Annotated in this window: 109 protein-coding genes, 1 tRNA gene and 1 riboswitch (1 of these 111 cut by a window edge); of the genes, 40 read left to right on the top strand and 70 right to left on the bottom strand. The window is 49.7% G+C overall.

Translation table 11 applies throughout. The features are described from left to right. The first annotated feature begins 164 nt into the window (after window positions 1–164). Window positions 165–1,313, top strand: coding sequence for a glycosyltransferase family 4 protein (locus tag AC9UCN_RS02335; protein ID WP_509523341.1), 1,149 nt, complete (start codon window positions 165–167; stop codon window positions 1,311–1,313). Continuing rightward, window positions 1,300–1,941 carry a DedA family protein gene (locus tag AC9UCN_RS02330; protein ID WP_509523340.1) on the top strand — a complete coding sequence of 214 codons (642 nt, stop codon included), beginning with the start codon at window positions 1,300–1,302 and terminating at the stop codon, window positions 1,939–1,941. The genes AC9UCN_RS02335 and AC9UCN_RS02330 overlap by 14 nt, the downstream gene beginning before the upstream one ends. Here the strand turns inward: AC9UCN_RS02330 and AC9UCN_RS02325 are convergent. Continuing rightward, entirely contained in the window at window positions 1,927–2,739 is an 813-nt protein-coding gene (locus AC9UCN_RS02325) for an SGNH/GDSL hydrolase family protein (protein WP_509523338.1), read from the bottom strand. The two genes, AC9UCN_RS02330 and AC9UCN_RS02325, sit on opposite strands and share 15 nt — an antisense overlap. A 187-nt stretch (window positions 2,740–2,926) precedes the next feature. Between AC9UCN_RS02325 and AC9UCN_RS02320 the strand changes: the two genes are divergently transcribed. Further along, entirely contained in the window at window positions 2,927–4,267 is a 1,341-nt protein-coding gene (locus tag AC9UCN_RS02320) for a UDP-glucose dehydrogenase family protein (protein WP_509523337.1), read from the top strand. Window positions 4,268–4,492: 225 nt separating this feature from the next. Beyond that, window positions 4,493–5,824 carry an RNA 5'-3' helicase PhoH2 gene (gene phoH2 / locus AC9UCN_RS02315; RefSeq protein WP_509523335.1) on the top strand — a complete coding sequence of 444 codons (1,332 nt, stop codon included), beginning with the start codon at window positions 4,493–4,495 and terminating at the stop codon, window positions 5,822–5,824. Between the two features lie 210 nt (window positions 5,825–6,034). Here phoH2 and AC9UCN_RS02310 read toward each other — a convergent pair. After that, a tRNA-Lys gene (locus AC9UCN_RS02310) sits at window positions 6,035–6,107 on the bottom strand. Window positions 6,108–6,251: 144 nt separating this feature from the next. On the opposite strand from AC9UCN_RS02310, the gene AC9UCN_RS02305 reads away from it, so the two are divergent. Then, on the top strand, window positions 6,252–6,938 hold the full coding sequence (locus AC9UCN_RS02305; RefSeq protein WP_509523334.1) for a hypothetical protein: 687 nt from the start codon (window positions 6,252–6,254) through the stop codon (window positions 6,936–6,938). A 23-nt stretch (window positions 6,939–6,961) separates the two neighbouring features. Continuing rightward, complete coding sequence (locus AC9UCN_RS02300) at window positions 6,962–7,225, top strand: DUF1905 domain-containing protein (RefSeq protein ID WP_509523333.1); 264 nt, start codon at window positions 6,962–6,964, stop codon at window positions 7,223–7,225. Here the strand turns inward: AC9UCN_RS02300 and AC9UCN_RS02295 are convergent. Both AC9UCN_RS02295 and AC9UCN_RS02290 read right to left on the bottom strand, forming a co-directional pair. Further along, a complete protein-coding gene (locus AC9UCN_RS02295; protein WP_509523331.1) occupies window positions 7,205–8,686 on the bottom strand; it encodes a phytoene desaturase family protein in 1,482 nt (493 codons plus the stop codon). The genes AC9UCN_RS02300 and AC9UCN_RS02295 overlap by 21 nt on opposite strands. Beyond that, entirely contained in the window at window positions 8,683–9,525 is an 843-nt protein-coding gene (locus tag AC9UCN_RS02290; protein WP_509523329.1) for a UbiA family prenyltransferase, read from the bottom strand. Before AC9UCN_RS02290 ends, AC9UCN_RS02295 begins: the two co-directional genes overlap by 4 nt. Window positions 9,526–9,613: 88 nt before the next feature. On the opposite strand from AC9UCN_RS02290, the gene bcp reads away from it, so the two are divergent. Continuing rightward, on the top strand, window positions 9,614–10,087 hold the full coding sequence (gene bcp / locus AC9UCN_RS02285) for a thioredoxin-dependent thiol peroxidase (RefSeq protein WP_509523328.1): 474 nt from the start codon (window positions 9,614–9,616) through the stop codon (window positions 10,085–10,087). On the opposite strand, the gene AC9UCN_RS02280 is transcribed toward bcp, so the two are convergent. Next, window positions 10,084–10,497, bottom strand: coding sequence for a hypothetical protein (locus tag AC9UCN_RS02280; protein ID WP_509523326.1), 414 nt, complete (start codon window positions 10,495–10,497; stop codon window positions 10,084–10,086). The two genes, bcp and AC9UCN_RS02280, sit on opposite strands and share 4 nt — an antisense overlap. 175 nt (window positions 10,498–10,672) lie before the next feature. Between AC9UCN_RS02280 and AC9UCN_RS02275 the strand changes: the two genes are divergently transcribed. Then, the gene (locus AC9UCN_RS02275; RefSeq protein WP_509523653.1) at window positions 10,673–10,921 is read left to right on the top strand and encodes a WhiB family transcriptional regulator; all 249 of its coding nucleotides are present in this window, start codon (window positions 10,673–10,675) and stop codon (window positions 10,919–10,921) included. Here the strand turns inward: AC9UCN_RS02275 and AC9UCN_RS02270 are convergent. From AC9UCN_RS02270 to AC9UCN_RS02255, 4 genes are read right to left on the bottom strand one after another with little or no spacing between them, the layout of a single operon-like run. Beyond that, complete coding sequence (locus AC9UCN_RS02270) at window positions 10,918–12,387, bottom strand: sensor histidine kinase (protein WP_509523325.1); 1,470 nt, start codon at window positions 12,385–12,387, stop codon at window positions 10,918–10,920. The genes AC9UCN_RS02275 and AC9UCN_RS02270 overlap by 4 nt on opposite strands. After that, window positions 12,388–13,230, bottom strand: coding sequence for a CpaE/TadZ family protein (locus AC9UCN_RS02265; RefSeq protein ID WP_509523323.1), 843 nt, complete (start codon window positions 13,228–13,230; stop codon window positions 12,388–12,390). It abuts the gene before it with no gap. After that, window positions 13,230–13,844 (bottom strand): CpaB family protein, encoded by a 615-nt coding sequence (locus tag AC9UCN_RS02260; protein ID WP_509523321.1) that lies wholly within the window; start codon window positions 13,842–13,844, stop codon window positions 13,230–13,232. The genes AC9UCN_RS02265 and AC9UCN_RS02260 overlap by 1 nt, the downstream gene beginning before the upstream one ends. After that, window positions 13,841–14,341 (bottom strand): hypothetical protein, encoded by a 501-nt coding sequence (locus AC9UCN_RS02255; RefSeq protein ID WP_509523320.1) that lies wholly within the window; start codon window positions 14,339–14,341, stop codon window positions 13,841–13,843. The genes AC9UCN_RS02260 and AC9UCN_RS02255 overlap by 4 nt, the downstream gene beginning before the upstream one ends. A 112-nt stretch (window positions 14,342–14,453) precedes the next feature. On the opposite strand from AC9UCN_RS02255, the gene AC9UCN_RS02250 reads away from it, so the two are divergent. Next, a complete protein-coding gene (locus tag AC9UCN_RS02250) occupies window positions 14,454–14,894 on the top strand; it encodes an Rv3235 family protein (protein WP_509523319.1) in 441 nt (146 codons plus the stop codon). On the opposite strand, the gene secA is transcribed toward AC9UCN_RS02250, so the two are convergent. The 7 genes from secA to AC9UCN_RS02215 all read right to left on the bottom strand — a co-directional run bounded on the left by secA (window position 14,891) and on the right by AC9UCN_RS02215 (window position 25,129). Further along, window positions 14,891–17,572: a preprotein translocase subunit SecA gene (gene secA / locus AC9UCN_RS02245; protein WP_509523317.1), complete on the bottom strand. Its 2,682-nt coding sequence runs from the start codon at window positions 17,570–17,572 to the stop codon at window positions 14,891–14,893. The genes AC9UCN_RS02250 and secA overlap by 4 nt on opposite strands. A 77-nt stretch (window positions 17,573–17,649) precedes the next feature. Next, on the bottom strand, window positions 17,650–18,129 hold the full coding sequence (locus AC9UCN_RS02240; protein ID WP_509523315.1) for a ComF family protein: 480 nt from the start codon (window positions 18,127–18,129) through the stop codon (window positions 17,650–17,652). Window positions 18,130–18,334: 205 nt separating this feature from the next. Next, entirely contained in the window at window positions 18,335–19,972 is a 1,638-nt protein-coding gene (locus AC9UCN_RS02235) for an LpqB family beta-propeller domain-containing protein (RefSeq protein ID WP_509523314.1), read from the bottom strand. Further along, window positions 19,969–21,543 carry an MtrAB system histidine kinase MtrB gene (gene mtrB / locus AC9UCN_RS02230; RefSeq protein ID WP_509523312.1) on the bottom strand — a complete coding sequence of 525 codons (1,575 nt, stop codon included), beginning with the start codon at window positions 21,541–21,543 and terminating at the stop codon, window positions 19,969–19,971. The genes AC9UCN_RS02235 and mtrB overlap by 4 nt, the downstream gene beginning before the upstream one ends. A 5-nt stretch (window positions 21,544–21,548) precedes the next feature. Beyond that, entirely contained in the window at window positions 21,549–22,217 is a 669-nt protein-coding gene (gene mtrA / locus AC9UCN_RS02225; protein ID WP_509523311.1) for an MtrAB system response regulator MtrA, read from the bottom strand. An 8-nt stretch (window positions 22,218–22,225) separates the two neighbouring features. Further along, window positions 22,226–23,698: an adenosylhomocysteinase gene (gene ahcY / locus AC9UCN_RS02220; protein WP_509523309.1), complete on the bottom strand. Its 1,473-nt coding sequence runs from the start codon at window positions 23,696–23,698 to the stop codon at window positions 22,226–22,228. A 21-nt stretch (window positions 23,699–23,719) separates the two neighbouring features. Then, a complete protein-coding gene (locus tag AC9UCN_RS02215; RefSeq protein WP_509523651.1) occupies window positions 23,720–25,129 on the bottom strand; it encodes a phosphomannomutase/phosphoglucomutase in 1,410 nt (469 codons plus the stop codon). Between the two features lie 14 nt (window positions 25,130–25,143). On the opposite strand from AC9UCN_RS02215, the gene AC9UCN_RS02210 reads away from it, so the two are divergent. Further along, the gene (locus AC9UCN_RS02210) at window positions 25,144–25,566 is read left to right on the top strand and encodes a hypothetical protein (RefSeq protein ID WP_509523308.1); all 423 of its coding nucleotides are present in this window, start codon (window positions 25,144–25,146) and stop codon (window positions 25,564–25,566) included. Here the strand turns inward: AC9UCN_RS02210 and AC9UCN_RS02205 are convergent. The 10 genes from AC9UCN_RS02205 to AC9UCN_RS02160 form a co-directional block, all read right to left on the bottom strand. Further along, window positions 25,563–27,023, bottom strand: coding sequence for a DUF5719 family protein (locus AC9UCN_RS02205; protein ID WP_509523307.1), 1,461 nt, complete (start codon window positions 27,021–27,023; stop codon window positions 25,563–25,565). The two genes, AC9UCN_RS02210 and AC9UCN_RS02205, sit on opposite strands and share 4 nt — an antisense overlap. Further along, window positions 27,023–29,776, bottom strand: a complete 2,754-nt coding sequence (locus tag AC9UCN_RS02200) for a glycosyltransferase family 2 protein (RefSeq protein WP_509523305.1) — start codon at window positions 29,774–29,776, stop codon at window positions 27,023–27,025. Before AC9UCN_RS02200 ends, AC9UCN_RS02205 begins: the two co-directional genes overlap by 1 nt. A 27-nt stretch (window positions 29,777–29,803) precedes the next feature. Next, window positions 29,804–30,109, bottom strand: a complete 306-nt coding sequence (locus tag AC9UCN_RS02195) for a WhiB family transcriptional regulator (protein ID WP_509523303.1) — start codon at window positions 30,107–30,109, stop codon at window positions 29,804–29,806. A gap of 221 nt (window positions 30,110–30,330) precedes the next feature. Further along, the gene (gene manA, locus AC9UCN_RS02190) at window positions 30,331–31,455 is read right to left on the bottom strand and encodes a mannose-6-phosphate isomerase, class I (RefSeq protein ID WP_509523302.1); all 1,125 of its coding nucleotides are present in this window, start codon (window positions 31,453–31,455) and stop codon (window positions 30,331–30,333) included. 63 nt (window positions 31,456–31,518) lie between these two features. Then, a complete protein-coding gene (locus AC9UCN_RS02185) occupies window positions 31,519–33,654 on the bottom strand; it encodes a muramidase family protein (RefSeq protein WP_509523300.1) in 2,136 nt (711 codons plus the stop codon). Next, on the bottom strand, window positions 33,654–34,163 hold the full coding sequence (locus AC9UCN_RS02180) for a hypothetical protein (protein ID WP_509523299.1): 510 nt from the start codon (window positions 34,161–34,163) through the stop codon (window positions 33,654–33,656). Before AC9UCN_RS02180 ends, AC9UCN_RS02185 begins: the two co-directional genes overlap by 1 nt. Window positions 34,164–34,408: 245 nt before the next feature. Continuing rightward, complete coding sequence (purE, locus tag AC9UCN_RS02175) at window positions 34,409–34,885, bottom strand: 5-(carboxyamino)imidazole ribonucleotide mutase (protein WP_509523297.1); 477 nt, start codon at window positions 34,883–34,885, stop codon at window positions 34,409–34,411. A gap of 61 nt (window positions 34,886–34,946) precedes the next feature. Then, on the bottom strand, window positions 34,947–36,086 hold the full coding sequence (locus tag AC9UCN_RS02170) for a 5-(carboxyamino)imidazole ribonucleotide synthase (protein ID WP_509523295.1): 1,140 nt from the start codon (window positions 36,084–36,086) through the stop codon (window positions 34,947–34,949). A gap of 17 nt (window positions 36,087–36,103) precedes the next feature. Further along, window positions 36,104–36,547, bottom strand: a complete 444-nt coding sequence (locus tag AC9UCN_RS02165; protein ID WP_509523294.1) for a PH domain-containing protein — start codon at window positions 36,545–36,547, stop codon at window positions 36,104–36,106. A 3-nt stretch (window positions 36,548–36,550) separates the two neighbouring features. Then, window positions 36,551–37,330 (bottom strand): biotin--[acetyl-CoA-carboxylase] ligase, encoded by a 780-nt coding sequence (locus AC9UCN_RS02160; protein ID WP_509523292.1) that lies wholly within the window; start codon window positions 37,328–37,330, stop codon window positions 36,551–36,553. Window positions 37,331–37,467: 137 nt separating this feature from the next. Between AC9UCN_RS02160 and AC9UCN_RS02155 the strand changes: the two genes are divergently transcribed. Together AC9UCN_RS02155 and AC9UCN_RS02150 are read left to right on the top strand one after the other, a co-directional pair. Then, a complete protein-coding gene (locus tag AC9UCN_RS02155) occupies window positions 37,468–39,066 on the top strand; it encodes an acyl-CoA carboxylase subunit beta (RefSeq protein ID WP_509523290.1) in 1,599 nt (532 codons plus the stop codon). Further along, window positions 39,066–39,290 carry an acyl-CoA carboxylase subunit epsilon gene (locus AC9UCN_RS02150; protein WP_509523289.1) on the top strand — a complete coding sequence of 75 codons (225 nt, stop codon included), beginning with the start codon at window positions 39,066–39,068 and terminating at the stop codon, window positions 39,288–39,290. Before AC9UCN_RS02155 ends, AC9UCN_RS02150 begins: the two co-directional genes overlap by 1 nt. 268 nt (window positions 39,291–39,558) lie before the next feature. Here the strand turns inward: AC9UCN_RS02150 and AC9UCN_RS02145 are convergent, their stop codons facing one another. Further along, window positions 39,559–40,770, bottom strand: a complete 1,212-nt coding sequence (locus tag AC9UCN_RS02145; RefSeq protein ID WP_509523288.1) for a class I SAM-dependent RNA methyltransferase — start codon at window positions 40,768–40,770, stop codon at window positions 39,559–39,561. A gap of 37 nt (window positions 40,771–40,807) precedes the next feature. Here AC9UCN_RS02145 and AC9UCN_RS02140 point away from each other — a divergent pair, with 37 nt between their 5' ends. From AC9UCN_RS02140 to AC9UCN_RS02125, 4 genes are all read left to right on the top strand, one after another. Further along, the gene (locus AC9UCN_RS02140; RefSeq protein WP_509523287.1) at window positions 40,808–41,434 is read left to right on the top strand and encodes a Maf family protein; all 627 of its coding nucleotides are present in this window, start codon (window positions 40,808–40,810) and stop codon (window positions 41,432–41,434) included. 74 nt (window positions 41,435–41,508) lie between these two features. Beyond that, complete coding sequence (locus tag AC9UCN_RS02135; RefSeq protein ID WP_509523286.1) at window positions 41,509–43,281, top strand: acetyl/propionyl/methylcrotonyl-CoA carboxylase subunit alpha; 1,773 nt, start codon at window positions 41,509–41,511, stop codon at window positions 43,279–43,281. Window positions 43,282–43,356: 75 nt separating this feature from the next. After that, window positions 43,357–44,178, top strand: coding sequence for a purine-nucleoside phosphorylase (locus AC9UCN_RS02130; RefSeq protein WP_509523285.1), 822 nt, complete (start codon window positions 43,357–43,359; stop codon window positions 44,176–44,178). After that, window positions 44,175–45,803 (top strand): phospho-sugar mutase, encoded by a 1,629-nt coding sequence (locus tag AC9UCN_RS02125; protein ID WP_509523284.1) that lies wholly within the window; start codon window positions 44,175–44,177, stop codon window positions 45,801–45,803. The genes AC9UCN_RS02130 and AC9UCN_RS02125 overlap by 4 nt, the downstream gene beginning before the upstream one ends. Here AC9UCN_RS02125 and AC9UCN_RS02120 read toward each other — a convergent pair. The 9 genes from AC9UCN_RS02120 to AC9UCN_RS02080 form a co-directional block, all read right to left on the bottom strand. Then, window positions 45,800–46,462 carry a pyridoxamine 5'-phosphate oxidase family protein gene (locus AC9UCN_RS02120; RefSeq protein WP_509523283.1) on the bottom strand — a complete coding sequence of 221 codons (663 nt, stop codon included), beginning with the start codon at window positions 46,460–46,462 and terminating at the stop codon, window positions 45,800–45,802. The two genes, AC9UCN_RS02125 and AC9UCN_RS02120, sit on opposite strands and share 4 nt — an antisense overlap. A 42-nt stretch (window positions 46,463–46,504) precedes the next feature. Further along, a complete protein-coding gene (locus AC9UCN_RS02115; RefSeq protein ID WP_509523281.1) occupies window positions 46,505–47,590 on the bottom strand; it encodes an adenosine deaminase in 1,086 nt (361 codons plus the stop codon). Between the two features lie 24 nt (window positions 47,591–47,614). Beyond that, window positions 47,615–48,898, bottom strand: a complete 1,284-nt coding sequence (locus AC9UCN_RS02110) for a thymidine phosphorylase (protein ID WP_509523280.1) — start codon at window positions 48,896–48,898, stop codon at window positions 47,615–47,617. Beyond that, window positions 48,895–49,290, bottom strand: coding sequence for a cytidine deaminase (locus AC9UCN_RS02105; RefSeq protein WP_509523279.1), 396 nt, complete (start codon window positions 49,288–49,290; stop codon window positions 48,895–48,897). Before AC9UCN_RS02105 ends, AC9UCN_RS02110 begins: the two co-directional genes overlap by 4 nt. A gap of 3 nt (window positions 49,291–49,293) precedes the next feature. Then, window positions 49,294–50,547 carry an ABC transporter permease gene (locus AC9UCN_RS02100; RefSeq protein ID WP_509523278.1) on the bottom strand — a complete coding sequence of 418 codons (1,254 nt, stop codon included), beginning with the start codon at window positions 50,545–50,547 and terminating at the stop codon, window positions 49,294–49,296. After that, complete coding sequence (locus AC9UCN_RS02095) at window positions 50,547–51,779, bottom strand: ABC transporter permease (RefSeq protein WP_509523276.1); 1,233 nt, start codon at window positions 51,777–51,779, stop codon at window positions 50,547–50,549. The genes AC9UCN_RS02100 and AC9UCN_RS02095 overlap by 1 nt, the downstream gene beginning before the upstream one ends. After that, window positions 51,776–53,281, bottom strand: a complete 1,506-nt coding sequence (locus AC9UCN_RS02090) for an ABC transporter ATP-binding protein (protein ID WP_509523274.1) — start codon at window positions 53,279–53,281, stop codon at window positions 51,776–51,778. The genes AC9UCN_RS02095 and AC9UCN_RS02090 overlap by 4 nt, the downstream gene beginning before the upstream one ends. 110 nt (window positions 53,282–53,391) lie before the next feature. Beyond that, entirely contained in the window at window positions 53,392–54,462 is a 1,071-nt protein-coding gene (locus AC9UCN_RS02085) for a BMP family lipoprotein (protein WP_509523273.1), read from the bottom strand. A 140-nt stretch (window positions 54,463–54,602) separates the two neighbouring features. Then, on the bottom strand, window positions 54,603–55,721 hold the full coding sequence (locus tag AC9UCN_RS02080) for a mannose-1-phosphate guanylyltransferase (protein ID WP_509523271.1): 1,119 nt from the start codon (window positions 55,719–55,721) through the stop codon (window positions 54,603–54,605). Window positions 55,722–55,832: 111 nt separating this feature from the next. Here AC9UCN_RS02080 and sdhC point away from each other — a divergent pair, with 111 nt between their 5' ends. From sdhC to AC9UCN_RS02000, 16 genes are all read left to right on the top strand, one after another. Beyond that, window positions 55,833–56,198: a succinate dehydrogenase, cytochrome b556 subunit gene (gene sdhC, locus AC9UCN_RS02075; RefSeq protein WP_509523650.1), complete on the top strand. Its 366-nt coding sequence runs from the start codon at window positions 55,833–55,835 to the stop codon at window positions 56,196–56,198. Window positions 56,199–56,207: 9 nt separating this feature from the next. Then, a complete protein-coding gene (locus AC9UCN_RS02070; protein WP_509523269.1) occupies window positions 56,208–56,651 on the top strand; it encodes a succinate dehydrogenase hydrophobic membrane anchor subunit in 444 nt (147 codons plus the stop codon). Window positions 56,652–56,662: 11 nt separating this feature from the next. Continuing rightward, window positions 56,663–58,450 carry a succinate dehydrogenase flavoprotein subunit gene (sdhA, locus tag AC9UCN_RS02065; protein WP_509523267.1) on the top strand — a complete coding sequence of 596 codons (1,788 nt, stop codon included), beginning with the start codon at window positions 56,663–56,665 and terminating at the stop codon, window positions 58,448–58,450. After that, the gene (locus tag AC9UCN_RS02060) at window positions 58,450–59,190 is read left to right on the top strand and encodes a succinate dehydrogenase iron-sulfur subunit (RefSeq protein WP_509523266.1); all 741 of its coding nucleotides are present in this window, start codon (window positions 58,450–58,452) and stop codon (window positions 59,188–59,190) included. The genes sdhA and AC9UCN_RS02060 overlap by 1 nt, the downstream gene beginning before the upstream one ends. Next, the gene (locus AC9UCN_RS02055; protein ID WP_509523264.1) at window positions 59,190–59,621 is read left to right on the top strand and encodes a Rieske (2Fe-2S) protein; all 432 of its coding nucleotides are present in this window, start codon (window positions 59,190–59,192) and stop codon (window positions 59,619–59,621) included. The genes AC9UCN_RS02060 and AC9UCN_RS02055 overlap by 1 nt, the downstream gene beginning before the upstream one ends. Continuing rightward, window positions 59,621–60,454 (top strand): exodeoxyribonuclease III, encoded by an 834-nt coding sequence (locus AC9UCN_RS02050; RefSeq protein WP_509523262.1) that lies wholly within the window; start codon window positions 59,621–59,623, stop codon window positions 60,452–60,454. Before AC9UCN_RS02055 ends, AC9UCN_RS02050 begins: the two co-directional genes overlap by 1 nt. 1 nt (window position 60,455) lies before the next feature. After that, the gene (gene trpS, locus AC9UCN_RS02045; protein WP_509523261.1) at window positions 60,456–61,457 is read left to right on the top strand and encodes a tryptophan--tRNA ligase; all 1,002 of its coding nucleotides are present in this window, start codon (window positions 60,456–60,458) and stop codon (window positions 61,455–61,457) included. Between the two features lie 60 nt (window positions 61,458–61,517). Beyond that, a riboswitch (FMN riboswitch) is annotated at window positions 61,518–61,655 on the top strand. A 93-nt stretch (window positions 61,656–61,748) separates the two neighbouring features. Then, a complete protein-coding gene (ribD, locus tag AC9UCN_RS02040; RefSeq protein ID WP_509523260.1) occupies window positions 61,749–62,780 on the top strand; it encodes a bifunctional diaminohydroxyphosphoribosylaminopyrimidine deaminase/5-amino-6-(5-phosphoribosylamino)uracil reductase RibD in 1,032 nt (343 codons plus the stop codon). After that, on the top strand, window positions 62,780–63,379 hold the full coding sequence (locus AC9UCN_RS02035) for a riboflavin synthase (protein WP_509523259.1): 600 nt from the start codon (window positions 62,780–62,782) through the stop codon (window positions 63,377–63,379). The genes ribD and AC9UCN_RS02035 overlap by 1 nt, the downstream gene beginning before the upstream one ends. Next, window positions 63,376–64,617: a GTP cyclohydrolase II gene (gene ribA, locus AC9UCN_RS02030; protein ID WP_509523257.1), complete on the top strand. Its 1,242-nt coding sequence runs from the start codon at window positions 63,376–63,378 to the stop codon at window positions 64,615–64,617. The genes AC9UCN_RS02035 and ribA overlap by 4 nt, the downstream gene beginning before the upstream one ends. Then, window positions 64,610–65,074: a 6,7-dimethyl-8-ribityllumazine synthase gene (gene ribH, locus AC9UCN_RS02025; protein WP_509523256.1), complete on the top strand. Its 465-nt coding sequence runs from the start codon at window positions 64,610–64,612 to the stop codon at window positions 65,072–65,074. The genes ribA and ribH overlap by 8 nt, the downstream gene beginning before the upstream one ends. Before the next feature lie 13 nt (window positions 65,075–65,087). Then, on the top strand, window positions 65,088–65,465 hold the full coding sequence (locus AC9UCN_RS02020; protein WP_509523254.1) for a hypothetical protein: 378 nt from the start codon (window positions 65,088–65,090) through the stop codon (window positions 65,463–65,465). A gap of 61 nt (window positions 65,466–65,526) precedes the next feature. Then, on the top strand, window positions 65,527–66,387 hold the full coding sequence (locus tag AC9UCN_RS02015; protein ID WP_509523252.1) for a hypothetical protein: 861 nt from the start codon (window positions 65,527–65,529) through the stop codon (window positions 66,385–66,387). Window positions 66,388–66,390: 3 nt separating this feature from the next. Next, a complete protein-coding gene (locus tag AC9UCN_RS02010) occupies window positions 66,391–68,178 on the top strand; it encodes an ABC transporter ATP-binding protein (RefSeq protein WP_509523250.1) in 1,788 nt (595 codons plus the stop codon). 33 nt (window positions 68,179–68,211) lie between these two features. Then, entirely contained in the window at window positions 68,212–69,534 is a 1,323-nt protein-coding gene (locus tag AC9UCN_RS02005; RefSeq protein WP_509523248.1) for a kynureninase, read from the top strand. Next, entirely contained in the window at window positions 69,535–70,368 is an 834-nt protein-coding gene (locus AC9UCN_RS02000; protein WP_509523247.1) for a tryptophan 2,3-dioxygenase, read from the top strand. Here AC9UCN_RS02000 and AC9UCN_RS01995 read toward each other — a convergent pair. The 23 genes from AC9UCN_RS01995 to guaB form a co-directional block, all read right to left on the bottom strand. After that, window positions 70,358–71,218 carry a bifunctional methylenetetrahydrofolate dehydrogenase/methenyltetrahydrofolate cyclohydrolase gene (locus AC9UCN_RS01995; RefSeq protein ID WP_509523245.1) on the bottom strand — a complete coding sequence of 287 codons (861 nt, stop codon included), beginning with the start codon at window positions 71,216–71,218 and terminating at the stop codon, window positions 70,358–70,360. The two genes, AC9UCN_RS02000 and AC9UCN_RS01995, sit on opposite strands and share 11 nt — an antisense overlap. Before the next feature lie 3 nt (window positions 71,219–71,221). Further along, entirely contained in the window at window positions 71,222–72,508 is a 1,287-nt protein-coding gene (glyA, locus tag AC9UCN_RS01990; protein ID WP_509523243.1) for a serine hydroxymethyltransferase, read from the bottom strand. Window positions 72,509–72,581: 73 nt separating this feature from the next. After that, complete coding sequence (locus AC9UCN_RS01985; RefSeq protein WP_509523242.1) at window positions 72,582–74,309, bottom strand: glycine-rich protein; 1,728 nt, start codon at window positions 74,307–74,309, stop codon at window positions 72,582–72,584. 55 nt (window positions 74,310–74,364) lie between these two features. Beyond that, the gene (locus tag AC9UCN_RS01980; RefSeq protein ID WP_509523240.1) at window positions 74,365–75,579 is read right to left on the bottom strand and encodes an NADP-dependent isocitrate dehydrogenase; all 1,215 of its coding nucleotides are present in this window, start codon (window positions 75,577–75,579) and stop codon (window positions 74,365–74,367) included. Window positions 75,580–75,650: 71 nt separating this feature from the next. After that, a complete protein-coding gene (locus tag AC9UCN_RS01975; protein WP_509523239.1) occupies window positions 75,651–77,456 on the bottom strand; it encodes an ABC transporter ATP-binding protein in 1,806 nt (601 codons plus the stop codon). Then, the gene (locus tag AC9UCN_RS01970; protein ID WP_509523238.1) at window positions 77,453–79,225 is read right to left on the bottom strand and encodes an ABC transporter ATP-binding protein; all 1,773 of its coding nucleotides are present in this window, start codon (window positions 79,223–79,225) and stop codon (window positions 77,453–77,455) included. The genes AC9UCN_RS01975 and AC9UCN_RS01970 overlap by 4 nt, the downstream gene beginning before the upstream one ends. A gap of 75 nt (window positions 79,226–79,300) precedes the next feature. After that, the gene (gene purH / locus AC9UCN_RS01965) at window positions 79,301–80,947 is read right to left on the bottom strand and encodes a bifunctional phosphoribosylaminoimidazolecarboxamide formyltransferase/IMP cyclohydrolase (protein WP_509523236.1); all 1,647 of its coding nucleotides are present in this window, start codon (window positions 80,945–80,947) and stop codon (window positions 79,301–79,303) included. 8 nt (window positions 80,948–80,955) lie between these two features. Beyond that, window positions 80,956–81,543: a phosphoribosylglycinamide formyltransferase gene (gene purN / locus AC9UCN_RS01960; RefSeq protein ID WP_509523234.1), complete on the bottom strand. Its 588-nt coding sequence runs from the start codon at window positions 81,541–81,543 to the stop codon at window positions 80,956–80,958. 4 nt (window positions 81,544–81,547) lie between these two features. Continuing rightward, window positions 81,548–82,807, bottom strand: a complete 1,260-nt coding sequence (locus tag AC9UCN_RS01955; protein WP_509523233.1) for a cell division protein PerM — start codon at window positions 82,805–82,807, stop codon at window positions 81,548–81,550. 14 nt (window positions 82,808–82,821) lie between these two features. Beyond that, window positions 82,822–83,709, bottom strand: a complete 888-nt coding sequence (gene sucD, locus AC9UCN_RS01950) for a succinate--CoA ligase subunit alpha (protein WP_509523231.1) — start codon at window positions 83,707–83,709, stop codon at window positions 82,822–82,824. 17 nt (window positions 83,710–83,726) lie between these two features. Further along, complete coding sequence (gene sucC / locus AC9UCN_RS01945; protein ID WP_509523230.1) at window positions 83,727–84,884, bottom strand: ADP-forming succinate--CoA ligase subunit beta; 1,158 nt, start codon at window positions 84,882–84,884, stop codon at window positions 83,727–83,729. Between the two features lie 51 nt (window positions 84,885–84,935). Beyond that, on the bottom strand, window positions 84,936–87,200 hold the full coding sequence (locus AC9UCN_RS01940; RefSeq protein WP_509523228.1) for an ATP-dependent helicase: 2,265 nt from the start codon (window positions 87,198–87,200) through the stop codon (window positions 84,936–84,938). A 12-nt stretch (window positions 87,201–87,212) separates the two neighbouring features. Then, a complete protein-coding gene (locus AC9UCN_RS01935; protein WP_509523227.1) occupies window positions 87,213–88,127 on the bottom strand; it encodes a glycerophosphodiester phosphodiesterase family protein in 915 nt (304 codons plus the stop codon). Between the two features lie 4 nt (window positions 88,128–88,131). Further along, a complete protein-coding gene (guaA, locus tag AC9UCN_RS01930; protein ID WP_509523648.1) occupies window positions 88,132–89,709 on the bottom strand; it encodes a glutamine-hydrolyzing GMP synthase in 1,578 nt (525 codons plus the stop codon). Continuing rightward, window positions 89,684–90,148 (bottom strand): DUF3817 domain-containing protein, encoded by a 465-nt coding sequence (locus AC9UCN_RS01925; protein WP_509523225.1) that lies wholly within the window; start codon window positions 90,146–90,148, stop codon window positions 89,684–89,686. The genes guaA and AC9UCN_RS01925 overlap by 26 nt, the downstream gene beginning before the upstream one ends. Window positions 90,149–90,157: 9 nt before the next feature. Then, on the bottom strand, window positions 90,158–91,204 hold the full coding sequence (locus AC9UCN_RS01920; protein ID WP_509523223.1) for a zinc-dependent dehydrogenase: 1,047 nt from the start codon (window positions 91,202–91,204) through the stop codon (window positions 90,158–90,160). Between the two features lie 13 nt (window positions 91,205–91,217). Next, window positions 91,218–91,643, bottom strand: coding sequence for a PTS mannitol transporter subunit IIA (locus tag AC9UCN_RS01915; protein WP_509523221.1), 426 nt, complete (start codon window positions 91,641–91,643; stop codon window positions 91,218–91,220). Further along, entirely contained in the window at window positions 91,636–91,950 is a 315-nt protein-coding gene (locus tag AC9UCN_RS01910) for a PTS lactose transporter subunit IIB (RefSeq protein ID WP_509523219.1), read from the bottom strand. The genes AC9UCN_RS01915 and AC9UCN_RS01910 overlap by 8 nt, the downstream gene beginning before the upstream one ends. A 6-nt stretch (window positions 91,951–91,956) precedes the next feature. Beyond that, complete coding sequence (locus tag AC9UCN_RS01905; protein ID WP_509523218.1) at window positions 91,957–93,063, bottom strand: PTS transporter subunit EIIC; 1,107 nt, start codon at window positions 93,061–93,063, stop codon at window positions 91,957–91,959. Window positions 93,064–93,202: 139 nt separating this feature from the next. After that, window positions 93,203–93,961 (bottom strand): DeoR/GlpR family DNA-binding transcription regulator, encoded by a 759-nt coding sequence (locus tag AC9UCN_RS01900; protein WP_509523216.1) that lies wholly within the window; start codon window positions 93,959–93,961, stop codon window positions 93,203–93,205. Window positions 93,962–94,081: 120 nt separating this feature from the next. Continuing rightward, window positions 94,082–94,867 carry an SURF1 family cytochrome oxidase biogenesis protein gene (locus AC9UCN_RS01895; RefSeq protein ID WP_509523215.1) on the bottom strand — a complete coding sequence of 262 codons (786 nt, stop codon included), beginning with the start codon at window positions 94,865–94,867 and terminating at the stop codon, window positions 94,082–94,084. Next, entirely contained in the window at window positions 94,867–95,988 is a 1,122-nt protein-coding gene (locus AC9UCN_RS01890) for a GuaB3 family IMP dehydrogenase-related protein (protein WP_509523213.1), read from the bottom strand. The genes AC9UCN_RS01895 and AC9UCN_RS01890 overlap by 1 nt, the downstream gene beginning before the upstream one ends. 11 nt (window positions 95,989–95,999) lie before the next feature. Continuing rightward, the gene (guaB, locus tag AC9UCN_RS01885; protein WP_509523212.1) at window positions 96,000–97,505 is read right to left on the bottom strand and encodes an IMP dehydrogenase; all 1,506 of its coding nucleotides are present in this window, start codon (window positions 97,503–97,505) and stop codon (window positions 96,000–96,002) included. Between the two features lie 199 nt (window positions 97,506–97,704). Here guaB and AC9UCN_RS01880 point away from each other — a divergent pair, with 199 nt between their 5' ends. The 4 genes from AC9UCN_RS01880 to AC9UCN_RS01865 are packed head-to-tail and all read left to right on the top strand — an operon-like array spanning window position 97,705 to window position 101,583. Beyond that, the gene (locus tag AC9UCN_RS01880) at window positions 97,705–98,961 is read left to right on the top strand and encodes a branched-chain amino acid ABC transporter permease (RefSeq protein ID WP_509523210.1); all 1,257 of its coding nucleotides are present in this window, start codon (window positions 97,705–97,707) and stop codon (window positions 98,959–98,961) included. An 11-nt stretch (window positions 98,962–98,972) separates the two neighbouring features. Further along, window positions 98,973–99,953, top strand: a complete 981-nt coding sequence (locus AC9UCN_RS01875) for a branched-chain amino acid ABC transporter permease (protein ID WP_509523209.1) — start codon at window positions 98,973–98,975, stop codon at window positions 99,951–99,953. Between the two features lie 10 nt (window positions 99,954–99,963). Continuing rightward, entirely contained in the window at window positions 99,964–100,854 is an 891-nt protein-coding gene (locus AC9UCN_RS01870; RefSeq protein ID WP_509523647.1) for an ABC transporter ATP-binding protein, read from the top strand. A 3-nt stretch (window positions 100,855–100,857) separates the two neighbouring features. After that, window positions 100,858–101,583, top strand: a complete 726-nt coding sequence (locus tag AC9UCN_RS01865; protein ID WP_509523207.1) for an ABC transporter ATP-binding protein — start codon at window positions 100,858–100,860, stop codon at window positions 101,581–101,583. A gap of 62 nt (window positions 101,584–101,645) precedes the next feature. Here the strand turns inward: AC9UCN_RS01865 and AC9UCN_RS01860 are convergent, their stop codons facing one another. The 3 genes from AC9UCN_RS01860 to groES all read right to left on the bottom strand — a co-directional run bounded on the left by AC9UCN_RS01860 (window position 101,646) and on the right by groES (window position 104,441). Beyond that, on the bottom strand, window positions 101,646–102,896 hold the full coding sequence (locus AC9UCN_RS01860) for an ABC transporter substrate-binding protein (protein WP_509523206.1): 1,251 nt from the start codon (window positions 102,894–102,896) through the stop codon (window positions 101,646–101,648). Between the two features lie 262 nt (window positions 102,897–103,158). Next, a complete protein-coding gene (gene rarD / locus AC9UCN_RS01855; RefSeq protein WP_509523204.1) occupies window positions 103,159–104,076 on the bottom strand; it encodes an EamA family transporter RarD in 918 nt (305 codons plus the stop codon). Between the two features lie 68 nt (window positions 104,077–104,144). Next, window positions 104,145–104,441 carry a co-chaperone GroES gene (gene groES / locus AC9UCN_RS01850; protein ID WP_509523202.1) on the bottom strand — a complete coding sequence of 99 codons (297 nt, stop codon included), beginning with the start codon at window positions 104,439–104,441 and terminating at the stop codon, window positions 104,145–104,147. Between the two features lie 117 nt (window positions 104,442–104,558). Here groES and AC9UCN_RS01845 point away from each other — a divergent pair, with 117 nt between their 5' ends. After that, a complete protein-coding gene (locus AC9UCN_RS01845) occupies window positions 104,559–105,758 on the top strand; it encodes a THUMP-like domain-containing protein (protein ID WP_509523200.1) in 1,200 nt (399 codons plus the stop codon). Window positions 105,759–105,772: 14 nt separating this feature from the next. On the opposite strand, the gene AC9UCN_RS01840 is transcribed toward AC9UCN_RS01845, so the two are convergent. Beyond that, window positions 105,773–106,072 (bottom strand): DUF4190 domain-containing protein, encoded by a 300-nt coding sequence (locus tag AC9UCN_RS01840; protein ID WP_509523198.1) that lies wholly within the window; start codon window positions 106,070–106,072, stop codon window positions 105,773–105,775. A gap of 167 nt (window positions 106,073–106,239) precedes the next feature. On the opposite strand from AC9UCN_RS01840, the gene AC9UCN_RS01835 reads away from it, so the two are divergent. Genes AC9UCN_RS01835 through AC9UCN_RS01825 form a run of 3 tightly spaced genes read left to right on the top strand, consistent with a single transcriptional unit; the run spans window position 106,240 to window position 108,757 of the window. After that, window positions 106,240–106,512, top strand: coding sequence for an HPr family phosphocarrier protein (locus tag AC9UCN_RS01835; protein WP_509523197.1), 273 nt, complete (start codon window positions 106,240–106,242; stop codon window positions 106,510–106,512). Next, window positions 106,513–108,138: a phosphoenolpyruvate--protein phosphotransferase gene (gene ptsP, locus AC9UCN_RS01830; protein WP_509523195.1), complete on the top strand. Its 1,626-nt coding sequence runs from the start codon at window positions 106,513–106,515 to the stop codon at window positions 108,136–108,138. A 7-nt stretch (window positions 108,139–108,145) separates the two neighbouring features. Next, on the top strand, window positions 108,146–108,757 hold the full coding sequence (locus tag AC9UCN_RS01825) for a LysE family translocator (protein ID WP_509523193.1): 612 nt from the start codon (window positions 108,146–108,148) through the stop codon (window positions 108,755–108,757). Here AC9UCN_RS01825 and tsaD read toward each other — a convergent pair. The 7 genes in view from tsaD to glmS are tightly spaced (each overlapping or abutting the next) and all read right to left on the bottom strand, a layout consistent with a single transcriptional unit that may run on beyond the window. Continuing rightward, window positions 108,754–109,782: a tRNA (adenosine(37)-N6)-threonylcarbamoyltransferase complex transferase subunit TsaD gene (tsaD, locus tag AC9UCN_RS01820; protein ID WP_509523191.1), complete on the bottom strand. Its 1,029-nt coding sequence runs from the start codon at window positions 109,780–109,782 to the stop codon at window positions 108,754–108,756. The genes AC9UCN_RS01825 and tsaD overlap by 4 nt on opposite strands. Beyond that, on the bottom strand, window positions 109,779–110,240 hold the full coding sequence (gene rimI / locus AC9UCN_RS01815; protein ID WP_509523189.1) for a ribosomal protein S18-alanine N-acetyltransferase: 462 nt from the start codon (window positions 110,238–110,240) through the stop codon (window positions 109,779–109,781). Before rimI ends, tsaD begins: the two co-directional genes overlap by 4 nt. Next, window positions 110,237–110,866, bottom strand: coding sequence for a tRNA (adenosine(37)-N6)-threonylcarbamoyltransferase complex dimerization subunit type 1 TsaB (gene tsaB, locus AC9UCN_RS01810; protein ID WP_509523188.1), 630 nt, complete (start codon window positions 110,864–110,866; stop codon window positions 110,237–110,239). The genes rimI and tsaB overlap by 4 nt, the downstream gene beginning before the upstream one ends. Beyond that, window positions 110,863–111,336: a tRNA (adenosine(37)-N6)-threonylcarbamoyltransferase complex ATPase subunit type 1 TsaE gene (tsaE, locus tag AC9UCN_RS01805; RefSeq protein WP_509523186.1), complete on the bottom strand. Its 474-nt coding sequence runs from the start codon at window positions 111,334–111,336 to the stop codon at window positions 110,863–110,865. Before tsaE ends, tsaB begins: the two co-directional genes overlap by 4 nt. Continuing rightward, complete coding sequence (gene alr, locus AC9UCN_RS01800; protein ID WP_509523185.1) at window positions 111,333–112,430, bottom strand: alanine racemase; 1,098 nt, start codon at window positions 112,428–112,430, stop codon at window positions 111,333–111,335. Before alr ends, tsaE begins: the two co-directional genes overlap by 4 nt. After that, a complete protein-coding gene (locus AC9UCN_RS01795) occupies window positions 112,427–112,783 on the bottom strand; it encodes a holo-ACP synthase (RefSeq protein WP_509523183.1) in 357 nt (118 codons plus the stop codon). Before AC9UCN_RS01795 ends, alr begins: the two co-directional genes overlap by 4 nt. Continuing rightward, on the bottom strand, window positions 112,783–114,568 hold the 3' portion of the coding sequence (glmS, locus tag AC9UCN_RS01790; protein WP_509523181.1) for a glutamine--fructose-6-phosphate transaminase (isomerizing). The gene runs 65 nt beyond the window's last position; 1,786 of the gene's 1,851 nt are visible here — the last part of the coding sequence; its start codon lies beyond the right edge, outside the window; the stop codon is at window positions 112,783–112,785. The genes AC9UCN_RS01795 and glmS overlap by 1 nt, the downstream gene beginning before the upstream one ends.

Here is a 114,568-nt window from a genome sequence, read left to right as displayed (position 1 = left end):
GGCTCGAGTCCCAAGAAATAGGAAAAATCCAGCTCTCGTGAGAAGTGGCTGGGATTTCCTTCCGCCCCTAGCCTTTGGACGTGTTGGTTTTGCTTCACTTCTACGTAACCTGACATTCACATTTTGTTGGAGGGGTCAGGCACCGATTCAGATACCTTCAGATTATGGTTCAAAGAATCGCGATAGTTACTGAATCATTTTTGCCGCAAATAAATGGTGTAACCAACTCAGTTATTCGGGTTCTCGAGAGTATAAAGCAAAACGAATTAGAAGCGATTGTTATTGCCCCTAACTCTGAGTCTGAACTTCACCTTGGCTTTCCTGTCATTGGCTGCGGATCGGTTCCGGTGATGAATTTTTCGGTTGGGATTCCTGGCAAAGAGGTAGCTACTGCCCTCGCACAATTTGGTCCGGACGTTATTCACGTTGCGGCCCCTTTCATGCTGGGTTCGCAGGCGATTACATGGGGCAAGGAAAATTCAGTTCCAACCGTTGCGGTTTATCAAACCGATGTCGCGGGCTACCTGGGCCGCTACAGATTAGCCTTTGCCCGACCTGCGATGGAACGAGCTCTCGTTGCTATTCACGAGAATGCAACCTTAAACCTTGCCCCGACAGAATTGTCAGCTCAATACCTGCGTTCCCTCGGCCTTAACTCTGTCAGGGTTTGGGGGCGTGGAGTAGATACAGATCTGTTTAATCCAACGCGGAAGTTGGATATTGAAACAAGCAGAATTCGTTCAGAGATTGCAGCCGAAGGTGAGCTGATAGTTGGATTTGTAGGTAGGCTCGCTGCCGAGAAGCAGGTGCATCGCATGGCTGAGCTTTTCGGAATCAAAGGAGTGAGATTTGTTGTCGTGGGCGACGGTCCAGAAAGATCGAAGCTAGAGAAGCAGTTTGCAAACGCTCCGGTAAAGTTCACTGGCTTGCTTAGCGGTCTAGAACTTTCTCACGCTTACGCTGCAATGGACGTCTTTGTCCACTTTGGAACCGAAGAAACTTTTGGACAAACAATACAAGAGGCTCAGGCAAGTGGGCTGGCGGTTGTCGCTCCAAATTCTGGAGGTCCTTCGGAGATAATCGAACATGGAGTCAATGGCATACTCGTGGACCCGACTGAGCCCTCAGGCTATCGTTTAGCGCTTGAAAATCTGATTTCTAGACCAGGTGCTATTGCTGCTCTCGGGGAGCGCGCTGCTAGCAGCGTTCAGGGACGCTCGTGGAAGTCAAATAATCAGAAATTATTTGACTACTATTCGGAAGCGTCTTCACTCATGACAGGTCATCCCAAGGGAAGTCATGAACTGGCTTGACGCAAGCGAGATCCTGGCCGCCTTTGGCGATTGGGCAGTGCTTGCCGTGGCTGTGATAATCTTCGCCGAAACCGCCTTTATTCTAACTTCGTTCCTACCGGGAGACTCGCTTCTGTTTCTAACCGGATTAACTATGGCCAATTCAAGTTCTTGGCTGCCTGATTGGCTTGGCTTTTTACTGGTCTGGGTCGCAGCTGTAGCAGGTTCTCAGGTTGGATACTTGGTGGGCAGAACAATTGGTCCACCGCTGTTTAGTAAGAATCGAAACTTCATCCTGAATGAAAAAGTTGTTGCAAAAACTCAAGAGTTTTTTGATCGCTACGGAGCTAGGGCAGTTATTCTCGCAAGACTGATTCCAATTCTCCGAGCCATGATTCCTATGTTGGCTGGCATCTCAAAAATGGATTATGCTCGGTTCACCAGGCTGAACTTTGCGGGCGCAACCCTTTGGGTCTTGTTATTTATGTTGCCTGGATACTGGCTTGGTTCTATTCCTTTAATTAAGGAAAACCTTGAGATAACGGTCCTAATAATTGTCCTAGGAACCTCACTAATTCTGCCTTTCGAGTTCTTGAGAAACCGCCTCGAAAATCGATCTCGAGAAAAATCAGGCTCAACTACTAATTAGTTCCCAGTTCGAATGTTGGGAGTTTGGTCGGTAGCTTTCGAGCCTAAGATGTTTAGGCTCCAAGCCATCTCCTGCGGTGACCCCTCGAATTCGTCTATCAACGAAAGGGATAACGTCCCTAACAACCCAAGTAAAGGTTTCGGAGATTGAACGCGAAACTGGACCTGGGTCTCGCGCGGGTTGGGGGAATCGGTAGTTCAGGCTCAATAGTTCCGCAGCTTGATTTGCGACGGCAACATGTCCATGGCCCGAAAAGTGAACCATGTCCTCGGCCCAGAATAGGAGGTCACTAAAGTCTTGAATTCCGAAGACATCCAAAACGGGAACTCCCAGCTCATTGGCGATGTCACCGATCATCTCTGAGAATCTCTCCGCTCTATAGCGAAGGGGCTTAAATATCCGCAGATGGAGAGGGTTTATGGTGTTTGCAACCACCACATCGCAACCTGAAGCCTTAAGGCTCATAAGTCCTTCGCGATAGATTGCTCTCAGGCGGGGTAACTTATGCTCCCGAGTCAATAAATCATTAGAGCCAGCCATTACCGTCACTAAGTCAGGCTGAAGCTCAATAGCCCGCGGCAGTTGGTCAATCATTATCTTTTCTAGATTGGCACCGCGAAGGGAAAGGTTTGCATACTCAAATTCAAAACTCATATCTTGAGCCTCTTGAGCAAGAATGCCCGCTAAGCGATCAGTCCAGCCGTTTCCGTGGCGACTTAGATTGAAGGTGAAGTCACCTAATCCCTCGGAGAGTGAGTCTCCAATTGCAACATAACTGCGAAATGGTTTTCCAATCACCCGCTAAGGACACCTTTGTTAGGTGAACAAAGGATAAATGAGTTAGAAAGTGTTGCTTAACTCAAGGATTACAAATTTGAGAAAATTTACCATAGCTTCATTTACTATTCAGAGTTTTGAAGTCCGCGCCTAGAGAATCAAACGTGAATCTCAGCTCATAATTTTGTTTGAAAGAGCGGAGTCACTGATGGCAAGGATTGCAGTTATTGGTTTGGGTTATGTTGGGCTAACAACTGCCGTAGCGTGGGCCGAATTGGGTCACCACGTGGCGGGACACGACGCTTCCCTTGAGAAGCTCCTGCTTCTAAAGAGTGGGTTTATTCCTATAGCAGAGCCGGGACTTGAAGAATCTCTAAGGAAGTCCAGTTTCTCAGGTCATCTTTCGCTTGAAAAGGATCTGGGGGCAGCCTTGGATGGTGCAGATTTTGTGTTCGTCTGTGTACCAACACCGTCTGGGGACGACGGTGCTATAGACCTAAGTTTGGTGATAAATGTCTGCAGGCAGCTCTGCCTTCAGGCAGACCTCGGAACGACAATTGTCATAAAGTCAACATTGCCCGTTGGTGGTCTCAATCAGATCAGAACAGTGGCCAACAACTTAGATATTGGAATCGCCTACAACCCAGAATTTCTACGACAGGGTTCCTCTTTGGAAGATTTCCTGAGGCCCACTCGAATCGTTATTGGTGCTGAAGAACTCGAAGTCCGAGACAGCGTAGCTTCACTTTACGAGGGTTTCGATGCAGAGCTTATCTTAACTAATGCGGCCGGTGCAGAGCTAATTAAGCTTGCATCAAATGCTTACCTGGCAACCAGGCTTTCATTTGCAAATGACCTCGCCCTTCTGTGTGAGAAATCCGGTGCATCCTTTTCTGAGGTCTACTTGGGCACAGGGCTTGACCCAAGAATAGGTTTGGGATATTTCACACCAGGACCGGGTTGGGGTGGATCGTGTCTACCCAAAGACTCTTCCGGCCTGGTAAAATCTGCGGAGTCGCTAGGTGTTGAAATGCCTGTTGTTAGCGGGGCACTGGAGAGCAACGCTCGATCCAAAGAGGCAGTGGTCCAAAGACTCAAGGCAATGCTTTCTGGAAAACTGGAAGGTCGAAAGATTGCTGTCTGGGGAGTGTCTTTTAAGCCAGAAACAGCTGATCTTCGAGGAAGCCCTGCTGTCGAGATAGTGTCTAGCCTGAACAGGCAGGGCGCGACAGTGATTGCGTACGATCCCGGTGTAAAGATTTCTGATAATCCCAACATTGTTTTTGCAGAGAGCGCACTTTCTGCCGTTGATGGTGCGGATGCCCTTCTTGTTCTCACAGGTTGGCAGGAGTTTAACGAAGTATCCCCCGATTCAGTTCATCAAGCTATGAACAGATCCGTGGTGTTTGATTGCAGAGGAATACTTGAATCAAATGTCTGGGACCAAACCGTCGACTTCTTCCAAGCACTAGGTGAGCCAGAGAAGCGTCAGGTCAAGGATCTAGTAGCGGCCCTGTCGAGACAGAAAGTAGCCGTCGGGCAAAACTGATCCACTTACGAAATCAGGGTCGGCTGGGGACAGAATGAAGAAAGTCCAGCTCTCGTGAGAAGTAACTGGATTTTTCGTGGACCCCTCGGGTGGACTTGCTTCGGGCAATCCGAACTTTTGCCGAGCACCGCCGCTTTGGCGGTCCTTGATTCGGGCGTGTTGTTAGCGCGCCAACTGCAAATCAGGATTTACCTTAAAGCTAAGCCTGAAACTATGGAGGACTGATTGCCTAAAGCCGGAGCCACTTCTACTGCCAAGAACCAAACTAAGAACGACCAGGCGGTGAGAACCTTCGTGCTGGATACTTCAGTATTGCTTGCCGATCCAAAGGCCATGTTCCGATTCGACGAACATGAGGTTGTAATCCCGATCGTGGTAATCAACGAGCTTGAGAAAAAGCGTCACGATCCCGAAATCGGGTACTTCGCCAGAGTGGCGTTGCGACACCTTGATGATCTGCGTCAAAAACATCAGCGACTTGATTTTCCAATTGAGGTTGGCGATAAAGGAACCCTCCGGGTAGAGCTAAACCACAGCGACCAGTCGATACTGCCTACTGGATTCCAGCTTGGCGATAACGATTCACGCATTCTGTCGGTGGCCATGAATCTATCCAGCGAAGGTTTCAACGTCACCGTTGTTTCAAAAGATCTTCCAATGAGAGTCAAGGCCGCAAGTCTTGGAATGCTTGCGGAGGAGTATCTAAACGAACTTGCCATCGACTCTGGCTGGAGTGGAATTAGTGAGCTAGCGCTTAGCGCTGATCAAATGGCTGAGCTATATGACAATGAAGAAGTTACGCACCCAGAGGCGGCGACCCTGCCAGTGAACAGCGGCCTAGTTATCTCCTCAGAAAGAGGACACGCACTCGGTCGTGTCACCTCAAACAGAAAAATGAAGCTCGTCCGTGGTGATCGCGGCGTGTTTGGGGTTCAAGGAAGATCTGCCGAGCAACGCCTTGCCATTGACTACCTGCTGGATCAGGAAATTGGAATTGTTTCGATAGGTGGTAGAGCCGGAACCGGTAAGTCCGCTTTGGCGCTATGCGCGGCATTGGAAGCGGTAGTTGACAGGCGCCAGCACAAGAAGATTATGGTTTTCAGGCCTCTTTACGCAGTTGGCGGACAGGAGCTTGGTTACCTTCCAGGCACCGAGGCCGAAAAGATGAATCCCTGGGGTCAGGCAGTTTTTGACACCTTGAGCGCCTTGGTTTCCAAAGAAGTAATTGAGCACATCCAGGACCGAGGCCTGCTCGAAGTGCTTCCGTTAACCCACATCCGTGGACGGTCGCTGCACGACAGTTTCGTGATTGTGGATGAGGCTCAGTCTTTGGAAAGAAATGTTCTACTAACCGTTTTATCCCGCATTGGTCAAAATTCTAGAGTGATCTTGACTCACGATGTTGCCCAGCGTGACAACTTGCGAGTCGGCAGGCACGATGGAATCGCTTCAGTAATTGAAGCTCTCAAGGGCCAGTCACTGTTTGCTCACATCACCTTGACTCGCTCCGAGCGCAGTGCCATTGCGGCATTGGTCACGGAGCTATTGGACCGGTAAGTACTTAGGGATAACTTTCTCAAACTAGGACCCGTACAAGGTATTGTTGGAGACTTTAGAGATTTCCCAGTACTTGGTTGCCCATTCGCTAACTAACATCACCAATTCCTTATCAGTAGGTCAATACTGAAATTGGAGACTTGATCTCTTTGTGGATATCCCCAATATGTAAGAAAATCCAGCTCTCGTGAGAAGTAGCTGGATTTTCCGTGCACCCCCCGGGACTTGAACCCGGAACCCACTGATTAAGAGTCAGTTGCTCTGCCGATTGAGCTAGAGGTGCTTTTTGCTGCCTAACTGGCAACAGTTCTAAACAATACCACTTGCGCTAAATGGTTCAAAACTTAGCGAAGGTGTGGGTCGGGGCAGGTAGTGGCGTAGGGTCTTCAAGAAAATCTGGGCTTCAGGAGAGACTTAGACTTAACTCATGAAGACACTCAAATCCAACCAAAACACCATTCTTACTGTTGCTCTAGTTGCACTAGCCATAGCTTTTGGAGGTTGGGGATACTCCTTAGGCGAGCCAGCCTCCTCACATACCAACCTCACTGAAGAAGTGGTGGTGCTGGGGATCTTGGGTGCGATTTTGCTTTCGTTGCTGGTGGGTCTTGGGATTAAAGGCAAGCCAACTGCGCTCATAAATCTAAATCGATTGTTGGCTTGGCCGATGGCCTTCGGATATATTTTTGTGCACTACGCCTATCACATGGAGCATGGTCAGGCGGGCGGACTTATGGCGCTAGATATTGTCCCGAGGGTGTTTTTCCTGGTTTCTTTTGTCTGGATTGCATTCCACGCCGGCGTTGCTTACAAAACCTATGGCGCTCCATGGAAGCTAAAACTAAGAACCGCCAACGACTATTACATCGCCTCTGCTTGGCTTGTGCTAGTAATCACCATTCCGGTTTTCTCAATTCCGGCTCTTGGAGCTATGCCGATTGCTATGGCGTTAGCTTGGATAATCTTTGCACCACATCTAGCCATAAACGTATTTCACATGTCCAAGCGAGTGCCAGTTTCCAGCATTTCCGAAGGAATTGGACCTTGGGTAGTTAGTGGGGTCTATTTGATTGCCATACTAAACGCCGCCGTCATGAGTTTTCCAAAGAGCTAGTGGTTACTAAGTTCAAAGGCGCCATGATCGAGTGGCGCGGACCGTCACCTTTTTACTTCGTTCCAGTCCCTGATGTGCCAAGCAAGAAGATTAAGGCTATGGCTGCCCAGCTAACTTACGGCTGGGGTGTGATTCCCGTTCTGGGCAAGATCGGAAAGACTGAGTTCTTAACGGCTTTGATTCCGAAGGATGGTCTCTACTACTTGCCAATCAAGAACGCTGTCCGGTTTGCAGAAAACTTAGAAATCGGAGCTGAGGTTACTGTGTCAATCAGCGTTGGTAGCTAGCAGCGGAAAAAGCGAAGAATCACTATTGTTTTGATCCTGATTTCCTAGTCGCCTAAGTAGCTTCTCAGTAGCAATAAGTGTTCCACCAAGCACGGCAGGTATCCCTCCGCCTGGGTGAGTTGATGCTCCAACTCTCCAAAGCCATGGACGAAGAATTGATGAGTGTTTGGGCTGGTGGAGTGGCCCGGACTGCCAAATCTTTCTGGCTTCCCCGTAGAGCGCTCCCCCGGTAGCTCCCCAACCAGAGAAGTACTCAGGATCTAGAATCTGGAATTCACCAAAGTATTCTTTGATGTTTCTAGGTAATCCCATGACTTTGCTTACTCGCTCCAGCTCACGCTTAGCGAAGTCACTGTTGATGTCATAGTGCTTGCCATCGGCGGGAGCTGTAATCAAGACGGCAACCGTAGATTTCTTGTTTGGGTAGATGTGACCGGCCTTGTAGTAATTGACAAACACCATGGACTGCTCTGGCAGCTCTTTGTTTCCAAGAGATTTATGCAGCGCCGCTGGGTCATCGGGCATGATCACCGAGTGGGTCTTTGTGCCTTGTGGCAGGTCTTGGTCTAAAACCGCATAGATCGCTACCCCGGAACAAGACATCTTGCGGTTTTGCTCTTGAGTTTTCTTGCCAAGCAATCGATCCGTCACCTTGGCATCCAAGCTGGAGACCACTAGATCTGCCTTGTAAGAGCCTTGGGTAGTCGTAACCTTGCCCTTCGAGATTGCAGTCACTTTTTCATTGAGTCTTATCTCAACCCCTGCGTGACGGGCGAGCTTTTCCAGAGTAAGAGGAATTTCGTTCACGCCACCAACTGGAACGAGCACCTGCTGGGTTGCCATCACGGCGGGCATTGTTGCAAATAGTGCCAAGGTGCTTTCTGGGGCAACACCGGCGTTCAAGGTGTGGATTGAAATGACTTCTTTTAGTCCTTCCGGTAACCACTTCAAACCATCGAGGTAGCTTTTGGTTGTAAGTCTCAGCCCGTAGTTGGAAACAAGCTTGCTAACAGCCGGCACGGCCTTTGGGCTCATAGAGGTATTGGTCAAAAGAGTCGTGATCTCTTTATCGAGCTTGCCGTGAATGGCTTCGAAGCGGTTCCAGCTCTCGTGCCATTTGTTGCCTGGCTCAACCGGAAGCAAGCACTTATCGCCTTTATAGAAGTATTCGCCAACCTCGGATAGTGGTTCGAACTCTATTGGGGCGATTTGGCTTGCTTGTATAGAGGTATCTCCGAGGTTGTCGTATCTACGAAGAAACTCTTTCCAAACGCCAGGGAAGGTAACAAGAGCTGGGCCGGTGTCCATGCGCTGGCCGTCAACAAGGATTCGCTTTGACTTGCCACCAATCCAGTCGGAGCCTTCGATGACTTTTACCTTGTGTCCTGCTTTAGCAAGCAGGGCAGCTGTTGCCAGGCCGCTAATTCCGGCGCCGATTACAACGATAGATTTCTGACTCAAGGGTAGACACCCATGAACATCGCGGCTACCAACTGAACTCCAGCAACAGTTCCTGCAATGTATGGGAAGGCGATCGAAAGCCGATAGAGCTTTCGACCTGTTTCAGGAACTGGTTTTCTAAAGATGGCAACAGTTAGATAGCCAGCGATTACTGCGTTCGCAATCGCAACCGGAATGTTTACCAGTGCAAACAAGACAGTGGAGATTAGCCACCAAAAACCAACCCAGTAAGCACTGCCTTTGGTGCCAAGCCACACGGCGGTCGTCTTGATGCCAACGAAACTATCTTGTGGGATGTCTTGCACGGCATCAAAGGTGTGTTTGGCCATGGACCAGACCATAAGTCCAATGGCTGCAAACCAAAGTGGTTCGTGGCCAAAAGCCAATGGGATGAAAACTAATGGGAAGGCGTAGTCGGTGTTAGATACCGAGTCCCAAACCGGTCTGGCCTTGAACCTAAATGGTGGGGATGAATAGAAATAGAAAAACAGTCCATAGGCCAGTATCCAGGCCATGGCAGCTGGGGGCACCGTGAAGGCAAAGTAGATCAAGAACGGGATGTTGGTAACAGCAACGGCAACAAATATCGGCACCACTTCGCGGGGGCTGATCTTGGCACCCTCCATGCCGCCCTTGCGGGCATTTATATTGTCGGTTTCCTGATCAAAGATGTCGTTGATTCCATAGATCAACAGATTGAAGGGGAAAGTTACCCAGATAAGGAAGGGAATGATGTCCCAGCGCCAGAGGTCCCCGCCAAGCCACATAGCAATAACCGAGGTGCCTATGGTGTTGATCCAAAGCACTGGACGAGAGATTTGAATCAACCGCAGCAACATTCTTCAAGCATAATCGCTGGCCACCACAACCAATTTGGGTGTGGTTTAGACTTTAGTCACACCCCGAATTCACCCCACTGGAGGATAAATGGCTGAGGCAAAGAGGCTAGAAGTTGGCAACAAGGCCCCTGATTTCACACTCGTCAATCACGACGGAACCAAGGTAAAACTCTCCTCGTTCAAGGGCAAAAAGGTCATTGTTTACTTCTTTCCAGCTGCACTGACACCTGGTTGCACCAAGGAAGCAGAAGACTTTAATGAGAACCTAAAGGCTCTAAACAAGGCTGGCTACGAGGTGCTCGGGGTCTCCCCAGACAGCGTCGAAAAGATGCAGAAGTTCCAGAAAGCTCACAAGCTGAAGTTCGCCTTGCTGGCTGATCCTGACCTCACTGTTCACAAAAAGTATGGCGCCTATGGCACCAAGAGCATGTATGGCAGGACCTACGAGGGTGTGCTGCGATCTACTTTTGCGGTGGATGAGCAAGGAAAGCTTGAGCTGGCTCTATACAACGTGAAGGCAACCGGCCACGTCGATAGCCTTCGCAAGCAGCTGGATATTTAGTTCGTTAGATCGCCATCTGTTTCTTCATTGGTTGCTTCGACCACTTTTGAATTAAACAGGAGCAAAACAACGAGTCCAGATACTAAAACCAGTAACGCTCCAAGAATTCGACTGGTTCCTGTCTCTGCGATTGCACCAGCTCCAACAACTGCTTGAAGTAGTTGCCAAAAAAATGCTGCACTTCTTGCCCAACGTTTTTTGTTCAATAAGCCTCTAGAAAAAGTCAATACCCAGACCGTCGCAGCTGCTGCTAGTACCAACAAAAAAACCTCTGCGTAAATACTTTGAAATTGTCCCGAGAATAATTCAAAAAGTAGTGTGAAAAAAACAGCCGCTAAAACTAGGGCTTCAAGAACCAGCAAAAAAAGCACAATTTGGACCAGGGCTGGGGCCTTGCTAAAGGGTCTCATTTGGGCTCCAAAGTTGGGTATTTACAAACCGCTACCAGTATGGAACGATTAGATACAGAACACGAGTTACGCAATTCAAGCGTAAATCACAATTTTCGACCTCACCAACCTAAGTGAGAGTTTGTATTGCCCGTCTTGGCTATGGGGGCCAACTGATAAAGGATTTCGCATGGATATGCAGTGGCTAAACCAGTCTCGATGCCTCAATGAAGACCCAGAACTATTTTTTCCAGTTGGAAACACCGGTCCTGCTGTAGATCAGATCGAGCAGGCTAAGGCAGTTTGCCGCCAGTGCACCGTGACAGCCGAATGTCTCGAATATGCAATCAAGGAAAACCAGGACACCGGAGTATGGGGTGGCTTGAGTGAAGACGAGCGTAAGTCTCTAAAGCGTAAGTACGCCAGGGCTCGTCGCGCCAGCTAAATTGGAATGCTGATGGCGACCTTTGTGCCGCCATCTTTCGGTGAAAACCACCTAATCTTTCCCCGCAATTCGCCCTCGATAAGGGTTCTTATAATCTGAGTTCCAAGGCCCTTGCCGATAGCATCTTTTTCAAATCCCACCCCGTTATCCTCGACCTCAATGGTCAGCTGCTTGGCAGTTTGCCTAGGAGTTATAAGTATGCTTCCGCCGTGCTCCCCCAATCCGTGACTTGCGGCATTAGTAACTACTTCAGTCAAGGCAACAGCTAGCGGTGTGGCAAGCCCACTATCCAGTTGGCCAAACTTGCCATCAATTCGAAGCTTGATCTCTCTTGAAGAATCGGTCGCCAGCTCCCCGACAAGACGCATGCTGGATTCAAACACCTCGTCGAAGTTCACTTCGTCAGAGAATCCTTCAGCAAGGGTGTTATGGACGAGTGCTATTGCTGACACTCGGCGAATTGCTTGTTCGAGTGCTTCTTTAGCTTCGTCGCTGGTGGTTCTACGCATTTGAATACGCATCAAGCTGGCAACAGTTTGCAGGTTGTTTTTCACACGGTGGTGAATTTCACGAATGGTGGCGTCTTTGGTTAGAAGCTGCTGTTCTTGGCGCCTAAGTTCTGTAATTTCGCGACAGAGAACTATGGCTCCGGTTCGAGCACCAGATTTCATAAGCGGGATAGCTCGTACCGATAGCGTTACATCTTTTGATTCCAGATCTGCACGCCAGGGAGCTTTGCCGGTAAGAACTAAAGGTAAGGACTCATCAACTGTGGATTGCGCTTTGACAATCTTGGTGGCCACCTCTGCCAGTGACTTTCCTTCAATTTCACCTTCGATACCCAGGCGGCTAAAAGCCGAAAGCCCATTGGGGCTAGCAAAGCTAACGTTGCCATCGACATCGAGTCTTAACAAGCCATCGTTAGCTCTTGGCGCACCGCGTCTTCGGCCCGTAGGGGAAGAGTAATCCGGGAAAGTTCCTTCGGTGATCATCTGAAGTAGTTCTTTGCCGCAGCTAACGTAATTTAGCTGAATCTTATTTGGGGTTCTACTTTCAGAAAGATTGGTATGCCGGGTGATAACGGCAATTGGACCAGAAGTGTCCTCTGCATCAGCCGATTCTTTTTGCACCGGAATAGCGCTAAATCTTGTTGGTAAGCCAGCTAGGGTATCGGAGCTTCTTTGCTCAACTATCTGAGCGGTCTCGAAGGCTTGCTTTACTGTTGCCAGCCACTCTTTGCGAATGGGTTCACCACTGATATCGCGATAGAAAACCGTTGCCGCACTGGAGGGCCTGGCGTGACCGGCGGCAACAAAGCTGCCGTCCTTGGTTGGGACCCAGAGAACTAGGTCTGCAAACAATAGGTCTGCGACCAATTGCCACTCCGACTGCAACCGAGTTAGCCATTCGATGTTCGCCTTGTTTGGGACACCATAATCGCTAATCAGTTGAGAAAGAGTGGACACCTAACCGAGTTTAGCCACCCGCGCATCGAGGGCGCCTGGCCTATCCAGGATGGCAACTCGGGTAAAGATACCAATGGCGGAGCGAAAGCCACCTGAGCGCCCACCACCCAACATTCCTAGCCTCGTCGCCTGATCAACGTGGACTGGGTCATCAGGCAAGAATGCTGCAGCCTCGATTGAACCAAGACCGGCGAGGGTGGTTTTAATCTCGGACTTGGCCTGTGAAATAACTGAATTTCTCGTTCGATTTACCACGAGCTTTAGCTGCTCGGTTAGCGAGAGCAAGTATTGCTCTACTCTAAGCAGCCTAAAGATCCCTATCGGGTCAGCAAGTGCCACGAGTACTACCTGGTCACTTATGCGAACCACTTCACCGGTGAGATTAAATTCTTGTTTTGGTTTTAGCGAGCCTAGGTCCACAACAACAAAGTCAAAGCTTGCTTTGGCCACTTCGAGAATTGCCTGAATACTCTCACTGGTTAGCTCCAAGACCTGGTCTGAGATAACTCCGGGTAAAACTGTGATTGAGCTTTTAGGAATCTTGATGCTTAGTCTTTCAAGTTGTGTTTGATCAAATCGGTGCTGGCTCGCAATTCTCATGGCACCAACCAGCCCAGCCGGTAGCTCTGAAAGGCAGAAGTAGTTTGCAATGCTCGGGCCTTCAAGATCTGCGTCAATAAGCAAGACCGAATACCTTTCTGAAGCGAGCTCTAAGGCCATGTTTATGGACACTGTGGTTTTACCGGTTGAGCCGTGTGGGCTAGTAACGGCTATAACCTGCGGTTCGGGTTTTGTGTTTTGTTTCTTGGCGGCTTGCAGTGACCGAACAATTGATTCCAGCACTAGCTGGAACCTCCGGTCGCAGTAATTGCGATCGAGGCTTGGCCGGAGATTGCTCCAAGAAGATACTGAAGTGATGCAGTTGGAACTCTTAGTTCAAGTGATTTCTGTTGGTTTGCGAAGCCACCTTCTGGTTCAATGAGCTCAACTACCTCGGCGTCCACTGCCAGCAAAACTGGTTCGCCATATGTTTGAAATTCAAGTAATGGTGCGGCCCAGATAGCTACTTTTGACCCAACGGTTACTTGGCTACTCACAGGTATTTGTGGTGTGAGCACCAAATTGGAGAAGTTGTCTTGATCTTGGGTTGTTATGGCTGAAAGCGGAATTGTTTCACCGGAGCCAATGGGTCTTTGTAGGTAGGTACCTTCCAACAGTGATTCTGGTCTCAGGTAGGCTCCTGCCAGACCAAAGAGCGAGAGCTCTATCTTCTCTAGATTGTTCAGGTTTAGAGCTACCCCAGAAGGTAGGGCTTGCTTGGTAACTAGAAAAACCTCTGTGGTTTTATTGCTTTCGATAAAGAACCAGGCTCCAAGCACTGATACCAGGACGGCAAGAGCGGATAGAACAATAGAAATTGGGCTCTTGCCACCTGGCTGGCTTTTCAGTTTTTTCAAGAGTTGAACTCCGTTCTATTGATTGCGCTTGGGGAAATCTCGAGGTAGCTAATTGCCTGGAGTGGAACCAGAGGTAGTTGGTAGCTATCGGTAGCGACCAGTCCCCTTGTTGCGCCCAACACAACCAACCTCACTTTCTTGCTGGGAGCATTTTGAAAGCAGATGGTTGCTGGGGCGGGAAGATCAAGTAAGCCAATGAGCTCCGCCGCGGTTTTACGGGTCCAAGTGATCGCAGCTGAGGAATCAGAGGTGTGGGTCTGAAACCTGAGGGCCATAACTTGATTCAGTCGAATCAGGCTCCAGCTGATCTTGTCTTCGAGTAGGCCAAAAACAAATGACCGGCTAATTCTTACCTGGGTCAGCTCGCGAGTGAGGCCATGTGCAAATTCGAGCTGAAGACAATTGGCGCCTACGGGGACCAGCGGCGATGGTCTATGGCGGGTTTGGAACTGAGGTTCGTAGTTGGTGAGTGTGGGCATGGCAACATCATTACGCACCCGCCGACATTGCTAAATAGTTATACACAAGTAATTAATGCCAGCTAAATGCTGGAGCGTATTCAATTACCCTAAAGCCACTCAAATTGAGTTTGGCTAACAAGGGAGTGAAGTGAAGAAACCAGACATGCGAATCGATAGCACTATTCACTCGAGGGGGTATGAGAACCAGAGGCACCTAGAGTTTGGGCCTGATTTACCAGAAACCCAGCCGCTTAGGCGGCCCCAGATTTTCATTGCAGCTATTGCAACGGCGGTAAACGAGGTTATCTCTGGGGTCCGGTCGGTTGATCAATTACAAAACGTTTTGAACGAACATGTCTATGAGTCTTTAAAGCGAAGGGCTGTTTCCAGGGCTCAGTATCGGTTGAAACACGGAAGAAAACCGCAGGTTCAACCAACCGATGTGGTGCGCGTTAGATACCAATACCCGAGCGCGGGGGTAATCGAATCGGTTGTGGTTCTTAGCTCTGGCAGAAGATCTAAAGCTGTTGCGATCCGATTGGAAGGCGTTCATAACATCTGGAGAGCCACCAATATTGGGTTTATCTAGCCTTTGAAAAAGGAGCTTCCTTTTTCGGGCTTACCGGATTTTTTGGCCTGAGCTTGCTTTCTGGCGGCTGCCCGATTCAACGGGGCGCGTTCAACAACTGGTTCAGCGTCCTCTTTTGGGGCTCCGGGGGCGCTGTAGCTTAGGTTGCCCTGTGGTCTAATCTGATCCACCGGCGACTGGTTCACGCTGACTTCTACGTTGAATAGATAGGTGATAACTTCCTCGCGGATGGATCCCATCATCTGCTGGAACATTACGAAACCTTCGCGCTGATACTCAACTAGTGGGTCGCGCTGGGCCATGGCACGCAAACCGATACCTTCTTTTAGGTAGTCCATCTCATATAGGTGATCGCGCCACTTTCTATCAATTACAGATAGCACTACGCGTCTTTCAAGCTCGCGCATGCCCTGCTCACCAATTGATTCACTGCGCTTTCTATAGGCGATCTTGGCATCGCTAATGATTTCCTTGGAGAGGAAGTTTGCAGTCAGTCTTGAAACGCTTCCTGCTTCAGCAAGAACTTCATCGATCTCAAGTGAAATTGGGTAAACAGCTTTGAGGTCTGTCCAGAGAGTCTTAAGACTCTCCGAGACATCTTCCTTGGTGGCAAGGGTTGAGTCAACAAGATAAGTGATTGTGTCTTCTAGGAATTGATCAATCCGGGTTGCTATCTCATCGCCTTCGAGAACTCGCCTGCGGTCGCCATAGATAGCTTCACGCTGACGATTTAGCACATCGTCATACTTCAAAACGTTTTTTCTAATCTCTGCGTTTCTACCTTCGACTTGCGACTGTGCGCTAGCAATTGCCCTGGAAACAACTTTGGATTCGATGGCGGTATCGTCTGGCACACCGGATCGGTTCATCAATGCTGAAGCTGCTCCAGAGTTGAACAGTCTCATCAGGTCATCAGTCAATGACAGGTAGAACCTGGATTCTCCAACGTCACCTTGACGACCGGAACGACCACGAAGCTGGTTGTCGATTCGCCTGGATTCGTGGCGTTCGGTTCCAAGCACATACAGCCCACCAACCGAGAGAACCTTCTCGGCTTCCACAGCTACTTCTTGCTTGATCTTTTCAAACTCGGCAGCCCACGCGGTTTCGTATTCTTCTGGGCTTTGCTCGGAAACCAGTCCTTTTTTGGCAAGAGCCTCAACGGTTAGAAACTCGGCGTTTCCTCCGAGCATGATGTCAGTTCCACGACCGGCCATGTTGGTGGCCACGGTTACCGAGCCAAAGCGACCAGCCATAGCGATAATGGACGCCTCGCGGGCGTTGTTCTTAGCGTTTAGCACTTCATGTCTTATTCCGCGCTTAGCAAGCAGCACCGATAGATACTCGCTTTTTTCTACGCTGGTGGTTCCAACCAGGACTGGCTGACCCTTGGCGTGACGCTCGACGATATCTTCAACAACCATGTTGAATTTCACTTCTTCGTTTTTGTAGATAAGGTCTGACTGATCTTTTCTAACCATTGGCTTGTTGGTTGGAATTGGGATGACACCTAGTTTGTAAGTGGCCATAAACTCTGCTGCTTCGGTTGCCGCGGTACCGGTCATACCGGCTAGCTTGCTGTAAAGACGGAAGAAGTTCTGCAGCGTAACTGTTGCCAGGGTCTGGTTCTCAGCTTTTACCTCAACACCTTCTTTGGCTTCAATTGCCTGGTGGATTCCCTCGTTGTATCTTCTACCCTGAAGAATTCTTCCGGTGTGCTCGTCAACAATTAGCACTTCGCCTTTGATAACTACGTAGTCCTTGTCCTTTTTGAACAGAGCCTTGGCGCGGATTGAGTTATTCAAAAAGGAAATCAGTGGAGTGTTGGTTGATTCATATAAATTGTCAATTCCCAGGTAATCTTCGACCTTGGTGATTCCTGGTTCCAAAATTCCTACGGTGCGCTTTTTCTCATCCACTTCGTAATCAATTACCGGCTGAAGCTTCTGAGCAATTTTGGCAAACTCGGTGAACCAGCGGTTAGCTTCACCTGAGGAAGGTCCAGAAATAATCAGCGGAGTTCTAGCCTCATCGATCAAGATCGAGTCAACCTCGTCCACGATGGCAAAGAAATGCCCGCGCTGCACCAGGTCGGCTTTTTGCCAGGCCATGTTATCGCGCAGGTAGTCAAAGCCAAACTCGTTGTTGGTTCCATAGGTAATGTCGGCTAGATACTGTTCCCGGCGAACAGTAGGTTCCTGACCGGATGTGATGCAACCGGTTGTCATACCCAGGGCCCTAAAGACTCGACTCATTAGCTCACTCTGGTAGCTGGCTAGGTAGTCGTTTACGGTAACAACGTGAACACCGCGACCGGCAATGGCATTTAGGTACGCGGGCAAAGTTGCAACAAGAGTCTTACCTTCACCGGTTTTCATCTCGGCAATGTTGCCAAGGTGTAAGGCGACACCACCCATAATCTGAACGTCAAATGGTCTAAGTCCAATGGTTCTGGTGGCGGCTTCGCGGACAGCCGCGAAAGCTTCTGGGAGCAAATCATCCAGGCTCTCGCCCTTGGCAAATCTCTCCCTTAGAGAAGTAGTCTCATGCCTGAGTTCCTCGTCGCTGAGCTGCTGAAAGTCTGGTTCTAGAGCGTTGACGGCCTTGGTCAGAGCCTTCAGCTTTGCTAGGGTCTTGCCTTCGCCGGCACGAAGAACTTTGTCAAAAATTGACGCCAAAATGCGCTCCAAATCAATTGGGAAGTAATTACCTTCAATCTTAGAGCCTTGGCTAGCTCGTGGCCCAGGTGCTGAAATTAGCCCTTCGAATAGCTAATTGCCAGCACTCCAGCCAGAGTTGCTCCCCCCAACCTAAGTACCCTCGCCGCCTCGAGGGCGGTGGCCCCGGTGGTCACAACATCGTCCAAGAGGTAGCAAACTCTCCCCGTTACCGATTGATTTAGCTCCATGCTGGAAGAAAGGTTTGCCATTCGCTCCGTCTCCGTGAGTCCAACTTGATCTTTCACGCGGCGAGAAAACCTCAGGCAATTCAGAACCGAAAAGCTTGGGTGTTTACTGGCGACCTCTTGCGCCAAAAGCAGCATTGGGTGAAAGCCTCTCTTGGAATAATTCTCAGGGCTGCTTGGTGCCGGCACAAGATACCGCGTTGATTCACTAGGAGGTAATTTCTCAATAATCGGTCTAAGCATTTGAGCTAGTTCTGTAACCAGTGCAAACTGTCCTTTGTCTTTGAGCGAAACCAGCAACCTGGATGTTTCGTCGCTGTATTTGGTCACTGTATGAACTGCCAGCCCTGACAAGGCAAATTCTCTTGGTTCAATCCACAGCAGATTCTTACAATCGATGCAAAGGTTTTTTCCCGCTCGATCACAGACCGCGCACCGCGAGGGAAAAATCAAATCAACAAGTGAACTTCCAAGCACTGATTAATGTTGGCCAGATAAACCAATCGAAAACAGCAGATACTGAAACTGTTGAAAACTATTTCAGCAGAGCAATCGCTGAAACTGAGGAAGCTATTGAGGCCCAGAAGGAACCTCTATAGGTGAAAAGCTCCCCGGTGTCTTTCAGTAAATACATAACCGAGCCATCGCCTAGGGCAACTAGTGATTTAGCATCAGCTAGCCCTTGAACTAATCTTGTGCCACCACCAATTTCAACCAAAGCCACGTTTGAAGAATCTGGCTGGGAAGTAAGAATAGAAAGCGTGACCTGGTCAAACCAACTCACCAAAGTTGGATTTGAAAGCTCTGTTGCCAAAGCTATGGGCAAAGCAAGCTCAATTGGAGTTCCGGACTGGTTTCTTATCACGCTAGCAAGAAGCACCTGGTTGGTAGCTCCACGATCAACAATCAGTGCCGCTCGGGATCCTTCCGGCGAGAGGGCAAATGCTGTAATAATCTGGCCACTAAGCCAGGAAGCAACCACTGGTTTGGAATCCACTGAAACTTGAGAACCAGAAACTAGCCAGAGCTTGCCAAGCTGGTCATAGTGAATTGCGCTCAGATTGGTCCTAGCATCTAGCAACTTAACGGCTGCTCCGGGGTTATCAAGCGCTGTCTCAAACACTCCAGCACTTGTAGCTGCGGCAATTTTTGAAGCCGAAGTAGAAAGAGCCAGCTTGGTAACTTCTCTTGAACTAAAAAATGATAAGCCAGCTGGAATCTCATCTGCCGCTGCGCCAGAAACAGCCTTGAGCCCATCTTCACCCAAGGCCACCATGGTGCCGCTAGCTCCGAAGCTCACTTCTAGTTCGCTATCGGGGATATCCTGAGCGGAACGCTCAATTGAGATTGCCACTTCTGTGATGGTTGGAAGCTGGGAAAGAGTTGTGACCAGTTGCGCTTTCATGAGAGAACGGTCGGACAAACTTGCAACTAGTGCTCGTGCACTTAGATCAACTAGTGCAACTTCTTCCTGCACGGTAACCGCATCCAAAGACAAAACCGTGCCGGCAGGAATAGCAGAAACCACCGCGGGCTTGAGCCATTCGGAAGGTCCCGCAAGCAACGCATTGACTAACTTGGTTCCGGTAGCTGGGTTAGCTGGAAACCACCTGAGCTCTGGAACAAGTACTGATCTGGATTGATCCAAGAAATACACAGAGTAGCTTCTAAAGACCACATCGAATACCGGTCGAATCACGATTGTGACATCGGGTGCACCACTTAGGCGAATCTGCCCAGCTTGCTCACTGAAGGTGTATTCCAAAGTCCTGGTAGACCCTGCAGGAAGTGTTTCATACCTGCCATTGGCATCAACCTTTGCGGTTACTTCAACTTCAACAAATGCAGTTCCGGAATCGGTCAAAGTAACTTGAGGTGTTGATCTTTGAATCAGCAGTTCTTGATTGGGGTTCCAGGTGGCTCGAATAGATTCACTTAGATACTCTCTCGCAATTGCGTAGTCGTTTTGGGGAGCAGTTCCTGCCGCTAGAAAACCTGCCAAAATTTCTGTTTCACTAGCGCCATCAAATGGCGTGGCCGGTGAGTAGTAAAACGAGGTGGAATCAGAAGGTGGTGCCAAATCTGGTCCAATTCTGACCGGACCTGAAACCGGTAAAGTCGCACAACCGGTCAGGCTTGCCAATAGCAAAACCGCTAAGAAATTGCGCTTCATCGATCCTCGATTAGCTCAGGCTTTGCCTGCGTTGCACTCGGAAGATCAAGCGGAGAAGCGGTTATTTGCCCACCCTGGACCTTGGGAAGGGTCAGCCTAAAACTGGAACCCGCGTTGGGCTTGGCCCAAACATCTAAGGATCCACCATGCAACAAGGTGTCCTCCAGGGAAATGGCCAAGCCTAATCCGGTGCCGCCACTGGTTCGCTTTCTTGCCGGGTCCGCTCTCCAGAATCGATCAAAGACTCTGGCTAGTTCGGCCTCGGTCATGCCAACACCGTTATCTGTCACCGAAACTGCAACGGCTGCATCGTTCATGCCAACGGCAACTTGAATTGGTTTACCTTCGCCGTGTTCAATTGCGTTGGCCAACAGGTTTCTAAGCAGGCGTTCGATTCTGCGTGAATCAAATTCGGCCATTACTTCACCATCTGGCACTTGAATCTCGATTGCACTTCCGCGCTTTAGAGCAAGCGGGTCGATTGAGGCAACTGATGATCTAACAACTTGATTTAGGTCGTAAATTTCTAACTCTGCTCGAACCGCACCCGCGTCATACCGAGAGATCTCCAACAGGTCATTCAACAGCACTTCGAATCTTTCGATTTGACCCTGCATGATTTCGGCAGATCTTTTCAGAGATGGATCTAGATCCTGCCTCGATTCAAAAATCAAGTCACCGGCAAGTTTGATGGTGGTAAGCGGTGTCCGAAGCTCGTGAGAAACATCAGACACGAATCTTTGTTGCATTTTAGAAACTGATGCTAGTTTCGTAATTTGCTGCTGCAGTGAATCGGCCATTCGATTAAATGACTTGGCTAGCGAGGAGACAACATCATCACCTTTTTCTAGTAGTCGAACATCTAAAGCACCGTCGGCAATTTCTTCAGAAACCTCAGCTGCGATTTTTACCGGTCTAACTATCCACCCGGTCACTAGGTAGGTAACTCCGCCGATGATAAAAATGATTGCTAGCCCACCGGCAAAAAGAGTCTGTTGCACAAAATTCAAAGTTTGCTGGTCGCTAGATAGATCAAAAACTAGGTACAGCTCGTGCGAACCGGCAAGCGGGATTTGGATTGGGGAACCAACAACCAGGCCTGGGCTGGCGGTTACGACCCCGTCGGTACTGCCGGTGAGCTGGATCGATTGGTATAGCAATCGTCCTTCGCTTAGTCGCACCTCAGCTCTAAAGCTTGAGGAGATAACCGCGGTATCCAAACCAGAGGAAATCGGGCTCTGCAGCAACTGGACATCAGTTTGGCCAGGGGTTCTAAGCAGGGCCACGCGTCTGGTGTCGGAAACTCCAGTGGCCTCTAGCTTGGGAACCACAGAATTCATCAAGGTCTGAAGGGCCACTTCATCGCTCACACTGGCGGCAGCAAAGGTGTTTTGAACATCTAGCACCGCTACCTCGGACTCAGCAAGGGCCTGCTGCAATCTCTCCTCAAAGAGCCCATTTCCGATTGAAAAAGACAGGAACCACCCGAGGGCAGCAAGTAGCACCGAGCTAAGCGCAACAGTGGTGGCAACCGCTCGAGCCTGAACCGAGCGTCGTAACAAACTAAACATCGAGCCTAGCCAGCCCTGTAACCAATGCCTCGAACAGTTTTGATAATGGTTGGATTATCCGGATCCTGCTCAATTTTTGATCTAAGTCGCTGCACATGAACATTTACCAATCGGGTGTCAGCTTTGTACTGATAACCCCAAACCTGCTCTAGCAGTAATTCGCGTGTAAATACTTGTTTTGGCTTTTGAGCCAACGTCAGCAACAAGTTGAACTCCAATGGGGTCAAAGAAATAAGCTCGCCATTGCGCAAGACCTGATGCCCCTCAACATCCAAAACGAGCGGCCCGATACTCACTCTTGCTTCTGAGCTTGTAATGGGTCTTAGTCTTGCGTTAATTCTTGCTGTTAGTTCACTTGGCTCGAACGGTTTGACCATGTAATCGTCGGCACCAGCTTCTAACCCCAGCACAACATCGTTGGTCTCAGACTTTGCGGTGAGCATGATTATTGGCGTTCCCGAAACACCGCGGAGTTCTTTGCAAACTTCTATGCCGCTTTTGCCGGGGAGCATGACGTCAAGTAAAACAAGGTCGGGTTTTTCGGCTTCAAATATTGCGAGCGCCTGGTTACCGTCCGGGCAGTAAGTTGGTGTGAAACCCGATGCTGTTAGAACAATTCCAACCATTTCCCTTAGCGCATTATCGTCATCGACGACAAGAATCTTAGGGGTCATGTTAGGTCCTAGTAGCGGTAGTGGTCCACCTTGTATGGTCCATTGACTGGAACACCAATATACCGCGCCTGGTCTGCGTTCATTTCTGTCAGTTTTACCCCAAGAGCGTCAAGGTGCATTCTGGCAACCTTTTCGTCTAGGTGCTTTGGCAGAATGTGAACGCCTAGTGGGTAAGCAGACAAGTTAGTGAACAACTCGATCTGAGCTAGAACCTGGTTTGAGAACGAGGTGCTCATAACAAAGCTTGGGTGGCCAGTGGCGTTACCAAGGTTCATGAGCCTTCCCTCACTCAAAATCAGGATGCTTCGGTTGTTTGGAAGCAACCACTCGTGAACCTGAGGCTTGATCTCGATCTTGCCGATGTCCTTGATCTTGGCGATTCCAGCCATGTCGATCTCATCATCAAAGTGACCGATGTTTGCGATGATAGCAAGATGCTTCATCTGCATAACGTGCTCTGGTGTAATTACTCCGGTGTTTCCGGTTGCGGTTACAAAGATGTCAACTTCTTCGATTACGTCTTCCAAAGTTGTGACCTGGTAACCATCCATGACTGCCTGCAGTGCACAAATCGGATCGATCTCGCTCACAATAACGCGAGCTCCCTGTCCAACAAGTGCTTCAGCTGCGCCCTTACCAACGTCACCGTAGCCACCAACCCAAACAGTCTTACCACCGATCAAAACATCGGTTGCGCGGTTTAGACCATCTGGAAGTGAGTGTCTGATTCCATACTTGTTGTCGAACTTGGTCTTTGTTACTGAGTCGTTCACGTTTATCGCAGGGAACAATAGTTCTCCGCGCTTGAAGAACTCGTAGAGTCTGTGAACACCGGTTGTGGTTTCTTCGCTAACACCGATGATTTCAGAAGCAATAGTTGTGAAGCGCTTTGGGTCTTCCTTTAAAGAATCGCGAAGTAGCTCAAGAATTACGCCATACTCCTCGCTGTCGTCTGCGCCGGTTGGAGGAACTGATCCAGCTAGTTCGAACTCGCGTCCCTTGTGAACTAGAAGTGTTGCGTCTCCGCCGTCATCCAAAATCATGTTTGGTCCGGTGTAGCTAGCGCCTTCTGCTTCGGCTTCTGTGGACCAATCAAAGATTCTAGAAGTCGCCCACCAGTACTCGTCGAGGGTTTCGCCCTTCCAAGCAAACACAGGAATACCAGCAACGTGCTCTGGGGATCCAGATCCAACTACAACAGCAGCTGCTGCTTCGTCCTGAGTGGAGAAAATGTTACAGCTGGCCCAACGAACCTTGGCACCAAGGGCAGCAAGTGTCTCGATTAGAACGGCGGTCTGAACGGTCATGTGAAGTGAGCCGGCGATTCGGGCACCCTTTAGCGGCTGGGCTGCGGCAAACTCTTGGCGCAGAGCCATTAGCCCAGGCATTTCGTTCTCAGCCAGGCGGATTTGATGTCTTCCAGCCTCGGCAAGAGCTAGGTCGGCTACTTTAAATTCGATAGTTGTTTTTGATTTCAGCATTATCCAAGCATACCTTGGGGGCTAGCTTTTGATTAGACCCAAAACCCTGGAAGTTAGCTCGTTGCAGGCCGATTTGTCCTCAGATTCCACATTCAACCTAAGTAGCGGCTCGGTGTTGGAGCTTCGGACATTGAACCACCACCAGGGGCTCTGTCCTGGCTTAGAACCTACGGTGACACCGTCTAATTCGTCAATATCGAAGTCCTGAAACTCACTTTTGATTTGGGCCATTTTGGCTCCCGCGTCAGAAACGGTCGAGTTGATCTCGCCGCTGGCAAAATACGGGTCGAACTTGGCGGCAAATTCCGAGAGCGGCAAATCCTGAGAACCGAACTCGCGCATCACGTGCATCGCCGCGAGCATGCCGCTATCAGCACCAAAGAAATCTTTGAAGTAGTAATGCGCGGAGTGTTCGCCACCAAAGATAGCTCCGGTTCTTGCCATCTCGTCTTTAATCAAGGAGTGCCCGACTCTTGTTCTGGTGGCTTTAGCCCCAGCCGCTTCGATAAATTCCTTAACGGCTCTTGAGGTAAGTAAGTTATGCAAGATGTGAATGTCGGCTACTCCTTGAGCCTTGGCTCTGGCGATCTCACTAACTGCAACGATGGCGGCAACGGCAGAAGGTGAAACTGCGTTTCCCTTTTCGTCAATCACAAAGCAGCGGTCTGCATCACCATCAAAAGCCAAACCGATGTCAGCTTTTTCTTCGATCACTCTTTTTTGTAAGTCGACGAGGTTTTTGGGATCTAGCGGATTAGCTTCGTGATTTGGAAAGGAGCCATCTAATTCAAAGTACATCGGGATGATTTCAACTGGAAGTTTTGATAAACCAGCATCGGTTCCCAAAACTGATGGCACAGTAAGGCCACCCATTCCATTAGCTGCATCCACCACAACTTTCAAAGGTCGAATTGCATCCAACGCAACAAGTTCCCGAAGATTTGCTGTGTACTCACCCATGATGTCGTGCTCGCTGGCGTAACCAGGCTCGGCTACCTCTTTGATTCCCGAAGCTAGGTACTTATTTGCACCAGCAAGAATTTCACTCAAGCCGGTCTCCATGGAAATCCCGAGGGCGCCAGCTCTTGAAAACTTGATGCCGTTATAAGTGGATGGGTTATGGCTTGCCGTGAACATGGCGGATGCTGCGTCCAAATGTCCGGAGGCGAAGTAGCACTCATCGGTGGAGCACAAACCGATGTTGATAACGTCTGCTCCCCTGGCGGTAGCGCCTTCAATAAAGGCATCAACAAAGCCAACTGAGCTATCGCGCATGTCGTGGCCCACCACGACTGACTTGCCGGCCAGATCAAGCACATCGACAAATGAGGCAGCTATGGCTGCGACTTTTTCTGGGGTGATTTCAGTGCCGACTAATCCACGGATGTCGTATTTTTTGAAAATTGCATCAACTGTGCTCACTGTCCCAATAATACAATGGGGCCATGGCTAAACCCTCAAAATCACGTAACGCCCATAGGGATCGCCACGACCGCGGTATGAGAAGACCGATACTGAGCAAGCTGTTCAAGTTTGGTCAAACCAGATCTCACAGTTTCGAGCAGTATGTGAACACCGCTATGGAGTATCTAAAAGCTATTTGGGCTGAGGAATTAGAAGGTCTCACCTGGTCAGTTAGATCCGAACCCACCGCTGCTGAGAGTCAAATTGATATTCCAAGATGGAAAGTTGATAGCGAAGCTAATCACATCACGATTTATCGAATTCCAACCGAGCGATTTGGTTCTCACTCAAGAAAGTCAATGCTGGAAGAACGACTAAAAGTTGAGCAGCAAGTGTTTGAGGCGATTGCGGACTTACTTGATATTGACCCATGGGATCTAGTTCCCGATTATTACAACCGTTAGCGAAAACGCACCTGAACCGAATTGCCAAGATTAGTTGGCTGGTAAAGCGCCAACGAAGAAATTTGGCCATTGAGTAGCAGTGCAACTGAAGCAAAGACTTCAGTGTCACTCGAAACAGCAACGGCTCCGGTTATTCCTATGAAGCTAGAGCCCTGAGCGGGAACTGAGACAACTGTTGCAACTCCGGTTTCCAAGCTTGTAACGGTTGCACTTCTTGGTTCATTGATCGGGTTTGCAAACACCAGATAAGAAGCGCCATCTGGCGGAATTACCGCAGAGGTCATAATCGCTCGTGCCGCTGTGAGCGGTTCTGCTGCTCCAAGCCAAGTGAAGTCGATTCGTGGAGTGCCAGCATCGTTACCGATTGCTGCCTTGGCTGTTGCGAAAACAGGTTGGTCTGAAGTGACAAACACCGAGTAGTTACCATCTAGCAGGTCGGTAATGGGAAAATCCCTCACGGTTCCAGGCTCAACGGTTCCGGTAAACACAGCTCCGAAAACTTCGGCGCTGGTGGAAACAATCTGGATTGTTACGTTTGCTCCAGTTGGAGCGAAAACTCGGACTGAGTGCCCCGCATCGGCAATACCCTCTGTTACAGCAACTTGGTTGATGGCTTCTGTCCCCCGCACCACAAAGCCAGGAATAACCAATTCCAGCTGGGGTGCAAGAGAAGGATATACATAATCCACTCCCAAAGACTCGGTTCCGTTCATCACTCGGTGTTGAATCCAAGCCGCTAGCTTGGCACCGGTCGTCTGGACCTGAACAGCCAAGGTCGAAACCGTTGGGGCAAAGCTTGCAATAGATAGCACCGTGGTGGAATTTGCCAACACGGATATTCCAGAAAGACCAGCAACTTCTATCTCGCCTAGATCGGAGTAAATGGTTAGATCAGTTGTTGCATCATTTGGAGTTGGGTTAGTCAAAATCAACAGCGCTTCGCGACCGGCAGCTGTTGAGCCACCAACCAGCCAAATATCTCCACTTGGCTGCTGGCAGCTAGCTGCTGCCAGTCCTCGCATGGATTCAATTGCAACAAGCTGAGTGGTGCTGCCACTTACCACCATGGATCCTTGGGGTGAGCCCACACTTGCCCCAGTGTTTCTAAGTTCGGTGGCGTTTGTTATTTCACCAGCAAAGTAAATTCTGCCGGAGCCAAGAGAAGTCACAACAGGATCTTGGATGGCTATTGATTTCACTTCGAGTGCGCCAGTTCCCTCGGCGGTATAGCGAAGGGTTGTTGAACCAGTTCGCTCATAAACTCCAAGGTCTGTTCCACTAGCACCACCGGTAACAAAAAGTGGGCCTGGGCAAACCAAACTCTGGTCAGCAGGCTTGACATCAAAGCTGCCACTGGCCGAACCTAGGTCAACGGAAAGCCCTACCGGTGGAGCAAAAACCAAGGCGCCTGCCAAGAGAAGTGATGTTGCTATGAAGGCAATTGCACGAGTAATCATTAGTTTGCCTCCTCGGAGTCAATGAAGATATCGCTGTCTTTGGTTTTGCGCTTTTTCTTGGTTCTTGCAGGAATTGCAAACCAAGCGAACAAGGCAAGTACGGCGAGTTGTCCAAGTTTTACCAAACCAAAATCAAGCGGGGTTGCTTGGATTCCAGCTGGAATGTTCTCCACTTTCCACAATTGGCCATAGTCGGTTAGCCCAATTGATTCGAGCTCTCTGGTGGAATCAAGGGCGAGTTGAAGATTTCTATCAACTGGTTTCACAAGAATGTATCCGATGCCGAACTTTTCAAGAGTTGGATAAATTTCTGCACCGTTAGCAGAGGCCAGGTTAGCAACCAGTTGCCCTAGCTCTTGGTAGTCAGGGTTTACTTCTGGGTTTGTGGTGCTGGAGATTTTGTAACCGCTTGAGATGTGGTTTAGCTTTACTCCCGATCCGGAGAATACTTGAGCAACTAAACCACCATCACTGGTTGATTCCAGCTGCAGGGTTCTCCAATAAGTTCCAGAACTTACATCAGCTTGAATAATTGAAGGCACTATTTGCCCATCGGAGTAGCTCACATTTGGGGTAACTGTGACCATTTGAAAAGCGGCCGGTAATAGGCCAACTAGAGCAACAGTTGCAAGAGCGCTAACTCGAAGCACAAAAGAAGTGTCTGCAACATGAGCCAACAGAAGCGTTAGTGCCAAGCCAAATAGTCCAAGTAAGGAAGTGGCGTCTATTCCAAGGTTTGAGCCATTTCCTAAATCAAAATCAATTCCAACTACTAGCCAACTGGTTGCCAGAGCCAGCAGGGCAATACCCCATAGCGGCAGGGTGTTTCGAAGCTTGGGAGCCAGCAGGGCTAGGAGGGCAAAAATCAGCGTTGGGACCGTAATAAATAGTCCCCAGCTAAGCGCATCAAACCCGAAGCCAAAAAATGCCAGCTTCCAATTAGCTTCCAATCCATCCGTCACGCTCAATCCAGGATCAAGTAGCAGGCTCAGCCAGTTACCCGAAGCGATGCGCTCAATTATTAGCGGCAGGAACCAAGCGATTGCTAGCAAGGTTGTGGACAGCAATGGCAAAATCTTGCTTGGTCGTAGCATGGCCGTGATCGCCACCAGAACTAGCAACACCGCCCCTAGAACCGGGGAGCTGGCGGCAATCATGGCCAGCAAGATGGCAGCTATCCCAACGTGAGTCCTCGGGAAACGAGTTGAGTCCTTGTGTCCAATTCTTGCCACTCGAGCCAGCGAGTATAAAAGCCAAGGCAGCAAGGTAATTGCAAGCACTTGCGAGAACTTGACTTGTGAAACTGCAACCGTGAGCGCTGGCCACAATGCAAAACTCAAGGCCGAAACGATTCGAACCAAGTTATTTGAGGCGACCAATTCGGAAAGCTTGAAGGCACCCGCGAATGCGATTGGGGTGGCAAGGAAGAGGAACAAGGTCACAGAAAGTGTCGGTAGGAAAAACATTGGGGCGCTAAGTAAAGTAAGGGCCCAAACCCAAGGATCCGCTGCCCCCACAAACCCCAAGCCAATTGAATGCGAGGTGGCGCCAGCCTGGCCGAATATTTCTAACCAGTTGGAAGAAAGTGGCAATACGCCTGATCCCGAAACAGCTACGTTCGTTGGAACCCAAGGAAGGCTAAGCGCTAGTAATCCAAGCGCCCACCAAATCGCACCAGAAGAAATAAATCCTGAGTTTGGTGTAACTTGCAACAGCTCGGTTTCGCCCATGGCGTGAGAGGCAAGAAGCCTGGTGGAGACTTCTTCATCTTTGGCTTTTTTGTTATCGTTTCTAACTTCCTGGCTGGTCGCCCGCAAGGCCGAAAGAGTTCCGATTTTGGCTGTGGTGGTTTGAGCAATTTTAGATCTGGACGAAAGCACGCTTGCCAAGTTGATAAAGACCATAAACGCAGCACCAAGCTCTGGGCCAATTGCATGAGCTTTTGATCTGAAGCCCAAAACCAATGAATTGGCTGCGGCTAGAGGAAGTAAAAACAACCAACCGAGCCAGAACAACGTGGCGTTTGAATAACTTAGAGCCAGGTGCAGCTCTGCTTGCCTAATCGCAGTTGCCGGCTTCGTGCCCAGCCAGCGAAGTGGCCTCGCTCCTTGCATCGAGAGCATCTTGTGAGAGATCTTGGCATTTGGTGCAACCGCTACTCTCGAGCCTTGCAGTCTGGCTCTAATGGAAAAGTCAACATCTGCCGCATAGACCGGAGCTTTGGCATCGAAGCCGCCAAGGGCCCGGTAAACATCCATGTTGATTAGTGCCCCGGCAGTTCCAACTGCCATCACGTCCTCGGAGTTATCGTGCTGGCCCTGGTCGAATTCTCCGCGAACTCGACTGAAGAGTTTCCCGCCTCGGGTGAGGGTAAGTCCAAGCTGCCTGATGATTCTGGGGTTGTCCCAATCGACTTGTTTTGGTCCAACAATTGCAAGCGATGGGCTGAGCTCAACTTCACGAAGTAGGTTTTCTAAAGCTTTAGAGTCAGGAGCGCTGTCATCGTGCAGAATCCACAAGAATCCTTCTGGCTTGGTGTGCGCTACGGCTATTTCAACGGCAGCAGCAAATCCGGTTTTTGAATCCAGCTTCAGGACTTCATAGCCTTGGCTCGAAGCTGAAAGTTGCTTCGAAGTGTCAACAATCAAAACTCTGGAGGGTGCTACTGATTGGTTTTTGAGATCTGCTAGAACTCTTTCTAGAAACTGTGGTTGATCGTGAGCTAAAACAATTGCACAAACATCTGGTGTCATGAATTAGCTTTCAGCGCAAAGCGCGAGCTAGGCACGCTTTTTTAGTTTGCGTCTTTCTCTCTCAGAAAGCCCGCCCCAAATGCCAAATCTTTCATCGTTAGCAAGTGCGTACTCGAGGCACTGTGCTTTTACGTCGCAACCGGTGCAAATTCTTTTTGCATCCCTGGTGGATCCTCCCTTTTCAGGAAAGAATGCCTCTGGGTCTGTCTGTGCACAAAGTGCATCTGCTTGCCAAGAAAGTGGGTCTTGTTCAAAGTCTGTGTAGGCACCTGAGACACCTAGAAGAAGAGGGTCGATAAACCAGTTATCGGGAACCTGTCCGCGATTTTCCATTTAGTGCTGTTCCGTTCTATAGGTAGCCAGGCGGTGGAGTCCGGCTAATAGTTCCATCCGTGTAATTACACCGCTGTTATTGGGGTCTTGTCAAGTTGAATTCCACAGGTTTACTGGCCTTGGGACCCGTTGTGGGTCTTTATGGGTCAGATTAGGGCAAAATTCCGAGTTTTACCCCAGTCCTACGGGTTTCGAAACTGAGTGGCAGTGCTTGGAAGTGTCTAGTCCCCCAAGACAACAAATACTGTTCCGCTGCCGCTCAGGCTCAGCTTCTTTGCCCCAGAGACCAAGACCACTTCAGATTTAGTTTGAACTTCGCGCTCGTCCAGGCTGGTGCTAACTGCCACCTCACCTGAGGTGCAAACAACCATTGCGCTAGCTGGCAGGTCTAGATCGGCAAGTAGGTTCTTTCCCGAAACGTCGGCCCGGTAGATGCGAAACTCTGAGCAGTCCACCGGATACTCAATCAAGCCCTCCGCTAGCTTCTTAGGTCTAAGCCTTGGCTCCACAAGTTCGCTGAAATCCGCAATTGCTAGAACTTCAGTAATGTCAACATGCTTGGAAGTTAACCCCGCGCGCAATACGTTGTCCGAAGCAGCCATCACCTCAAGTCCAAGACCAGATAGGTAGGCATGCACGTTTCCAGCTGGCAAGTAGATTGCTTCACCTGGCTCTAGAGCAACCTCGTTGAGCATCAAAGCAACTAGCGCTCCGGTGTCATCTGGAAATTGCAAAAATAGTTTTGCAACAAGCTCCCTGGCTTTCATGGCAACTGGATTGGATTGGGAACTGTCGACTGTTGTAGTGAATCGCTTGGCGAGCTCAGAGTTTTCAATCAGCGACTGAAAAATCTGTTTTAACTTGACTTCGGCCATTAGCTTCTTTGCCAAGGAAGCAAACTCGGGTTCAGATTTTCCAAACTCTGTAAAGACAGTTACTAGCTCTGTCCTTGGCCGAAAGCCACAAAGTGCTCGAAAGCTTGTCAGGGCAATAAGTGCTTCTGGCTTATGAGAAGCATCTTTGTAGTTTCTTTTTGGATCATTTATTGGAATTGCCTGGCCCTGCTCCAACTCAAATCCCGCTTTGGCCTGATCTGCGTTTGGGTGAACCTGAATTGAAAGGGCTCGCTCGGCAGAAAGAAACTTGACTAAAAATCTAAGTCGCTTGCCAAGACTTTCCGACAGGCTTTGGTTTTCCGACAAACTCTTGCTCTCACCCAGTGGGTGAGTGCCAAACCATATTTCAGCAATCGGCTCGCTAGATTCTGCCAGTCCAAAGAAATCAGGAATAAGCTCTTTTGATCCCCAGTCATAATTCTTGGTGGCTCCAGAGATTCGACTAAGCATTAGCTAGATCCTGTTCCATAAAGCTAAGTTACCGTTTGGGTGAAACCGGAGCTACGGCAGGTTCTAAGAAAGCCTTAGAACCTGACCGATCCTAAGGAAGTTGGCATTGGTAATTCCATTTAGGGCCATCAGGTTTCTCGATGTGGTGCCAAATCGGGCAGCAATGCCGCTCAGGGTGTCTCCTGCAGCAACCGTATAAGTGGTTGTTGAGCCAGAGTTTGATGCTGGAGCTGCGGGAGCAGCCGCGGCACCCGCGATGGTCAGTACTTGACCAATTCTGATGCGGTTGGCATCGGTTAGACCGTTTAAGCTCATCAACGTCCTGCTGGTAGTTCCAAACCTGGAGGCAATCCCGCTAAGAGTGTCTCTGGCAACAACCGTGTAGCTAGAGGTTCCACTCGCGTTAGGTGCCGGGGTAGAAGGCGCTGGAGTTGATGGTGTTGGCGTAGCTGGAGCTGGTGTTGAAGGCGCTGGGGTAGCTGGAGCCACAGCACCCGCGGCTATGTTCAGCACTTGGCCAATTCTGATGCGGTTGGCATCAGTAATTCCATTGATAGACATCAGGTTTCTGGTCGTTGTTCCAAACCTTGCAGCAATTCCACTCAATGAGTCACCTGGAGCAACTTTGTAAGTGGTTGCTGGTGCAGCAGGTGCTGGAGCTGCAGGTGCGGGGGTGGTTGGAGCAGGTGCAGCTGGATCTGCTGCTGCTGGAGCAACCCCGTCAGAAGAAAGCTTTAGGACCTGACCAGCGCGAATCAAGTTTGCATTGGTAATTCCATTGATGCTCATCAGGTTTCTTGTTGTGGTACCAAATCGAGATGCGATTCCACTGAGTGAGTCACCACGAACGACTGTGTAGGTGGAAACTGGCGCTGGTGCAGCAGGTGCTGGGGACGCTGATGTGGTTGGGGTTGGGGTTGGGGTAGGAGTTGCAGTAGGAGACGCTGATGGATCAGGTGTTGCGGATGGAGTCGCTGATGGATCAGGTGAAGGGGTAGTTACAGCTCGCAATGCACCATTTTCCAAAACAAATCTTCCAACCAGAGCTGACATTGCTTCGCCAGCCACCAGGGCACTAACCTGAGAACCAGTCATTGTTACAGCGCTAGCGCAGTTCAATCCCCAAGCTGCTACCTCATCACAGTTAGCAAAAGCTAGCCGTTGGCTGTTGTGTATAAAGAAGTAGCTTCCGTCAACGGCATTTCTAGCAAGAGCGCTCATGTCACTGACTGTGGCGTATCTATCCAAATGGGCATTTGGCACAGTTCCAACAGGACCTAAAGGCGCCAATGAAGTAAGTAGCTCTGGTGTTGGGACTCGGAACTTGGTCTCATTGACGATCATGAATACGTCGGCAGCGTCACCCTTGAGAAGGAAGCTGCCGCCAATAGGTGAGCCGAACCAGTCGGTGTAATCGCGGAAGAAGTTTCGGTTTCCATATGCGCTACAAACATCTCCAACGCCATAGAGGTTCCCAAGAGCGGTTTGGTTTGGAACGTAAGGGGTGTAGTAATACAAAGCGGCGGTTGCCTTGTTTTCCAAGACAAATGATTGAGCGCCACAACCAGGGTTATTGGCCTGGTAGGGGCGACTGATGGTTCTTCCTGGTTTTAGCCAGGTAAAGGAACCTGCTGGGTTGCTGTACCACTGCAATTGTCCAGCACCTTTGTAAAGCTGCCAGAAAAATCCTGCCGATGCTGCGCTACACCCAGATGGCGTGTCCGGACAGTCCATTCCAAGTGCAAACTCGTAGGCACGAGCGCTTGGGTTAGTTGAAGTTACAAGCCCCTGCTCTTTTTGCAACTTAACTAAAAGCACCTTTGGGCTAATTCCACACGCGATTGATACGTCATAAATGATTTCAGCAGCGCTAACGTTTGTCTTTGCAGGAAGCGATGCACATCTTCCAGCTACTCCAGCTACAGCTGGAGTGCTGAGACGATAATCCTTAAGGCAACCAGGTCTTGTTGGATCTGCTCGACAGACAGCTACTTTTCCATTTAGGAATCTTTGGATGTCAACGGCAGACATGGTTCCCGAAGTGTAAAAAGCGCTGTCGCTAATAATCTGTCCTGGATTAAACCAGGCGGCATTAGCAGCTTCTGCTGGAGTGCTCTCTGCCTCAAGCGCAACAATTCCCACTGCCGACATCGCGGCAATCAGTAACATGGACCAGAGTTTTCCCGCTGTTTTAATCATTAGGGAATGATCACCTCAAACTTTTGGGATTCACCGATGTGGTTGTCGGATTTGTAACTAACGGTCAGCGACAAAGTGCCCTTTGGTAGGCCTGAAAAACTAACGTTGAATGGGAAACACTGGGTTGAGGTAACGTTGCGCTCAGCTTTCACCGTTGCAATAGCTGTGGCAGTTTCTCCTTGGTAATAGCTAAGAATGCAACTTCCGCCATCTTCTGCAAAATTGCTAACTTCGGAAACCACGTTCAATACCCCAGCTGAGGTGTCGGAGTAAAGGATGTTCAATACGGCAGGCGCCATAGTTGGAGAAACTGAAGGCGAAGGGGATGGGGAGTTAGAAGGTGAAGTAGCTTCCCCTTGGCTAGTTTCCTCGCCTGGCGCAACGCTCGCGGAGGCATTCGGATCGGTTAGCTCATCGGTTGGGGTGCCAGAGTTTGGATAAAAGAGGGTACAGCCGGCTAGCACTAGGGCTGTAGCCAAGCCAAGCGCGACAATAAAGGCTCTTTTCATAACGCACTCCTCACGTACCTTCAAGCCTAGGTTGAACTTTCTAGAATGGCAACGCAAAACGCAAAGGGTGCGGATATTGAGTAAAAAAACTGCCTGTTGCGTAATGGCGCAAAATCCCCAGAATCTAGCTGGTCAGCGAGTGATTTTTGCCAAAATTTACGATGGAAGTTACCACTGTCAGGAATTTGCCAGCTTCAAATCGACCATCTTTGTTGCGCAAAACAATGCGGTCGTGAATTTGTGACTTAGCTGTTTTTGATTTGATTTTGCAGCTGAGTGTTTTTCTCCGCGACTAGATCAGCTAGAGAGACTCCGTAGTCAACAAGTTTTTGTTCCAATGATTTATCGCTGGTGGACAAGATTCTTGCGGCAAGTATTCCAGCGTTTTTGGCTCCCCCTATAGAAACTGTTGCAACAGGAATTCCAGCCGGCATTTGAACAATCGAGAGCAGAGAGTCCATGCCATCAAGTTTGCCTAGTGGAACCGGAACACCAACAACGGGAAGTGTTGTTACAGAAGCAAGCATCCCAGGAAGATGTGCGGCGCCTCCGGCACCAGCGATGATTACCTTGATGCCTCGTGAGGCAGCAGTTTTTCCCCACTCAATCATTCGCTCGGGAGTGCGATGAGCTGAGAGCACTTCGACTTCGTATTCGATTCCAAAATCCTTTAACGCCTGAGCGGCATCGGACATGACTGACCAGTCCGAATCAGAACCCATCACAACTGCTACTAGTGGATTGGTAATTTGAACTCCCGTCGATTTACCTAATACTGAAATTTTAGTTGTTTAGTTGGTTCCTGGCACCCTCGGCAGTCCGAAGACAAGTGTCGGCATCGTCACCAACTACGGTGATATGCCCTAGCTTTCTACCAAGCCTTGGAGCTTTTCCGTAGAAGTGGATATATATATCGGGGAATAAGGTCATGACTTTGTCACGATTAGCCATAAGGTCCTGGGAGTCGGAGACCCCAAGAAGATTTGCCATGACCGCTACAGGTCTTATCGGATCTGTTTTACCGAGCGGAAGATTCAACACAGCTCGAAGGTGTTGTTCAAATTGAGAAGTGTCTGATCCCTCGATTGTGAAGTGACCAGAATTGTGTGGTCGCATTGCTAATTCATTGACCAGTAGTTCACCTTGGTTAGTTTCAAACATTTCAACTGCTAGGTTTCCAGTTACCCCGAGAGATTCGGAAATCAACCGTGCTATTTTTACTGCCTCCATCGACATTTCGGAACTGATGTTTGGGGCTGGCGACAATACTTCGGAGCACACTCCATTTTTTTGTCTTGTCTCCACAACCGGCCAGCTCACAAAATCACCAGCTGGATTTCTGGCGCTTAGCTGAGCAAGTTCTCTTTTGAATGACACTTTTTGCTCCACCAGTAACGATCCACCCAGCGAAGCGAGCATGGGATCTGCCAGCCAGTCAGAAACTTGTTCCGAAGAACTAACTACTCGAACACCCTTACCGTCATATCCGCCGATGGGTGTCTTCACAACAACTTCGGGGCCATGCTCATTGATGAACTGATCCAATTGCAAGGCTGTGGAGACTTCTTTCCAAATAGGGTTCGGTGCACCAATTTTTTGTAGCGCTTGGCGCATAACAAGTTTGTTCTGGGCATGCGCTAGCGCCTTTGATGATGGCTGAACGGAAATTCCCTGCTGCTCTAAGTGCTGCAAGATTGCAAGGGGCACATGCTCGTGATCGAAGGTTATGACATCAACTGATTGAGCAAAGTTCAAAACAGTTTCAAGTTCAGTGAAGTCTCCAACAACTGTGGTGGCCTCAGCTGCCGGAGAGTCTTGGGTTTCCGCCAGGACTTTTATTTCGATTCCCAGCTTGCCGGCAGGTGCAATCATCATTCGGGCAAGTTGACCACCGCCAATTACACCAACGCGGGAGTTAGTCAACTAAATGATCCTTACAACTAAGAAGTTTTGCTTGCCTCGGCTTCAATGGCGGCGGCTAGCTGCTTAGGTCTAGAGTAGCCGCTGACAGTAATGACCTGGCCATCAACTTTGACCAAGGAAATCGCCTTTGCTCGAAGTGGCTTGGGGCGCTGAACTGCTATCGAAGAAAGCTCCGAAAGGTTTAGCACTTTTTTACGCAATCCAAATAGGCCCGAACGGTGAATAATCCTCTGGTCAGTGATCACAAGTGATGCGGCCAGCCAATTAAGCAATGGCACTAACCAAAAAAGCGAAACTGCCGCGATGGCCGCCCATAGGACAATCTGATACAGATCTGCGGAAATCATTTCGGAAAAGTAGATAACTGAAAATGAGCTTGCTGCTAAAACCAAAGTTGGGAACAGTAAAGCAGCTGCCCTTGGGCGAAGTCGCACCAATTTAGTTTCAAAAGTTTCATTCACTATCTAATCTTCCCGCTTTGCAGTTCTTAGGTGTAGGACATCGCCGGCAGAGACAGTTAGTGTCTTGGTAGAAGTCACGACTTGCAACCTGCCACCTTCGTCTATTCCAATCGCCTCACCAACTGCCGATGAACCATCTGGAAACAAGACCTCAACCAGCTCTCCGATCGTTGCCGATGACTCTATGATTCTTGTTCGCAAGCCACTAGCCACAGCGTCACCGCCAGCTCCAACAAAGTCCAAGTAAACCTGCTGGAAGCTACTTAGGGTTTGTGCCAGCAAGCTGTCTCTATCGAGATTGGTTGCGCCTTCTACTAATAAAGAAGTAGCGGAGCCAGTTGGTAGCTCTTGTGCGGTTTGGTTCACGTTGATTCCAAAACCCACCACCACAGCCGATAAGTCTGAGTTTGCTTCGGCCAGTATTCCGCTAATCTTCTGGCCTTTAACCAAAACATCGTTTGGCCACTTGATCTTGGATTCGATACCCACTTCGGCGAGCGCGGTTCTAATCGCCTCAGCCATCATCAAACTAAGCCACCCGATTGCAGAGTCGTCTTTGAAACTGGGTCGAAGTAATACTGAGGCCATGACGGAACTACCGGAAGCTGCCTGCCACTTTCTATCCAGGCGACCCCGCCCGGCTGTTTGAAACTCAGTTACAAGGGTAAAAAACTCTGGATGTTGGTTTGAGGCAGCCAGGGCCAATAGGTCCTGGTTAGTGGATCCAGTTTCCGCAAGCGCCAACAGGCCGTTAGCTACTAGAGAGGTCTTGGGGTATTCCATGGGTAAAGCCTAGGCCAGGGCTGGTTTGTAGGAATCCTCACCAATATGGAAATATTCTCTGCGTAAAGCTGCAATAACATCACCTATTACCTCCTATAAAGTTGGTCCGATACTGCCAAAAAGCATATGGAGAGACATTGACTGAAAAGCGCTCAGAGGCAGACCTTTCCACCACTGCCGGCAAAATCGAAGACCTTAGGCACCGCTACCACGAGGCGGTCCACGCCAATGGTGATGCCGCTGTAAAGAAACAACATGCTAAGGGAAAAAAGACTGCTCGCGAAAGAATCGACATCCTTTTGGATAAGGGCTCTTTTGTTGAAGTAGACGAGTTTGTTCGTCATCGATCTAATGCTTTTGGCATGGACGTTAATCGCCCCTACGGTGACTCCGTAGTTACTGGATTTGGAACCATCCACGGCAGACAAGTTGCCGTTTACTCACAAGACTTCACGGTATTTGGTGGATCGCTTGGTGAAGCAGCTGGAAACAAGATCATCAAAATAATGGATCTGGCCATTTCAACAGGGGTGCCTATCATTGGCATCTTGGATTCCGGTGGAGCCAGAATCCAAGAAGGTGTTGTGGCTCTTGGTAAGTACGGCGAGATTTTTAGAAAAAACACCATGGCCTCAGGTGTTATTCCACAGATTTCAATCATCATGGGCCCAGCCGCAGGTGGCGCTGTTTACTCCCCCGCATTGACTGACTTTGTCATCATGGTTGATAAGACCTCAAACATGTTCGTTACCGGCCCTGATGTGATTTTGACCGTGACGGGTGAAGAAGTTGGCATGGAGGAGCTCGGCGGTGCCAGGGCACATAACGAAACTTCCGGAGTGGCTCACTACCTAGCCAGCGACGAAGATGACGCCCTCGACTACGCGCGTAACATGCTTAGCTTCCTGCCTCAAAACAACTTAGGCGAAACAGTTGTCTATGACTCACACTCGGAGCTTGAAGTAACCGAATTTGATAAGAAACTAAACACACTGATTCCTGACTCACCAAACCAGCCCTATGACATGCGCACCGTAATCGAACACCTGGTTGACGAGGCAAACTTTTTGGAAGTTCAGCCATTGTTTGCACCAAACATCTTGATTGGTTTTGCACGAGTTGATGGCCGAAGTGTTGGAATTATTGCCAACCAGCCATCTGCGATGGCAGGAACTCTAAATATTGACGCGGGTGAAAAAGCGGCACGATTTGTTCGCTTCTGCGATGCGTTTTCAATTCCAATTCTCACCCTGGTGGATGTTCCAGGATATCTTCCTGGAACCGATCAGGAGTGGGCCGGAGTTATCAGGCGCGGGGCAAAGCTGTTGTACGCATACGCAGAAGCAACCGTTCCACTGGTGACTGTTATTACTCGGAAAGCTTACGGTGGCGCATACATCGTCATGGGCTCCAAACAGCTTGGTGCAGATATCAACTTGGCTTGGCCAAGCGCTGAAATTGCCGTTATGGGTGGCCAGGGAGCTGTGAACATTTTGTTCCGCGACAAGATTAAAGAAGCGGAGGAAGCCGGTAAGGACATAGCCAAAGTTCGTGCCGAGCTAGCTGCCGAGTACACCTATAACGTAGCTTCACCATTCTTAGCAGCTGAGCGAGGTGAACTCGATGGAGTTATTGAACCGGCGGCCACCAGAGTCTCAATCATCAAGGCTCTTCGAGCTCTGCGCACCAAGCGCGCATCGTTACCTCCCAAAAAGCATGGAAACATTCCGCTCTAATGCCAAACGGTGAAGATAAAGATATAGCCGCTGAGCTAGAAGTCGTTACAGGAAATCCAACCGAAAAGGAGTTGGCGGCAGTAGTTGCCGTTTTGCGCGAAGCAGTCGGCGCAACTGAGTCGGCACAACCAGAACCGAACTGGGCGAAAGGTAGCCAGATGCTTCGCGAGAGCAACGTCTCCGGAGCTCTAGAGTGGCGATCAGATTTCAAGGGTGAAATTTAGAACCAGGAAGTAACAGAGTATTTCATTAACAGAGTTAAGTTTGTTTGCCGAAAGACCTAACTAGACTGATTGCACAGCCGTTCGCTTATAGCTACCGAAGGGGAAAGCTCGAATGGTTTGGGGTAAGAGACCCGGGCTAAAAATAAGCCCGGGTTCTCCTAACATCTAAATCTTTCCAAAAGTCAATCAATTAGCTTTGATCGGTACGTTGTTGATAATGACAAGTGTAACTTTTTGATTTCACGTGATAGTAGGAACGCCAGAAAAGTTATTCAGTAACCAAACTGACTAGGGTTTCGAAATGGTGGGTGTGAGGAAACAAGTCAAAGGCTGAAATGGTCTCGACCTTGTAGCCGGAACTCGTAAATGTCTTTAGGTCCCTAGCCAAAGATGCCGGGTCGCAGGCAACGTAAATGATTTTCTTGGGCTTCAGGAAGCTCAATTGGTCAACAACTTGTTTGCCGGCACCAGCTCTAGGGGGATCGAGAATTACAGTTGCTCCAGATAGTTCTAGACCTTGCTTGATTTGCAGTTTCAAAAAGCCCTCCACCGGCGCAGCTACCGCTTTATGTTTAGCTAGGTCAACCAGGTTGGCAGAAGCATCGCTGGTTGCCACCTTTGATGACTCGACGGTGGTGATGTTCAGTTTTTTACCGTATTTGGTCGCAAGCGCTCCAGAAAATAATCCAACACCCCCATAGAGATCCAAGTTGTTGGCTTCAACCTCGAGTCCCTCAGAAAGCTCAACAATTTGGGAGGCTAGAAGTTCGGCTGCTCCCCTGTGTACCTGCCAGAAACCTCCGCTCGAGATTCTGAAACTTCTACCTAGCGCGCGCTCAGTGAGTCTTTTGTCACCTTTGATTTTCTTATCAATGAACCACTGAATTCCTCCCGTTGAAGCACTGGAGATTTCAATGCGCTTCACGTCTTGCCAATTCTTTAGGTGAACTCCAAGTTCGTTAATCTCTGCGACGGCTAGCGGCAGTGATTTCACGGGAACAACTTCGTGACTTCTCTCCCGGTAGGGCCCTGCTACCCCCTCTTCGGAAACATGCAATTGAATTCTGGTTCGATAGCCGAGTCCGTTTGTGAGCTCGTCTCCAGGCACCGCCATGACTTGCACGCGCTGGTTGATTCCTGCCATTCGAGATAGCGATTCTTCTAAGACATCGGTTTTTAGCTGACGCTGGTATTCCAGCGCTAGGTGTCCAAACTCAGCGCCTCCAGCTCCTAGTCGATCGGCTTCTTTCCAGATGTGAGTAACTCGTTTGGCGGAGGGGGCTAAAACTTCAATTGTCTCTGCACGGCAGAATGATCCACCCTTGTCTTCAAAAACTTTCGCCCGGACTTTTTCTCCTGGCGCGGTGTGAGAAACAAAGACCACGCGGCCCTCGTGCCTTGCTACGAAGATGCCACCGTGGGCAACCTTTTCAATTTCTAGCTCAAGCTCGCGGTCTTGCCAATTCTCTGTTTTGCTCATTGGACAAGTGTTCCACAGCTCCAAGTAGTCTTTATCCGTGACCCGTTTAGTCTTGGCCTCTAGCTCGCCCGCTAGGCACTCCCTGCTCAAAGCTGCAGGGATTGACCCGGAGGTTTTTATCCCAACCGCTGATGAGCAAGCACTTTCCGATCAGTTCAAAGCCAGTAATCCACATCACACAACTTCCCAGTTGGTTCAATACCTGGCAGACGCCAAGGCGGAATCGGTAGTAACTATGCAGGAGACTTTTGGAGCCCTGGTGCTCGGAGGTGACTCGGCTCTTGAGTTTCAAGGATCAACCCTTGGTAAACCGCATCTTGCCGAAGTGGCGATTGAGCGCTGGAAGCAACTTCGTGGAAACCACGGTGTCCTACACAGCGGTCATTGCCTGATTGATAATCGAGACCCAGGTGCACCGAAGGTGGTTTCCAAAACTAGCTCCACCAAGGTTTACTTTGCCAACATCACAGATGAAGAAATCGAAGCCTATGTTGCTACCACTGAGCCCTTGAAAGTCGCAGGGGCATTCACTATTGATGGCATTGGTGGTGCGTTCATTGAACGAATAGAAGGTGACGCACACACCGTGGTTGGCTTATCGCTAGGTGTCGTTAGAGACCTTTGCGGCCAACTGGGAGTTGAATACACCAGTCTTTGGCGCTAATCACAGGGTTTGTGCTGATTGTTTGTAGCCAAGGGCCAATTTCGACCCATCAATAGCCAATAGGATTCTGTCTTATGAGCGGATTGATCACAAAAGTACTCATCGCCAACCGTGGCGAGATCGCCGTTCGCATCGCCAGAGCCGCAAAAGACAGCGGTAGAAAATCAGTTGCGGTCTATGCAGATCAAGACCGCGATAGCTTGCACGTCAGGGTATCCGATGAGGCCTATGCCCTAAACGGAACTACCTCCGCTGAAACCTACCTCGTTATTGACAAACTTCTCTCAATTGCAAAAAGAGCAAAATGTGACGCTGTCCATCCCGGATATGGTTTCCTCGCAGAAAATGCAGATTTTGCAAGGGCCGTAACCAAAGCTGGTCTAATTTGGATTGGCCCAACCCCAGAGGCTATTGAACGCCTTGGCGACAAAGTCTCGGCCAGGCACGTTGCCGAAAAAGTGGGTGCACCACTTGCTCCTGGAACTTTGAACCCCGTTGAAAATGCTCAAGAGGTGCTCGACTTCGTTGCCAAGCACGGTTTACCGGTTGCTATCAAGGCTGCCTACGGTGGAGGCGGCCGTGGAATCAAAGTCGCCTATCAAGAATCAGAAGTTGCCGAGCTGTTTGAATCTGCTACCCGAGAAGCAGTTGCAGCTTTTGGAAGAGGCGAATGCTTTGTTGAAAAATATCTTGAGAAGCCTCGCCACGTTGAAACGCAGTGTCTTGCCGACAGCGCTGGCAATGTGGTGGTCGTTTCCACCAGAGACTGCTCCTTGCAGCGCAGGCACCAAAAACTTGTTGAAGAAGCACCGGCGCCATTTCTTTCCTCTGAGCAAACCACCAAGCTCTATGAATCGTCCAAGGCGATACTGAAAGAAGTTGGTTACATCGGAGCCGGCACCTGTGAGTTCTTGGTGGCTCAAGACGGAACTATTTCTTTTCTGGAAGTAAACACCAGGCTGCAGGTTGAGCACCCGGTATCCGAGGAGGTAACCGGGCTCGATCTAGTCAGAGAACAGTTCCGCATTGCCGAGGGTGGGTTGATTGATTACCCGGACCCTGAGGTTTCCGGCCACAGTTTCGAATTCAGAATAAACGGTGAAGATCCAGGCCAAAACTTTATGCCAGCTCCCGGATCAGTGCACGTCTTTAGAGCGCCAGGTGGGCCAGGGGTTCGAGTCGATAGCGGTGTCGAATCCGGAGATTCAATTTCTGGAAACTTTGATTCCATGATTGCAAAACTTATTGTTACCGGCAAGGACCGTACTCAAGCACTTGAGCGATCAAGGCGAGCTCTTGCCGAGTTGCAGGTTTTGGGTTTGCCTACAGTGATTCCTTTCCATCGCAAGATTGTCAATGACCCGGAATTTATTGCAAGTGATGGAAAATTTGGTGTCTATACCCGCTGGATAGAAACAGAATGGGTGAACGATTTGGAGCCATGGGGTGGTCAGCTGGATGCGATTGATCAAGTTTCCAATGCCCGAAAGAATGTGGTTGTTGAAGTTGATGGAAAACGCATTGAGGTAAGTCTTCCTGCAAGAATGCTGCAAGGAGGCAGTGCTAGCGCAACCGGCGGGCGCGCACCAAAGCGAAAAATCTCCTCACACCACGGCTCAAGTGGTGCGGGTAACAAATCTATAAAAGCTCCTATGCAATCAACCGTTGTCAAGCTTGCGGTAGCAGCCGGTGACAAAGTAGTCGAGGGAGATCAGGTTCTGGTGCTTGAAGCCATGAAGATGGAGCAGTCGATATCTTCGCCACGCAATGGCGTCATTAAGGCCGTAAAGGTTTCAGTCGGTGAAACTGTTCCCTCTGGAACTGTCCTAATCGAGTTTGAGGACTAATCGAAGTTTGGGCTGTTCATGCCATCTATTTAGGGCCTAATTTCAACTTTGCGCTCGACAGCTAGACTGAAAACCATGACTAATCCACTGGAAATACATGGCAATAGCCCATTCGAAATTGCCAAACAGGCTGCCGATCAAATTCGTGAAGCAACTGGAATAGAAACTCACGACATCGCACTGACCCTAGGCTCTGGCTGGGCAAAGGCAGCTGACCTCATCGGTGAAGAAGTTGCCAGCGTTCCGGCTAAGGACATTATTGGATTCTCAGCTCCGGTTGTTGAAGGTCACGTTGCCTCAATTCGTTCCATCAAGTTGCCTAGTGGCAAGTACGCCTTGGTTCTTGGAGCAAGAACTCACTTCTATGAAGGTCACGGTGTTCGAAGGGTCGTGCACGGGGTAAGAACCGCAGCCGCTACAGGTGCAAAGACCATGATTTTAACTAACGGTTGTGGAGGAATAAAAGACACTTGGAAGCCAGGAACACCAGTATTGATTAGCGATCACATCAACCTAACTGCCTCCAGCCCACTTGAGGGTCCAACCTTCATTGATCTAACCGATCTTTACTCAAAGAGATTGCGCGAACTAGCACGGACAGTTGATGCCACCTTGGATGAGGGTGTTTACGCGCAGTTCACAGGACCGCACTATGAAACACCGGCTGAAGTCCAAATGGTAAAGCACATGGGTGGTCACTTAGTTGGTATGTCCACTGCTCTAGAAGCAATTGCAGCGCGTCAAGCCGGAATGGAAATTCTAGGATTCTCACTAATGACCAATCTTGCAGCTGGTATTCAGAAGACTCCCCTATCTCACGCTGAAGTTCTTGAAGCCGGACGAGAGGCAGAGCCACGAATTAGCGCTTTGCTTGCAGCAATCATCAAAAAGATATGACCCAGCTAGAAACCCTGATTCAACAAGCGCGCAACTGGATTGAACAAGATCCTGATGCGGAAACTGTTGCCGAGCTAGAAAAGCTGATATCCGAATCTGATGAGGCTGGGCTATTAGACCGCTTTGGCCAGCGAATTGGCTTTGGAACTGCGGGGCTTCGAGGCTTATTGGGCGCAGGACCAAATCGGATGAACAGAGTTCTGGTGGCTCAAGCCGCAGCTGGCATCTCGAAGTACCTCAAGGAAAACTTTGATGACCCGAGCGTAGTAATCGGTTATGACGCAAGAAAAAACTCCGACGTTTTTGCCAAGGATTCCGCTCAGATTTTTGCAGGATTTGGAATCAGGGCTTTCTTGTTTCCAGAACTTGCCGCAACCCCGCTGGTTGCCTACGCGGTAAGAAATCTTGGGGCATCGGCTGGAGTAATGGTCACCGCCTCACATAACCCACCGGGTGACAACGGTTACAAGGTCTATGACTTTAGCGGATCACAGATTATCTCCCCGATGGACGCAGAAATAGCAAAACACATTGAGGAATTCGCAAGGTCTGGCTCGGTTGCATCGCTTGCGCGTTCTGAATCATTTGTCGAAGTGCCAACAAGTGTTAGATCCGGTTACTTGCAGTCAGTCAGCGGGCTGCTAAACAAGCATTCGGAGAGAAAAAGCATCAAGATTGTTTACTCCGCAATGCATGGTGTTGGAGCAAGCTTTATCCAGGAGATTTTTAAGCTTTCGGGTTTAGCCGAGCCAACACAGGTTCTATCGCAGCAGCAGCCTGATGGTAAGTTCCCAACCGTTTCGTTTCCAAATCCCGAAGAGCCTGGCGCGATGGATGCATCCTTAGCCACGGCGGAAGATCAGCAAGCTGACCTAGTTTTAGTAAACGATCCAGACGCCGATCGTTTAGCCGTGGCTTTCAAAAAAGCTGATGGTGGTTACCAGCAGTTAACAGGAGATCAACTTGGTTTGATTCTTGGCGAGGAAATGGCTTCACGCGCTTCTCGTGAGGGTAGAACGGGCTCACTAGCTTGCTCGATTGTTTCTAGCTCTGCGTTGAGTAAAGTTGCAGAGCATTACGGTTTTGGATTCGAGCAGACCCTCACTGGATTCAAGTGGGTAAGCCGGGTTCCGAACCTGATCTTTGGTTACGAAGAAGCGCTTGGATACTGCGTTGACTGGGGTCAGGTTCGAGACAAAGACGGACTATCCGCTGCGCTGATTGTTGCCGACATCGCCTCCGCGCTGGCCAATCAGGGCTACACCCTTGGAGACCAGCTAGACAAACTAATGCAGCGCTATGGTTACTTCGCAACAGGACAGATATCCATTCGAGTAACTGACTTGACTGTGATTGCCAACCTGATGAATAAGCTTCGTACCAATCCCCCTGCACAAATAGCGGGAGTAGATGCGGTCTTTGAGGATATGAACAAGGGCTCTGGTTCGCTACCTGCAACCGATGCACTTAGGTTCAAGCTCCAAGATGGTAGAACTGTGATTGTTAGACCTTCTGGTACTGAAGCAAAGCTCAAGTGCTACCTGCAGGCCGTTTCAGATAACGAAGCTCAGTCCCAAAAACTTCTTGCTGAACTAGAAGCCGCCATGCGGCAAGTGTTGAACTAACCCTTTGGGTTAGCCCTAAATTCTTTTACACTTTGTGGAATCGGAAGGTTTTGTGATTCCTCGTCGGAGGGAATTGGCTCACCGGCAACTAGATGAAGTGGAATGACCCCAGACCATACACCCGTTCCACTTCCCTCGTCGTCGTGAGGCATACCTGAGCGGATTTTAACCGAGGCCTCCGCAAGCGAAATTGAAAGCAAAGTTGTGGCTGCTAGTTCCTTGTTGGTTGACTTTCGAACCTCTAGGGTTCTACCTGGCACCAGTCCGTCGCTTACCTTTTCAAGAAGCTCATTCTTGTCATCTCCGGTGACTTCTTCTGCGGTTCCCAAAATCACAACTGATCGATAGTTCATGCTCGAATCGAAAGTTGTCCTGGCAAGTACGAGACCATCTAGTTTTGTGACGGTGATGCAAGTTGGTGCGCCCTTGGCTAGTTCTCGCATGAACCTAGCACCAGATGAACCGTGGATGAGAATTCTGTCGCCGTCGCGCACGAAAGCGTAGGGCAAAACATAAGGTTGTCCGCTTTCCACGTATCCGATGTGGCACAAGATAGTTGAGTCCAAAATCTCATACATCGCATCGCGATCTGAAACCGAGCGCTGCTTGAGACGGTTTATCTCAGTTCTTGGGCTTTCACCAGGATTTGGAAGTGACATTCAAAGAGCCTATACCTCTAGTACATTGCCAAAAAAGTCCCGCTAGGCGTTAGCGAAACCCTCGCTAATCATGTCGATTAGTTCTTCACGGTCATCAAGTGCTTGGAATGATGCCTCAGCAGCATTTAGCTGGAACTGCTCTAGATCAGCCAGAGAGTAACCAAAAGTGCTCATTAGAAGCTCAAGCTCGCGAGTGAGTGTGGTTCTAGACATAAGGCGGTTGTCGGTGTTGACCGTGACCTTGAAACCAAGTTCATACAAGATATCGAATGGGTGATCTGACATGGTTTCTCCAAGCATAGAAATAGCTCCAGTTTGCAGGTTCGATGAAGGCGAAAGCTCTAAAGCAATTCCTCGATCGTGCACCCACTCGGCTACCTCGCCAAGGACAACAACATCGGTGTCGCCCTCTGCGCGAGAGAACATAACGTCCTCAATCAACCTGACGCCGTGACCTAGTCGAAGCGCCCTGCCGGAAACGATTGCATCCCTGATGCTCTCAACTCCATCGCCTTCTCCAGCGTGAACTGTTATTGGAAACAGTTGCTCCGCAAGATACTCGAAAGCCGCCTTGTGATTGACCGGGAGGAATCCTTTTTCAGGTCCCGCGATGTCAAATCCAACAACGCCGTTATCGCGGTGGCGGACAGCTAGCTCCGCAATTTCCATACCGCGATTGTTTTGACGCATGGCGGTGACCAGCTGTCCGGTTCTAATGAAACCTCCGGCTGCTTCAACTTCCGACATTCCCTGCTCAAGGCCATCTTGAACGGCCTCGACTGTTTCATCTAGAGTTAGGCCCTTTGATAGGTGCTGCTCTGGCGCCCAGCGAACTTCACCGTAAATCACACCGTCGTCATGTAAATCAAGTACAAACTCTTTTGCCACGCGAGAAAGACCTTCGGCGGTCTGCATGACGGCAGTGGTGTGATCAAAAGTTTCTAGGTAGCGCTCTAGTGAACCCGAGTCAGCGGATTCGAAGAACCAGTTTCCTAGTTCGGTTGCATCCGTTGCTGGAAGTTTGTGGCCAATCTTGTCAGCCAAATCAATCATGGTCTGTGGTCTTAGGCCACCATCTAGATGATCGTGAAGAGAGATTTTAGGCAGTGCCTTGATGTTTGTGGCCATTGTGGTTTTTCCTTGTCAAAGCAACTAGTTAGATATTCGATCAAGTATCAGCTTTCGCGTCACTTGAGCTTGAGCCTCAATTTTATAAGCTTTCGCGATGGTCTCGGCGGCCCGGGTAAAGCGGCCTGGTTCATCGGTATGCAAGGTGTATAGCGGAGCGCCTTTTTTGACTGTGTCTCCAAGTTGTGCATGCAAGGTAACTCCGGCTCCAAATTGAACCGGGTCTTCCTTTCTTGCCCTTCCGGCACCAAGCCTCCAGGAAGCAAGGCCGACAGCTAGTGCATCTAGTTCTGAAATCACTCCGTCAGACTCTGCCACCACCGTTTGAGTTTCTTTCGCTACTGGCAACTTGGCGTCTGGATCTCCACCTTGCGCGCTAATCATCGCGCGCCACTTATCCATCGCACGACCATCTTTCAAAGCAGCCGCAACATCAACATCTTTGACTCCCGCAAGATTGAGCATCTCGGTGGCCAGAGCAACTGTTATCTCGATTACATCCGATGGTCCACCGCCAGCCAGCACATCAACAGATTCTTCAACCTCAAGCGCATTGCCAACTTTTAGTCCAAGAGGTGTTGACATATCAGTCAGTAGCGCTGACGTGTTCACACCAGCGTCTTTACCGAGCTGAACTAGAACCTCCGCGAGCTGCCTGGCTCTTGCAAAATCCTTCATGAATGCGCCAGAACCGACCTTCACATCCAAGACAAGTGAGCCAGTTCCTTCAGCAATTTTTTTGCTCATGATTGAAGAGGCAATCAGCGGAATTGCCTCCACGGTTCCGGTCACATCCCGCAGCGCGTAAAGCTTCTTGTCCGCAGGAGCTAAACCTGATCCAGCGGCGCAGATAACCGCGCCTACCTCAGCAAGCTGCTTGGTCATTTCCTGATTGGATAGGTTTGCTCTCCAGCCAGGGATTGATTCGAGCTTGTCTAGAGTTCCGCCAGTGTGACCTAATCCTCGACCAGATAGTTGCGGCACAGCAACACCGAATACTGCTACCAGTGGTGCCAGTGGCAATGTGATCTTGTCGCCAACTCCACCGGTTGAGTGCTTATCGGTTGTTGGAACACCAAGGGATTCGAAGTTGAGTCTTTCACCGGATGCAATCATGGCCATCGTGAGATCTTTGATCTCGCGGCCATTCATGCCATTTAGCAAGATGGCCATAGCCATCGCTGACATTTGCTCGTCCGCCACCACACCTGCGGTGTAATTCGCAATTAGCCAATCAATAGCTTCTGTTGAAAGTTCCTGCTTCTCGCGTTTAGCAATAATCAGGTCAACGGCATCAAAAGTGCTCAAGCTCTAGCATCCAGATCTCTAGGCCCAAAAGCGTCTGGAATAACTTCATCGATGGTTTTGATGCCTGAAACAGTTTCCAGCAACATTCCAGGCGCCGAGTGTTCGTAGAGTAGCTGACGGCATCTGCCACACGGCATCAAGATGTTGTTGTGCTTGTCGACGCAGTAAAAAGCAACTAGCCTGCCTCCGCCAGTTCTAAATAGGTCGCTGACCATGGAGCACTCCGCACACAAGGTGACACCGTAGGAAGCATTCTCGATGTTGCAGCCCGAAACTATTCGACCGTCTTCTGTTAGAGCTGCAACGCCAACTGGAAACTTCGAGTACGGAACGTACGCTTTTTGCATTGCTGCAATAGCCTCGGTACGAAGTAGCTCCCAGTCGATTTGCATCTTCTAACCCTTCACATAAGGAATACCGTCAGCGGCGGGCGGTCTAGATCGACCAACGAATCCAACTACGGCAATTATTGTCACAAGATACGGGACCATGGTGATGAAGTTAGTAGGAATTCCTGGGCTAACTTGGTTAGCCCAGATTCTCAAAATAATTGAGAAGCCAAATAGGAGCGCTGCTGCCGTGGCATATCCTGGGTGCCAGCGTCCCAAGATAACAACGGCCAAAGCGATAAATCCTAATCCGCCGGACATTTCACGCCCGAAGGATCCTGAGCTGCCAACGGTTAGGGCTGCGCCTCCAAGTCCGGCCAAAAGCCCGCCAAGTGTTACCCACCAGAATCTAGTGCGAGAGACGTTGATGCCAACTGTGTCTGCAGCTAAAGGGTTCTCTCCAACGGCTCTGGCTCGCAGACCCAATTTGGTCTTGAAAAGCACAAACCACAAAACGATCACAATTCCAATCGCAAGAAAAACTGTGATTCTGTTTTGAAATAGAACTGGTCCGATAACAGGAATATCTCCAAGAAACGGAACATGAATGATTGGAAGAGTACCTGGGCTATTCGTCGCGGACTCATCCTCAGTTACCCACTGCTGATAAAGGAAGTTAGTTATTCCAATCGCCAGAACGTTTAGAACCACGCCAACAATGATTTGTTGAGCTAAAAAGCGCACCGCAAATACTGCCAGCACTGCTGAAAATAGAGCTGCGGTAACCATGGCGGAGACAATGCCGATGATTTGATTTCCAGTAAGAGTGCTGACCACGGAAGCAACGAAAGCCCCAGTTAGTAGCTGACCCTCAATTGCAATGTTCACAACGCCGACTCGCTCACTCATTACTCCGGCCATTGCTCCAAGCATGATCGGGACAGCCAATACCAAGGCTGAACCCAATATGAAAGCCACTGGAACCACAGAACCTGCTGCCAGCCAGCCCAAAAGCGCCACCAGCGCTATAGCGCCAAAGAGCATTGAGAACCAAATTGATGCTCGCACGTTTCGACTAACCTGCCATGCCACATATCCAGTTATGGCAAGCAAGAAAATCCCAGCCACAGTTCCCAGTACGCTGGAAGGAATGTCCAAGTAAGGCAGCTGGATCGCTTCCCTGACTCCAGTTAGTTCGAATGAAACAATTTCAGATTTACCGAGGATTCCAAAGAAAACAAAAATTACTGCGGCTATGGAGCCCATGACAGTTGGTGTCTTCCAGGACTCGCGAACTTCCTTTTTAGTCTCAGTGGCCATTATTTTCCTCCTCGACTAAAAAACTTCGACTTTAGGGCACTCAGCATCGTCGTAGTCTGCGGCGGCGGAAGACGGAAGATTGCCCTAATCAAAGGTGGGGCAGCAATGAACAAAACAATCGCACCTTGGACAATGCCGAGCACGTCAGGAGAAATTCCTTCAATCTGAATAGCCGATGATCCAGCTTTAAAGGCACCGAATAACAGCCCAGCCAGTAACACACCCGAAGCAGTTGATCCACCAAGAAGCGCAACAGTTATGGCATCAAAACCAATACCAGCGTGGGTGGTTGGTGTGACTCCACCGGTTGAAGATAAAGCTTGATTAGCGGCGGCTATTCCAACAAACGCTGCCGATAGACCTAGGGCAAGAATATAGGTTCCCTCGACGTTAATGCCTGCGGTTTTTGCAGCCGAAGCATTGAAGCCAACAGCTCGGAGCCTAAATCCAATTGTTGATCTCTCCATGAGCCACCAGTAGACAACCACGGCCACAATGGACAAGACAAATCCCAGGTTGAGCGCGAAATTCTCACCGAGTAGTCCTGGAAGTTTTGCCGTCTCGAATGCAGGATCAGACTTGGTGTGCCCACCAGCTGTAGCACCTTGTAGCAAGTTGTTATCCAAAAGCAAAAAGTTGAAGAAGCTAATGATTATGTAATTCAACATAATCGTGGTGATTACTTCATTAGCCCCTGTTCGCGCTCTAAGAAAACCAACAAAGGCACCTACAATCGCTGAGCCAACTATTGCAGCCACAATCGCGACCACAAAGTGTATGACTGGAGGAAGCTCTATTCGAGTCGCGACAAACGTTGCCCAAATTAGACCAGAGACAAGCTGACCGGTACCACCAATGTTGAATAGTCCCACTCGGAAACCAAGACCGATACCAAGTCCGGCAGCGATCAGTGGGCCTGCGAGCCTTAGAGTTTCGGTCAGGGGTCTAATTGCACCTTCAAAAGTTGCAGCGCTGGCGTTGTAAATTGAACCCTTAAATAACGCCCCGTACCCTGCGCCAACAACATCTCCCGCTGCACGCAAGCTAGCTAATGGGTCTGCGAAGAAATAGCCCACGCTCTGGAGAAATTCTTTGTTTGAAATAATCATGAAAAACGCTCCAACGGCAAAGCCCAGAATTACAGACATTACCGTTCGTGTTATTCCACCGGAAAGAATTTCCTTCAGTGCTGCGTTCCAGTTGATTGGTTCTTTTCTTGTCTTCTCACTCATGCCGCTACACCCGCCATCATCTGGCCAAGCTTTGCTCTATCAGTATTGGCATCAACAATTCCAACAATTTTTCCTCGATACATCACGGCAATTCGATCGGCGAGAGCCAAAACTTCATCCAGTTCCGTAGAGATAAGAAGGACTGCCTTACCGCTGTTTCTTTCATCAACCAGCCGTTCGTGGATGAATTCCACAGAGCCAACATCCACTCCACGAGTTGGCTGAGAAACAACTAACAACTCCACTTCCCGAGAAAGCTCCCTGGCCAAAACAACCTTCTGCTGGTTACCTCCGGAAAGTTTTCCGGCAGCGCTTTGTGCAGATGTTGTCCTAACGTCAAATTCTTTGACTAGTTCATCGGCTATTTTGTTTCTGGTGGCAAAGGCAATTCCCAACCCCTTGGCAAATGGCTTAGTGAATGAGCCATTTAGCATCAGGTTCTCCGCGATGGAAAACTCTGAGATGAGTCCGTTTTTTTGCCGATCTTCTGGGACGTAGCCGACACCCTTTTCAAGAATTGTTCTAACCGACTTTCCTCGAACGCTTGATCCTGAAATTGAGATATCTCCGGCGGAAGAGTGCAGCCCTCGAAGGCCCAGAATTGCCTCGGCCAGTTCTGTTTGGCCGTTTCCCTGGACGCCAGCGATAGCGAGTATCTCGCCAGCCCTGACTTCAAAACTTACGTGATCAACCGCCCGCTGTTCACGATCATCCAGAACTGAGAGGTCTTGAACATTCAGCACCACTTTGCCAGGCGCGGCAGTCTTTTTTTCGACAGTAAGTCCAACATCGCGCCCAACCATCATGCTGGCAAGCTCTTTTGTCTCAGCACTTGGCTTAGCCTCGCCAACAACCCGGCCCTGGCGAATAACAGTTATCTTGTCAGCCACCGCTTTTACTTCTCGCAGTTTGTGAGTGATGAAGACTATAGAAGTTCCCGATTTGGCTAGTCCGCGCATGATTTCCATCAGCTCGTCAGTTTCCTGGGGAGTCAGAACAGCTGTCGGTTCATCAAGTACTAGGACTTTTGCGTCACGAGCCAAAGACTTAATGATTTCAACTCTCTGCTGAACACCTACGGGCAAATCCTCAACCAAAGCGTCTGGGTCAACATCGAAACCAAAACGATCAGAAATCTTCCTAACAAGTGCTCTTGCAGCATCCAGGTCTAGAACTCCAAGCTTGTTGGTCGGCTCGTGACCTAGCGCCACATTTTCAGCCACTGTAAAAACCGGGATGAGCATAAAGTGTTGATGGACCATGCCTATACCCGCAGCCATTGCGTCTCCGGGGCCTGAGAATTTTGCGACCTTGCCATCCAGGAGAATCTGACCTTCGTCGGCCTGGTACAGACCGTAGAGCACATTCATAAGGGTTGATTTGCCCGCTCCGTTTTCACCGAGCAAGCTGTGAATTTGTCCAGACTCAACCACTAAGTCAATTGAGTCATTAGCTACGAGGGCACCAAAGCGCTTGGTGATCCCCTTTAGCTCTAGTCTCATCCAGCACTCCTATGTGCAAATTGTTTTAGTCAGACTTTATTCTGCCACATAAAAAATTGAAGACCGGATGCCCCAAAAGGAGCATCCGGTCTTCAACAGTGATTTAGCTACTAGCCCTTTGGCTTGTAGGTGCCATCAATGATTCCAGCCTCAAGTTCGGCTAGCTTGTCTGCTAGGCCCGAGCTTACCTTTGAAGCGAAGTCAGAGAATGGAGTGATTGCAACACCCTTGTTAGCAAGAGTTCCAACGTAAGGAGTTGCATCGAATGCAGCTCCCTCAACTAGGCCCTTGATTACATCGAATGTAGCGATGGTCATTCTCTTCTCAATGGAGGTGAAGATGTATGGCGCTAGATCTGGGTTACCAGCAGCAATGTCAACGTCAACACCCAACATAACTGCGTCTGGGTTCAACTCATCAATTGCGGACTGAGCAGCGGTGAACTGGTTTCCACCAACTGGCAATAGAACATCTGCACCAGCCTGAAGCTGAGTCTTTGCAATTGCTAGACCCTCTGGGTTGTTTGGAGCGAATCCACCCATGAAGTCTCCGCCGTCTGGGTTAGCTGGATCCCAACCTAGAACAGTTACTTCGGTGTCGTTGTCGATACCCCACTGCATTGCACCGTAGTAGTAACCGGTCATGAAGTCAGTAACTGAAGGGAAAGGAAGTCCTCCGTAGGTACCGATTGTCTTGGAGGTTGAGTAGTCAGCCGAAGCGTAACCAGCTAGGAAGCCTGCCTCAGCAGTTTCGAATAGCAATGGCTTTACGTTGGCGCTCTCAGAAGTTGAGTCAACCAAAGCAAAGTTTAGGTCTGGGTTCTCAGCAGAGATCTTGGTGATTGCATCTCCTAGAGCAAATCCAACACCAATGATTAGGTCGCAACCTGCGTCAACGCTTGCCTGTAGGTTTGGCTCGAAGTCTTCAGGTGTTGCAGACTCAAGAGCATTGATTGTTACTCCTAGTTCAGCTTCTGCCTGGGTTAGACCTGTGTAAACAGCTTCGTTGAAAGACTTGTCGTTCCAGTTTCCTTCGTCAGAAACTGCACACGCAAGAAAATCAACTGCTGCTGCATCTGTAGCTTCATCTTCTGGTGCAGCTGCGCAACCAGAAAGCACTAGTGCTGAAACAGCAGCCAGTGTTAGTGCCTTAGCAGCACTTGAGCGTGAAAATAGCTTCACTTAGTTCCTCCTATTTGGGTACGAGCCGTGGCGTTCACAACTCGCGGTATGGGACAAGAATAACTGGCAAACAGGCGGTAAATTTCCGCAACGCCGAGGCTATATCGTTTCGAGATGAAATTGATACAAATGGGCTGGGTTTAGAGAATTTCGTCGTGGCCGGTTGCCTTTAAAGAGTCAACCAAAGCTTTAACCTTTTGGGCGTTTGCCTTATTGGTTACCAAAAGCGCATCCGGGGTGTCCACAATGATTACGTCCTCAAGTCCAATGATCGCAATCATGCGATTGGTCTCGCTAACCAAAATTCCACTCGAGTCATCAGATAAAACTCTGGCTGCGCCAAGGACGGCAAGGTTGTTTTTCCTGCCCTGTGATTGCAATTCGGCGATAGCCGCAAAGTCCCCAACGTCATGCCAACTGAACTTTCCAGGGATCAAACCAACGAGTCCTGCTTCGGCGGCTGGTTCGGCAATCGAGTAATCGATTGCGACTTTTTTGAGCCCCGGCCATAGCTTGGCAATAGTGGCATCTTTTTTATCGGTGTCCCAGGCAGCCGCTAGTTCCAAAATTGCGGCATGTAGCTCAGGCTCGCTCTTGGCAAGCTGACGCAACAATAATGCGGCTGGGGTAATAAACATTCCAGCGTTCCACAGGTACTTGCCTGATTCGACGTATTTCTTGGCTCTTTCAAACTTTGGCTTCTCGACGAATTTTTCGACCTCTAGTGCCGAGGGTGCACCAGCCATCTTGATTGGGTCACCTGATTTGATGTATCCAAAGCCAACCGATGGTTCGGTTGGGGTTATACCTATTACTACGATTCGATCGTGGGCAGCTAGCTCGATGGCTTGGTGCACTGCGTCTTGGAATGCCTTGCTGTCTGTGATCACGTGATCGGCAGCAAAGGCGCCGATGATTACATCCGGCTCTCTTTTGGCCAAAATAGCTGCCGCGAGCGCGATGGCTGCTGTTGAGTCCTTGGGGCTGGCTTCAATCACTAGGTTCTTGGGATCAAGCTCGGGAATCTGGGTCATTACGGCCTGCTCGTGAGCTTCTCCTGTGACAATCATGGTTCTAGAGGCGGAAGCTATTGGCGCGATTCGGTCCCAGGTGTCTTGCAACAAGGTTTGACCAGAGCCAGTTAGGTCGTGAAGGAATTTAGGTGCGGAAGCTCTGGAAAGTGGCCAAAGTCTAGATCCAACTCCCCCGGCAGGAATAACTGCGTGGAAGCGATCCTTGGGCTTTCTTGGATTTGCCATAACAAGAAAAACCCTAGCTCACCTTGGGCGCATGAGCATAGGGAAGATTGTTTCGGGGTTAGAATTTAAGCCAAAGCCCATCTCGTTTCATAGGAGACATACTTGCCAACAATGCCTGCAGGCACTTTATACCGCGGAAAAGTGGGTATGTGGTCCTGGGTGCTGCACCGAATTACCGGTGTTGCCATCTTCTTCTTCCTTTTGGTGCACGTTCTAGATACCGCTTTGGTCAGAGTGGCCCCGGAGGCCTACAACGTAGTAATCGCCACATATCAGACACCTCTTATTGGGGTCGCTGAGCTTGGACTGGTGGCAGCGATTTTGTACCACGGCTTCAATGGAATTCGCATTGCTCTAATTGACTTCTGGAGCAAGGGCGCCAAGTACCAGAACGTGATGTTCTGGGTTGTGGTTGGAGCTGCATTTGTCTTGTTCGCTGCTTTTGCCCCCCGTCACTTGATGAATGTTTTCGGTTAGGAGCGGGTGATGTCAGTAGTTATCGAGACCCCAAACTCTCCTAGGTCAAAAAAGCAGGCCAACTGGGAAAAGTATGGCTGGATTTACATGCGGGTTTCCGGTGCGGCACTGGTAGTTCTGATCTTTGTTCACTTGATCTCAAACCTGGTTGTTCCAGAAGGTGGCATCAAGGCAATCAACTTTGCTTTCGTTGCTGGTAAATGGGCCGACCCGTTCTGGCAGTGGTGGGATCTAGCCATGCTTTGGCTAGCCATGATCCACGGCACCAACGGTATGAGAACCATCGTCAACGATTACACCGAAAGAGAAGGCGTTCGAAAGACACTTGTGTTTACTCTCTGGGGTGTGTGTGCTGCGCTAGTTACCCTGGGCACTTTAGTTATCTTTACTTTCGACCCATGCCCTATCGGCGCTTCACTAGAAGCGCTGCCATCGTTCTGCCCAGCTCAGTAAGGAACTAGTAATTGCCCGCTAGCGAAACCGCAACAAAGACCCACTTCCACAAACACGATGTAGTAATCGTTGGTGCCGGTGGTGCAGGAATGCGCGCTGCCATTGAAGCAGGTCCTCACGCTAGCACCGCAGTTATATCAAAGCTTTTCCCAACTCGCTCTCACACCGGTGCAGCTCAGGGTGGAATGGCAGCAGCGTTAGCCAACGTTGAAGAAGACAGCTGGGAGTGGCACACCTTCGACACCGTTAAGGGTGGCGACTACTTAGTTGACCAAGACGCGGCTGAGATTTTGGCCAAGGAATCCGTACAGGCCGTTATCGATTTGGAGAACATGGGGCTGCCATTTAACAGAACCCCAGATGGCAAAATCGACCAGCGCCGCTTTGGTGGTCACACCAGAGATCACGGAAAAGCTCCAGTTAGAAGATCTTGCTACGCAGCTGACCGAACCGGTCACATGATTTTGCAGACCCTTTACCAAAACTGCGTCAAGCTCGGCATCGAGTTTTTCAATGAGTTCTATGTTCTTGACTTAGTTATGAACGAGGTTGACGGCGTGGAGCGTCCAGCAGCTGTTGTTGCTTACGAGCTAGCTACTGGGGATCTGCACGTGTTCCAGGGCAAGTCGATTGTTTTTGCAACCGGTGGTTTTGGAAAGATCTTCAAGACCACATCTAATGCTCACACCCTGACTGGTGACGGAGTTGGAATCATCTGGCGCAAGGGTCTTCCCCTAGAAGACATGGAGTTCTACCAGTTCCACCCGACCGGTTTGGCCGGTCTTGGGATCTTGCTCTCCGAAGCAGCCCGCGGTGAGGGTGCAATTTTGAGAAACGCTTCGGGTGAAAGATTCATGGAGCGTTACGCACCGACCATTAAAGACCTTGCTCCTCGAGACATGGTTGCAAGAGCGATGGCTAACGAAGTTCGTGAAGGAAGAGGCGCGGGTCCAAACAAGGATTACGTGCTTCTGGACCTTACTCACTTGCCACCAGAAGTTATTGACGCCAAGCTTCCAGACATTACAGAGTTTGCAAGAACCTATCTTGGTGTTGAGCCTTACACCGAACCGGTTCCAGTTTTCCCAACTGCTCATTATGCGATGGGTGGAATTCCAACCAACGTCAAAACCGAAGTTCTTCGCGACAACGACACTGTGGTGCCTGGTCTTTACGCTGCCGGTGAATGTGCATGTGTTTCGGTGCACGGGGCTAACCGCCTGGGTACCAATTCGCTACTAGACATTAACGTCTTCGGTAAGCGTGCAGGAATCTATGCGGTTGAATACGCCAAGGATGCTGACTTTGTTCCAGTTCCTGAAAACGCCACCGCTCAAGTTGAAATCTTGCTTTCAGTAACAAGAAACTCAACCGGCACCGAGAAGATTGCGGTGCTGAGAAAAGAATTGCAGGAAACCATGGACAAAAACGCCCAGGTTTACCGCACCGAAGATTCTCTCAATGAGGCACTAGATAAGATAACTGAGCTTAGAAAGCGCTACGAAAACATCGCAGTTCAAGACCGCGGAAAGAGATTCAACACTGACTTGCTGGAAGCAATCGAGCTGGGTTTCTTGTTCGATCTTGCAGAGGTTTTGGTTATGACAGCTCGCGAGCGCCGGGAAAGCCGCGGTGGTCACTTCCGTGAGGATTACGAGACCAGAAACGATGAAGACTTCATGGTTCACTCCATGGCATACAAAACCAAGGTTGTTCCAACTAAGCCCGGGGAAGACATTCGGGTTGACTGGAAACCTGTTGTTGTTACCAACTACCCAGCGATGGAGCGTAAGTACTAATGGTCGAAAGCGTTAAAGAAATCGCGGAGATTCCGTCATTCACGGTAACTCTCATGGTTCGCCGCTTTGACCCGGAGACCAGCGAAGAAGCTAAGTGGGTTGACTACGACGTACTTATGTATGGAACCGATCGTGTTCTAGATGCCCTGCACAAGATCAAATGGGAAATTGATGGCTCATTGACTTTCCGTAGATCCTGCGCGCACGGTGTTTGTGGCTCGGATGCAATGCGAATCAACGGGCGTAACCGTTTGGCTTGCAAGACTCTAATCAAGGATCTGGACATCACCCAGCCGATTTACATTGAGCCAATCAAGGGTTTGCCTGTTGAAAAAGACTTGATTGTCAACATGGAACCTTTCTACAAGGCCTACCGCGACATCAATCCATTCTTGATTGCTGGAGCCAACCCAGAAAAAGAAAGATTGCAGTCTCCTGAGCAGCGCGCGCGCTACGACGACACCACCAAGTGCATTTTGTGTGCTGCCTGTACCACTAGCTGCCCTGTTTTCTGGACCGACGGTCAGTACTTTGGCCCAGCAGCTATCGTGAACGCGCACCGCTTCATCTTTGACTCTCGCGATGAAGGTGCTGAGCTCAGACTCGACATCTTGAACGATAAAGAAGGTGTCTGGCGCTGCCGGACTACCTTTAACTGCACCGAAGCATGCCCTAGAGGAATTCAGGTGACAAAAGCTATTGCCGAGGTAAAGCAGGCAATTTTGAAGGGCAGACCGTAATGGTTTCCCGTCGCGCAGTAATCGCCTCCGCCGTTGGAGTTTCTGCCGCAGCAGCCCTGGCAGCTTGCGCACCGCAGACCGAAGTCCAGCCAGGCGCAACTGAATCTGAGGCTCCAGCTGAAAATGGATCGGCTGCAGTAGAGGTCTGCAAGACAACAGATATTCCTGTGGGTTCTGGAAAGAAGTTTGATGTTTCTGGAACACCTATTTTGATTACTCACCCCTCACAGGATGTCTTCCGCGCATTTAGTGCGGTTTGTACCCATGCAGGATTTGTGATGAGCAATGTTTCAAACTCGGAAATTGTCTGCGACAACCACGGCGCTGTTTATAACGCCGATGATGGATCTGTAATTAAAGGCCCAGCGCAGCGAGCCTTAGGGAAAATAACAGTCGAAGTTCAAGGTGACGCAGTCTTAGTGAGCTTTTAGTGCCCACCAAAAAACCATTTGAAGTTGCAACAATCAATGTCAATGGAGTGCGCGCAGCCTTTCGTAACGGCATGGGTGACTGGCTGAAAAAATCTACCGCCGATGTTCTTGCTCTTCAGGAAGTTAGAGCCAGCAGAGCTGACTTGGATGAGCTGTTCAACGAACACGGTGGACTTGCCATTAATGGCGGTAAGTGGCACATCCTGCACGACGAAGCATCTGCCAAAGGACGAGCCGGGGTTGCATTAGTAAGCCAAGTTCCCGCGGTCGCATCCAAAGTCGCACTTGGCGCTAAGGACTTTGATTCGGCAGGGCGTTGGCTTGAAGGTGTTTTCAAAGTTGGCAGCAAACAGGTGACGGTTGTGAGTTGCTACGTTCACTCCGGTGAAGTTGATACCCCTAAGCAGGTTGAAAAATACAAGTTTCTAGAAGCAATGCTATCCCGCATGGCGAAGCTCACCAAAGAACAGGCTTTGGCTTTGGTGGTTGGAGATCTAAACGTTGGACACACTGAGCTGGATATCAAGAACTGGAAAGGTAACTTGAAAAACGCTGGCTTCTTGCCTGAAGAGCGTGCCTACTTCGATACCTTTATGGGAAAGCAGGGTTGGGTTGATATCGGTCGAGCCGCGCATCCAAACAAGCCTGGCCCATACACCTGGTGGTCCTATCGGGGTAAGGCATTTGACACCGATGCCGGCTGGAGAATTGACTACCACCTAGCAACTCCAGCACTTGCGAAGGTCTCTGGAAAGTACAAAGTACACAGGGCACCAAGTTATGACGCGCGTTGGACTGACCATTCCCCGGTAACTGTGGAATACGCTATCTAAGGTGAGCAAAGCTAATCTTCTAAGCGGCATGCAGCCTTCTGCCGATTCTCTGCACCTAGGAAACTATCTGGGAGCCCTCAATAACTGGGTTGCGATGCAGCAAGAATTCAACGCGTATTACATGATTGCTGATCTTCACGCCATCACAGTCCCCCAAGACCCGAAGCAGCTTCTTGCAAACACTCGCCGAACTGCTGCGCAATACATTGCAGCCGGAATTGACCCAAGTAAATCAACTTTGTTCATTCAGTCACAGGTTCCAGCTCATGCACAACTTGCTTGGGTGCTAAATTGCATAACTGGATTTGGCGAGGCTAGCCGCATGACTCAGTTCAAGGACAAGTCACAAAAAGCAGACAGTGACTCGGCCTCCGTTGGCTTGTTCACTTACCCGGTCTTGCAGGCTGCGGACATTTTGCTTTATCAACCAAAGAAGGTTCCAGTTGGCGAAGATCAAAGACAGCACCTTGAGCTAACTAGAGATCTTGCGATGCGATTTAATTCCAGATTCGGCGATACTTTTACGGTTCCCGAAGCTCACATCTTGAAAGAAACTGCCAAGATTTATGATCTTCAGAACCCAACCGCAAAGATGTCTAAATCGAACGAGCCAAAAGGAACCATCAACATAATGGATGACTCCAGCGTGACAGTAAAGAAGATCAAGGGTTCCGTAACTGATACCGAAAGCGAAATCCGATTTGACGCCGAAAACAAGCCTGGGGTTTCAAACCTGCTCGGAATCTATTCAGCCGTATCGGGTAAATCAATCAAAGCTTTGGAAGCATCTTTTGCGGGTAAAGGCTATGGGGACCTAAAGACTGAAGTTGCCGACGCGGTCATCTCTGTAATCGAACCAATTAGGGCTCGAGCTACCGAACTACTTGAAAACACCGACGAGCTAGATCGCCTGTTGGCCTCGGGCTCCGCGCGTGCCAACGAACTAGCCGAAGCCACTTTGGCGAGTGTTTACGACAAAATTGGCTTGATTCCTAGGAGTTAGCTGGGAGCCTGAAACATTTTGGGCACTATCTCTAGTTATCTGTAAGGATAGAAACGTAACATCGTTCTTCGGGGTCAGTGAAAATCTGAGCCGGCGGTATAGCCCGCGACCCGAATCAGATCTTGAAAAAGCTCTAATTCGGTTGATTTGGTGAAATTCCAGAGCCGACGGTTAAAGTCCGGATGGGAGAAGAACCTAGGGTCAGTCGTTGGCGCTTTAAGCGCCAATTCGGCTGACTCTACTTTCCCATTCCGCTACCCCGAGGTTCCTAATACGAACAAGGGTAGGAATATGTCCAAGCTAAGCCTCGATGACGCGATGACTCGCGCGCTTGAGCTTGCCCTAAAGGGACCAGTAACCGGAGTAAATCCTCAAGTTGGTGCAGTGATTCTAAATGCCGACGGTGAGCTAATCGGCGAGGGATACCACAAGGGGTCTGGAACTGACCATGCCGAAGTTGTCGCGATCAAAGCTGCGCTCAACGGAGCACCAAAACTTCCCCAAGGGTCAACTGCAGTTGTGACTTTGGAACCTTGCAATCACACCGGAAAAACTGGTCCCTGTGCTCAGGCGCTTATTGCAGCAGGAGCTAGCAAAGTTGTTTTTGCTTCTTTAGATCCCGGCGATCAGTCAAGCGGTGGTGCAGAAACTTTACGCAGCGCAGGCATTGAAGTTGTAGCTGGTTTTCATGCCGATAAAGCAGACCGTCAGTCAAGAGTTTGGCTAACGGCAGCAAAACACAAAAGACCATTTGTTACTTTGAAGTGGGCAAGTAGTATCGATGGTCGCGCCGCCGCCCAAGATGGATCTAGCAAGTGGATCAGCGGTGAAGCCTCCAGGCAAGATGCGCACCAGCGACGATCAGAAGTCGATGCCATTTTGGTTGGAACCGGCACCGCACTAATTGATGACCCAGAACTTACTGCCAGAAAACCAGATGGTTCGTTGCACGACCAGCAACCATTACGGGTTGTCCTCGGAGAACGAGACCTACCTGCAGGGCTTCGAATCTTCAATAACGACGCAGAGACGCTTACTCTGAAAACTCAATCTATCCACGGTGCTTTGAGCGAGCTCTACGAAAAAGGCATCAAACACGTTTTGGTAGAAGGTGGACCAACTCTTGGCAGCCGCTTTGTTCAAATGGACCTGGTAGATGAATTTGTAATTTACCTGGCTCCAAAACTTCTTGGTGGCGACAAGCTTGCTATTGGCTCCATTGACGTTTCTGCCATCCAAGACGCGAAAGAGCTTGAGTTTTTGAAGATTAACACTCTGGGGGCAGATGTTCAGATCATTGCAAAACCAGTAGGGAGGATCTGATGTTTACAGGCATAGTCGAAGAACTTGGAACCATCGCAGGGGTAAAAGACCTAGGCGACAGCATTCGGTTGCAAGTTAGCGGAAAGCTAGTGCGATCAGATCTAGCCCAAGGCGAATCAATCTCGGTCAATGGCGCCTGCCTAACAGCAGCCGAATTGACAGAAGATGGGTTTGTTGCCGATGTGATGCTCGAGACATTGAATAGAACCAGCCTTCGCGGAATCGCCGTTGGCGACAAGGTGAATCTCGAGCGGGCCATGTCTGGAGCTGGCAGATTCGGAGGTCACATGGTGCAAGGCCACGTCGACGGAGTTGGAGAGATTGTTTCTAGGCAGCCCAGTGATAACTGGGAGGTAGTAAAGGTTCAAATTCCAAGTGAACTAGCTAAGTATGTTGTTCACAAGGGTTCAATCACTTTTGATGGGGTATCACTAACCGTGAATGACATCTCTGACGACGTTGTTTCACTAAGCCTGATTCCCGAAACTTTGCGCCTAACAACCCTTGGTCAAAAAGGTGTTGGTGCGAAGGTGAACGTTGAGGCAGATATCTTGGCAAAGCACATTGAGAAACTAATAGAGGCAAGGAGTCAGAAATGAATCTGGCAACCATAGAACAAGCACTAGAAGCACTCAAGGCTGGAAAGCCGGTGCTGGTAGTAGATCACCGCAATCGTGAGAACGAAGGTGACGCAATCATGGCCGCCCAGTTTGCCTCGCCCGAATGGATTTCTTGGATGGTGAATCACACCTCAGGTTTCCTTTGCGCACCGATGTCAGAGTCCCTCGCTAACCGCTTGGAACTTCCATTGATGACTAACAACAACCAAGATCGCTATCGCACACAGTACACAGTTTCTGTTGACGCGGCCTCCGGTGTAACAACTGGAATCAGCGCTGCTGATCGAGCTCACACCCTTCGAGTTCTTGCTGATGTCAACTCTCAGCCAGCGCATCTGATTCGTCCAGGCCACGTTATTCCCCTCAGAGCTCACCCAGATGGTGTGTTTGGAAGACCAGGGCACACTGAAGCAACCGTGGATCTTCTAAAGCTTGCTGGCCTTACCCCAGTTGGCGTTATTGCCGAGATGGTTTCTGCAGATGGCACCATGATGCGTCTTCCAGAACTTCAAGAAGTTGGTGCTAAAGAAGGCTTGCCGGTTATCAGCATCGAGCAGATCTTCAACTATCGCGAGGTAGCAGAGCCAATCCCAAGTGATGATTCAGTAAGTCGAATCAGATTCGAAGCTGAGGCCAAGATGCCAAGCACACACGGGGCATTTAAGGTCCGTGGCTACTATGACACCAAGACAACCGCTGAGCACGTAGCGATTATTGCCGGTGAACCCATGCACGAAGACGTTCTGGTGAGAATGCATAGCGAGTGCATCACGGGTGAAGCCTTCGGATCCAAAAAGTGTGAATGCGGTCCGCAGCTTGATTTTGCTCTCGACAAGATTGCAACTGACCCAAAGGGAGGCGTAGTCATCTACCTTCGTGGTCAAGAAGGTCGTGGAATCGGGCTCTTGAATAAGCTCAAGGCCTACGCCTTGCAAGATGAGGGCATGGACACCGTTGAAGCCAACCTTGCTCTCGGTCTTCCAAGTGAGGCAAGAGAATACGGAGCAGCGGTTTCGATTCTTGGAGACCTGGGAATCAAGAGCGTACGACTGATGAGCAATAACCCAGCCAAGATTGAAGCACTCGAGGCTGCTGGAATTGTTGTCAACGAATATGTCCCTATTGTTGTCGGTCAGCAAGATGAGAACGTTGAATACATGGAAACCAAGCGCGAAAAAATGGGTCACATGATTCCGGAATTGGATCGAAATGAGTAGTCCCGGCGCACCAAAAATCGCAATTGACGCAGCCGGAATCAAGGTTTCAGTTGTTGTCACCAGTTGGCATGAAGAGATAACCAACGGATTACTTGCTGGAGCTGAACGTGCGCTCAAGGCTGCAGGAAATACACATTACAAAGTAATTCGAGTTCCAGGTGCATTTGAACTTCCCCTAGGAGCCCAGATGGCAATCAAAAACGGTGCAGAAGTGGTCATTGCATTAGGTGTTGTAATTCAGGGTGACACACCACACTTTGATTACGTGTGCGACGCGGCAACCAGTGGGCTGACTCGTGTCCAGTTAGATAACTCTGTTCCAATTGGTTTTGGACTGTTGACTGTAGCAAATGAGAAGCAAGCTCTTGATAGAGCTGGTCTTCCAGGCTCAAAAGAAGACAAGGGCGCTGAAGCAGTTGAGGCCGCGATAACGATGAAGCGGTTATCCTTTAAGTAACGAAGGGGAAATAATGCTTGAACTTGCTGGAATCATAAAAAGTTTTCTTGTTGTGCTACACCTAGTTGGTCAATCGGCCCTCTTGGGTGGTTTTTTAGTTCAGATAAAAGCTCTTCGCACAAAGACCGCTGAGATTTTGCCAGCCATCGTGCACGGTGCTTGGACCGCATTTGTTACCGGTCTGTTGCTAGTGGGAGTTCGCGAATGGGAGTTATCTTTAGGTGGCGGTCACGATCTTGATCACAGCAAGATTGCAATCAAATCTGTTGTCGCCCTTACAGTCCTAGTCCTTGTGCTGTTAAATCTTAAGAAGAAGCCGGTAGCCGGAAGCGCCCTTGGAACCATTGGTGGCCTAACCTTCTTGAACGTGGTCCTAGCTGTCTTCTGGTAACTAGCCAGCCAGCTGGTTTTGGGCAGCTGGTAAGTCTTCAAATGCTTGTTAGCCTTGAGTAATGCCTATCGAAACCCTCCCTGCGACCAAGCTAGGAAACACTCGGGTTACCGGCAAGGAGCAGTATTACACGCCAAAACCTCTCGCTCTCGAACTCACCGCGCAAATTGAAAAAGTCCTTGGTTCACTTGCAGGAAAAACCGTTCTGGAACCAGCCGGCGGCACCGGGGCCTTCATCGAGGCCGTCCAAGCAAAAGGCGTAGCTAACGTCATCAGCTTCGACATTGAGCCGCTCCATGAACTTGTGTCAGTAGGTGATTTCCTAGAGCAGGAAATCAAAGAAAGCAATTTGATTACTATTTCCAATCCCCCGTTTGGCAGAAATAACTCTTTGAGTATTCCGTTTTTCAATCACGCAGCCAAAGTCAGCGATGCAATTTGTTTTATTGTTCCAAGATCTTGGCGCAAATGGTCAGTAACAAATCGGCTCGACCTAGGATTTGAGTTAGCGCTTGATCTAGATATTGACATTGACTATGTCGACGCAGCTGGCACGCCGCTATCAAACAAGAATCACCTAGCAACCTGTTTTCAGATTTGGAAGAAAGCAGATGCGCCTAGAACTTTGGTTAGAGTTACCGATAAAGGAATTATTGAAAAAGTTTCTCCTGAATTGGCTGATGTTTCATTGACTATCTTTGGTTACGGGTGTGGGAAGGTAAAAACTCAGTTTGAACCAGTTGCCAACACCACGCAGATGTTTTTGAAACTGAATCACCCACAGGCTCTAGCCGCCCTCGAGAGGGTTGATTACTCTAAGTTTTTCAAGAACACCGCATACACAGAGGCGCTTTCACTGCAGGAAATCAACTACCTTTTGAACGAAGAAATCTACGGCGATCCGATGATTGAGGGTATCTAACTCATGAGCATGGCAGGCAGAGGAAGAAATCTTGGGCCCAAAGACACTGGACCGAAAGCTAAGTTCAACCAACTAACTCCCTACCTTTTTGAACACAAGGCCGCTTTGGGTGTGGCGGTGGTACTTTCTCTAATTGGAGCAGTGGTGAGCTTGGCTCAGCCACTGGTCGTGGGTCAGGTAATTACCGCCGTGCAAAACGGCGAAGATGTTGGCCAGCTAGCTCTGATCCTGGTTCTTGTGATTCTTGGGGCCGGAATCGCCAGCGGATTTATGTATTACGTGCTGGCAAAAGCTGGCGAGGGTGTAGTTCTATCGGCTCGGAACAAGCTTGCCGTTCGGCTTTTAAAGCTACCCATCTTGGAGTATGACCTTAGAAGAACCGGTGACTTGGTTTCTAGGGTCGGTTCCGACACCACTTTATTGCGAGCGGTTCTAACTCAAGGACTTATTGATGCAGCTGGTGGAGTGCTCATTTTTGTTGGGGCAATAATTGCCATGGCCTTTATTGACCCTTTCTTGTTGCTACTGACCCTTGGAATGATCTCGGTTGCTGTTGCTTCAATTGTGGTTTCTGCCAGGCAGATTAGATCTGCCACCACCAAAGCACAGCAAAGAGTTGGTGACATGGCCGCATCCGTGGAGCGAGCTCTTTCTGCAGTTAGGACAATTCGTGCCGCCAGAGCCGAGTCGAGAGAGACCGCAGGCATAAGTAACGATGCTAATGAGGCTTACGTTCAAGGTGTCAAGATTGCAAAAATCAACGCGTTGATATCCCCAATTGCGGGTGTGGCGTCAAACGCTGCATTTATCGTCGTACTTGGTGTTGGTGGCTACCGCGTTGCAGCTGGAGAAACTTCGGTTGCAAATCTAGTTACTTTTATTCTTTTGATGTTCTTGATGATCCGGCCACTGGGTCAAGCCTTCGGTGCATACAGCTCGGTGATGAGCGCTTTAGGAGCCCTTGCTCGAATTGAAGAAATCTTGCAGTTGCCTCTCGAAGAAAGCGCCTCGGAGTCTGCTCAGGCATCTAAGCCCAAGAAAACCCAGAACGCTATCGAGTTCAAGAAAGTTAGTTTTGCCTACGCCTCTACGGAAGAGCATCGCGACGGGAAACTAGTTTTAGACTCCGTGAGTTTCAAGATCAAGACCGGTGACCGAGTTGCGCTGGTTGGACCATCTGGTGCCGGAAAATCAACTGTCTTTTCCCTTATTGAACGCTTCTACGAACCAACCTCTGGTGAGATTTTGCTTGAGGGCACACCTGTTACTGAGCTATCGCGCGACGCCTTGCGTTCTCAGATTGGCTATGTAGAGCAGGATGCCCCTGTGCTAGCAGGATCTCTGAGAGATAACTTACTGATTGGTTCGCCGAATGCCACGGATAAAGAGCTGAAATTTGTATTGGGCGAAGTGAATCTAACAGCAGTGCTGAAGAGGGATAAGCGAGGCTTGGACGCCGAAGTTGGGGAGGCTGGAATCATGCTCTCTGGGGGAGAGCGGCAGCGCCTCGCGATAGCCAGGACACTGCTAGCGGCTCCACCGATTCTGATTCTTGACGAAGCCACCTCTGCTCTGGATGGGCTTAACGAGCAGCATATGAGAGAGGCCATTGACGCTGTTGCCCAAGGTAGAACCATGATTGTTATCGCTCACAGGCTTTCAACTGTTGTTGATAGCGACCTGATCATCGTTCTGGACCAGGGAAAGGTAGTCGGTTCGGGAACTCACTCTGAGCTTGTGAAGTCCACGCCACTTTACAAGCAGCTGGCCAAGCATCAACTGTTGGTGTAACTCGAGCTCTTTGTTCGGGCTAGGCTAAAACTCATGAACTACCCACTGCTTGCAGGAATTGGTGATTTACTCTCCAGGAAAACTGCAGAAATTCTGGATCAGGCCGACGAACTCAAAGATTTCCGTAAAGAGTTTTTCATCAAAGATGAATCGCTTTGCTACCTGGATGGAAACTCACTTGGCCGCTTACCACTTACAACCATCGAGAAAGTTTCTGGCTTTCTAGAAAACGAGTGGGGAACAGAACTTGTCGATGGTTGGAGTCATTGGATTGATGAAGCTCAACCAGCAGGAGATCTTCTAGGAAGAGCAACCTTGGGGGCAGCTAGCGGTCAGGTGCTAGTTTGTGACACTACCAGTGTTAATTTCTATCAACTTTGTGTTGCTGCAATCAACTCTCGTCCGGGACAAAAAACAGTAATTATCGACTCTGCTAACTTTCCTACCGACCGATTCGTACTTCAGGGAATTGCAGAGCAGCTCAATTTGAAACTGATCACACTTGATACCGACGGCACCGGTGGTCCAGGCTCTGTCCCAATCGCATCCGAGAACGAGCTAGTGACAGCTGAATTGCTAGCGCCATATTTGAGCACCGACGTTGCATTAGTGACACTGCAGGCAGTCAACTATCGCTCTGGAGCCAGAGCAAATCTAAAGGCAATTACGGATTTGGTGCGCTCTTTCGGTGGGCTTGTGGTGTGGGACGCATCCCACGCTGGCGGGTCGGTTGAACTTAATTTTGATGCCAATGGAGTCGACTTGGCGGTTGGCTGCACTTACAAGTACGGCAACAGTGGCCCCGGTTCTCCAGCTTGGTTGTACGTTCGCAAGGAACTGCAGTCCAGCTTGAAAGTGCCAATCCAAGGCTGGTTCGCTCAGGAGGATCAGTTTGCAATGGGATCTGTTTTCGACAAGAACCTAGGCATTCGCGGCTTCCAGATCGCTAGCCCATCAATTGTTGGCATCAGGGCGGTCCAAGCTAGCTACGAAATGATTGAGCGGGCCGGTATTTCTCGCATTGCCAAAAAGGCAGCCATTGGCACCGAGCTAATGATCGCTCTATTTGATGCCTGGCTAGTTCCACTGGGCTTTACGCTTTTGACCCCAAGAGATCACAGGCTTCGCGGCGGTCACATCACGATCGGTCACCCAGAAGCCAAGAGAATTGCAGCAGCCCTAAGGCAATTTGCTCAAGTTGTTCCTGACTACCGGATGCCAAATTCCATCAGGCTCGCAATTTCCCCACTACCAACAAGCTTCGTTGAAGTTTTCGAGGGATTCGAAAGAATCAGAGATTCTGTTGCACGTAAGGATTACGAGAAAATTCAAGACAGTGGAAATCGAGTTACCTAAATGAGCGAACAGCACGACAAGGCAGTTACTTACACAAGCTATCTCAAGGTAGATGACTTACTTGATTTACAACAACCGCTTTCTGATGGACCTGAACACGATGAGCTTCTATTCATAACTATTCATCAGGTCTACGAGCTTTGGTTCAAACAGCTCTTGCATGAAAGTGCAGCATTACAAGTTGCTCTGGAACAGTCCCAAACCCACAGATCGCTTTCGATACTTGGCCGAATGAGAACCATTATGAAAACTTGCGTAGCGCAGCTAGACATTCTTGAAACAATGACTCCGCTGCAGTTCAACTCATTCCGCGGTCGACTAAGTTCAGCATCTGGTTTTCAATCCGCTCAGTTTCGTGAACTAGAAGCAGTTCTTGGTAGACGCGATCAGGCAGGATCAGATGCCAAGGCGGGAACTGGAATGTCAATGGCCTCACACCTTGTTCCTGGATCTGCCGCCAGGAAAAGAGTCGAGGCTGCGATGACTAGAGCGAGCCTCTACGACAGCGCGCTAAAGTTTTTTGACTCTCGCGGTCACAAAATGCCAAAAGATGTTCTTGATAGAGATGTGTCACTTCCTTACGAAGCAAACGAGCAAGTTCAGGAAGCGTTGTTAGCAGCACACCGAAATGATCCGGAAGCCAACATGGTGGGCGAAGCCCTCATGGATCTAGACGAAGGTTTCCAGGAGTGGCGTTACCGTCACGTGAAAATGGTTGAGCGCACCATTGGAGCCAAGATGGGAACCGGTGGCTCCGCGGGGGTTGGCTATCTGGCAAGCACCCTATTTAGGCCCGTGTTTGCTGACCTTTGGGCGATTAGATCTAAGTTCTAGAAGCTATTTGAACCACGTTTTGCAGCAGCATCGCGCGGGTCATTGGACCCACTCCGCCTGGGTTTGGCGAGAGGTAGCCAGCAACTTCTGACACCTTTGGGTCAACATCCCCAACGAGAGCTCCCGATGCGATTCTGCTAATGCCCACATCCAATACCAATGCGCCAGCTTTGACCCACTCTGGCTTCACAAAATGAGGAACACCAATAGCGGCAACAATCACATCCGCGTTTTGTAAGGCCTCAGGGATATTCTTACTGGCCGAATGCAACAGGGTAACGGTTGCGTCAATTCCTTTTCGAGTAAGTAGTAGACCAAGTGGTCTTCCAACCGTTACTCCCCTGCCTAGAACCGCTACTTTTTTCCCACTGAGTGAAACATCGTATCTACGAAGCAGTTCAACTATGCCAGCTGGTGTGCAAGGAACTGGCGAATTCATTTCACCTGAAACGTTCAGAACTAATCGACCAAGATTCACTGGATGCAATCCGTCAGCATCTTTTGCTGGATCAATAAGTTCAAGAAGCTCCAGTGAAGCTATTCCCAACGGAAGTGGTAGTTGAATGATGTAGCCGGTGACATCCTTGGATGAGTTCAACTCATTTATTGCCTTCAAGATATCTGCTTTAGAAGCACTTGCAGGTAAATCAATCCGGATGGACTTCATGCCTACCTCAGCGCAGTCACGGTGCTTTCCCGAAACGTAGGTGTGAGAACCTGGGTCATCTCCAACCAGCAAGGTTCCAAGACCTGGAATTATGCCGCGCTTTTTTAGTTCAGCAACTTGGGTTGTAAGTTCCTTCTTTATGGCCTTAGCCGTAGCTAGACCATCAAGAATTATGGCACTCAAGTGCTACCAGTTCTCTAGGCCGGAATAAAGTGGGAACTTCTCGGTCAAGACTCGAACCCGAGCTTTTAGTGCCTGAGTGTCAGGGTTTGGAAGCAAGACCTGGGCAATGATCTCCGCAACCTCGGTGAACTCGGTTGCCCCGAATCCGCGAGTAGCAAGAGCTGGGGTTCCGATTCGAACACCTGAAGTCACCATTGGAGGCCTTGGGTCATTCGGGACAGAGTTTCGGTTCACGGTAATACCCGCATCGTGTAGCAAGTTTTCAGTTTCTTTTCCATCGATAGGGGCATTTCGAAGATCAACCAAAACCAAGTGAACATCGGTTCCACCGGTCAAGATGGAAACTCCATTTGCCTTCACATCTGGCTGCACCAGACGCTCAGCGATGATTCTTGCTCCCTCGATGGTTCGCTGCTGGCGCTCCTTGAACTCAGGGCTCATGGCCGCCTTGAAGGCAACCGCTTTGGCAGCAATAACGTGCATCAAAGGTCCACCCTGCTGACCTGGGAAAACTCCCATGTCAATCTTCTTGGCATACTCTTCCTTGCAAAGAATCAAACCAGATCTTGGTCCACCGAGGGTTTTGTGAACTGTTGTTGAAACGACATCAGCGTATGGAACAGGTGATGGGTGCTGCCCTGCTGCAACTAAACCAGCGAAGTGAGCCATATCTACCCACAGCTTTGCTCCAACTTCATCAGCAATGGATCGGAACGCTGCGAAATCTAGGTGCCTCGAGTAAGCAGACCAGCCAGCGATTAGAACCTTCGGTTGGGTTTCAAGCGCACGAGCTCGGACAATTTCCATGTCAATCAAATTTGTGTCGGGGTTTAGTCCATAGGCGTGTGGCTCATAGGTCTGACCAGAGAAGTTCAACTTCATTCCATGAGTTAGGTGTCCACCGTGAGCTAGCTCAAGACCCAAAATACGATCACCTGGTTTTGCAAGAGCCATCATCAGGGCTGCGTTGGCGGTAGCTCCGGAATGTGGCTGAACGTTTGCGTGCTCTGCTCCAAAAAGCTCTTTGGCTCGGGTGCGAGCTAGCTCTTCTGCAACGTCAACAACTTCGCAACCACCGTAGTATCTCTTGCCCGGATATCCTTCAGCGTACTTATTGGTGAGTACTGAACCTTGGGCTTCTAGGATTCCCCTAGATACAAAGTTCTCGCTAGCAATCATTTCCAGCGTGTGTCTTTGGCGATCAAGCTCCTGCTGCAATACAGCAGCAATTTCTGGATCGGTCTCAGAAAGCGGCTTGGAAAAATTCGATGGCTGGCTACTTGTAGTCAATCGGGGCTCCTCGTTTTAAGTAGCTTACCAGAGCCGATGTTTAGGCCGTTGGGGGTGGTCGAAGCTCGACCACCTAACCAACTAACAGATCAGAAATACCTCTGCGCCTCAAGGACAATCCGGCTGCAAGAAGTAAGACCCCTGCAATTGCCAGACCAACGGCCCAGCCCAGACTCGAGGTCACTGGGTCGGCGGTTGTCGAGGCGGTGATAACAGATTGAGCTGCCTGCCGTCTTTGAGTCGGGGATTGCGTAACCTCTGAATCCTGAGTGGGTAAAGTTTCCAAGGTTACTTCGGGCAATCGAGCTGGTACCCGCGCGCCACTTGGCGGTTTTGTCACGCTGGAAATCACTGGTGCCACAGCTGAACCAGCTGGCTCTGGAACCGTAACTGCAAAGGAGGTGTCAGCTTCGGGACCGGTGTTCCCTGCTAGATCCACAACCGAGTTGGCAACAATCGTGAAAGAGAAACTTGAACTCTCGCAGCCAATAAGCGTTGCAATCCAAAGTTGATCACTGCTAGCAGCAATAGATTCAACTTGGCAAGCGCTGTTAGAACTTGTGAAGCTATAGCTATCGACGTCTGGTTGCAACGCGGGCTCAGTAATTGGAATTATCAATTCAGAATCTTCTTGTGTTATCTCCAGTACTTCTGGCGCAGTTCGATCTACAGACACCATGACTGAGTTATGAGTTGTCTCGGGCCCTGAGTAACCTTGTGCGGCTATTGAGTTGGCAGGAATTGAGATACCCACCTCTCCATCCACGCAATCTGTCACTGTATAGACCAGAGATGTTCCGCTGCCACTAAGGGTTCCAGGCTGACAGGTACCAGGATCGCCAATGAGCTCAATATTGCTTGAAGAAAATCCTGGGAATGGATCACTTAGCTGAATTTGAAAATCAATCGATGAAGAGTTAGTTAGTACGGATTGCGCACCAATCGATTGAAATAGTGGAACCAGTTGGTACTCAATCATCACCATTCCATGGCCACTTTTTACCCCGGTGAAATGCGTGATGTTTGATGTATAGAGCGGATCAGCAAAAGAAGATCCGCCTCCGCCGGCTCCAGCGTCGTTGCCGGAACTATCGGTATCAGACCCGCCTCCGCCTCCTCCGTAGTAACCGCCGCCACCTCCGCCTCCGCCATAGAGGCTGCTGGAACCACCGGTCCCACCGGTTAGTAGTGAACCCGCTGAACCTGAAGTTCCTGTTCCGTTTGCAAGCCCACCGCTTCCTCCAGAAGTTTGTGAACCTCCACCGCCTCCTTTTGCTTGGCCATCTTTTCCAGCCGCTGCGATTAGACCGCCGCCTGGACTAGGTGTGAGAGTGATTCCAGCGCCGCGGCCTCCTCCGCCACCAGCTACCACGACTCTCGATTCGACGTCGGTGCCTAAGCGGATATCACTTGAGCCACCGCCGGATCCTTCATTGTTGGAACCCGATCCAGCTTGGCCACCACCATTGAAACCACCGGCTGCCGATTGCCCAGTGATTCCAGCCCCCGCTACCGCAATATACAAAGTGGAAGGGATCTGGGTCAAAGTTACGGTAACCCGACCACCCTGACCACCGCTTTTTCCACCCTGACCACCAGAAACCTGAAACGTCATGTTGCGTGCGTTTATCGGAGGGTTCCACTGCTGAAGACCACCAGTGTGAGAAAACCAAATTGTGCAATTTTGTTCGTAGCAACTTTCTACATAGCTTGCACTGGCTGGCACAGCGCTCAGTGTTGCCGTGGAGATTCCTATTGCCAAGATGGCTGCAGTTATCGAAGAGTATTTGAATTTTTTCATCCCGCAAATGTAAAACCCCTGACCGAATTGGGTCAGGGGTTTTACACAATGTGGATTACTTCAGACGCTGTTGCAAATTCTCTGCTAGCGACTGCATGAATTCTTCTGTGGTTTGGTACGCCTGGTTTGGGCCAACCAACGCTGCAAGATCTTTCGTCATTTTTCCAGACTCAACAGTCTTGATAACAACATCTTCTAGGGTCTCGGCGAATTTCTGAACCTCTGGGGTTCCATCCAACTTGGCACGGTGCATCAGACCTCTGGTCCAGGCGTAGATGGAAGCGATCGGGTTAGTAGATGTCTTCTGACCGGCCTGGTGCTGGCGGTAGTGACGAGTTACCGTTCCGTGAGCCGCTTCAGCAAGGGCTGTCTTGGCATCGGGGGTGGTTAGAACAGAGGTCATGAGGCCAAGAGAACCAAAGCCCTGAGCTACTGTGTCAGATTGAACATCGCCGTCGTAGTTCTTGCAAGCCCAGACGTAGCCACCTTCCCACTTCAAGGAAGCGGCCACCATGTCATCGATTAGGCGGTGCTCATAAGTAATGCCTGCTGCCTTGAACCTGTCTGCATACTCGGCGTCAAATACTTCTTGAAAAGCGTCTTTGAAAGCACCATCGTAGGCTTTCAAGATTGTGTTTTTGGTGGATAGGTAGACCGGATAGTTTCTGGCTAATCCGTAGTTAAACGAGGCTCTCGCGAAGTCACGAATTGAGTCCATGTAGTTATACATACCCATCGCAACACCACCAGATGCTGGGTAATCTGCGATAGTCCAAGTCTGGGCTTCACCAGATTCTGGAGTGTAAGTCATGGTTACGGTTCCCTTGCCCGGGATCTTCACATCGGTTGCTTTGTACTGATCACCGTGGGCGTGACGACCGATGATAATCGGCTTAGTCCAACCAGGAACCAGTCTTGGCACGTTGGAGATAATAATCGGCTCTCTGAAAACAACTCCATCAAGAATGTTTCGGATAGTTCCGTTTGGGGACTTCCACATCTTTTTGAGACCAAACTCTTTTACTCTGGCCTCATCGGGTGTAATCGTCGCACACTTAACCCCAACACCATGCTTTTTGATTGCGTGAGCAGCATCCACTGTGACTTGGTCATCAGTTGCGTCGCGATTTTCAATGGAAAGATCGAAATAATCCAGCTCGATATCCAAGAAAGGAAGGATAAGTGAATCTTTGATGTTTTGCCAAATGATTCGAGTCATCTCGTCACCATCTAGATCGACTACCTTGCCAACAACCTTGATCTTTTCCATTGATTACTCTTTCTTTTTGTGAGCCCTAAAGCTCTTCTAGACTACCGAAATCTTGAAAAATCTTTTCCCTGCTAAACCAGAGAATCCCGCCATGCCTTGTGCATTTTGGAGAATTTTCCTGAACCAGAAATCAATTTCTTTGGAGAGTCGTCTTCAATGACTCTTCCCTTCTCCATAACCAGAACTCGATCCGCAATCGAAACTGTCGATAATCGATGGGCGATGATGATTGCGGTTCGATCTGCCAGCAGGGTTTTGAGTCCATGCTGAACTAGTCGCTCTGAAGGAATGTCTAGCGAGCTCGTGGCTTCATCAAGAATCAACACAGCGGGGTTTGCGATAAACGCTCTTGCAAAGGAAATCAGCTGCCTTTGGCCAGCACTTACTCGACCACCACGTTTATTGACATCGGTGGAATACCCTTCTGGCAAAGCAAGGATGAATTCGTGGGCTCCAACAGCTTTGGCTGCCTGTTCAATCTCTTCGGGGGTAGCATCTGGCTTACCAAGAGCGATGTTGTCAGCAACCGATCCAGAGAACAGGTAGGCCTCCTGGGTAACCATGACAACCGATCGCCTCAGGTCCTTGGCTGACAAATCGCGGACGTCTATCCCATCGAGAGTTAGCTTTCCAGAAGTTGGATCATAGAATCTCGAAATCAGCTTGGCGATTGTGGACTTTCCCGCGCCGGTAGTTCCAACCAAAGCAATAGTTTGACCGGCTGGAACAGATAATGAAAACTCAGGTATGACTTCAACACCGTTTGAGTAGTGAAAACCCACCTTGTCAAAGACAATCTCACCCTTGGCGTTTGTTAGCGCTACTGGTTTCTGCGCCTCAGGAACGGATGCTTGCTCCTCTAGGACACCTGAGATTTTCTCCAGCGCGGAGTTTGCAGATTGGTAGGAGTTATAGAACATCGCAAGATCTTCCATCGGGTCGTAGAACCTTCTGGCATACAAGATTGCTGCAATCAAAACTCCCAGACCCAACGACCCCTCTAGAACTCGAACACCACCCCAGAGCAAAATAATTGCAACAGAGATGTTTCCAATCATGATCAGCGCCGGGTCAAAGATTCCAAAGAGTTGAATTACCTTGGCGTTGATGTGCCGGTACTTCTCGACCAAAGTTTCATACTCACCTTGGTTTCTTTTCTCCTTGCGGAATGCCTTCACGGCACGAATGCCGGTCATCGTTTCAACAAAGTAAACAATCAACTTCGCCGACGAAACCCTTGACTCGCGGAACATCAATTTGGAGTTGACCTGGAACCATCTGGTCAGAAAATACAAAGGGACCCAGCTAATAGCAAGAATTACAAAACTTGGGAGATCAAGAAAGACCAGAGCAGTAGCGGTAAAAAGCATGTAAAGAATTCCAACGATCATCTCGTTGCCGCCGGTATCAAGCAGCTCACTAATTGCGTCTAGATCGCTAGTTTGACGAGAGATAACACGACCCGACGTGTACTTTTCATGAAACTCTAGAGAGAGCTTCTGGGTGTGAACAAAGATGCGCTTCCTTAGATCCAAAAGCACGTCTTGGCTTAGCTTTGCGGAGAATCTAAGGAACCAGCTGATAAGAGAAGCTGTGGCGGCGGCGGCAAATAAGTAGCCACCGACGACCAAAAACAGTGGCGTGGTGTCTGCCTTGAGTGCAGCTGGTAGAGCCCAGTCGATGCTTAGGGCAATAAGGGCAGGGCCTGCGACTCGAAGAGCCTGCGACAAGATAACAATCAAAAGACTTAGCAGCAGTCTTCCGCGAACTGGATAGATTAGCGAGAACAAAAGTTTTCTCGAGCGAAGCTTTACCTGTAGCGCTTCTTCTTTGCTTAGCTGGATTTTGTCTTCGCCAGAAACTCCCTGCATGCTCATTCGGTCACCTCGATTTGCTTGCCAGCAGCATCGAGTGACGAAATTACGTATCGGTAGTGTTCGTTTGTTGCCAGGAGGTCACTGTGCTTACCAACCGCAAGAATCTTGCCATCTTGCATGAGTGCCACTCTGTCAGCTAGCTGCACTGTTGAAGGCCTATGAGCAACAATCAAAGCAGTGGTCTTTTTTAGAACTTTTCTAAGTGCCGCCTCGACAAGTGCTTCGGTATCAACATCCAAAGCAGAGAGGGGATCATCAAGAACAAGTACCGCTGGCTTAGCCGCAACCGCTCTTGCAAGTGCAAGGCGCTGACGCTGTCCTCCAGATAACGAAAGCCCCTCTTCACCAATTTTTGTGTCAAGACCTTCGGGTAGCTCAAACACAAAATCAGCTTGGGCAATCGAAAGCGCTTCATTCAATTCTTCTTCAGTGGAATCAGGTCTTCCAAGCAACACGTTGTCTCGAACCGATGCCGAAAACAAGGTTGCATCTTCAAATGCCATTGCGATGTGTGAGCGAAGCTCAACTCGAGTTAATTCCCTGATGTCAACGCCATCAAGCTCTATAGAACCCGAAGAAACTTCATAAAGCCTGGTGGTGAGCGCAGTTAGGGTGCTCTTGCCACAACCGGTTATTCCAATCAGGGCAACTGACTCCCCCGGCTCCAGCACTAGGTCAACACCGCGCAAGATATCCGGCTGGTCTGGCTTGCTGTCTGGGTAGCGGAAGTGAACCTTCTTGAATTCCAAGCGACCCTTTGGCAAACCAATGGTCTTTGCCTCTTCTGGATCCTTGATAAGTACTGGCTCGTCGATAACCTCAAAAAAGCGCTGGATTGCAGTCTTGGCGTCGAGCGTCATGGAAAGCAAGAAACCAACGGACTCGGTCGGCCATCGCAAAACTGTTGCGGTGGCAAAAAACGCCACCAGGCCACCGACTGTGAGGCTGCCCTCGGCAACTAGGAAGACTCCGACCAGCATGGATGCTGCTACTGCTGTCTCTGGGATCAACAACAGATACACCCAGATATTTGCAATCAGTCCGGCCTTTTTTAACTCGGTGGATCTAAGGCCTTTCGCCTCGGCCGCAAACTTGCGTGCGGCATGATCGCCGCGACCAAAGGCTTTGAGCACTCGAATACCGTGCACTGACTCTTCAACCGAGGTTGCTAGGTCACCGGCTTGGTCCTGGGAGAGTCTTGCAACCTCGCCATACTTGGCCTCAAAGCGGTATCCCTGAATCCAGATTGGAATCGAAATCAAAAAGAAAATTAGACCTAACAGCCAATGGAAAGTAAACAGGATTGCAAGCCCAACAATAATTGTCAGTGCGTTAGCAAATAGCAAAACAACACCAAAAGAGAGCCAGCGACGAATCAAGCTCAGATCTTGGGTGGCCCTTGAAAGTAGCTGTCCTGAGGGCCAGCGATCGTGGAAGCTAACTGGTAGCTCCTGGAGTTTTTGATAAAGAGTTGAACGCAATCCAGCTTCAACGAATGTTCCTGGGGTGAGTACGAGCCAGCGGCGAAGTAGCACCATGGCAGCTTCCAGAGTTCCCATGAGAAACACTAGAAATACAAACAGGTAAAGAGTATCTAAGGTTCCAGAACCGTCAAGGTTGTCGAACAAGGATTCCAGTAGTTGAGGAATTGCTAAGGCGAACAAGCTGGCTGCAACTGCTGCAACAATACCGAGGATGATTCGAGGGAGGGCTTTTTTCGCGTAAGGGAAAATTCGCAATAAGGTAGCGATGGTTTTTTCTTGCTTCATGAGTCCTCGGTAATAACATGCCTTTTTGAGGCAGCCTTCTAGGATACCACCCCATCAAGAACTTACGTGCTTGAGCTAGTGGAAGAAGTGACGTTCCCCGGTTAGGTACATCGTTATTCCAGCATCAGTGGCAGCCTGGATTACCTCTTCATCTTTTATCGATCCACCCGGTTGCACGACAGCCTTTACTCCAGCCCTAATAAGAATTGCCAATCCATCTGCAAAAGGGAAGAAGGCGTCGCTTGCTGCGACCGAGCCCTTCACGCGGCTACCGGCTCTCGTAACCGCTAATTCACACGAATCCAGCCTGTTTACTTGACCCATTCCAATACCAACTGATGCCCCGTCTTGGGCAAGCAGGATGGCATTTGATTTAACTGATCTAACCGCACGCCAGGCGAACTCCAGATCGGATCGAGTTTGAGCATCTGCCTTATTTCCCGAAACCAATTTCCAGTTCTGATCAGAGAAATTCTTGAAGCTATCCGACTCTTGAACTAGAAAGCCACCGGATATTTGCTTGAGTTCTTTTGCAGGTGGGCTATAGCTAGGCGGAAGCTGCAGAACTCTTAAGTTCTTTTTTGCTAGCAACAAAGATAAAGCTTCCGAATCGTATCCAGGAGCGATGATAACTTCTGTAAAAATCTCAGCTACTTGGGTAGCCATCTTCAAAGTCACAATTCGGTTCGCCGCAATCACGCCGCCGAACGCAGAAACAGAATCACAAAAGTGAGCCTTTGCATGGGCGTCGGCGATAGCGTCATCAGAATCAGGTGAGCCAATCGCAATTCCACACGGATTAGCGTGTTTGATAATGGCAACTGCCGGTTCGTTAAAGTCAAAAGCGGCTCGCACGGCGGCGTCTGCGTCAACATAGTTGTTGTATGACATTTCTTTGCCACCGAATTGTTTAGCTTGGGCAATACCAAGTGACTTGTCTAGGCCATCTATTTTGTAAAGTGCAGCTGCCTGGTGTGAATTTTCTCCATATCTCAGAACTTTCGCCAACGAAGCGTCTATTGTCAGATGAGGTTCAAAGCCCGGGTTCTTACCTGCGTCACTAGCCTGAGAGTTGGAATCCGCTTTCCAACTATCATCAAGCGCGCCAGCCATCCAGTTGGATACAGCGGTGTCGTATTTTGCAGTGTGTGTGAATGCCTGCAGTGCTAGGTGCTTGCGCTGCGCCAAAGTGGTGCCGCCGGAGGTAGTTGCCTCGATGATTTCTTTGTAGTTGGCAGGATCCACAACAACCGCAACATTGGCATGGTTTTTGGCCGCAGCACGAACCATTGCTGGGCCTCCGATGTCGATCTGGTCAATTGCTGACTCACCACTTGCGCCACTGGCAATTGCTTCTACAAATGGATAGAGGTTCACAACCAGCAGTTGGAATGCACTCACGCCAAGTTTTTCAAGCTCAGCTCTATGACCAGTTAGCCGAAGATCGGCCAGTAATCCGGCGTGAATAGCAGGGTGGAGGGTCTTTACCCTGCCATCGAGAGTTTCTTGGAAGCCGGTAACCGCAGATACTTCAGTAACTGCAATCTTGGCGTCTGAGATAGTTTTTGCAGTCGAACCGGTTGAAACAATCTCAACGCCAGCGGCAGCTAGCGCTTTGGCAAGCTCTAGCAAACCTGTTTTGTCTGAAACTGAAATCAGAGCCCGTTTGATTGGGACTTTGTCGAAGTGAAGGTAATCGGCTGCGGTGTATTTGCTATCCATGACTACCCTTAGCCGACTTTACTTGGCTCAAGTTGCTTGCTTGCTAAAAACTTAACGGTGTCTATCAATAGCTTGTGCTCGACTAACTTGATCCGCTCATGCAAAGTATTTTCATCATCAGCCGGCAAAACGGTTACCGCCTCTTGGGCCAGAATTGGACCAGTGTCCACACCCTCGTCGACAATATGAACTGTTGCTCCGGTTTCTCTGGCGCCAGAAGCTAACGCATCTTTTACAGCATGGGCACCTGGAAAACTCGGTAACAGTGCTGGATGAATGTTTATGATCCGCGGAGAGAACTTGGCGACAAAGGATTTAGGAAGGACTTTCATGAATCCCGCAAGAATAATCAGGTCAGGGTCAAGATGCGATATGTTCTCTCCGAGTTTTTCTGCCCAGCTATCACGGTTGGCAAAATGCTTTTCTTCAACTACAAAGGTTGGAACACCATATAGGTCTGCGTGCTCAAGACCTGGTGCTGGTCTATCGGATCCAACCGCCAAAACTTTGGCTGGAAACAGCGGGTTCTTTGTTGCTTGCAACAGCGCCAGCAGGTTTGATCCTGAACCAGAGATCAAGACAACAACTGAAAGCATGGGGTTAGCCTACCTTTTTGGAGATACCCGGCTTGTCCGCTACTGGCCTAGCGCTATAAAAAGCAGCCAGCGTGGAAACCACTCCGACCTCTACGAAAACAACCAATGCCAACACCAACGGAGAGACACCCACCTGAGATAGCCTTCCGGGGCCAGCACTTCCCGAGGCAATCAAGGCAAGTAGGCCCATTTGAGACGCTGTCACAAAAGCAATTGAGAGGCCAAGCGAGAGTGCCGCGGTCCAGGATTTTGCAAATTCGAATCTAATTTCGTCGGCAGATTTTCTAATCGAGAGTGTTGCAATAAATGCTGCGAGCAAGACAACGGCTATCGAAACCATTCCAAATTCCAACTGCCCAACCGGCAGAGCACCAAGAATTGGAATCGCCGGAAGTGGCCCAACTTGAGATCCAAGAGGAGAAATAAGTGAACCTGCTCCAATTGAGAAACCAACGCCGGTAAGCCAGGCAGCACCGTAGATTACCAAGTTTGGTATCAGAGCTAACTGACCAAGCGTTATAACCACGGCGCCCAAAACACTAACTTGAACACTCTCGTAGAGCCTTGTGATGTCTATCCAGCTAATGGCAATTAGTACGGCGATGGTAAATGCTGAGATCATCAACAGCATCACCGTAATAGCGGATCCTGCTCTAAACGCGGGTCCCAGTATTGATCGAACGCTCCAGTGAAGTTTCAAGCGAAAAGAATTAAGTGCCTGGCGGATACGATCACGCTCTGGCGCCTGATCCAGAATATCTCCTTCAAAAATCTCATCCGGCTGTCCAAACAAAGACCCAAGAACTTGAAAAGACAAAAACAGAATTGTTGGGAAGAAAACACCTTGCCAAGCAATTGGATAAATGGCGCTGTCATATGCTGCTGTGCTGATACCCAGCGCCGCAGCTCCGTAAACCAATCCACCACCGAGCCAACCTGGCCAAAGCGATCTCGCCGCAATGAATCTCTTGCCGGCATTGTAAAAAGAGCGAACCAACCAAATTGTCATTCCCAGTGGAACTAAGGTCACCATAAATGCCGGCACCAATATACCCAGCAGTTCTCCTTCGGGAACAACTAGTCCCGTTCCGTGAGAAAGTAACCAGAAATCGGCAGCTGCCCTAAAGGCCACCAGCCACTCAACATCGGGTTTGTTTTCTAAAAACCAAACCAGAGTTAGCGGCACAAGCAGAAGACTCAAGCTAATTGCCACCAGTATCGCGGCTTCTAGAGCTGCGATAAAGAAGGTCTGTCTTTTATTCACGGCTTACAAGATCTCTAAAGAGAGCCAATTACCTCGCGCATTAGCGCGGCAGTCTCGCTAGGAGTTTTACCAACCTTGACACCAACTGCTTCAAAAGCTTCTTTCTTGGCCTGAGCGGTTCCAGCACTTCCCGAAACAATTGCTCCGGCGTGACCCATTGTTTTGCCTTCGGGAGCGGTGAATCCAGCAACGTAAGCTACCACCGGCTTGGTGACATTGTGCTTGATGTATTCGGCAGCTTTTTCTTCCGAGTCGCCACCAATTTCACCAATCAGAACAATCGCCTTAGTTTCTGGATCATTCTGGAATGCTTCCAGGGCGTCGATGTGAGTGGTACCAACTATTGGGTCTCCACCAATTCCAATGGCGGTAGACATCCCGATATCTCTTAGTTCAAACATCATTTGGTAAGTCAAAGTTCCTGACTTGGAGACCAAACCAATTGGTCCACTTCCTGTGATATCCGATGGAGTGATTCCAGCGTTTGATTTTCCAGGGCTAATGATCCCTGGGCAGTTTGGACCAATCATGCGAGTTTTTAGACCCTTGGAGACATTGTGTGCCCAGGCCTCTGCAGAGTCGTGAACTGGGATTCCCTCAGTGATAACAACTGCGAGTCCAATTTGCGCATCGATGGCTTCAAACATTGCAGCCTTTGCAAAAGCAGGTGGAACGAAGATAACGCTAACGTTGGCTCCGGTTTTGCTCATAGCCTCCGAAACTGTTCCAAAAACAGGAAGGGACTTGCCATCTACATCAACGCTTTCGCCCGCCTTGCGAGGATTTACTCCACCAACGATGTTTGAGCCGCCAGCTAGCATTCTGCGAGTGTGCTTCATACCCTCAGATCCAGTCATTCCCTGGACGATGATTTTTGAGTTTTCGTTTAGAAAAATTGCCATCTAAATTCTTACTTCCCTTACTTGCTAGCTAGCTCGGCGGCTTTATCGGCGGCCTCGTCCATGGTTTCAACTACTGTGACAAGCGGGTGATTAGCATCCGCCAGAATTTTTCTACCCTCGTTTACGTTGTTGCCATCAAGGCGAACAACCAGAGGCTTAGAAGCCTTGGAGCCAAGTTTTTCCAGTGCTCCAACGATTCCATTAGCAACCGCATCACAGGCTGTGATTCCACCAAAAACGTTTACAAAAACACTCTTTACCTGTGGGTCGTTCAAGATGACATCCAGTCCGGCAGCCATAACTTCAGCCGAGGCTCCTCCACCGATGTCTAGAAAGTTAGCTGGCTTCACCCCGCCATGGCGGGCGCCCGCGTAAGCAACCACATCCAGAGTCGACATCACAAGGCCGGCACCGTTACCAATAATTCCTACTTCACCGTCTAATTTGACGTAGTTCAGATCCATGAGCTTTGCCTTGGCCTCCAGGGGGTCTAGCTCGTCGCGTTCCATTTGCTCGCGCTCGTGCCTAAACTCCGCATTGTCATCCAAAGTGACCTTGCCATCTAGGGCGATAATCTCGCCATCTTCTGATAGAACCAGTGGGTTGACTTCAACCAAAGTGGTGTCTTCTTTTTTGAAAACTTCATAAAGCTTTACAAACACCGGAGCAACTTTTGCCGCAAGTTCATCATCGAAGCCACCTAGCTTGGCAATTTCTAAGGCCTTAGCTAAATCGATTCCCTTGACTGCGTCAATTGGGACTTTGGCAAGCGCCTCTGGCCTTTCCTCCGCAAGCTGTTCAATATCCATTCCACCCTCGACCGAGCAAAGTGCAAGAAAGGTTCGGTTAGATCTATCAAGTAGCACTGAGAAATAGAATTCCTTGGCGATTTTGGCGCCTTCGGCGATCATTACCCGCTTTACAACATGCCCCTTGATATCCAGCCCAAGAATCTTTTCGGCGGCTTGTTTAGCTTCTTCAGGTGAGTGAGCAACCTTGACGCCGCCGGCCTTGCCGCGACCTCCAACTTTTACCTGAGCCTTGACAACCACGGTGCCACCGATTTGTTCAGCGGCTTTCTGGGCTTGCTCTGGGGTGTCGGCGATAAGTCCCTTTAGAACAGGAACATTGTATTTCTCGAAAATATCGCGCGCTTGATACTCAAATAAATCCAACTTAGAACTCTTTTCAGATTGATCAAATGGCCAATGGCCCAAAGCTCAAGTTTAGAGCTTTTCGATGGGAGCTATCTTTACCACGAGTGATTTGGTGGCACCGGAATCGAAATTCACCTGGGCTACCTGCCTAGCTCCCTCACCTCTTAGTTCAGTGACTACCCCTTGGCCATAATCCAGGTGCTGGATTCGATCACCAATTGCTAGCTGAAGCGAGCCGTTATCCCGCACCTGCGTTATAGCTCCGGCAATCTCAGTTCTGGCCTTTGGCGGTGTCGCACTCGGAGCCATGCCTCGATAACCGCCGGTTATCGTCCCAGCCGAGGCTCTTGTGGCGCCTTCCGATTGGATGAGCTCAATAGGAATATCTCCCAAGAAACTACTGGGCAAAAAGGCAGTGGTTGAACCAAAGAGAGTTCGCTGCAAAGCAGAGCTTAGGTAAAGCTTCTGCTTGGCACGAGTCATACCTACATACAAAAGTCTTCTTTCCTCTGCTACTCCCCCTGGTTCATCGAAGGATCGAACATGCGGCAAAGTTCCTTGCTCAAGACCTACCAAGAAAATCACGTCATACTCCAAGCCCTTGGCGGTGTGAAGGGTCATCAAGGAAATGCTTCCCGAGTCATCGTCAATCTCATCTGCGGCGGCGGCAAGAGCAATGTCCGCGAGATACTCAGCGATTGTTGCCTCTGGATACTGTCTTTGATATTCCGAGACCTGCCCAATAAGAGCATCAAGGTTATCTACTCTGGCTTCGTCTTGCGGGTCACGACTGTCTTCCAGATTCGCACGGTAGCCAGAAAGATTAAGTGCTGCGGATAAAACATCGGCAATTTTGGCCTCGACGCTCATGGCATCCAGATCATTCAGTAGCTTTGAAAAACTGTTGAGTGCCGCTGTTAGCTTTGGTCCCAGGCCGAGTGAATCAGTTTTCAAAAGTGCTTGCCGAAATGAGCTTTCATCTCTTCTGGCAAGCTCAGCAATTTTCAGTTCAGTTTTTTCACCAATTCCTCGAGAGGGTTCGTTCAGAATTCTTCGTACCGCTTCGTCGTTTCGAGGGTTTGCAATTGCGGTCAAATAGGCAAGTGCGTCTTTGATTTCCTTGCGCTCGTAGAACTTCAGTCCCCCGATAACCATGTATGGAACGCGTTGGCTTTTGAGCTCAGCTTCCAAAGACGGCGAGAGTGCGTTAGTTCGGTACAGCACAGCCATATCTCGATACGCAGTTCCCTGTTTACGTAAATCTTGGATCTGATCGACAATGTAAGCGGCTTCGCCTCTTTCATCTAAACCAGTAAATGACACAATCTTTTCGCCATCGCCGGCATCGCTCCAAAGGTTCTTTTCTGGTCGATCAAAGTTCTTGGAAATAACGGCATTTGCTGCAGAAAGAATGTTCTGAGTGGAACGGTAGTTTTGCTCCAGCAGAATCGTTTTCGACCCAGGAAAGTCCTTGGCAAACTCAGCGATGTTTCGCATGTCGGCGCCCCGGAAGGCATAGATCGACTGGTCCGAGTCTCCCACCACGGTGATAGCTGATGGCCCGGCAAGTTCTCCAGTGTTGGGGTCGGGCTCGTTGTGCAGGTCAGCTATTGGCTTGGTGAGCTCTCGAATCAGCGAGTACTGGGCGTGGTTGGTGTCTTGGTACTCGTCAATGAGGACATGCCTAAAGCGCCTTTGGTACTGAGCCGCGATGTCTGGAAAGGATCGAAAAAGATACACGGTTTCGGCAATTAGATCATCAAAGTCAAAGGCGTTGTTTTTGCGAAGGGCTGCCTGGTACTGAGAGAAGATTTCAGCTATTGCTCGATCTTTGGGGTTTGAGGAATCAATCAAAGAATAGAAATCGTCAGCGTCTTTGAGCTCATTCTTCGCGTTGGATATTCTGGCCGCAACTGTTTGTGGCTTCAGGCCTTCGATGTCACTTCCGGATTCGCGAATCAAACGCTTGATTAGGGCTTTGGTATCTCCGGTGTCATAGACAGAGAAATTGGAATCGTGACCGAGTCTGCTGGCCTCTCTTCGAAGAATTTGCAAGCAAGCGGAGTGAAAAGTTTTTATCCACATGCCATCTGCAACATTGCCAAGCAGTAAGTGAACTCGCTCCTTCATTTCATTGGCAGCTTTGTTGGTAAAGGTGATCGCAAGAATTTGCGAGGGCCAAGCCTCTTTATTGGCAAGAAGATGCGCTATCCGGTGGGTTAGAACTTTGGTTTTTCCAGAGCCTGCTCCGGCAACAATCAGTAGTGCTGGACCACGGTCTGTGACAGCCGCCACCTGCTGAGCATTGAGACCCTCGAGCAGATTTAGATTCATGACCGCCTAAGCCTAAGCCAGACCATCGACAATTTGACGAAGCAGGTCTGGCTGATCAACGAAGATGCCCTCCAGACCAGATTCGGATACCTTGCCAAAGTACTCATCGACACTTGCGGTTGCATCCTCAGCTTTTAGGGTCCAGCCATAAATCGTCAAACCAGCAGCTTTCGCCTCATCAATTAGGCCGTTGTCAATTGTGTGATTGCCAGTTGTATCAAGATCCAAAGCCAGCGCTAGATCTACGCTGATGCCATCAAAGCGCGCGGCCAGGGATTCCAGATAGTCACGAGACATGCGAGTAGATCCCTGAGGTAGGCGGTCGATCTCAGTCAAAAACACATACTTCTTATCTGGCCCACAGGCATCTTTGAGATGCTCCAGCATCGTTTCATCGAAGGTTTCGATAACTATCGAAATTCCGCGCTCTTTCCAGTCGGATTCTGCAAGCTTGCTGGCAAGGATTGTGGCCATGTTGATGCCATTTTTCATAAAGTACATGCCGTGCTTGATTTCAATAACAAGTGTCTTTTCGTTCATGAATGAGCAAGCCAACAAGTCATCAATTGTTGGAATCAAGAACTGAGCGTCAAATTTGGCACTGCCTGGTCGAGTCTCTGGCACTCGTTCAATAGCTCGAAGTTCCGAAAGCTGCGCGAGATTGTAATCCTCGCTGAACCAGCCGGTTTCAGTCAGGCCATCGGAATAACCAGTTGACTGGGTTCCCTGAAACTTTGCTAACGAGGCTACGTTGGTTGTTCCGTTTAGCCAGTTCTCATGACGAATAATTAGTTCACCGTCTTTGGTTGGAACTAGGTCGCACTCAACTCCATCGGAGCCTTGCGCGATGGCAAGCTCAAAAGCCTCGATTGTGTTTTCCGGCCGGTAACCGCTGGCACCACGATGACCAAAAACTAGCGGCTTCAAGAAGCTACTCCCACTCGATGGTGCCAGGTGGTTTTGAAGTCACATCGAGCACAACGCGGTTAACACCTTCAACCTCGTTGGTGATTCGATTCGAAATTCTCGCCAACAGGTCGTACGGAACGCGGGTCCAGTCCGCGGTCATTGCGTCTTCACTCGAAACCGGTCGCAAAACAATCGGGTGACCATAACTTCTGCCATCGCCTTGTACTCCAACCGATCGAACATCGGCTAGTAAAACTACTGGGCACTGCCAAATCTCAGTGTCTAGCCCAGCAGCAGTTAGCTCGCTTCTAACAATCGCATCGGCTTTGCGAAGTAGGTCAAGTCTTTCTTTTGTTACCTCACCAACAATTCGAATGCCAAGGCCAGGACCCGGGAAAGGCTGCCTTTGAACAATTGGTTCAGGAAGTCCTAGCTGCCTACCAATTTCACGAACTTCGTCCTTGAACAAAGTCCGAAGGGGTTCAACGAGTTCAAACTTCAGATCTTCTGGCAGACCGCCCACGTTGTGATGAGACTTAATTCCAGCGGTAGCACCGCCGCCAGATTCAACTACATCTGGATACAAAGTTCCTTGAACCAAGAACTTGATCTCTTCGTTAGCGGTACTTGCCTCTTTCATCAGGTCCGCTTGGGCTTCTTCAAAAGCCCTGATGAACTCGCGGCCAATAATCTTTCGCTTGGTCTCTGGGTCAGTTACTCCGCTTAGAGCAGTCAGGAATCTCTGCTCGGCATTTACGGTAACAAGCCTGATACCCGTTGCTGCAACGTAGTCGCGCTCGACCTGTTCGGCTTCGCCATCGCGAAGTAGTCCGTGATCGACGAACACCGCAACCAACTGATCCCCTACTGCCTTATGAACTAGGGCCGCTGCAACCGCAGAATCGACGCCACCTGATAGACCACAAATTACCCGACCAGAGCCGACCTGCTTCTTGATCTTCTCCACCTGCTCGGCGATTACGTTTCTTGAATTCCAGTCCGGTGTGATGCCGGCAGCGTTGTGTAAGAAGTTTTCTAAAACGTTCTGACCAAAATCCGAGTGCTTTACTTCTGGGTGCCACTGCACACCGTAAATCTTTTTCTCTGACGAGGCGAATGCTGCGACAGGGGTAGTTTCAGTTGACGCCAGCACCTCAAAGCCGGATGGGGCTTTCACAACTTGATCGCCATGGCTCATCCAGCAAATTTGCGAATCAGGTTGACCGGCAAGAATTTCGCCAGCTGAAGAGACTTTCAAACTTGTAGCGCCATACTCGCGCTTACCGGTTTTATCCACCTGCCCACCAAGAAGTTGTGCCAAGGTTTGAAAGCCGTAGCAAATTCCCAGAATTGGAATTCCAAGTTCTAGAATCTTGGCATCAAGATTTGGAGACCCTGGTTCGTAAACACTTGATGGACCACCAGAAAGAATTATCGCCAGTGGGTTCTTGGCTTGAATCTCGGCGGCGGTGACGTTGTGGTGAACTATCTCGGAATACACGCCAGCTTCACGAACTCGCCTGGCAATTAGTTGGGCGTACTGGGCACCAAAGTCAACAACCAGAACCGGGCGACTAATTTTTTGCTCCCGAAAGTGAATCAGCAATTTCCTTCTCGGCTAGTTTCGCGTAGTACTTTTCTGTGTAGAAGGAAAGAAATGGAACTACGCCACCTGCGGCAATAATCAAAAAGCGCATAAAGCTCCAACGCATGAGAGTCCACACTCTGAAATCGGCAAACAGGTACAACACATACAGCCAGCCGTGAACTACCAAAATTGCCACCGTGAGGCTGAGGCCAGTTTCTGGCATACCTTCACCCTCGTTTAGATATGGCTCGGCCGTTAGCAATCCGCTGGGTCCTGCTATCCACAAGTCATAACCAATAAGGGCACCGAAGCTCACGTTCTCAAGGCGACGAAGCGCCCAGGTTGCCATAAGAAGAAGTAAAAAGATGCCAGTAATAAAAGACGAAACCTTGTAAAGCTTCAAAGCAGACCGAATTGCTGGCACCTGAAGCTGGTGGATTGGTCTGGACATACCCCAAGTTTACTTGCTTGGGAGCACCACTACTTTGATGGCTTCTCCGCTTAGGACCGCCTCAATTCCCTTAACCACATCATCAAGTCCCACTCTCGTAGTGATTAGATCGGCCACCTTCACTTTGCCAGAAGCAATTAGTTCTAGGGCCTGTCGGTTATGGGAAGGGCTAGAACCATTAGCACCCATGAGCATCAGCTCTTTGTAGTGAACCAGATTCGAGTCCACTTGAATCATCGGCTTATCTTTTGGTAAGCCTCCGAAAAAGCTAATTCTTCCGCCCGGTCTGGCCATTTCAATAGCTTGCTCTTGAGCCTGACCCGAAGGGGCAGCGGTGATGATCACACTTGGTCCTTTGCCATCAGTTTCAGCTTTCATGATTTCCGTTAGGTCCTCGGTGGACATGTCGATTGCGCGATCTGGCTTTACAACATCAGCCGAAAGCTTGAGTCTTGATCCGTTGATGTCGGCTAGGAAAACCTTTTTGGCACCCAGTGCTCTAGCAAGTCGAACGTGCAGGCAGCCTATTGGTCCAGCACCCATAACCAAAACTTCATCCCCTGCGCCAACTCGAACAAGTTCCTGAGCGTTCAATACGCAAGCCAAAGGTTCAACTACCGAAGCTTCCTCGTAGGTAACGCTGTCAGGAATATGGTTTAGTCCATCTACGCGAATTACCTCATCGGGAACGATCAGGAATTCGGCGAATCCGCCCGGGAACTGATATCCCATAGAAAGTTGATTGGGGCAGATTGTCATCTTGCCAGCAAGACAGGCCCAGCACTTGCCACAAGGAATAGCAGCAATCACCTGAACACGGTCGCCGACCTTGACGGAAGTTACTTCGCTGCCAACTTCAACAACTTCACCAGCAATTTCGTGGCCGATGATTTGTGGTGGCTCTAGGCGCGGATGCCCGTGGTTGAAAATTTTGGCGTCGGTGCCACAGGTAGCACAGGCGTGAATGCGAAGCTTTACTTCCTTGGATCCAGCAGTTGGCTCTTCTACCTGCTCAACTTTAAGATCCTGCGGTCCCCGGTAAATTGCTGCCTTCACTTCAATTGCCTTTCTAAGCGTTTAGTAAATCCAATATTTCTTGCTCTGAAGAGGAGTTCATGAGTGTGCTGTATGAGATCTCATCGAGTAGTTTGTCTGCCAGGTTTCCAAGCAGCTCACCGTGTTCATCCCCCTTGGCAGCTATGCCGATGCAGAGCTTTACCTTCTCACCTTCCCAGTCCACAGGATTTGCAAATCTCACAAATACCAACTGGGTAAAGTTCACATACTTTCTTGAGTCATCCGTGCCATGTGGCAGAGCAACTCCTTCTCCCATGTAGGAAGAAATAATCTTTTCTCTGGTCACCATCGCGTCCAGATACTCAGGGCCAACGGCACCGAGTTCTTGTAAGACCGAACCGCACAGGCGCACGGCCTCCTCTTGCGAGGAGGCCGTGGCGTCTATACGGATTCCGGCCAAAGCAAGAAGGCTACTCATCTGAAATGAGTTCGCCCTCCATTATTGCGTTGACTACACTCTGGATCCTTGGGTCACCCAGGAACATGTCGAACACCACAACAGGGGTGTTTGGCATTGCCTGTTTGGCCCGCTGACCCAATCCTCGATGACACAAAACCAAATCTGGGTTTTCGTCTTCGAGTTGATTTACGGGTGAGTGAGTCACGACTACGTCATGTTCTTTAAGTGCCTTGGCCAATTGCTTGGCAATCATGACACTCGAGCCCATGCCGGCTTCGCAAGCGATTACTAATCGCTTGACTTTAGCTCCGGAAATTGAAGTCATGGCTAATTAGCCGTTCTTCATCTTCTTGGACTTAGCCTGTGCTCCAGCTAGGTCTGCGTAGTCATCCTGCTTGCCAGTTTTTAGCAATACCCAACCAACAGCAAATGATGCTGCTGTTGCAAGGGTGATTCCCAAAATTACTCCCAGGTGGTTTCCCGGAGGGGTAACTGCTAGCCAAGCGAAGATTGAACCTGGTGATGGTGTTGCTACCAGTCCAGCTCCAGTAACCATGAATGTTCCCACTCCAGTAGCACCACCAGCGATAGCTGCCAAAATCATCTTTGGCTTTAGTAGTACGTAAGGGAAGTAGATCTCGTGGATTCCACCAAGGAAGTGGATAACGATTGAACCAGGTACTGATCCGCGAAGAACCTGAGGACCTGCAAGCCAGAAAGCTAGCAAGATTCCAAGTCCAGGACCAGGGTTGGTTTCGATCATGAATGCGATTGACTTGCCAGTTTCGGCAGCCTCAACAACACCCAGTGGAGCCAAAACTCCAAAGTTAATTGCGTTGTTTAGGAACAGTACCTTAGCTGGCTCCACAAGCAATGAAGCAAGTGGTAGCAATGAACTGTCGACTAGGAACTTAACTCCCGCACCCAAGACATTTGAGATTGCGGTTACAGCTGGGCCGATTCCTAGGAATCCACCGATAGCTGCTAGTAGACCTGTGATTCCGAGGCTGAAGTTTCCAATCAGCATCTCAAAGCCAGCAGGGGTTACTGGGTCAAGTACAGCGTCGATCTTCTTTAGAACCCATGCTGCCAAAGGTCCCATAAGCATGGCACCAAGGAACATAGGAATTGTTGATCCAACGATTACACCAACGGTTGCAACGGCACCGATAACGGCACCACGCTGACCGTGCACCATACGACCACCTGTGTAGGCAATCAAAATTGGTAGCAAGTTGATGATCATAGGACCAACCATCTTGGAAAGCTCCTCGTTAGGAATCCATCCGGTTGGAATAAACAGAGCTGTTAGCAAACCCCAGGCAATGAAGGCTCCAATGTTTGGAATCACCATTCCCGCAAGGTTTCCACCCAGCTTCTGAACTGCGGCGCGCCACCCGGTTTGGGTGCCTGTTCCGCTTGGAATATAACTACTCATTTAGTCGACTACCTCTCTGTAGTTTCTTTGGGTTGAGTTGCACTCTGACCAAACCTCCCGGCAAAAAGTTTCTTTTTGCCGTTTGGGTTAGCCCCTTCAAACGCTCGAGCGTTTGAAGCTTTTTTGCCGATGGTTCTAGTCATGCTAGATCCACCTCAATTCCTTGGGAAGTAAGTTTCTCAACGTGAAGTCGATCTGCGTCCACGTCGGTAACTACTCGGTCAATGTTTTTAAAGTTTGCAAAAAGAGCAGAGTAGCTGGAGCCAAACTTTGAATTGTCAGCGAGAACTATCGTCTCGTTAGCGTGCTCAATCATCGCTTTCTTTACTGCGGCTTCGTCTGGGTCAACAGTTGAAAATCCGTAGTTGATGTCGATTCCATTTGTTCCAAGGAAAGCAATCTGTGCTCGATAGCTTTTTAGATCTTCAACGGTCTTTGATCCAATCGAGCTAAGTGTTGTTGGTCTGATGCGACCACCTAGGAGATAAACCTGAGTCGCAGACTCTCCAAGAACGGAAGCAAGAGTAAGGCTGTTGGTAACAACCATCAGTTGTGGTTTATTGCGAAGTGAATCAGCTAGAAATTCTGTCGTGGTTCCACCGTCAACAAAAATGCAACCTTCTTCGGGAAGGTACTGTGCAGCAATTTGAGCAATGCGAGCTTTTTGTTCCGGGTTGCGGTTTTTGCGTTCTGGGAAAGTGAATTCATGTGAAAGGCGACCAGCAGATATTGCTCCGCCGTGAACTCGACGCAGGAGTCCGCGCCTTTGAAGAATATCTAGATCTCTGCGGACTGTCTCGACTGCGACGTTGAGCTTGCCGGAGGCATCGAGCGCGTCTATGCGTCCGTCCTTGTTCGACCATTCAATGAGTCGAAGCCTGCGCTCCTCAGCGAGCATTTGGTTCCTGTCCGAATCTGCCTGATTGTGTAGTTTTCTGACTGATTGAGGAAAAAACTAGCAGATAATTTGGCCCAAAATACCAGAAACAGGCAAAAAAGGACTCAAAAGCTAGAAAAACTAGCCTTGTAGCTCTCGGATCCGGGCGTCTTCGACCAGCCGCCACCACAAAAACACCGCAAATCCAGCAAATAAGGCCCATTCGAGGGCATAAAACAGAGTCAGCCAGTTCACCTGGGTGCCCGCTTCGGGCTGAGCAATCACAATTGTCTCTAGTCCAAAGCCTGGTTCGGAGTCCAGAACCATAAATCCAGCAAGGCTCTGAGCTCCAGCTCCTTTATATAGGTTCACCAGTTGAGCCAGCGAGAAGCTTTCCAGTAAGTAGGGCTTGTCTGGATCTGCCAGAGCAACTGGTCCCTCAGTTTGAAGATATCTTCCGGTCTGTTCCAAAAAAGCCTGAGGTTGAATTGATTCCATCAATTCCGCTCTTGCGGTTTCTGCTAACGAGAGACTCTCGGCAAAACCAATCCCAACACTCAAGCTTGCGGTTGAGTCACCGTCTTCTAGCAGCACACCAGCATTTGCAATGACCCAATATCCCGAGATCACTTCATCGTTTGTGCGCTGTAAGCGATTGGCAACAATGAAAACATTTTGGGTGTCAAGCATTAGCTCCGCTTTGACTCTTTTGTTGGCAGCTATTGCAGTAAGTGGCGCTCCGGGTTTTTCTGAATCAATCAGAACTAGTGGTGCTTGAGATAAATCCTCTGATTCAACTTCAGTGAAAGATCTCTCTAATTGCCACTGACCCAGTAGAGCGAATACTGCCGCAATCGCAAGCGCTAGGAATAATCCAAAAATCCATTTGGGTCTTCTAGCGACCTGAGACCAGGTTGGGTTAGTCATTAGCTCTTTACGTAAGGAGCAATTACAACTTCAACGCGCTGGAATTCTTTTAGATCTGAATAACCAGTAGTTGCCATAGATCTAGCAAGAGCACCAACAATGTTGGATGCCCCATCGGCTGAAGAAGAAGGTCCGGTAAGAATCTGCTTGAGTGATCCAGTTTGCTCAACGCGCACGCGGTGGCCTCGAGGAAGTTCCGCGTGGAAAGCCTCTTGGCCCCAGTGCCAACCGCGACCTGGAGCATCAGTCGAACGGGCAAGAATTGATCCGATCATCACGGCATCTGCTCCGCAAGCAATTGCCTTGACGATATCTCCCGAGGTTCCCAGTCCGCCATCGGCAATAACGTGAACATAGCGGCCACCGGACTCGTCCATGTAGTCGCGCCTAGCCCCAGCCACATCAGCTACAGCAGTAGCCATTGGGGCATGGATGCCAAGTACGGCGCGGGTTGTGGAGGCGGCACCGCCACCAAAGCCAACCAGGACCCCAGCTGCACCAGTGCGCATTAGGTGCAGGGCTGCGGTGTAGTTTGCTACTCCTCCAACGATTACTGGAACGTCAAGTTCGTAGATGAACTTCTTTAGATTCAATGGTTCAGAATCTTTGGCAACGTGCTCTGCCGAAACAGTGTTGCCGCGAATCACAAACAGGTCAACTCCGGCCTTCAAAACCACATCGCTGAACTGCGCGGTGCGCTGCGGTGAAAGGGCTGCTGACACTGTCACTCCGCCCGCGCGGATCTGCGCGATGCGATCGCGAATTAGCTCTGGCTTGATTGGCTCGGCATAAATCTGCTGCATTCTTGCAGTTGCTTCAGAATCTTTTAGCTTGGAGATTTCCTCAAGAAGTTTTTCTGGTTTGTCATACCTGGTCCAAAGACCTTCGAGATCTAAAACTCCAACTCCACCGAGTTTTCCAATTTCAATAGCAGTTTCCGGTGAAACAACGGAGTCCATTGGTGCTGCCAGAATCGGCATTGAAAATTGGTAGGCATCAATTGACCAAGCGGTTGAAACATCTTTGGGGTCACGGGTTCGCCTAGTTGGGACAATCGCGATGTCATCGAAGGCATAAGCGCTCTTGGCGCGCTTGTTTCTGCCGATTTCAATTTCGGTCATGAAGATTTCTCCTAGCGAGTTCCGTAGTTGGGGGCTTCAATAGTCATCTGAACATCGTGCGGGTGTGACTCTTTGAGCCCCGCTGCGGTGATGCGAACGAACTTTCCTTTTTGCTGAAGCTCAGGGATTGTGCCTCCGCCAACATATCCCATTGATGCCCTGAGCCCTCCGATGAGCTGGTGGGTAACCGAAGCCACCGAACCGCGGTAAGGGACCTGACCCTCGATGCCCTCTGGGACAAGCTTGTCTTCACGAAGCACGTCATCTTGGAAGTAGCGGTCTTTCGAGTAGCTCCTGGCTTCGCCTCTGGACTGCATAGCTCCAAGGGAACCCATACCTCTATACGTCTTGTATTGCTTGCCGCCAACGAAGGTGATCTCCCCTGGAGCCTCGTCGGTACCAGCAAGCAAAGAACCAATCATTACGGCGTTTGCGCCTGCAACCAGGGCCTTTGGAATATCTCCCGAGAACTGCAATCCGCCATCTGCAATAACCGGAACTCCGGCTGGCTTGCAAGCAAGACTTGCCTGGTAGACGGCGGTGATTTGCGGAACGCCAACACCAGCAACAACGCGCGTTGTGCAAATCGAACCTGGTCCAACTCCGACCTTGACTCCGTCAACTCCAGCGTCAACAAGTGCCTGGGCACCCTCGCGAGTTGCCACGTTGCCACCAATGATGTCAACGTTTTTTGCAAACGGTTCGGATTTAAGTTTCTTGACCATTTCCAAAACGGCTTTGTTGTGACCGTGAGCGGTGTCAACAACCAAAATGTCAACACCTGCATCGACAAGTGCCATTGATCTTTCCCAAGCATCTGTTCCAACACCAACCGCGGCTGCAACAAGTAATCTGCCGCTTGAGTCTTTTGAAGCCAGAGGATACTTTTCGCTCTTGTCAAAGTCTTTGACTGTGATCAGTCCGCGAAGTTTTCCCTGCTCGTCAACAAGTGGCAGCTTCTCAATGCGGTGCTGCGCAAAAATTGCAATTGCTTTGTCTGGAACAATTCCAACCGGAGCGGTAACAAGTGGCATCGCGGTCATGACGTCCTTGACCAGGGTTGTGGTTCTTTGCACGTCAAGAACAAATCTCATGTCACGGTTGGTGACGATGCCAAGCAGTAGGCCGTCCTCGTCGATAACTGGCAATCCCGAAACTCGGAACTTGCCACAAAGGTCATCGACTTCTTGAATAGTGGCTAGTGGGCCGATGGTTACCGGGTGGGTGATCATTCCAGCCTCAGACCTCTTTACTAGGTCTACCTGGCTGGCCTGGTCTTCCAGAGAAAGGTTGCGGTGCAAAACCCCAATTCCGCCCTGCCTGGCCATGGCAATTGCCAGCCTTGCCTCGGTAACGGTGTCCATGGCAGAAGACAGCAGTGGGATGTTGATTTCTACTCTTTTGGTGACCTTGGTTTTGGTGTTTACCTGAGATGGAACCACGTCAGATTCGCCAGGGAGAAGAAGGACGTCATCGTAGGTCAGACCAACTAGGCCAAAGGGGTCTGGCTGGGCCATTTTGTACCTAACTATTGGGGTCAGAAGCTTCTTTACCCAAGTCTAGTTTTTTTTCAGGCCTAAAGACAGTGCTATTCTTTGGTAAACCCTGAAAACTGGGCTAAATCTTAGATGAGGCATCGATGCCCAGGAATGACATGGAGGCACTTTGATCCTCTCCACAACCCAACGAGGTTCTAGAAGCTGGATTCAGCTCCTAATGCTGGCCGTTGTTACCGCCATAACCTTCGGTGGCCTGTTTGCAACCAGCGCCCATGCCGACGAAGTTGGCACAGACCTGCCTTTCAAGATTGTAGGAAACGTCAAAAACGAAGGAATTGCCCTTGAGGGTGTTCGAATCGTCGTATCCGGCGGAGGTTACACAGCTGAAACTGTTTCTGACGCAGACGGTAAATGGTACATAGGTGTTCCTGAGAAAGCTGGGTACACAGTAACCCTTGATCAAGAGACTTTGCCTGCTGGAATTGCGGTAATCGATGAAGCAGGTGCCGAACAATCGGTCGAAATAGGACCTTCGGGAAGCGTAACAATGAACTTCTTCATTGGTGCCGGTGAGCGAATTGTCGTCAGCTTGTTCGACCAAGTCATTGCTCGAATCATTTATGGGTTGAACTTTGGCCTAATGCTTGGGTTGGCAGCTGTTGGCCTTTCATTGGTGTTTGGAACAACTGGTTTATCAAACTTCGCTCACGCAGAAATGGTCACCTTCGGTGCCATTACCGCATTCTTCCTGGGTGGAGTTTTGGCACTTCCTATTTGGGTTGCAATTCCCGCTGCAGTTGTAATAAGTGGTCTGATGGGCTGGGGTCTGGATTCAGGTCTTTGGCGACCGCTCAGAAAACGTGGGCTTGGTCTTGTCCAGCTCATGATTGTCTCAATTGGTTTGTCTCTTGCGGTTCGTTACTTATTCCAATTCTTTGTTGGAGGAGGAACAACACAGCTTCCTGGCTTCGACTCTCCGAAGATCAAACTTTTTGGCGCAACCTCGCTGAGTGTCATTGACATCGCTTCGATGGTGTTGAGCCTTGTTGTGATTATCGGCTTTGCCTGGTGGTTGATGACTACCCAGACAGGAAAGGCCACCCGCGCCATTTCTGACAACCCAGACCTGGCAGCAGCTTCTGGTATTGACGTTGACCGCGTGATCCGGATCGTTTGGATTGTGGCGGCTGGACTAGCTGGACTTTCGGGCGTCCTTTGGGCTTACTTCCGACCAGGTATCAAGTGGGATATGGGAGCTCAAATTTTGCTTTTGATCTTTGCCGCTGTGACTCTTGGTGGCCTAGGAACTGCTTTTGGTGCCCTCCTTGGCGCCCTGGTAGTTGGTTTGTTAGTTGAAGTCTCCAGCCTCGTGATCCCATCGGATCTCAAGTACGTAGGAGCGTTGGTCGTTTTGATCGTGATCTTGCTAGTAAGACCGCAGGGAATCCTGGGTCGAAAAGAACGAATAGGTTAGGGAAGCAAGCTATGGACTGGTCTGCAATTTTATCCAACACCGCTCAAGGTCTTCTGAGCCCCGCCACTATGGCCTTCGCTCTAGCTGCACTTGGTCTTGCGATGCACTTCGGTTTCGCAGGACTTCTGAACTTTGGTATCGCCGGCTTCATGGCTATCGGTGCCTACGGTTACGCAATTTCGATTCTCACCTTCGGCTTCGAATGGTGGCAGGGAATCCTAGTTAGCTTGGTTGCCTCTGTGCTTTTCTCGCTAATCTTGGGAATTCCAACGCTTCGCCTTCGCGGTGACTACTTGGCTATTGTGACAATCGCCGCTGCTGAAATTCTTCGCTTGCTGTTTCTTACCAACGCGTTCGTCGATGTCACAGGTAGCGCTGATGGTCTCTCCGGATACCACAACAGCTTCCGAGCAGCCAACCCGTTCCCTGAGGGTGACTATGGATTTGGTCCTTGGACATACAACAACATCGAGTTCTGGGTTCTAATCTTGGGCCTAATCACTTTGGCTATCTGTGCCTTCTTGTTACTACTTCTTATGAAGAGTCCTTGGGGTCGAGTCATCAAGGGAATCCGTGAAGACGAGGATGCCGTTCGAGCCCTTGGAAAGAACGTGTTTGCATACAAGATGCAAGCACTTATCATTGGTGGAGTTTTTGGATCCTTGGGTGGAATCATTTACGCTCTGCCGTCATCGGTAAACCCAGGTGTTTATGTGACCTCGTTGACCTTCTTCGTTTGGACAGCACTTCTTCTAGGTGGAGCGGCAACCGTGTTTGGCCCAGTGCTTGGAGCGGTTATTTTCTGGGTGCTTCAGGCCTTCCTGTCCAACGTGCTACCCCAGCTCGTTTCCAGCGGAATTCTTCCGTTCATCAGTAGCATTCAGGCTTCAACCATCAGGTTCATCCTGGTGGGAGTCGGTCTCATGCTTCTTGTCATTTACCGTCCTCAAGGAATCCTTGGCGACAAAAAGGAGCTGACCTTTGTCAAGTAGTAGCGCAAAACTGCCAGGCAACCCTGCAGCCAAGACAACCGGACTGCACGTTGGAACGATTCGTCCAGGCGTGCCCAAGGTCGACCCGATTATCACAATCGACAATGTGTCTCGTAAGTTCGGAGGACTTGTTGCCGTTGATGTTGAGCACCTAGAGATTCCTCGAGGTGCAATCACGGCCCTGATTGGTCCTAATGGTGCGGGTAAAACTACACTTTTCAACCTCTTGACTGGCTTCGATAAGCCAGACACTGGAACTTGGAACTTTGCAGGAAAGTCCCTTGCGGGTATTCCTGCTTTCAAGGTGGCTCAGATGGGTCAGGTCCGTACCTTCCAGCTCACCAAGGCATTGAGCTTGCTTACCGTGTTGCAGAACATGAAACTCGGCGCCAAGGACCAGCGCGGTGAGAAGCTGATGTTCTCGATCTTCCCTTTCCTATGGAAGGCAAAAGAGCAAGAGATTGAAGAAAAGGCTCTAGAGCTTCTAAAGCGGTTCAAACTCGACACCAAGAAGGACGACTTCGCTGCCAGCCTCTCCGGTGGTCAGCGCAAGCTTCTGGAAATGGCTCGAGCCCTAATGACTGATCCAGTTCTTGTAATGCTGGATGAGCCGATGGCTGGAGTGAACCCAGCTCTAACCCAGTCTCTGCTTGAACACGTTCTGAACCTAAAGAACGAGGGTATGACCGTATTGTTTGTTGAGCACGACATGCACATGGTTAGACACATCGCCGATTGGGTTGTTGTTATGGCCGAGGGTCGAGTGGTAGCCGAGGGTCCAGCAGACGAGGTTATGAAGAACCCCGCTGTTATCGATGCTTACCTTGGTTCTCACCAAGACACTGATCTTGGAACAGTCACCGGGCGAATCACTTTGCCACCTAATAAGGGAAAGAAGTAAACCATGGCTAATGTTCCTGTAATTGAAACCAAATCATTGGTCGCGGGCTACCTTCCTGGAGTAAACATCCTTAATGGTGCAAACTTCTTCGCGAACCAGGGAGAACTTGTTGGAATCATTGGCCCAAACGGTGCCGGTAAGTCCACACTTCTCAAAGCAATCTTTGGCCTGGTAAAGGTTCGCGAGGGCGAGATCTTGCTATACGGAGAATCAATCGCGAACCTGAAAGCAAACCAATTGGTGGCTAAGGGAATCGGATACGTTCCTCAGAACAATAACGTCTTTCCTTCGCTAACTATTGAAGAGAACCTTCAGATGGGCTTGTTTCAAGACCCAAAGAGATATGCAGAGCGCCTGGAATTTGTGACTGGCATCTTTGCTGAGCTTGGTAAGAGACTCAAGCAACGTGCTGGTTCACTTTCTGGTGGAGAACGCCAGATGGTTGCCATGAGCCGTGCGCTCATGATGGACCCAAAGGTATTGCTACTTGATGAGCCTTCGGCTGGATTGTCACCAGTAAGACAAGACGAGGCATTCATTCGCGTTTCTGAGATCAACAAGGCAGGTGTGACAACCATCATGGTTGAGCAAAATGCCCGCCGTTGCCTCCAGATCTCTGACCGGGCTTATGTGCTTGATCAGGGTAAGGACGCCGTTGTTGGTAGCGGTCGTGAGCTACTAAACGACCCAAAGGTTATCGGACTCTACCTAGGAACCTTGGGTGAGTAACGAAATCACTTAAATGAAAAACCCCCGGGATTGCTCCCGGGGGTTTTTCTAATTGATGCTTACTACGGGGCTGGAACGTAAGTGTTGTCGTCCTGGTAGACGTATACACCGATGCTTGCCTCAGTAGGGTCACCATTCTCATCGAATGTGATTGGACCAGAAACACCATCGTAGTCAGCGACTCCGCCGTCGTTGATGATGTCAGCACACTCAGCAAAGCTGGTGCACTTGGTACCTGAACCGGAACCTCCAGAAACTTCCTGAAGCTTGCCAGCCATGTCAACGCCTTCTGCAGATCCAGCAGCAAGTGCTGCAAGAGCTAGAAGAACTACTGCGTCGTATGACTCAGGTCCGTAAGAGTAAACGCCATCTAGGTCAGGGTTACCCTCTGCTACCCAGTTGTCGTTCATTCTGGTTAGGAACTCAGGAATGGTCTCAATGTCCAAACCTGGAAGAGTTCCCTTTGCGCCGGTTAGAGTGCCTGGCTCAAATACGTCTGAGAAGTTAGCAAGGTTTCCATCAACAAAGTAAAGCTTGTCAGCTGGGAAGTCGCTTAGGCCAGGAATAATGGTCTTAACTTCTTCGAAGGTGATCAGAGCAATTGCGTCTGGGTTAGTTGCAAGAACTTCAGCAATCTGAGATGTGAAGTTAGTGTCACCGGTGTTGTATGTCGGTGCAGCTGTAACTTCTCCACCTGCAGCTTCGAAAGCCTCAGTTACGAAACTAGCAAGACCAGTTCCGTAGGAGTCGTTTAGAACGATCATTCCAAGGGTCTCGTGACCATCAGCAGCGATTAGGTTACCAAGAACCTCACCCTGTAGAACGTCAGAAGGAGCGGTACGGAAGTACAGTCCCTTGTCGTCGTAGGTGCTTAGCGCAGCAGATGTGTTTGCAGGTGAGAACTGAACTACTCCAGCTCCAACAACCTGGTCGATGAACTGCAATGAGGTACCAGATGAAGCAGCACCAATGATTGCGTTAACGCCAGCGTTTAGAAGACGAGGAATCTCGGTCTCGTATGCCTTGTTGTCTGTGTCACCGGAGTCTCCCCAAGTAACTTCAATCTGAACACCCTTGTCGGCTTCGTTGATCTCCTTAACAGCAAGAGCAACACCAGCTTCTTCAGGTGGGCCTAGGAAGGCTAGGTTTCCGGTCTGCGGAAGTGCAGTACCGATCTTTAGTGTTAGCTCGCCGCCAGCAGCGCCACCGTCTCCGGTTGCTGCGCAACCAGAAAGAACCAAAGCAGCAGCAGCTAGAGTAGCGACTGCAGTAGCGGTCTTTCTGTTACGACGAGAGAATGAAAATGAGCTCATTTTTCTCCTTTATATAATGGTTTTTGAACCATCTCCTAAGATATGGTTCAAGCTCCCAAGTATAGATTGGCCAAGTTTCGAAAACTATAGCCTTCAAGCCTGACTTCACTCTTCAGGAATCCGTAGCTTTGAAATCGGCCAAAAATAGCCAAAAAAGCCTGAATTTGTAGCCAAAATGGCTAATTTGCTTCGAAATCAGTTGTCAAAAGCCCATTTTTTGGCTTTATTACAATTCGGTTTCAAATTCTGGGACAAGTGTCCCTTAGGAAATCTGAGGGGTTGTTTGCTTACCTCTGTTGGTTAGCTGCCTAAGAGCATCGAAAGACAAGATTGCCAGGGCGAGCCAGACCATTATGAAACCAAACCAGCGAGCCGGTGCCATTAGCTCCTGAAAATAGAACAGCCCAAGTAAAAACTGCAACGTTGGGGTCAAATACTGCATGAAGCCGATGTAACTTAGCGGGACTCGTTTAGCGGCTGCTCCAAACAGTAGTAACGGAATAGCAGTTAGGAATCCATAGGCCGCTAAACCAAGCGATGGTAACAACCCTGCAGATCCGAACTGAATCTCAGCGAAGGTGGCAAGAAACACTAGCTGGGCAATTCCCAAAGGAAGCAGCATCGTAGTTTCTATTGTGAAGCTATTGAGTGCAGAAACTTTCCCACCCAAACGATTCTTAGCTAAGCCATAAATTCCAAAAGAGAAGGCAAGCAAGAGTGCGATTATCGGTGGCTGCCCAAGACTAAAAGTCATTACCAAGACCGCTGCAGTGCCGAGGCCAACGGCTACCCATTGAAAGATATTTAGCTTTTCTTTAAGGAATATTGTTGCGAGCGCTATTGTCACAAGTGGATTTATGAAATACCCAAGCGAGGCTTCGATCACATGTCCGTCGGCAACGGCAAAAACATAGACTTGCCAGTTAATGTAGATAACAACTGCTGCAACCGATATCCAAAGTAGCTGTTTGGGTTGAGAAAACACTGCACGGTATTCAGCAAACTTTCTAGTAATCAGTATTGCGCCGATGCCAAAAACAAATCCAAAGATTACTCGCCAGACAACGATCTCAAAAGGTTCAGCGAAAGACAGTGCCGCGATGACAATTGGGAAAGAGCCCCAAATTAGGTAGGCAGAAAGACCGTAGCCAATACCTTTGCCTATAGCTTTCTCACTCACACACTAAATCTAGGGGTAAATAAAAACCCCACAAGCAAGCTAGCCTGTGGGGTTTTCATAGAAAATGACTACTTGGTTATGACTGCCAATACGTCTCTGGCAGAAAGTACTAGGTACTCCTCGTTGTTGTACTTAAGCTCAGTGCCGCCGTACTTGGAGAAAATCACCATGTCGCCAACTGAAACATCAACCGGGATTCTTACTCCCTTGTCGTCAACGCGTCCTGGCCCAACGGCGATAACCTCAGCCTCTTGGGGCTTTTCCTGAGCAGTGTCAGGAATTACCAGACCTGAGGCAGTTACCTGCTCGGCAGCTGATGGACGAACAACAATACGATCTTCAAGCGGCTTGATTGAAACCGACATTATGACCTCTTCTTTGTCTAAGTTTTAGGTGGATTAGCACACTCGAGGTGAGAGTGCTAACTAAACAATAGCACGGGAAGACCAGCTCGGCCAAGGCGGGCTTGGTAGCCTGTAGCGATGGAGCGCGAGGACTTTATAAGGCTGGCTAGCCCTGGAGGCCAGTTATTACTTGATGAGCTGGTCTACTCCTCCGATAACGATGTGCTCAAGATGGTGGCTGGGCTAAGAAAAGCAGGCCATGATCCCATGACCGTGGCGGCGGCCCTAACCCAGGCAAAGCTTCGAAAAAGGGCGGTAGCCAAGTTTGGTGATTTTGCCCAGAGCATGCTCTTCACCGAGGCAGGCCTTGAGCAGGCTTCGAGGCTCAAAGTCGCTGCCTTACACGCAGGTAGGTTCCGGGCTGCAGGTTTAAAAGAGGTCGCGGACCTAGGGTGCGGCATCGGCGCGGAATCCATGGCTCTGGCCGCATTAGACATAAAGGTCCGAGCCTTTGAAATTGATGAGGTCACCGCAGCCGTTGCCACCTATAACTTGGCAGCTTTTGAGAACGTAACCGTGGAGCTGGCTGATGGTGAAAAGCTCGATTTCTCCCAGTTTGAGGCTTTGTTTTTGGATCCCGCTAGACGAGAGCTAAATGGGCCTAAGAAAGCCGAGGCCCAAAGGCATTTTGACCCAGCGAACTACTCGCCGAATTTCGATTTCTGTCTAGCCGCGGCTAGATCAAAACCCACTGGCATAAAACTAGGTCCAGGGCATGACAAGCGGCAAATACCAAATGATGCTGAAGCACAGTGGGTGTCTGTTGAAGGCGATTTAGTTGAACTTGGATTGTGGTTTGGTTCACTCAAGCGAGAAAACATCGCACGCTCGGCACTTTTAGTAACAGCTGATGGTCAACACGAAATAACTTCTTCAGAAACCGAAAGTCCTAACGCTCCACTTGGTGAATTAGGAAAGTATGTTTACGAACCAGATAACTCTCTCATTCGCTCCAGGTTGATTTCTGATTTCGCCGAACCACTTGGATTGCAAATTGTTAGCCCCGACATTGCTTACCTAACTTCCAATGAAAGAATCAGCTCGCCATGGATGCGTGGCTTTGAGGTTATCGATAACTTAGTTTTTGACCGCAAGCAACTCAAGGCTTACGTGAAGAAAAATGGAATCGGAATTCTCGAAATCAAAAAACGCGGTTCCGACATTTCACCCGAAGAGCTAAGACGTGAACTCTCCCCCAAAGGGGAAGGCGCCGCCACTCTGGTTGTTACCAGAGTGGGCGACGCCCACCGAGTGCTAGTCACGCAACCCATCAGCTGACTAGAAGTTTTTTGTTACCAGTCCCAACCCATTCGGTTTCCCATTTCCATGCCGTACATGTTCTTAAGGTAGGCTCCAGCGATTAGGAATCCGATGCTTGAGAGAATCCAGAAAGCGATTGTTACGTAGCCCACAATGGTTCCGGCCAGGGCTAGTCCGCGACCGCTTTGGCCAGATTTCTTAATCTGGGTTAGGGCAACGTGTCCTGTGATAATCGCCGCTACCGCTCCAATGGAGGTGAGGGCTGTAGCGATTGAAACAACCGCTAGGGTGTTGAGTTTGGTGAAATCGAACTTCTTATCTTTGTCTGCCATGTTGGCTCCTTCTTTTGATTTACCTAGCTCCATTTGAGCACCACAGTCTGGGGAAAGGGTTCGGTTTAGCTGTTAGTAGGCTGTGAGTAGAACAGCCCAAGTTTTGGCCATCTTGGTCCAAACCGCCATAATTAGAGCTATTCCCAACAGGTCCCAGGAGTAAAGCAATGTCGGTTATCCAAGGAGAAGTCCAGGTTTTGGACCCAATTGGACTGCACGCTAGGCCTGCCAGCCAGATAGTCAAACTGGTCAAGGACTCCGGGCTCGAAGTGCTAATCGGTAAACCAGGCGAAGAGGCGGCTAAAGCCAACTCCGCTCTAAGGCTTTTGGCGCTCAAAGTGGCAACCGGACAGACTCTAGTGGTTCATGTTCCAACCGAAGATGAACCGCTTGCAACAAAGATGATCAGTGAGATTCAAGAAATTCTTAAAGGCGAATAGTTGTCTGCCAAACCTGGAACAATTCTTAGCGGTCTAGGCGTTGGGCTTTCGCCGGCCCTTGGAGAAGTGTTGGTTGTTGAACACTCACAACTGATCCCCGAGTGGACAAAGTCAACAAAGACTCCCGAACAGGAAATTTCCGAGTTGAAATCTGCAATCGCCTTTGTTTCAAATCAACTTGATGAGCTCGGAGCTAAAGCTGGTGGCACCAGCGCTGAAATCTTTGAAGCGCTAAAGACTTTGTTGGAAGACGATGAACTTCTCGAAGTTGCATCTTCGAACATTGTAGATGGTTGGAGTGCGGCGGCGGCTTTTGGTAAAGCGGTTGATGAGTTCGCCGAGCTACTCAAGGGCGACCCAACTTTTGATGAGAGAGTTGCTGACTTTCAGGACCTATCAAAAAGAGTCCAAGCAAAATTAGCTGGAATTAAGTTAGATCTAGATCTGCCAACAAAGGGAAAGATTGTGCTTGTTGGGGAAGATTTCTCCCCTGCCGATACGGCGCAGTTTACTGACGCGGTGGTTGGTGTTGTCACCCTAAAAGGTGGCCCAACTTCACACACCGCAATCATCTGTCGCTCCAGAAATATCGCAGCGGTTGTGTCCTGCCCAGGTGCCAGCGAATTGGCAACTGGCGACAGGGTCTTGGTGGACCCAGTTGGCGACAGGGTGATTGTGGGCGATGACGTATCTTTGGCAACCCAAGCCATCAACTTTGTCCCAATTGGCGCTAAGTCCCTGATTCCAGTTCGCGCCAACATCGGAACCCTGGAGGATGCAGAATCAGCCAGTAAAACACTGGCCGATGGGGTCGGACTCTTTCGAACTGAGCTTTTGTATTTGTCTTCCTCACATGAGCCATCAATTGAGCAGCAGGCAAAAAGCTATAGCGAAATCTTCAAGGCTGCTCCCGAAGGACCGATTGTGGTTAGGACCATTGACGCCGGAAGCGACAAGCCAGTTCCATTTTTGAATATGCCGGCTGAGGAAAACCCTTCACTTGGAGTGCGTGGTTATCGACTCCTTGCCAATCATCGCGAATTCGTCGAGGGTCAGCTCAAGGCATTGGAGCTGGCGCGCGAAGAATCTGGTCGCGAGGTTTGGGTTATGGCCCCGATGATTGCGACTGTTGACGAGGCCAAGACATTTTCGGATTTGGCTCGGAGTCTTGGCAAATACAAAGTTGGAATCATGATCGAGACGCCTTCAATCGCGTTGCTGGTTGATCAGCTTGCTGGGGTTGTGGATTTTGTCTCAGTTGGAACCAACGACTTGTCTCAGTATCTTTTCGCAGCAGACCGCATGAACCCATCTCTTGGCGGACTTTTGAATCATTGGCAACCGGCTCTTATAAAGTCGCTGGCTAGCATTGCCAAGGATGCAAAACATGCGGGAATATCATCAGGTGTCTGCGGTGAGAGCGCTTCTGACCCAGCCTTTGCAATCTTGCTAGCTGGTCTTGGTTTTGACTCGATCAGCGTTTCTAGATCTCAAGTTGATGCGGTGCATAACGCGCTTTCCTCTCTTGAGTTGGAAGATGCTCAAAAGGTAGCGCAGAATGTTCTCCAGGCAAGATCTGCGGAGCAAGCCAAGGCAACCGCGCTTCGAGAAATTGGCGCCAGGTAGTCCGTAAATGGAGCTTGGTAACTGGGTCCTGTATCTTCTGGCAGTAACTGGGCTAACCCTGACACCTGGCCCCAATGGGCTTTTGGCCCTTACCCACGGGGCCATCTATGGGAGGCGAAAGACCCTTTCGACCATTATTGGCGGCTCTGTTGGCTTTGCTACGGTTATAGCCCTTTCAATGTTTGGAATCGGAGCCCTGCTGGCAGCATCGGTTGAAATCCTCACGGTGCTCAAGTTCGTTGGTGGAGCCTATTTGATCTGGCTAGGGATCTCCGTTTGGCGCTCACCTGCTATTGGTAAACAAGACACCAAGCCGGTTGCTGGCGTGAAGGGCTCATACCTGTTTAGACAAGGTGCACTAGCAGCGCTTACTAATCCAAAAGGAATACTGTTTTTTGTGGCATTCTTGCCGCAGTTTATTGATCCAAGTATTTCTCTGCTTTCGCAGTTCGTAGTGATGGCACTAACTTTTGTGGTTATTGAATTTATCTACGAATACGTTGTAGCCTCGCTTGCCAACACCTTGAAGCCCGCTCTTGCAAAGTTTGGGAAACGAGTCAATCAAGTTTTTGGTGGAGTGTTTATAGCAATTGGAATTGCTCTGCCGCTTCGCGGCTAGAAATCAATTGTTGAGTAAACCCCAAAGTCAAGATTGTTTGGCTCAACGCCAGTCATAACCATCTGAGCACCAAGGGAGGCAATCATCGCGCCGTTGTCTGTGCAGAGGGAAAACGCAGGTATCCGAAGTTCGATTCCTGCTTCGGCGCATCTTTCTGCTGCAACTTCACGAAGTCTCGCATTGGCAACAACGCCGCCGCCAAGAATCAGTCTTGGAACATCGTTATCGAGGCAGGCGTTGATGGCTTTGGAAACCAGCACATCCACAACTGCTTCCCTAAACGATGCGGCAACGTCGGGAACAGAAATTGTTTCTGACTTGGATTCGGCCAGCTCGACGTGCCTTGCTACTGCTGTTTTAAGACCTGAGAAGCTGAAGTTGTATCGATTGTGTTCCATGTCTTTGGGAAGGCTCAGTCCCCTTGGGAACCTAATGGCCTTTGGGTCTCCTTCTTTGGCGGCCTTATCTATCTCCGGCCCGCCAGGATAGGCCAGGCCAAGTACCCGAGCGACCTTGTCAAAGGCCTCCCCAGCGGCATCATCTACGGTCTCCCCAAGCAATTGCACGTCATTCAGAATGTCCCGGACTAGCAATAAAGAGGTGTGGCCTCCGCTTACAAGTAGCGCCACAGTTGGGGTTTCGAGTTTTCCCCGCTCCAAGATGTCCACCGCTACGTGGGCTACCAAGTGGTTAACCGCGTAAATAGGTTTACTCAACGAAACGGCTAGCGCTTTGGCTGCACCCACTCCCACCATGAGAGCTCCGGCTAGCCCCGGGCCATTTGTGACCGCAACAGCATCGACTTGATCGATTGAAATCTTTGCATCTTGAAGTGCTTTGGCCAAAACGGACTCTAGTGCTTCTAGGTGTGCACGTGCTGCAATCTCAGGAACTACACCACCGAATCTTGCATGCTGATCCATGGATGACGAAATCACATTGGCAAGCAACTTGTTGCCCTGAACAATTCCAATTCCAGTTTCATCACAACTTGTTTCAATTCCCAAAACGATAGGAGCACTCACTCGTTACCCTCCAAATCAAGACGCATCACAATAGCCGCAACGCCATCTGGTTGGTAGTAGTTTTCACGCCGGTCAATGGCCTTAAAACCAAGGGAGACATATAGCTTTTGAGGTGTTGGCTTGTCTTCGCGCACCTCAAGAAAGACTTCCTTGGCTTTTTGCTCTCTGGCAAAAGCTAGAAGGCTTTCCATTAGCTTTCGCCCGACACCTAAGCCGCGGTGGCTTTCGCTAACAGCAATGGTTTGAATATCGGAACTTGTTGAAGAGGCAAGTTTGCTAAGACCGGCGTAGCCGATCAAGGAATCACTTTCTTCGGCAACAACGTAGGTTGTGTGCGGGGCCAGAAGCTCACTTTTCATATTTGATTTAGACCAAGCGTCATTACCAAAACAGGCTGTTTCAATTTGCATGATGTTCTCTAGGTCTGCTTCTGAAGCAATTCTTATTTGCTGGCTCATCCAGAAACCTTCTTCGGGTTTGCGAACGTGGCATCAGGCTCTCTCAGGTAATTGGCCTGAATGGAGCCAGCCAAGTGGCCTTCTGCTTGCCGGGCAATAGCTAGCAATCCGAGGGAAGCTGCGGCAACGGGCTCCGAGATGAGCCGATACTCCTGACTCTGGGCCTGGAGCCTAGCTTCCAGCTCAGCTTGCTTGCTAACACCAGGAACCAACAAGGCTTTAGGGACCCCGTTAGGGCTCTTGCCTTGGTAAAGGCCAAAGTAGACCTCGGATCTTCTGGCATCTGCGATTACCAAGGTCGGCTCTGTTAATGCCAACTTGAAGGCAATTGCATCTAGAGATCCAAGACCATGCAGTTTTGCATTCGAGCCGGCTGCAAACATCTTGGCGGCGGCAATTCCTACCCGCAGGCCAGTGAATGGCCCAGGACCAATCCCCACAGCTACGTCCGTGACTTCGGCTGCGCTGATTCCGGCTTTCTCGATACAGCTAGCGATAAGTGTCCCAATGTTTTCTGCGTGACGCATTGGATTTGGATCGGTTGCTTCCGATACAACTTTGCCATCTACCAGCACAGCGACCGAGGTTCCTTGTGAGGTATCAAGGGCTAAAACAGTCTGCTTCATTTTGTTTCACCAAGAACTTCAAAGACATCGCCAAGTCTTCCCTCGCCAGAAACAGTTAGCTGACGGTCTTCGGATTCTAGAAATCTTTCAATTTGAATATCTAGAAGTGATTCACTAAGGCCATCGGTAAATCCCCTGCCCCACTCGATAACTGAAATTGAGTTTGCGTAATCGATGTCTAGATCATCTAGTTCTCTAGGGGCTCCTAGTCGATAGGCATCGATGTGAACAAAAGGTGTGCCTGATGCTGTTGGGTGAGTGCGGGCAATCAAAAATGTCGGGGAGGAAATGCTTCCTTGTACCCCAACGCCTTCTCCGATTGCTTTGGTGAGGGTAGTTTTCCCAGCACCCAAGACACCATTGAGGGAAACTAAATCTCCTGGCTTCAATAATGAACCCAACCGAACGCCAAGATCATACATCTGGTTCTCGTTTTTGATCAAAATCGAAAGTTGCTTAGCGTTACTCAACGAAAGACCCGCTTTGCCCGGCCGCCCATCTTGGTAACTATTTCATAATTGATGGTGCCGGCGGCCCGGGCTAAATCTTCGGCACTTGGTTCGCCCTTAGTGCTATCGCCGATGATTACGACCTCATCGCCGACTTCGGCGCTATCGCTTCCTAGATCCAGGATGAACTGATCCATAGCCACCCGAGCTAGAACTGGGAATTTCTTGCCATTTAGCGATACCTCGGCTTGCCCGGTGGCTATCCTCGGAAACCCCTCGGCATAGCCAAAAGGCACCAGGGCTAGCGTGGACTCAGCCTTGGTTCTGTGAAGGTAGCCATAGCTAACACCGTGGCCTGCTGGCACCTTTTTGACGTGCACCACCTCAGAGCTAACTCTCATCGCTGGCAACAAGCCATAGTCCCTGGCAATTACTTCGGGGCTGGGGTCAATGCCATACATAGCGGCACCGACTCGGACCATATCGAATCTGGTGCTCGGGTATCTCAAGGCTGCGAGGCTGGCGGCGATGTGACGAATCTTGAAAGTTGCACCGAGCTTGGACGCTGTCTCGATGGCTACTTCGAAAACTCGAAGTTGTTCCAGATCATCTTTCTCGCTGGTGCCAGAAAGGTGTGAGAAGACTCCAACCAATTCAATAACCCCGCTGGCTGAGAGCTCAACTGCTTTTTCGATAAGCGCTGGCCAGCTCGCAAGATCAGAACCGTTTCTGCCAAGTCCGGTGTCAACTTTCAGATGCACCTTGGCAACCTTGCCAACTTTCTTGGCGGCAGCTGCAATTTTCTCCAAAGTTGCAAGAGCAGATGCGCCAAGTTCAATATCATTACTGATGGCATCTTCAAATTGTGTGTTCTTACCGTGGAGCCAAGCCATAATTGGAGATTTGATTCCGGCGTGGCGAAGCTCCATGGCCTCATCGATGTCAGCAGTTCCAAGAATGTCCACGCCAATTGATTCAAGCTTTTTGGAAACTTCAATCATGCCGTGGCCAAAAGCATCAGCTTTAACAATTGCTAATACTTGACCACCGGTGAGTTCCTTTAATGTCTTGTAATTATTAGCAATGACTTCTAAATCAATAGTTATGGTTCTCAATTTGTAACCTCAGCTACGACGTAGGCAACGGCCATGTTGCCATCGTGACTCAAAGAAAGATGAAATTGGCTAATGCCGTGAGACTTGATGGTCTGCTCGGTCTCGCCGGTGAATTCAAAATACGGCTTGCCGTCTTGGTCCTTGGCAACACTTACCCCTTGAAAAGAGAGCCCCTTAGCTCTGCCCACTGCCTTCACGAGCGCTTCCTTCGCTGCGAATCTGGCAGCTAAGGATTGGAGGGAAAGCTCCCGCTCGCTCTCAGTGAATAACCGATCTCGAAGCTTTGGGGTTTGGTCTAGGGCTTTCTCGAATCTTTGGATGTCAACCAAATCAACACCGATTCCAAAAATCATTACTCGACCGTGACTGATTTGGCCAGGTTCCTCGGTTGATCCACGTCGAGACCCTTAGCGGTTGCTAGCTCCATGGCAAATGCTTGAAGTGGAATAACGGTCAGAATCGGGGCCATCAACCACTCGGTTGCTGGCACGTACCAAACATTTGTCGCGTAGTTGGCAACCTCAGTGTCTCCCTGGACCGCAATAGCGATTACCTCTGCGCCACGAGCCTTGATTTCTTGGATGTTTGAAACGACCTTGGGGTGCAGTGGGTCTGCTGGCGCCGGAAGAATTACGATCACTGGCTGGCCCTGCTCAATTAGGGCAATAGGGCCGTGCTTTAGCTCACCAGCGGCAAAACCTTCAGCGTGGATATAGGCAAGCTCTTTGAGCTTGAGCGCTCCCTCCATAGCTACTGGGAACCCGACGTTTCTTCCGAGGAACAAAACGGTCTTTGCTCTTTCCATCTTCTTGGCAAGCTCAGCGACCTGTCCAAGTGAAGCAAGTGTCTCTTCGACCTTGGCCGGAAGTTTCAAGAGCTCTTTTCCAAGAGTCATTAGCTCATTGCGATCAAGAATCGCTCTATTGGCTGCCAGGAAAAGCGCTAGCAAATACACGGCAGTCATCTGCGCTGTCAAAGCTTTAGTGGAAGCCACCGCAACCTCAGGACCGGCGTGAGTGTAAATAACGGCATCGCTTTCGCGGGCCAGGGTTGCTCCCTGAGTATTGCAAATAGCCAAGACCTTGGCGCCTTGTTCTTTAGCAAAGCGAGTTGCCATCAAGGTGTCCATGGTTTCACCAGACTGGCTAACGGCAACAATCATGGTCTTAGGAGTAAGTATTGGGTCGCGGTATCTAAACTCGTGAGCTAGCTCAACTGAAACTGGGATCTTGGCCCACTTCTCAATGGCGTACTTAGCTATCTCGCCGGCGTAGCTTGCTGTTCCACAAGCAACAACGATGATGCGTTCGATTTCATCGAAGTACTTCTTATCGAGGGCATCTAAATCTCTTAGGATAACTAGTCCGTCAGAGTTGATTCTTCCCATCATCGTGTCTGCAACCGCTTGCGGTTGGTCGGCAATTTCCTTAGCCATAAATGATGGCCAGCCACCCTTGGAAGCCTGGGATGCATCCCAGTCAATTTCAAACTCTTTGCTAGCTACCGGTGTTCCATCGAAGTTAGTGACACTCACGCCAGTCGAGCTCAGGCTAACTATTTGGTCCTGTCCAACCGAAATTGCCCGCTTGGTGTGTTCAACAAAAGCTGCTACGTCACTTCCTAGGAAGTTTTCGCCATCTCCCAGGCCAATTACCAATGGGGCATTTCTTCTGGCTGCCAAAATCAAATCAGGGAAGTCTTCGTGGATGATCAAGATAGTGAAGGCGCCGTGGAGGCGATTTACTACCTTGCCAAATGCAAAAGCTAAGTCTCCGGATTTATCGAACTCTTTGGCAATCAAGTGTGCTGCTACCTCGGAGTCTGTCTCGCTAGCAAAGTTGGTGCCGGATGCTAAAAGCTCCTGCTTGAGTTCAGCAAAGTTCTCAATGATTCCGTTGTGAATTAGGGCAAGTTTTGAATGGGATCCGCCTAGATGCGGGTGGGCGTTTTGATCTGTTGGGGCACCGTGGGTTGCCCAACGGGTATGACCAATTCCGGTCTTGGAAGATTCCATTGGGTGGGCTTCTATATCTGCAACCAGGTTGTCCAGCTTTCCGGCTTTCTTCCTGGTCTCTAGGGTTCCAAGCGCGGTGATAACAGAGATACCCGCGGAGTCATATCCGCGATACTCAAGGCGC

It is taken from the genome of Rhodoluna sp., from assembly GCF_036721215.1.
Classification (GTDB): domain Bacteria; phylum Actinomycetota; class Actinomycetes; order Actinomycetales; family Microbacteriaceae; genus Rhodoluna.
Note: the sequence above shows the minus strand (reverse complement) of the source record. Positions and strands in the feature narration are given on the sequence as shown.

What these genes read in the sequence shown, in the direction of transcription:
- AC9UCN_RS02055 (WP_509523264.1), top strand. Translation starts at nt 59,190, where the DNA reads ATGGTTTCCCGTCGCGCAGTAATCGCCTCCGCCGTTGGAGTTTCTGCC.
- AC9UCN_RS02320 (WP_509523337.1), top strand. Translation starts at nt 2,927, where the DNA reads ATGGCAAGGATTGCAGTTATTGGTTTGGGTTATGTTGGGCTAACAACT.
- AC9UCN_RS01840 (WP_509523198.1), bottom strand. Translation starts at nt 106,072, where the DNA reads ATGGCAGACAAAGATAAGAAGTTCGATTTCACCAAACTCAACACCCTA.
- purE (WP_509523297.1), bottom strand. Translation starts at nt 34,885, where the DNA reads ATGGGTTCTGATTCGGACTGGTCAGTCATGTCCGATGCCGCTCAGGCG.
- AC9UCN_RS01835 (WP_509523197.1), top strand. Translation starts at nt 106,240, where the DNA reads ATGTCGGTTATCCAAGGAGAAGTCCAGGTTTTGGACCCAATTGGACTG.
- AC9UCN_RS02095 (WP_509523276.1), bottom strand. Translation starts at nt 51,779, where the DNA reads ATGAGTGAGAAGACAAGAAAAGAACCAATCAACTGGAACGCAGCACTG.
- AC9UCN_RS02280 (WP_509523326.1), bottom strand. Translation starts at nt 10,497, where the DNA reads ATGAGACCCTTTAGCAAGGCCCCAGCCCTGGTCCAAATTGTGCTTTTT.
- mtrA (WP_509523311.1), bottom strand. Translation starts at nt 22,217, where the DNA reads ATGACCCCTAAGATTCTTGTCGTCGATGACGATAATGCGCTAAGGGAA.
- AC9UCN_RS01890 (WP_509523213.1), bottom strand. Translation starts at nt 95,988, where the DNA reads ATGACCGAAATTGAAATCGGCAGAAACAAGCGCGCCAAGAGCGCTTAT.
- AC9UCN_RS02005 (WP_509523248.1), top strand. Translation starts at nt 68,212, where the DNA reads ATGAACTACCCACTGCTTGCAGGAATTGGTGATTTACTCTCCAGGAAA.
- AC9UCN_RS02330 (WP_509523340.1), top strand. Translation starts at nt 1,300, where the DNA reads ATGAACTGGCTTGACGCAAGCGAGATCCTGGCCGCCTTTGGCGATTGG.
- purH (WP_509523236.1), bottom strand. Translation starts at nt 80,947, where the DNA reads ATGGATAGCAAATACACCGCAGCCGATTACCTTCACTTCGACAAAGTC.
- AC9UCN_RS02235 (WP_509523314.1), bottom strand. Translation starts at nt 19,972, where the DNA reads ATGAAGCGCAATTTCTTAGCGGTTTTGCTATTGGCAAGCCTGACCGGT.
- AC9UCN_RS02105 (WP_509523279.1), bottom strand. Translation starts at nt 49,290, where the DNA reads ATGCAAATCGACTGGGAGCTACTTCGTACCGAGGCTATTGCAGCAATG.
- AC9UCN_RS02185 (WP_509523300.1), bottom strand. Translation starts at nt 33,654, where the DNA reads ATGATTAAAACAGCGGGAAAACTCTGGTCCATGTTACTGATTGCCGCG.
- AC9UCN_RS01880 (WP_509523210.1), top strand. Translation starts at nt 97,705, where the DNA reads ATGCTGGCCGTTGTTACCGCCATAACCTTCGGTGGCCTGTTTGCAACC.
- ahcY (WP_509523309.1), bottom strand. Translation starts at nt 23,698, where the DNA reads ATGCTGAAATCAAAAACAACTATCGAATTTAAAGTAGCCGACCTAGCT.
- AC9UCN_RS01925 (WP_509523225.1), bottom strand. Translation starts at nt 90,148, where the DNA reads ATGTCCAGACCAATCCACCAGCTTCAGGTGCCAGCAATTCGGTCTGCT.
- AC9UCN_RS02010 (WP_509523250.1), top strand. Translation starts at nt 66,391, where the DNA reads ATGAGCATGGCAGGCAGAGGAAGAAATCTTGGGCCCAAAGACACTGGA.
- AC9UCN_RS02070 (WP_509523269.1), top strand. Translation starts at nt 56,208, where the DNA reads ATGTCAGTAGTTATCGAGACCCCAAACTCTCCTAGGTCAAAAAAGCAG.
- bcp (WP_509523328.1), top strand. Translation starts at nt 9,614, where the DNA reads ATGGCTGAGGCAAAGAGGCTAGAAGTTGGCAACAAGGCCCCTGATTTC.
- AC9UCN_RS02060 (WP_509523266.1), top strand. Translation starts at nt 58,450, where the DNA reads ATGGTCGAAAGCGTTAAAGAAATCGCGGAGATTCCGTCATTCACGGTA.
- AC9UCN_RS02210 (WP_509523308.1), top strand. Translation starts at nt 25,144, where the DNA reads ATGGCTAAACCCTCAAAATCACGTAACGCCCATAGGGATCGCCACGAC.
- sdhC (WP_509523650.1), top strand. Translation starts at nt 55,833, where the DNA reads ATGCCTGCAGGCACTTTATACCGCGGAAAAGTGGGTATGTGGTCCTGG.
- AC9UCN_RS02160 (WP_509523292.1), bottom strand. Translation starts at nt 37,330, where the DNA reads ATGGAATACCCCAAGACCTCTCTAGTAGCTAACGGCCTGTTGGCGCTT.
- AC9UCN_RS02000 (WP_509523247.1), top strand. Translation starts at nt 69,535, where the DNA reads ATGAGCGAACAGCACGACAAGGCAGTTACTTACACAAGCTATCTCAAG.
- mtrB (WP_509523312.1), bottom strand. Translation starts at nt 21,543, where the DNA reads ATGTTTAGTTTGTTACGACGCTCGGTTCAGGCTCGAGCGGTTGCCACC.
- AC9UCN_RS02015 (WP_509523252.1), top strand. Translation starts at nt 65,527, where the DNA reads ATGCCTATCGAAACCCTCCCTGCGACCAAGCTAGGAAACACTCGGGTT.
- AC9UCN_RS01970 (WP_509523238.1), bottom strand. Translation starts at nt 79,225, where the DNA reads ATGAAGCAAGAAAAAACCATCGCTACCTTATTGCGAATTTTCCCTTAC.
- AC9UCN_RS02275 (WP_509523653.1), top strand. Translation starts at nt 10,673, where the DNA reads ATGCAGTGGCTAAACCAGTCTCGATGCCTCAATGAAGACCCAGAACTA.
- AC9UCN_RS02020 (WP_509523254.1), top strand. Translation starts at nt 65,088, where the DNA reads ATGCTTGAACTTGCTGGAATCATAAAAAGTTTTCTTGTTGTGCTACAC.
- AC9UCN_RS01905 (WP_509523218.1), bottom strand. Translation starts at nt 93,063, where the DNA reads ATGAGTAGTTATATTCCAAGCGGAACAGGCACCCAAACCGGGTGGCGC.
- AC9UCN_RS02335 (WP_509523341.1), top strand. Translation starts at nt 165, where the DNA reads ATGGTTCAAAGAATCGCGATAGTTACTGAATCATTTTTGCCGCAAATA.
- AC9UCN_RS02090 (WP_509523274.1), bottom strand. Translation starts at nt 53,281, where the DNA reads ATGAGACTAGAGCTAAAGGGGATCACCAAGCGCTTTGGTGCCCTCGTA.
- ribH (WP_509523256.1), top strand. Translation starts at nt 64,610, where the DNA reads ATGAGTAGTCCCGGCGCACCAAAAATCGCAATTGACGCAGCCGGAATC.
- AC9UCN_RS01860 (WP_509523206.1), bottom strand. Translation starts at nt 102,896, where the DNA reads ATGAGCTCATTTTCATTCTCTCGTCGTAACAGAAAGACCGCTACTGCA.
- AC9UCN_RS02150 (WP_509523289.1), top strand. Translation starts at nt 39,066, where the DNA reads ATGCCAAACGGTGAAGATAAAGATATAGCCGCTGAGCTAGAAGTCGTT.
- AC9UCN_RS01875 (WP_509523209.1), top strand. Translation starts at nt 98,973, where the DNA reads ATGGACTGGTCTGCAATTTTATCCAACACCGCTCAAGGTCTTCTGAGC.
- AC9UCN_RS01980 (WP_509523240.1), bottom strand. Translation starts at nt 75,579, where the DNA reads ATGGAAAAGATCAAGGTTGTTGGCAAGGTAGTCGATCTAGATGGTGAC.
- groES (WP_509523202.1), bottom strand. Translation starts at nt 104,441, where the DNA reads ATGTCGGTTTCAATCAAGCCGCTTGAAGATCGTATTGTTGTTCGTCCA.
- AC9UCN_RS02200 (WP_509523305.1), bottom strand. Translation starts at nt 29,776, where the DNA reads ATGACACCAGATGTTTGTGCAATTGTTTTAGCTCACGATCAACCACAG.
- AC9UCN_RS02120 (WP_509523283.1), bottom strand. Translation starts at nt 46,462, where the DNA reads ATGTCACTTCCAAATCCTGGTGAAAGCCCAAGAACTGAGATAAACCGT.
- AC9UCN_RS02205 (WP_509523307.1), bottom strand. Translation starts at nt 27,023, where the DNA reads ATGATTACTCGTGCAATTGCCTTCATAGCAACATCACTTCTCTTGGCA.
- AC9UCN_RS01795 (WP_509523183.1), bottom strand. Translation starts at nt 112,783, where the DNA reads ATGATTTTTGGAATCGGTGTTGATTTGGTTGACATCCAAAGATTCGAG.
- AC9UCN_RS01895 (WP_509523215.1), bottom strand. Translation starts at nt 94,867, where the DNA reads ATGACTAACCCAACCTGGTCTCAGGTCGCTAGAAGACCCAAATGGATT.
- AC9UCN_RS02195 (WP_509523303.1), bottom strand. Translation starts at nt 30,109, where the DNA reads ATGGAAAATCGCGGACAGGTTCCCGATAACTGGTTTATCGACCCTCTT.
- guaB (WP_509523212.1), bottom strand. Translation starts at nt 97,505, where the DNA reads ATGGCCCAGCCAGACCCCTTTGGCCTAGTTGGTCTGACCTACGATGAC.
- AC9UCN_RS01940 (WP_509523228.1), bottom strand. Translation starts at nt 87,200, where the DNA reads ATGAATCTAAATCTGCTCGAGGGTCTCAATGCTCAGCAGGTGGCGGCT.
- AC9UCN_RS02115 (WP_509523281.1), bottom strand. Translation starts at nt 47,590, where the DNA reads ATGGCCACAAACATCAAGGCACTGCCTAAAATCTCTCTTCACGATCAT.
- ribA (WP_509523257.1), top strand. Translation starts at nt 63,376, where the DNA reads ATGAATCTGGCAACCATAGAACAAGCACTAGAAGCACTCAAGGCTGGA.
- AC9UCN_RS02035 (WP_509523259.1), top strand. Translation starts at nt 62,780, where the DNA reads ATGTTTACAGGCATAGTCGAAGAACTTGGAACCATCGCAGGGGTAAAA.
- AC9UCN_RS02080 (WP_509523271.1), bottom strand. Translation starts at nt 55,721, where the DNA reads ATGGCAAATCCAAGAAAGCCCAAGGATCGCTTCCACGCAGTTATTCCT.
- AC9UCN_RS01985 (WP_509523242.1), bottom strand. Translation starts at nt 74,309, where the DNA reads ATGAAAAAATTCAAATACTCTTCGATAACTGCAGCCATCTTGGCAATA.
- purN (WP_509523234.1), bottom strand. Translation starts at nt 81,543, where the DNA reads ATGCTTTCAGTTGTTGTCTTGATCTCTGGTTCAGGATCAAACCTGCTG.
- AC9UCN_RS01910 (WP_509523219.1), bottom strand. Translation starts at nt 91,950, where the DNA reads ATGACTTCAATTTCCGGAGCTAAAGTCAAGCGATTAGTAATCGCTTGC.
- AC9UCN_RS01845 (WP_509523200.1), top strand. Translation starts at nt 104,559, where the DNA reads ATGGAGCGCGAGGACTTTATAAGGCTGGCTAGCCCTGGAGGCCAGTTA.
- AC9UCN_RS02145 (WP_509523288.1), bottom strand. Translation starts at nt 40,770, where the DNA reads ATGAGCAAAACAGAGAATTGGCAAGACCGCGAGCTTGAGCTAGAAATT.
- AC9UCN_RS01825 (WP_509523193.1), top strand. Translation starts at nt 108,146, where the DNA reads ATGGAGCTTGGTAACTGGGTCCTGTATCTTCTGGCAGTAACTGGGCTA.
- AC9UCN_RS01915 (WP_509523221.1), bottom strand. Translation starts at nt 91,643, where the DNA reads ATGAGTAGCCTTCTTGCTTTGGCCGGAATCCGTATAGACGCCACGGCC.
- AC9UCN_RS02100 (WP_509523278.1), bottom strand. Translation starts at nt 50,547, where the DNA reads ATGGCCACTGAGACTAAAAAGGAAGTTCGCGAGTCCTGGAAGACACCA.
- ribD (WP_509523260.1), top strand. Translation starts at nt 61,749, where the DNA reads ATGTCCAAGCTAAGCCTCGATGACGCGATGACTCGCGCGCTTGAGCTT.
- AC9UCN_RS02305 (WP_509523334.1), top strand. Translation starts at nt 6,252, where the DNA reads ATGAAGACACTCAAATCCAACCAAAACACCATTCTTACTGTTGCTCTA.
- AC9UCN_RS02290 (WP_509523329.1), bottom strand. Translation starts at nt 9,525, where the DNA reads ATGTTGCTGCGGTTGATTCAAATCTCTCGTCCAGTGCTTTGGATCAAC.
- sucD (WP_509523231.1), bottom strand. Translation starts at nt 83,709, where the DNA reads ATGGCAATTTTTCTAAACGAAAACTCAAAAATCATCGTCCAGGGAATG.
- rimI (WP_509523189.1), bottom strand. Translation starts at nt 110,240, where the DNA reads ATGAGCCAGCAAATAAGAATTGCTTCAGAAGCAGACCTAGAGAACATC.
- AC9UCN_RS02135 (WP_509523286.1), top strand. Translation starts at nt 41,509, where the DNA reads ATGAGCGGATTGATCACAAAAGTACTCATCGCCAACCGTGGCGAGATC.
- AC9UCN_RS01865 (WP_509523207.1), top strand. Translation starts at nt 100,858, where the DNA reads ATGGCTAATGTTCCTGTAATTGAAACCAAATCATTGGTCGCGGGCTAC.
- tsaB (WP_509523188.1), bottom strand. Translation starts at nt 110,866, where the DNA reads ATGAAGCAGACTGTTTTAGCCCTTGATACCTCACAAGGAACCTCGGTC.
- AC9UCN_RS02125 (WP_509523284.1), top strand. Translation starts at nt 44,175, where the DNA reads ATGACCCAGCTAGAAACCCTGATTCAACAAGCGCGCAACTGGATTGAA.
- AC9UCN_RS02300 (WP_509523333.1), top strand. Translation starts at nt 6,962, where the DNA reads ATGATCGAGTGGCGCGGACCGTCACCTTTTTACTTCGTTCCAGTCCCT.
- AC9UCN_RS02180 (WP_509523299.1), bottom strand. Translation starts at nt 34,163, where the DNA reads ATGAAAAGAGCCTTTATTGTCGCGCTTGGCTTGGCTACAGCCCTAGTG.
- manA (WP_509523302.1), bottom strand. Translation starts at nt 31,455, where the DNA reads ATGCTTAGTCGAATCTCTGGAGCCACCAAGAATTATGACTGGGGATCA.
- AC9UCN_RS01975 (WP_509523239.1), bottom strand. Translation starts at nt 77,456, where the DNA reads ATGAGCATGCAGGGAGTTTCTGGCGAAGACAAAATCCAGCTAAGCAAA.
- AC9UCN_RS01900 (WP_509523216.1), bottom strand. Translation starts at nt 93,961, where the DNA reads ATGCTCGCTGAGGAGCGCAGGCTTCGACTCATTGAATGGTCGAACAAG.
- AC9UCN_RS02130 (WP_509523285.1), top strand. Translation starts at nt 43,357, where the DNA reads ATGACTAATCCACTGGAAATACATGGCAATAGCCCATTCGAAATTGCC.